Genomic DNA, 112,034 nt, shown 5'->3' with positions numbered 1-112,034 from the left:
CGGATTTCACGGGATCCGGATTTGACGGATTTCCGTTCTTTCGGCCTGACAGGCGCTTGAGACAGGGCCAGCATTCCTGCGCATCTGTTTCTGGTCAGAGCGGAAAACCGTCAAACCGCCGGAGCAGGATGAACAGCGCCTGACCCTGGCAATTGGCCCTGATGCGCTGATTGAAGAACGCCCCCTTGGGCCGAGCGACCAAGGCGGCGGCATGGACATTCCCGGCCACGCCGTTTTCGTCATGGCGACCCGTCTCATGAAACCGGATCGAAAGCCGTCCATTTTCCCCATCGAGACGAGGAATGGCAGATGAATCCACATGCGGCATGGCATCCCCCCGGCCCGGGAAGGCCACCGCTCAGGACGCGGGTTTGCCGGACACCGGTCGCTTAGCTTTGACCAAAGGAAGCGGCGGAACCGCCCCGGCGTCAGACAGTGCGGATGATCTTGGCGAAGGAATCGAACAGGGCGCCGTTGGCGCAGACGACCTCGCCATCGGTCAGGATATCGCCGTCGGGGTTGATCGGCTCGACGAAGGCGCCCGCCTCGCGCAGGATCACGATGCCGGCGGCCATGTCCCACTGGTTCAGGCGCCGTTCCCAGAAGCCGTCGTAGCGGCCGGCGGCGACATAGGCCATGTCGAGCGCGGCCGAGCCCCAGCGGCGCACCCCGGCGCAGGCCGGCAGCAGGCGCGCGAGATCCTGCAGGGTGGCGGGCAGGTCCGAGCGGCCGCCAAAGGGCAGACCGGTGGCAAACAGCGCCTCGATCATGCGCGAGCGGCCCGAGACGCGGATGCGGCTTTCGTTCATCCAGGCGCCCTCGCCTTTTTCGGCAAAGAACATCTCGTCCTTGGCGGGATCGTAGACCGCGCCGGCGACAATCTGGCCTTTATGTTCCAGCGCGATCGAGATCGACCAATGCGGCAGGCCGTGCAGGAAATTGGTGGTGCCGTCCAGCGGGTCGACAATCCAGCGGCGGGTCGGATCCTGGCCTTCGATCTCGGCCTTTTCCTCCTCGGCCAGCCAGCCATAGGTGGGCCGGGCGCCCATCAGCTCTTCCTTCAGGATGGCCTGGGCGGCGATGTCGGCGCGGCTGACGAAATCGCCCGCGCCTTTCATGGACACCTGCAGGTTCTCGACCTCGCGGAAATCCTTCACGAGCGAGCGGCCTGCCTTGCGGGCGGCCTTGAGCATGATGTTGAGATTCGCGCTACCGACCATCCGGGGTCTCCTTTGCATCAGGGCGCGCGTATAGACCGCCCCCCGCCGCTTGCCAAGGGCCGCGCGCGGATGTTGCCCCCGGCCGCCCCCCCCGCAGGCCGCCCCCGCCCCCCTTTTCCGACCGCCTGCTTCCTCTGGCGAAAAATATCCTCGGGGGAATCGGCCGCAGGCCGATGGGGGCAGACAGCCCCCCGCAACCTGGCAGATTGCGCCCCGTCTGACGGGTCGCGGACCACCCCGGCACAGACCCCCTGCCACCCGGCCCCTGGATTCGGGGAACGCCCCCTGCCCCTCAGGCGCGTTGCAGCTTGACCGGCTCGGTCCGCGCAAGCCGCACGAAATGCGAGACATAGGGCCGTGTCGCGTCTTCGCTGCGCAGGGCGGCATAGAGCCGCCGGGTCAGGCCGGACTCGGTGATCGGACGGGTCACGTAGTCGGAATGGTATTTCACCTCGCGCACCACCCAGTCGGGCAGCACCGCCACGCCCCGGTTCGAGGCGACGAGCAGCAGGATCACCGCCGTCAGCTCCACCTGGCGGACGGAGGCGGGTTCGACCTTGGCGGGCGTCAGCAGCTGGCTGAAGATGTCCAGCCGGGCGCGGTCCACCGGGTAGGTGATCAGCGTCTCGCCGCGAAAATCCTCTGCCTCGACAAAGGGTTTGGCCGCCAGCGGATGCTGGGCGGAGGCCACGAAGACCGGGGCGTAGTCGAAGAGCGGCTGGAACTCGACACCCTGCAGGGTTTCCGGGTCCGAGGAGATGACGACGTCGACCTCCTCTTTCTGCAAGGCGGGCAGCGCGTCGAAGGCAAGGCCGGGGCGGATGTCCACATCGACCTCGGGCCAGGCCTTGCGGAACTGTTCCAGCACCGGGAAGAGCCATTCGAAACAGGCGTGGCACTCGATGGCGATGTGCAGACGGCCGGCCTTGCCCGAGCGCAGGCCGGAAAATTCCTGCTCCAGCGCCTCGATCTCGGGCAGGATCTTCTCGGCCAGGCGCAGCAGGCGCATGCCGGCTGCCGAAAGCTTCAGAGGCTTGGAGCGGCGGATGAAGAGCTCGACCCCGGCCTGGTCCTCCAACCCCTTGATCTGGTGGGACAGGGCGGATTGTGTTATGTTCAGCTGATCTGCCGCACGGGCCAGCCCGCCGCTGTCATGGATGGCCTTCACCGTGCGCAGGTGACGGAACTCGATGTGCATTCAGTGAACGCGCCTCATGTTGACCTTGAGAATCTTGAAGTTGTCTCACAACCTGCCACATGCGACAAGCGATCAACTGGAGGACAGATGATGACCACCCCCGCGATCTCTTTCGAATTCTTTCCGCCGCAGAGCCTTGAGGCCTCGTTCCGTCTCTGGGACACCGTCAATGTGCTCAGCCCGCTCAAGCCGCGTTTCGTCTCGGTCACCTACGGTGCCGGCGGCACGACCCGCGACCTGACCCGCGACGCGGTGGCCACGCTGCACAAGAACATGGGGCTCAACGTCGCCGCGCATCTGACCTGCGTGAACGCGACGAAAGAGGAAACCATGACCATCGCCGACGGCTTTGCCGAGGCCGGCGTCAAGGAACTGGTTGCCCTGCGCGGCGATCCGCCCAAGGGCGAGGGCCAGTTCAGCGTCTACCCGGGCGGTTTCGCCAATTCGGTCGAGCTGATCGAGGCGCTGGCGGCCACCGGCAAGTTCACCATCCGCGTGGGCGCCTATCCCGAGAAGCACCCCGAGGCCGCCGACAACGCCGCCGACGTGGCCTGGCTGAAGCGCAAGATCGATGCCGGGGCGGACGAGGCGCTGACGCAGTTCTTCTTCGAGACGGATCACTTCCTGCGGTTCCGCGATGCCTGCGCCAAGGCGGGGATCGAGGCGCCGATCGTGCCGGGCATCTTCCCGATCGGCAACTGGAAGGGCACCCGCAACTTCGCCAAACGCTGCGGCACCGATGTGCCGGCCTGGCTGGACGACGCCTTCGAGAAGGCGGCGCGGGACGGGCGCGAGGATCTGCTGGCCACCACGCTGTGTTCCGAGATGTGCACCAAGCTGATGGCCGAGGGCGTGGAGCACCTGCATTTCTACACCCTCAACCGCCCCGAGCTGACCCGCGATGTCTGCCACGCCATCGGCGTGACGCCCGAGGTGCAGCTGGAAAACGTGGCCTGATCCCGCTGGACCTGGCCCGCGCGGGCTTCTAACCTGCCACTGACCGGCCGGTAAGGAGATTTGCGGATGAAGGACGACACCACCAGAGCCCCGGCCACGCCGGGGCTTTCCGGTATCGAGCGGCAGCGGGAAACCGTGGCCGGGCGGCGCGAGGGGCCAGGCATCTGGAAGGTGCTGGGCTTTCGGCTGGAGGCGGTGAGCGAAGGCCAGGCGCATCTGCTGGCCGAGCCGCGCCCGGAGATGTGCAATTCCAACGGCACGGTGCATGGCGGCTGGTACGGCACGCTGCTGGACAGCTGCATGGCCTGTGCGATCGGGTCGAAACTGGCGGCGGGGCAAGGCTCGACCACGCTGGAGTACAAGGTGAACATCCTGCGCTCGATCCCGATGGGCCGGGTTGTCCGGGCGACCGGCACGGCGCAGCATGTGGGGCGCAGCAGCGGCGTCGCCGTGGGCGAGGTGCGCGATGTCGAGACCGGGCAGCTATATGCCACCGGGTCGACCACCTGCATGGTGTTCACGCCAAAACCCTGACTTCGGGCCCGAATCTCGACCTGAATCTGGGCCAGAATCTGGGCCTCGCTCCGGGTGGGACTCAAGGCGCTGTTGCGGGCGGCAAGGCGCTGTTGCGGGCGGGTTGCGCCGGTCTGCGACCGTCGCGGGCGGGGGCTCTGCCCCCATCGCCGCCTGCGGCGCCGATTCCCCCGGGATATTTCCGGCCAGAGGAAGACCGGACCCGCGTTCCGGGGTTCAGGCGGTGTGGCCTGCGGGATAGGACATGTGCAGGCCGCGCGCGATGGCGGTTTCGTGCAGGCGTTCGGACGGGTCGGCGCCGACCACGCGGCGCGAGCGGTAGAGGAAGATCTTGCCCAGGCCCCGCCAGGTGCCGATCGAGGGGGCATTCGGGTCGGTCGGGAAGCGGGCGCGCCAGCCCTGCGGCAGGGCGAGGCCGCAGAGTTCGGCCTGCGAAAGCATCCAGACCAGCGGGATGTTGGAGAGCGGCCGCGACGCGGTATCCCCGCCCAGCTGGCCGCCCACGTCGCCGTGGGTGCCGGCGAACCAGACCTGTTCCAGGCGGCCCGACCAGGACGGGTCCGACACCCACATCACCGGCTCATAGGCGGCGCGGTTTTCCTGCAGGGCCAGGGCGTGGAAGCCCGCCTTGACGCAGCGCGACAGCTGATGGTGGTGGAACTTGTGGCTCTTCTCCGTCAGCTTCCAGACCAGCGGCAGGCGGACGCCAAGCGCCTTGACCGTATCCCAGACGCCGATCATCTCGACCACCGCGTCCGGGTGGCAGTTGGCCTTGCGAAAGGCGGCGGCGGCATTGGTGCCGTAACGGTAGTGGCGGTAGGCCAGTTCGACATTCCGCTCGGTCGCATTGGAGGCCTTGAGCAGGCCGACGCTGTCGATCACCCCAGCCAGCGAGCGTACCGCATAGGCGCCCCGGGAATACCCGAAGAGGAAGATCCGGTCGCCCGGCCGGTAACGCGAGGCGAGATAGCCATAGGCGCGGCGGATCTGGCGGTTGATTCCCTTGCCGACGATCACGTCCCATGAATTGCGCCAGGTGCGCCACTGCAGCCCGGCCTCGTAATAGAGTGACAGGTCGGTGCCGCCACGTTCGGCCAGCAGGCGGTAGGTGAGCCCGGCGTTGGTTTCGTCGCCGTCGTTCAGGGTCGACATGGTGCCGTCGAGGATGATCACATGCGTGACCGCGCCGCGGGCCCGGCTGTAGCCGCCCCGCCGCCGCCGGGCGGCCGTTCCCGGCCAGAGCCGGGAAAAGAGGGTCCTACTCAGCCGCCTCAGCATGATTCAACATCGACCAGACACGGTGCGGGGTAAAGGGCATATCGGCCTGCCGGACCCCGCGATCCCACAGCGCATCCGCCACGGCATTGGTGACGGCGGCCATCGACCCCACGGTCCCGGCCTCGCCGCAGCCCTTCATGCCCATGGCATTGGCGGTGGAGGGGACCGGTTCGCTGACAAAGCCGATGAAGGGCAGATCTGTTGCCCGGGGCATGGCGTAATCCATGAAGGTCGCGGTCAGCAGCTGCCCGTCCTCGTCATAGACCGTGTGTTCCATCAGCACCTGGCCGGCACCCTGGGCGACCCCGCCATGCACCTGCCCCTCGGCCAGCATGGGGTTGATGAGATTGCCGAAATCGTCAACCACATGGTAGCGGTCGAGCGTCACCAGCCCGGTGTCGGGATCGACCTCGACTTCGGCCACATGGGCGCCGTTGGGATAGGAGCGGCCGGGCAGCGTGCCCGTCGCCTGATGCACCAGCAGGTCGGACCGGCCCTTTTCGCGCGCCCATTCGGCGACGTCGAGCATGGTGGGCGCGGCATTCGAACCCGCGACCCGGAAGCTTTCGTCGTCAAACGAGATTTTTTCGGGGTCGACCTCCATCACCTCGGCCAGGAAGGCGGTGAAGGCCTCCACCATGACCGAGACGGTGGAAAGGGTCGCATTGCTCTGCGTGGTGACGGAGCGCGAGCCGCCGGTGCCGCCGCCCTTGGCGATCAGGTCGCTGTCGCCCTGGATCACGCGGATCTTGTCCACCGGGATCCCGGTCTGATCCGACAGGAACTGGGCATGCACGGTTTCATGCCCCTGCCCGTTCGACTGCGTCCCGACATAGATGTTCACCGTGCCATCCGTATTGTATTCGACCTTCGTCGTCTCGGAAGGATCGCCCAATATACTTTCGATATAGTAACAGAGCCCGAAACCGCGCAATTTTCCGGCCTCGGCGCTCTTGGCCTTGCGCTTGGCAAAGCCGGACCGGTCGGCAAAGCCCTCGGCCCGGTTCAGGACCTTCCGGAAATCGCCCACGTCGTAATGTTCGCCCGTGGCCGAGGTATAGGGGAAGGCATCGGCGGGGATGAAATTCTTGCGCCGCAGCTCCCACGGGTCGACATCCAGCTCGCGCGCGGCAATGTCCATGCAGCGTTCCAGCAGAAAGATCGCCTCGGGCCGGCCGGCGCCGCGATAGGCATCGGTCTGCACGGTGTTGGTGTAATAGCCCTCGGCCTCCAGCAGCACCGGCTGCAGGTCGTAGACCCCGGCGGCCACCTTGGCGAAGAGGATCGTCTGGATCGCCTGGCCGAAGTTCGAGTTGTAAGCCCCCAGGTCGTAACGCGTCTTGACGTGGTAGGCGACGATCCGGTTGTCGGCGTCAAAGCCCATCTCGACGTCATGCTCCAGCGCGCGGCCGCCGTTGTCCGACAGCATCGCCTCGGTCCGGTCGGACATCCAGCGCACCGGCTTGCCCAGCACCTTGGCCGCATGGCAGCAGAGCACGTATTCCGGGTAGAGCTTGGCCTTCATGCCAAAGCCGCCGCCCACGTCGGGATGGGTCACGCGCACATCCTCGGGCGCCATCCCGAAGATCTCTGCGATCTCGGCCTTGGGGGCCCAGACCCCCTGCCCGTTCATCGACAGATGCAGGCGCTTGCCGTCCCATTCGGCGAAAGAGCCGCGCGGCTCCAGCGCGTTCACGATGATCCGGCTGTCGACAACATGGGCCCGCACGACCCGGGCCGCGCCCGCCATCGCCGCCTTGCAGGCCTCGGCATCGCCCATCGACCAGTCGACGCCCAGGTTGTCGGGCGCGCCCTCGTGCAGGGCCTCTGTCCCGCGCGACAGGGACAGCTGCGCCGGCAGGTCCGCGATATCCAGCTCGATCAGCTCGGCCGCGTCACGGCACTGGTCCAGCGTCTCGGCCACGATCAGCACCACGCCCTCGCCGACATAGCGCACCTTGCCCTCGGCCAGCAGCGGCTGGTCCGCCTCGGGCGATTTCGACCCGTCGCGGTGCGGGATGCGCACCCCGCCCAGCGAGTTGCGCAACCCGGCGGCGGCCAGGTCCTCGGCGGTCGCGATCAGATGCACGCCCGGCAGTGCCTTCGCCGCCGTGCTGTCGATCCCCGTGATCCGGCCATGCGCCACCGAGGCGCGCAGGACATAGGCATGCAACGCCCCCTTGGGTGCCACGTCATCGACATATCCGCCCCGTCCGGTGATCAGCCTCGGATCCTCGAAGCGTTTGACCGGCTGGCTCTTGCCGAATTTTTGCATGTCGCATCCTTTCCCGCTGGCAGTCGATGCGACACTAGCCTGTCAACGGTCAGTGTCCAGAGCGGGAAAGCGCCGGGCGCTCACAGCCGCGCGACGGTCACCGGATCGCCCAGGCCGTAACCGTTGAACCGGGTGGAAATCGCCAGCGAATAGGCGCCAAGGCCCGAGAAAAGCAGGTAGTCCCCTTCCCTGACCTCACCGGGGACCTGCAGCGGCACGGGCAGCCGGTCCAGGCTGTCGCAGGTCGGGCCCCAGACCGTGCGCGACGTCATGCCGCCGCCCCGCGCCGCGCCGTCGGGCGCGATGACGCGCACCCGGTCGGTCGGGCCGATGTCGCGCAGTTCCGACAGGCCGCCGTAGACGCCGTCGTTCAGGAACAGATCGCCGGTGTCGCGGATCGCCTTGACCCGGGTGGCCAGGGTAAAGGCCTCGGCCACCATCGCGCGGCCCGGCTCGCAGACCAGCCGAGGGGCGTCGGGGCCAAAGGCGCGGGCGACAGCGCGGGCGATGGTGTCGAAAAAGGACTCGAGCCGGGGCGCCGCGCCGGTGCGATGCGCGGGAAAGCCGCCGCCGACGTTCAGCCGCGCAATCCGCACGCCCGCCGCCCGCCCGATCCCAGCCGCGGCCTCGACATAGGCAACCCAGGCGCCCGGGTCGCCGCATTGCGTGCCGGGGTGAAATGTCAGCGCCGGGACATGGCCGCGCCGGGCCACCTCGCGCAGCAGATCCGCGGCCTCATCCGGCCCGACCCCGAACTTCGCCCCGAAATCATAGGCCGCGCCCGCCACCGGCAGCGCCAGCCGGACCGACACCTCGGCCCCGCGCGCCGCATCGGCGATCTTGTCCAGCTCGCCCAGCCCGTCGATGGCCCAGGAGCGCACCCCAAGCGCCGCCGCCTGGGCGATCTCGTCCCGCGACCGGACGGGATTGTTGTAATGCAGCGCCGCCTTCGGGGCGACCTCGCGCACCGCCGCCATCTCGGCCGGGCTGGCCACGTCAAAGGCGCAGAGCCCCGCCGCCGCCAGGTTCTCCAGCACCTCGCGCCCGGCATTGGCCTTGACCGCATAGGTGACCAGCCCCGGGAACCCATCTATGAACCGCCGCGCGGTGCGGTTCAGCACGTCGGGGCAGAAATAGATCTGCGCGTGATCCGGGCGGTGACGGCGGATATGGCTCACAGGATCGGCATTGGGGAAGTCTCGGCGCATCGGGCTCTCCAAATCGTCGGGAATGGAGCGATGATGCAGGCGCGGCATGTCGCTTTCACGTGGCATATCGCCTAAACTGAGTCGAACTTCCGACGGAATGCCGAGATGAGCGAACAGATCGACGATACCGACCGCGCCCTGCTGGCCCTGCTCACCGAAAATGCCCGCATGCCCGTGGCCGACCTCGCCCGCCGTCTGGCCCTGGCCCGCACCACCGTCCAGGCCCGGATCGAGCGGCTGGAGCGGCGCGGCGTGATCGCGGGCTACACCCTGCGGCCCGGCAGCGCCGCCCGCGCCCCGATCCGCGCCACCGCCCTCGTCGCGATCGAGGCGCGCCACGCCCCCGCCCTGCTCTCGCGCCTGCGCGCCCTGGCCGAGGTCGAGGCGGTGCACACCACCTCGGGCCGGTTCGACCTGCTGGTCCAGATCGCCGCCGCCTCGACCGAAAGCCTCGACGCCGTGCTCGACCGGATCGGCGACGCCCCCGGCGTGCGCCTGTCCGAAAGCCTCGTCCACCTCTCGACCAAGATCGACCGGGGCGCCTGACCCCCGGCTTCATCTCGTCGGAAATACTCCGGGGGAATCGCCGCCGCAGGCGGTGATGGGGGCAGCGCCCCCGGTTGCGCCGCCCTCGGGCCTTTCCCTTCCCGCCGCCTTTCGCTATCTGGCACCAAGCACGCTGCAAACGGACGCGACCGATGGACAAGACCTTCAACGCCGCCGAGGCCGAGAACCGCCTCTACGCCGCCTGGGAAGAGGCCGGATGCTTCACCGCGGGCGCCAATGCCCGTCCGGGGGCCGAAACCTTCTGCATCATGATCCCGCCGCCGAACGTGACCGGCTCGCTGCACATGGGCCATGCGTTCAACAACACGCTGCAGGACATCCTGATCCGGTGGAAGCGGATGCAGGGCTACGACACGCTCTGGCAGCCCGGCACCGACCACGCCGGCATCGCCACCCAGATGGTGGTCGAGCGCGAACTGGCCAAGGACAAGTCCAACGCCACCCGGCGCGAGATGGGGCGCGAGGCTTTCCTGGAAAAGGTCTGGGAATGGAAGGGCCAGTCCGGCGGCACCATCATCAACCAGCTGAAACGGCTGGGCACGACCTGCGACTGGTCGCGCGAGGCCTTCACCATGTCCGGCGCCCCCGGCGCCCCGGCCGATGCACAGGGCAATTTCCATGACGCGGTGATCAAGGTCTTTGTCGACCTCTATCACAAAGGTTACATCTACCGTGGCAAGCGGCTGGTGAACTGGGATCCGCATTTCGAAACCGCGATATCCGACCTCGAGGTCGAGAATGTCGAAGTGCCCGGCCACATGTGGCATTTCAAATACCCGCTGGCCGATGGCCAGACCTACGACTATGTCGAGAAGGACGCGGACGGCAACGTCACCCTGCGCGAGACACGGGACTATATCTCGATTGCCACGACCCGTCCGGAAACCATGCTGGGCGACGGGGCGGTCGCGGTGCATCCCTCGGATGAACGCTACGCGCCAATTGTCGGGAAACTCTGCGAAATTCCCGTGGGCCCGAAAGAGCACCGCCGCCTGATCCCGATCATCACCGACGAGTATCCCGACCCCACCTTCGGCTCGGGCGCGGTCAAGATCACCGGCGCGCACGATTTCAACGACTACGCGGTGGCCAAGCGCGGCGGCATCCCCTGCTACCGCCTGATGGACACTGCCGGGCGGATGAGGAACGACGGCCAACCTTATGCTCAGGCTGCGGAAATCGCGATGACCGTGGCCCGGTGCGAGCGCAGCCTGACCGAGGCCGAGACGGATGCCGTGAACCTCGTCCCCGACGACCTGCGCGGGCTGGACCGGTTCGAGGCGCGCGAAAAGGTGGTCGAACAGATCACCGCCGAGGGCCTGGCGGTGATGACCGTCGCCGGCGATCCCCGACTGGGCGCGCCATCCTCGGGTTCGCCCCGAGGACCTCGCGCCGAAGAGACCCCGGGGCAAGCCCGGGATGAAGCCGCCCCCGAGGACGCCCCAGAGGATGCTGCGCCCGCGCTCGTCCCACTGGTCGAGGCGAAGCCCATCATGCAGCCCTTCGGCGACCGCTCGAAGGTGGTGATCGAGCCGATGCTGACCGACCAGTGGTTTGTCGACACCGACCAGATCGTCGGCCCGGCGCTCGACGCCGTGCGCAATGGCGACACGAAGATCCTGCCGGAACGCGATGAAAAGGTGTACTTTCACTGGCTGGAGAACATCGAGCCCTGGTGCATCTCGCGCCAGCTCTGGTGGGGTCATCAGATCCCGGTGTGGTTCGACGAGGACGGCAACGAATATTGCGCCCCGTCCGAGGCCGAGGCCCAGGCGCTCGCCCCCGGCAAGGCGCTGACCCGCGATCCCGATGTCCTTGACACCTGGTTCTCCTCCGGCCTCTGGCCCATCGGCACGCTGGGCTGGCCCGAAAAGACACCTGAGCTGGAAAAATACTTTCCGACCAATGTGTTGATCACCGGCTTTGACATCATCTTCTTCTGGGTCGCCCGGATGATGATGATGCAATATGCCGTGGTCGGGCAGAAACCCTTCGACACCGTCTATGTCCACGCGCTCGTGCGCGACGAGAAGGGCAAGAAGATGTCCAAGTCGCTGGGCAACGTGCTCGACCCGCTGGAGCTGATCGACGAATACGGCGCCGATGCCGTCCGCTTCACCCTCACGGCCATGGCCGCCATGGGCCGCGACCTGAAGTTGTCGACGCAACGCATTGCAGGCTATCGGAATTTCGGCACCAAGCTGTGGAACGCCGCCCGCTTTGCCGAGATGAACGGCGTCTATGCCGGGGGCGCGCCCTCGGCCGAAATCCCGCAGGCCACCGCCACCGTGAACCGCTGGATCCTGGGCGAGACCGCCCGCGTCCGCGAGGAGGTCGACGCGGCACTGGCGGCCTATCGTTTCGACGACGCGGCCAATGCGCTCTACCGCTTCGTCTGGGGCAAGGTCTGCGACTGGTATGTCGAATTCGCCAAGCCGCTGCTGCAGGAGGACGCGCCCGAGAAGGCCGAGACCCGCGCCGTGATGGGCTGGGTCATCGACCAGTGCCTGATCCTGCTGCACCCGATGATGCCCTTCATCACCGAAGAACTCTGGGGCAGCATGGGCGCACGGCCCAAGATGCTGATCCACACCGACTGGCCGGCCTATGCCGCCGATCTGGCCGATGCGGAGGCGGATCGCGAAATGACCTGGGTCATCGCGCTGATCGAGGACATCCGCTCGGCCCGGGCGCAGATGCATGTGCCCGCCGGTCTGCAGATCCCTCTGGTGGTGACCGGCATGACCGACACCGCCCGCGCGGCCTGGGACCGGAACGCCACGCTGATCACGCGGCTGGCCCGGATCGACAGCCTCACGGCGGTCGAGACCTTCCCCAAGGGCTGCATCACCGTCCCCGCCGAGGGCGCGACCTTTGGCCTGCCACTGGCCGAGGTGATCGACGTGGGCGAGGAAAAGACCCGGCTGGAGAAATCGCTGCAGAAGCTCGGGAAAGAGATCGGCGGCCTGGCCGGCCGGCTGAAGAACCCGAAGTTCATCGAAAGCGCGCCCGAGGAGGTGGTCGAAGAGACCCGCGAGAACCTCGCCGCGCGCCAGGACGAAGAGGCCAAGCTGAAGGCCGCGCTGGAGCGGATGGCCGAACTCGGCTGACCGACGGGGGCCAGTTGTCCGGCCCGCAGACGCCCTTGCAGCCAGCGGTGCCCCGGCCTTGCGCCGGGGCCTCGCGGTTCAGGGCCCCGCCCGATGCCCCCTGCAGCCGTTGCGCCCGGCAGGCGCCGCGGAGGCGGCCGGCGCGCGCCTATTCGTCGACGTCGTCCACATCCGCCTGGCCCGAAAGCTTGCGCCGCACCAGGCTCCAGCTCAGCCCGATGCCCAGCACCAGCGACAGGGCGAAGATGCCGATCCACAGGTTAAGCCCGTCATTGCGCAGCGTCATGACCCCGAAATCCATCAGCACCCAGAGCCCGGCCCCCACCAGCGCCAGCACCAGCATCATCCCGAAGGGCCCGATCGAGCGCAGGGTCGCGCGCAGGTAGATGATGTAGCCGGTCAGCAGCAGCAGGCCGAACAGCACCGCCAGCGGCATCTGGTCCGACCAGTTCTGCCGCAGCCAGTAGACATAGTTCCAGGGCGAGGGGTTGTAGGTCACCGCCAGCAGGACAAAGGCGATCAGCCAGCGCAGTATGAATCCCATGCCCGTCCTCTTGGTCGTTGTGGCGGGGACAGGATTGTCCGGCAATGACCGGCCTGTCCAGCCCGATGCGTCCCGGTGCGCCAGTTCACCAGGGCCCCGGCCCGCGGGTCCGTCACCGCGCGCCGGGCGCCCGAACGGTCAGCGCCCGATGGCATAGGCCTGCATCAGGCGCGGCGTCGCGCCCGCCTGCATCACCCCGTCCGGGTGGCGCAAGGCGGCCGTCAGACGCCCGACCGACCATTCCGGCGCCACGCTCACCCGGTGGCCCCGGGCGCGCAGCCCGTCGATGGCGCCCTCGGCCATGTTCGGCTCGATCAGCAAGGCGCCCGGCTTGACCTCGCGCGGGAAGAACGAGCCCTGGAAATGCAGCGAGTGGAACAGCGGCGCGTCCAGCGCCTGTTGCAGGTCCATCCCGTGGTGCACGAAGCGCAGGAACCAGATCAGCTGCCACTGGTCCTGCTGGTCGCCGCCGGGTGTGCCAAAGACCAGCCGCGCGCCGTTTTCGTGGTCAGCCAGCGTGGGCGTCAGCGTGGTGCGGGGCCGCCGGCCGGGGGCCAGCGAGGTGGGCAGCCCCTCTTCCAGCCAGAACATCTGCGCGCGCGAATTCAGCGGGAATCCCAGCCCCGGGATCACCGGGTTCGACTGCAGCCACCCGCCCGAAGGCGTGGCCGAGACGCAGTTGCCCCAGCGGTCGATCACGTCGAGATGCACGGTATCGCCGCGCTTTTCGGTCAGGTGGGCCATCGTGGGTTCCTGCGCGGCCACGTCGCCGACGCCGAAATCCCGGGCGGCGCGGGCGACATAGGCCTCGGCCAGGGCCTCGAAGCCGGGAACCCGGCCGGGGCGCTGCTCCAGCGAGGCGGTCTCGCCGATCAGGGCCGCACGTTCGGCGTTATAGGCATCCGACAGCAGATGCGCCATCGGCACCTCGCTCTGGGCCGGATCGCCGTAATAGGTTTCGCGGTCGGCATAGGACAGCTTCATCGCCTCGATCACCGTATGGGCGAACTCCTCGCCCCTCGGATCCATCGCGGCGATGTCGAAATGCTTGAGGATCGCCAGCGACTGCAGCAGCACCGGCCCCTGCCCCCAGGGCCCGGTCTTGTGCAGGGTCCAGCCGTGGTAGTCGTAAGAGACAGGCTCTTCATAGCCCGCGCGCCAGCCGGCCATGTCGGCGGGCGCCAGAACGGCGCGGTTCTTCTGCTCGGACACGTCATGCACCTCGGCCTGCTCCAGGTAGCCAAAGATCGCCTCGGCGACGAAGCCCTCGGCCCAGGCGTCGCGGGCGGCGTCGATCTGGGCGGCGCGGTCGGAGCCTGCAGCCTCTCCGGCCTCGACCAGGCGGGTATAGGTGCGGGCCACGTCGGGGTTGCGGAAGATCGCATTTGGCGCGGGCGGGGTGCCGCCCGGGGTCCAGGTCTCGGCCGAGCTGGGCCATTCGGCGGCGAAGTAGTCTGCCAGCCCGGCGATGGTCGCGGCGACGCGCGGCATGATCGGGTGGCCCTCGCCGGCATAGTGGATCACCGGGGCCAGCGCCTCGCGCAGGGTGACGGTGCCGTGGTCGCGCAGCATCAGCATCCAGCCGTCAAAGGCGCCGGGGATGACGGTCGCCAGCAGGCCCGAGCCGGGGATCAGGCTCAGCCCCTGGGCGCGATAATGCTCGATCGTGGCGCCCGCCGGGGCCGGGCCCTGGGCCGCCAGCACGGCGGTGCCGGTGGTGACGCTGTGGAACACCGCCGGCAGGTCGCCCGCCGGGCCGCAGAGATGCGGCTCGACCACCTGCAGGACAAGCCCGGTGGCCACGGCGGCGTCAAAGGCATTGCCACCCTTTTCCAGCATCGCCATCCCGACCGCAGAGGCGATCCAGTGGGTCGAGGTGACCACACCGAAGGTGCCGCGGATTTCGGGGCGGGTGGTGAAATCTGTCATGTCTTGTCTCCGATGGGCCCTGGCCGGTCCCGGCAGGTCCGGCCCGTTGCCGCGCAATCTGGCGCATTTCGCCGGGAGGGGCCACCGTGACCGACCGGCAGGGCGCGAGATTGCGCATTCCTGTCGGCAGCGCGGCACGGGGCTTGCCGCCCGGCCCCCGCGCCGATACCCATTTCCCACCGGCCCAGCACCAGCAGGAGACATGTCATGTCCGTCATTCCCGCCATCCAGGCCTTTGCTGAGGACCTGACCGCGATCCGCCAGGATTTCCACGCCCACCCGGAACTGGGGTTCGAGGAAACCCGCACCGCCGGCATCGTCGCCGCCAAGCTGCGCGACTATGGCGTGGACGAGGTGCACGAAGGGCTGGGCGGAACCGGGGTGGTCGGCGTGATCCGCGGCAGCGGCGGCGGCAACCGCCGGATCGGGCTGCGGGCCGACATGGACGCGCTGCCGATCGAGGAGGCCTCGGGCGTGGCCTACAGTTCGACCAGCCCCGGCAGGATGCATGCCTGCGGCCATGACGGCCACACCACGATGCTGCTGGGGGCCGCGCGTTATCTGGCCGGGACACGGCAGTTCGACGGCACCGTGGTGCTGATCTTTCAGCCCGCCGAGGAAGGGCTGGGCGGCGCGCGCCGGATGATCGCCGACGGGCTGTTCGAGCAGTTTCCCTGTGACGAGCTCTACGGCATGCACAACGATCCGAATGCCGAACCGAACCGGGTGACCGTGACCCCGGGGCCGGCGATGGCGGGGGCAAGCTTTTTCGACATCACGGTCACCGGGACGGGCAGCCATGCCGCCATGCCGCACCAGTCGCGCGATCCCATCGTGATCGGCACGGCGCTGGTGCAGCAGTTGCAGACGGTGGTCAGCCGGAACGCGCCGCCGACCAAGCCGATCGTGCTGTCGGTGACCAAGTTCCAGTCGGGCACGGCCTATAACGTGGTGCCGGACACGGCGGTGATCTCGGGCACGATCCGGTATTTCCACGATGACGTGATCGGGATCGCCGAGACCCGGATTCGCGAGCTCTGTGCCGGGATGAGCCTTGCCTATGGCGTCAGCATCGAGGCCGACCTGCGCAATGTCTTTGACGTGCTGCGCAACGACCCCGAGCTGAGCGAGGCCTATATCGCCGCCGCCGCCGATGTCGTCGGGCCCGAAATGGCGCAGATCAGCACCCAGCAGGCCACCGGATCGGAGGATTTCGCCGACATGCTGCGTGCGATCCCCGGGGCCTATTGCCGCGTGGGTCACGCCGGGTCCGTGCCGCTGCACAACGCGCGGTTCGTGCTGGACGATGCGATTCTGCCGGTTGGCGCCTCGATCTACGCCCGGATCGTGGAAACCCGGCTGGCTTTGCCGCAGCTCTGAGCAGGCGCGAATTTTCGTCGAAAATTCGGGGGCGGCGCCGGGGTCGCAGAATCCGGTTTCGCCCGGCCTGCCCGCGCGATATACGGGCGCGGGTTTACCGCAGCCGAAGGGATCGGGCATGGCCAACGTTGTCGTCGTGGGCGCCCAGTGGGGCGATGAGGGCAAGGGAAAGATCGTCGACTGGCTCTCGGAGCGGGCCGACGTGATCGCGCGTTTCCAGGGCGGTCACAATGCCGGCCATACGCTGGTCATCGACGGCGAGGTGTTCAAGCTCAGCCTGCTGCCCTCGGGCATCGTGCGCGGCGGCAAGCTGTCGGTCATCGGCAATGGCGTGGTGCTGGACCCCTGGCACCTGGTCAAGGAAATCGCACAGCTGCGCTCGCAGGGCGTGACGATCACGCCCGAGACGCTGATGATCGCCGAGAACACGCCGCTGATCCTGCCGATCCACGGCGAGCTGGACCGCGCCCGAGAAAGCGCGAACAACGTGGCCAAGATCGGCACCACCGGCCGCGGCATCGGCCCGGCCTATGAGGACAAGGTCGGCCGCCGCTCGGTCCGCGTCGCCGACCTGGCCGACCGTGCCACGCTGGAATCCCGCGTCGACCGCGCGCTGGTGCATCACGACGCCCTGCGCCGCGGCCTGGGCCTGCCCGAGGTCGACCGCGCCGCGCTGATCGCCGCGCTCAACGAGATCGCGCCGCAGGTTCTGGAATATGCCGCCCCGGTCTGGAAGGTGATGAACGAGCATCGCAAGGCCGGCAAGCGCATCCTTTTCGAGGGCGCGCAGGGTGCGCTGCTCGACATCGACTTCGGCACCTATCCCTTTGTCACCTCGTCCAACGTGATCGCGGGCCAGGCCGCCACCGGCGTGGGCATCGGCCCCGGCGCCATCGACTTCGTCCTGGGTATCGTCAAGGCCTATACCACCCGCGTGGGCGAAGGCCCCTTCCCGGCCGAGCTGACCGACGCGGTCGGCCAGCGCCTGGGCGAGCGGGGCCATGAGTTCGGCACCGTCACCGGGCGCAAGCGCCGCTGCGGCTGGTTCGACGCGGTCCTCGTGCGCCAGACCTGCGCCACCTCGGGTGTGACGGGCATCGCGCTGACCAAGCTCGACGTGCTCGACGGGTTCGAGACGCTGAAAATCTGCGTGGGCTATGACCTCGACGGCACCCGGCTGGACTACCTGCCCACGGCCGCCGACCAGCAGGCCCGCTGCGTGCCGATCTACGAAGAGATGCCCGGCTGGTCGGAATCGACCGAGGGCGCGCGGAGCTGGGCCGAGCTGCCCGCCAATGCGATCAAGTATGTCCGCCGGGTCGAGGAACTGATCGACTGCCCCGTCGCGCTGCTGTCGACCTCGCCCGAGCGCGAGGACACGATCCTTGTCACCGACCCGTTCGCGGACTGACGGGATGGCGCTCAGCTACAAGGCCCGCCGCCGCTGGTCCCTGGTGATCCTGCTGATCGGCCTGCCCGCATATGTCGTGGCGGCGGTTTCGGTGATGAACTGGCTGGACCGGCCCGGCCTGCTGGTGGAACTGCTGGTCTATGTCGGTCTCGGCATCCTCTGGGCGCTGCCGTTCCGTGCGGTGTTTCGCGGCATCGGCAAGCCCGACCCGGATGCCGATCCCGAGGATCGGCCCTGACCCTCGCCAGCCACGCTCGTGTTGCCGGGGCGGAGTCCGATGCGGGCTATTAACCTTTCGGTCAGTAAGGTCTAGAAACGTCAGGATGCCAGACCGGATCCGCCCATGCTTCGCGCCGCCACGACCCCGCCCCATCTGACCACCCTGATCCTGATGACCGGCACTTCGGTCCTGACGCTGAACATGTTCGTGCCCTCGCTGGCCCATATGGCCGAGGATTTCGGCGTGGATTACGGGGTGATGGGTCTGGCGGTCGGCGGCTATCTGGCGATGACGGCGCTGACCCAGATCGTCATGGGCCCCCTGTCGGACCGGTACGGGCGGCGGCCGGTGGTGCTGGTCGGGATGGCGATCTTCTTCGTCGCCTCGATCATCTGCGCCCTGACCCCGGATATCCGCGTCTTCCTGGCCGCGCGCATGTTCCAGAGCGGCGCCGCCACGGGCATGGCGCTCAGCCGGGCGATGATCCGCGACCAGTTCGAACCGCGCGACGCGGCGGTGAAGATGGCGACCGTCTCTTCGATCATGGCCGTTGCCCCGATGCTGGGCCCCTCGATTGGCGGCTTCCTCGACGCCGCATTCGGCTGGCGGGCGAGCTTCGTGCTCTACTCCCTTGCCGCCGCGGCACTTTTTGTCATCTGCTGGGCCGACCTGGGCGAGACCAACCACCACAAATCCTCCAGCTTCGGGGCGCAGTTCCGCGCCTATCCCGAGCTGTTCCGCTCGCGCCGGTTCTGGGGCTATTCGCTCTGCGCCGCCTTTTCGGTCGGCACCTTCCACATCTTCGTCTCGGGCGCGGCGCTGGCGACCAAGGCGGCCTTTGGCATGAGCCCCGGAGAACTGGGCATCTGGATGGGCACGATCACCCTGGGTTTCATGATCGGCTCGGCCACCTCGGGCCGGATTTCGCGCAACTACGAACTCTCGACCATGATGATCGTCGGGCGCGCCCTGGCGGTGGTGGGGATCGGCATCCCGACCCTGCTGCTCTGGGCCGGCCATGTCTCGGCCCCGCTGTTCTTTGGCGCGATGGTCCTGTCCGGCATCGGCAACGGGTTGACGACGCCAAGTGCGGGAGCCGGAACGCTGTCGATCCGCCCGCATCTTGCCGGCAGCGCCTCGGGCCTGTCGGCGGCGCTGATCGTGGGCAATGGCGCGGTGGTGGCGACCCTCACGGGCTGGCTGGTCTCGGCCGAGAACGGCATCGTGATGCTGCCCTTCCTGATGGTGCTGGCCAGCGTTGCGGGGCTGGCCATGGCCCTGATGGTGCGCGCCATCGACCTGGCCGAGGCGCGCGCCGCCGCCGCCGCGGGCGAAGACCCGGCCGCCGCGGAATAGCCCTGCCCGGCGCCCGCGCCTCACGATCCGGCCATGCGGCCGCTTCCGGGGTTGCGGCGGACGCCCTGCTGGCCTAGATAGCAGCCCGACAGACGTCCGGAGAGAGCGGTGCCCGCACCCTTGCCCGGCCGCCAGACCACCGACGCGATCAAGACAGGCCCTATATGGAAAACGTCGTCCTCATCGTCCACCTGATCCTGGCCCTCGGGCTGATCGGCGTGGTGCTCCTGCAGCGCTCCGAAGGGGGCGGTCTCGGCATGGGCGGTGGCGGCGCGATGTCCGGGCGCCAGGCCGCGACGGCCCTGGGCAAGGTGACATGGGTGCTGGCCGCGGGCTTCATCTGCACCTCGATCTTCCTGACGATCATCGCAGCCGAAAAAAGCGCCGGGTCCTCGGTCCTGGACCGCATCGCGCCGGCCCGCCAGGCCCCGGTGGAAAGCACCTCTCCCGCCCTGCCGGCGGACGGTGGCAGCCTGGTTCCGCCGCCCTCGGGCGCGGGCAACGAGCTGACTCCCTCCGCCGACTGATCCACCACCATCGCTTGAGGGTAGCCACATTGCCCTCAACAGCATCTTGCGGTCGGCTTGCGCAATTCGCGCGAATCTGATAGCTCTTAAATCCCGTGATGCTGCGGTCCTTCGGGGCCTGTCGTGGCACATATTCAGCGTTCGCGCCCAGAACTTCACGGGGACTCCGACCACATGGCCAGGTACATTTTCATCACGGGCGGCGTCGTGTCGTCCCTCGGTAAAGGTCTTGCCTCGGCGGCGCTCGGCGCGCTTCTGCAGGCCAGGGGATTTACCGTCCGGCTGCGCAAGCTTGACCCCTATCTGAACGTCGATCCCGGCACGATGAGCCCGTTTGAACATGGCGAGGTCTTCGTCACCGACGACGGCGCGGAAACCGATCTGGACCTGGGCCATTACGAGCGGTTCACCGGCGTGGCCGCGCGCCGGACCGATTCGGTCAGCTCGGGGCGCATCTATTCCAACGTGCTCGAAAAGGAGCGGCGCGGCGACTACCTGGGCAAGACGATCCAGGTGATCCCCCACGTCACCAACGAGATCAAGGATTTCATCGGGATCGGCGACGACGAGGTCGATTTCATGCTCTGCGAGATCGGCGGCACCGTCGGCGATATCGAGGGGCTGCCCTTCTTCGAGGCGATCCGCCAGTTCAGCCAGGACCGCCCGCGCGGGCAGTGCATCTTCATGCATCTGACCCTGCTGCCCTGGCTGGCCGCCAGCGGCGAGCTCAAGACCAAGCCGACCCAGCACTCCGTGAAGGAACTGCGCTCCATCGGGCTGCAGCCGGATATCCTTGTCTGCCGGTCCGAACAGCCGATCCCCGACAAAGAGCGCGCCAAGATCGGGCTGTTCTGCAACGTGCGGACAGAGTCGGTGATCGCGGCCTATGACCTGAATTCGATCTACGAGGCGCCGCTGGCCTATCACCGCGAAGGGCTGGACCAGGCTGTGCTGGATGCGTTCCAGATCAGCCCCGCCCCGCGCCCCGACCTGTCGAAATGGCAGGACGTCTACGACCGCATCCACAACACCGATGGCGAGGTCAACGTGGCCATCGTGGGCAAGTACACGCAACTGGAAGACGCCTACAAGTCGATCAAGGAGGCGCTGACCCACGGCGGCATGGCCAACCGGATCAAGGTGAACGTGAACTGGGTCGATGCCGAGATCTTCGACCACGAGGACCCGGCCCCGCATCTTGAGGGCTATCACGCGATCCTGGTCCCCGGAGGGTTCGGCGAACGCGGGACCGAGGGCAAGATCAAGGCCGCGCAATTCGCCCGCGAGCGCAAGATCCCCTACCTCGGGATCTGCCTCGGGATGCAGATGGCGGTGATCGAGGCGGCGCGGAACCTGGCGGGTCTGGAAAAGGCCGGGTCCGAGGAATTCGACCACGAGGCCGGCGGCAAGCGGTTCGAGCCGGTGGTCTATCACCTCAAGGAATGGGTGCAGGGCAATCACGCGGTCAAGCGCCGGGTCGACGACGACAAGGGCGGCACCATGCGCCTGGGTGCCTATTCCGCCGCGCTGGCCGAGGGCTCGCAGGTGGCGGGCGTCTATGGTTCGAACATGATCGAAGAGCGCCACCGCCACCGCTACGAGGTCGACATCAAATACCGCAAGAAGCTGGAGGAATGCGGGCTGTGGTTCTCGGGCATGTCGCCCGACGGCCGCCTGCCCGAGATCGTCGAGGTCAAGGACCATCCCTGGTTCATCGGCGTTCAGTTCCACCCCGAGCTGAAGTCGAAACCCTTCGACCCGCATCCGCTGTTCGCGGATTTCGTGCGGGCGGCCAAGGACGTCTCGCGCCTGGTGTGAGGGCGGGCCCGCCTAGTGCAGGCGTCGGGAATACTTGCCCTTCAGCACCCTGAGCATGAAAAAGTCGAGCTGCCCGCCTGGCCGGGCGCTGCGGACCAGTTCCGCAAAATTGCTCTCGCCCAGCGAGACGCTGGTGTATTCATAGGCAGAGCCGTCGGGAAATTCGACGACGATGCTGTTCTCGTTCGGCTGCTCCGCCCTGACGAAAGGAAGCGCCTCCAGTTCGTATTCCGTTTGCATGACCGCCTCGGGTTTTTTGATTTTTACAGAAATTACCATCGAACGTGGCGAAACCGTGAAAACGGTCGCGTGATCAGGAACGCGCACTGATAAATTTTGTTCTGCGTGGTCACAATCTGTGCGGGTCCACCCGAACTGCATATGTAGAATGCTGAATATGGACCGGACGCAGATATTTGCGCGCCAGGCACTGCCAGAACGGACGGAGCACCGATGACCCCTGCCGAGAACAAGTCCCTCATGCGCCGGATCTTCAAACGGCTGGCCGAGGGGGACGGCTCGCTCTACATCGCGCATCTGGCCGACGATGCGACGATGACGGTCACCGGCCGGTATTCGTGGTCGCGCACCTTTCACGGCAAGCAGGAAATCCTGACCGAACTCTACGGCCATCTGCGCAAGGTGGTGACCGGCAGCGGCCGCACCGTGCCGATCCGGTTCCTGGCGGACGAGGACTGGGTGGTGGTCGAGGCGCAGGGCCAGATGACCGCCATCGACGGCACCCCCTACGAGAACGAGTATTGCCTGATGTACCGCCTGAGCGAGGGCATGATCGTCGAGGCCCGCGAATATCAGGACAGCGCGCTCTGCGAGGCCGTGCTGGGCCCCTTCCCCGGTGCCGACGGCGAGGCCGGGGTATAAGAAACCGTCACAATCCTGTGGTTACTGGGGGCAAAGCCGCCGCCCCTTAGGGCGCCGGACCTTCTGTCATGTCGCCCCTGTCAGGCAAGGAGCCCCAGATGCCCGACGAAGATCATTCCGCAGCCGAGGACTGGCTGGAAGCCGAACTCAAGGACACGCTCGACGAGGATTACGAGATCGAGCTTGAGGATGCCGTGCTGTCGATGAAGATCCGCGAGATCTATCGCGAGGCGCACGGCCCCTCGATCCCGCGGCCGGAATATTTCCATGCGCTTCTGCATCTGCAGTCGGAACTGATCCGCCTGCAGGACTGGGTGGTGCACAACCGCGAAAAGGTTGTCGTCATCTTCGAAGGCCGCGACAGCGCTGGCAAGGGCGGCGTGATCAAGCGGATCACGCAGCGCCTGAACCCGCGCGTGGTGCGCACCGTCGCCCTGCCCGCCCCGTCGGACCGCGAAAAGACCCAGTGGTATTTCCAGCGCTACGTGCCGCATCTTCCCGCCGGGGGCGAGATCGTGCTCTTCGACCGCTCGTGGTACAACCGCGCCGGGGTCGAGCGGGTGATGGGCTTCGCCTCCGAGGATCAGGTGCAGGACTTCTTTCACGACGTGCCGGAATTCGAACGGATGCTGGTGCGCTCGGGGATCCGGCTGGTGAAATACTGGTTCTCGATCACCGACGAGGAACAGCAGATGCGGTTCCTGATCCGCATCCACGACCCGCTGAAGCAGTGGAAACTGTCGCCGATGGACCTGCAGAGCCGCGTCCGCTGGGAACAGTACACCAAGGCCAAGGAAGAGATGCTGGCCCGCACAAACATCCCCGAGGCGCCCTGGTACATCGTCCCCGGCAACGACAAGAAACGCGCCCGGCTGAACTGCATCGACCACCTGCTGGGCCTGTTCCCCTATGGCGATGTCCCGCAAGAAGACGTCTCGCTGACCGAGCGCGTGTTCAACCCGGATTACGAGCGTGCCGTGCTGCCGCCCGAGTTGTACGTGCCCCCGAAATACTGACGCGCCGCAGATGACAACGCCGCCCGGCGGGCGGCGTGTCTGGCCTGGCGATCCTGTCGGATCAGGCGAAGAAGGGCGAAATCAGCCCGCCCAGCAATCCCGGCCGGCGGCCCGAGGCAGGGACGAACTTGCGGCGCTGGCGGGCTTCGAACCGGATTTCCGACACCATCGGCGCAACCATGACGGGGTTGAAAATCCACCGCCCCTTGCCGCAGGACCGCCGGTTCTGGTTCTGGGCCGTCATCCATGCCTTGAAACCGCGGTCGTCATCCAGCGGGCGGCGCGGGTCGGGCAGGTAGAAGCCGCAGTTGACGCGTTGGCAGATCGCGTCCAGCACGCCGCAGCGCCGGCGGTCGGCCTCGGCCACCTCGTCCTTGGGCAGATGGTTGAAACGTCCGGCGTCGCAGTTCAGGAACAGTGTCATGGCCGACCCCAGGTCGAGATCGCGCTGCGCGGACAACCATCCGATCAGCCCCATGCTGGTTTCGTCCCACTTGATGGTCCGTGCCACGTCGCACAGGGCCTCGGCCCCCATCGACTTGAGCGACCACAGTTGTTCGGCCTCGCTCATACCGCGCCAGGCATCGTCGGCAAAATCCAGCATGTCCCCAATCTCCAATAACGCTTCCGTGACATGATGCTTGCGCGGAAACTGGGATCGAAATGCGAGACAATTGTGTCAAACGCGTGGAAATGCACAACTTTAACGGAGTTTTTGGCATCTGATCTGCCGTTAAAATATATGCGAAAAATCCGCCTTTTTGGCGCCGGTGATGTTTGCCATTGGCTAGGCCGAAAGGACCGCTTATCTGGATAGCATGTTTGCTGACCTGCTCTCTCGCCTCACCGCGCCGTCCCCCCGGCAATTGCCGGATGCCGATGCGCGCCTTGCCCTGACCGCCCTGCTGGTGCGCGTGGCCCGCAGCGACGGCACCTATGACGCCTCCGAGCGTGACCGGATCGGCCGCATCGCCGCCGAACGCTATGCCCTGACGCCCGAGGCCGCCGCCGATCTGCGCACCCGGGCCGAGACGCTTGAAGCCCAGGCCCCCGACACCGTGCGCTTCACCCGCGCGATCAAGGATGCGGTGCCGCTGGAGCAGCGCATCGGCGTGATCGAGGCGCTGTGGTCGGTCGTGCTGGCCGACGGACAGCGCGACAGCGGAGAGGACGCGCTGCTGCGCCTGGTCGCCAGCCTGCTTGGCCTGACCGACCAGGAGAGCAATGCCGCGCGGCTGCGCGTGGCCGGGGACTGAACGGCGGATGCTTGCATCGCTGCCGATGTACGACCGGCCCGAGATCGCGACCGCGACCAACCGGCTGTGGGACTCGATCCGCGACACCATGCGCCAGATGGGCATGACCGCGCCGGACCGGCTGACACGCGCGGGCAATCTCTGGGATCACTGGCGCGCGCCCGATCTGGTGCTGTCGCAGACCTGCGGCCTGCCCTACCGCTCGGTCCTGCACGAGATCACGACGATGATCGGCACGCCGGACTACGGCCTGCCGGACTGCCCCCCGGGGCATTACAACTCGGTCATCCTGGTGCGGCGTGACGAGACCCGGACCGACCCGTCGGACTGGCCGCAGCTGCGGCTCGCCTTCAACGAGTTGCACTCGCAATCCGGTTGGGCCGCCGCGCTGAACCATGCGCAAAGCCTCGGCACCACCTTTGGCGAGATGATCGAGACCGGTGCGCATCGCGCCTCGGTCCGGATGGTGGCCGAAGGCCGGGCCGACATCTGCGTCTGCGATGCGCAGACCTGGCGCCTGATCCGTCGCTGGGACCGCTACGAACCCGCGCTGCGCGAGATCGGCCGGACGGAACCGACCCCCGGCCTGCCCCTGATCACCGCGCGGGCCGAGGACGCCGAGCGCATCGGCACCGCTGTCCGGCACGCCCTGGCCCTGCAATCCGCCGAGGATCGCACCGCGATGGGGCTGAACGGTTTCGTGAAACTGCCCAAAGCCGCCTACCTCGCCGTTCCCACCCCGCCTGCGCCCTGAACGCAGCCGGGGCGAACGCCCAAAATTTGCGCGCGTCGTAGCGTCAAGCGTTGCAGGGTCGTTGCATTTGCCCAAAATCTGCGCCCTACTCCGTCAGTGACAACGACAGAGACCGCCCGATCCGTGAGCCAGCAACCGCCCGTCATAGAGATCAGAGACCTGCACAAGTCGTTCGGGGAACTCGAAGTCCTCAAAGGCGTCGACATGCTGGCCAGGCAGGGTCAGGTGGTCTCGATGATCGGCTCTTCCGGGTCCGGCAAATCCACCCTTCTGCGCTGCGCCAACCTGCTGGAGGACAGCCAGCAGGGCGAGGTGCTGTTCAAGGGCGAGGCCGTGCACTGGCGTGGCAGCGGGATGCACCGCCGCCCGGGCGATCCCAAGCAGGTGCTGCGCATCCGGACCAACCTGTCGATGGTGTTCCAGCAGTTCAACCTGTGGTCCCACCTGACCATCCTGCAGAACGTGATGGAGGCGCCGGTGACCGTGCTGGGCCGCGATCCGAAAGAGGTCGAGGACAGGGCCCGCCAGTACCTCGCCAAGGTCGGCATCGCCGACAAGGCCGACGCCTGGCCCGCCCAGCTGTCCGGCGGGCAGCAGCAGCGCGCCGCCATCGCGCGCGCCCTGTGCATGGAGCCCGAGGCGCTGCTGTTCGACGAACCGACCTCGGCGCTGGACCCCGAGCTGGAACAGGAGGTCGTCAAGGTCATCAAGGATCTCGCGAACGAGGGCCGCACGATGATCCTGGTCACCCACGACATGCGGCTGGCCGCCGATGTCTCGGATATCGTGGTCTTTCTGCACAAGGGCCGCATCGAGGAGGAGGGCCCGCCCTCCGAACTCTTCGGCGCGCCCAAGACGGAACGGCTGCAGCAATTTCTCAGCGCGACAAAAGCCGCCTGAGACCAAGGGCCCCAAGGCCCGCCAAAGGACCCAAGTCCAATCCAGGGAGCAACAGATGAAGAAACTGATCCTGACCACCGCGGCGCTTGCGCTGTCCGCCGGCATGGCGACGGCAGCCAGCCATGCCACAACCGTCCGCCTGGGCACCGAAGGCGCCTACCCTCCGTACAACTACATCGACGACAACGGCGAGGTCGCCGGCTTTGAACGCGAGCTGGGCGACAAGCTGTGCGAACTGGCCGAGCTGACCTGCGAATGGGTGACCAACGACTGGGATTCGATCATCCCGAACCTGGTCAGCGGCAACTACGATGTGATCATCGCCGGCATGTCGATCACCGACGAGCGCGACCAGGTCATCGACTTCACCCAGAACTACCTGCCGCCCGCGACCTCGGCCTATATGGCGATGTCCGATGACGTCGACCTCGACTCCGGCGTGATCTCGGCCCAGACGGCGACAATCCAGGCAGGCTACATCGCCGAGAGCGGCGCCACCCTGGTGGAATTCGCCACGCCCGACGAAACCATCGCGGCGGTCAAGAACGGCGAGGCCGACGCGGTCTTTGCCGACAAGGACTATCTGGTGCCCTATGTGGCGGAATCCGGTGGCGATCTGATGTTCGTCGGCCCGGATGTGCCCCTGGGCGGCGGCGTCGGCCTGGGCCTGCGCGAAAGCGACACCGAGCTGAAAGGCAAGCTCGACGCGGCCATCCAGGTCCTCAAGGACGACGGTTCGCTCAACGAGATGATCGTCAAGTGGTTCGGCCCCGACGCCCTGACCTACTGACCTGACATTTGCGGGGCCCTGCGGGGCCCCGCTGCTCAAGGGCGCCCATGTTCTCATACTGCACCGATCCGCAAACGCTCGAAGGGCTGGCCTGGATGGCCTGCTACCTGACCACGGGCAAGCACCTGCTGTTCTACGGCAGCTTCTTCGTCGTGATCGGCCTGATGTTCGTGACCGTGCCCTGCGCCCTGGCCATGGGCTTTGCCGGCGCGCTGGCCTCGCGGTCGCAGATCGCGCCGCTGCGCTGGATCGGCAAGAGCTATTCCGCCCTGGTCCGCGGCGTGCCCGACATAGCCTTCTTCCTCTTCGTGCCGCTCGCCCTCGACCAGGGGCTGGAGTGGCTGCGCCTCAAGATCAAATGCCCCGACTGGGACCAGCCGATCCGGCAGGGCAACGATTTCGTGGTCTGCGCGGCGGCCAAGCTGCCGCTCTCCTCGGCGCCGCAATGGCAGCACGAGGTCTACGGCATCGTGCTGGCCATCGCCGCCTTCTCCTTTGTCTTCGGGGCCTTTGCCGCCTTCGTCCTTTCGGGCGCCATGAACGCGGTGCCCCGCGCCCAGCTCGAAACGGCCGAGGCCTATGGCATGACACGCCGCCAGACCACCTGGCGCATCCTCGTGCCGCAGATGTGGGTCTATGCCCTGCCCGGCCTGTCGAACCTGTGGATGATCCTGATCAAGGCCACGCCGCTGCTCTTCATCCTCGGGGTCGAGGATATCGTCTACTGGGCACGCGAACTGGGCGGGCACAAGACCGGCGCCTATGACTACCCGCATGGCGACTGGCGGCTGTGGTATTTCCTGGCGCTGCTGGTCTTCTACCTCTCGCTCACCCGGGTGTCCGAGGTGATCCTGGGCCGGCTCTCGCGACGGCTGTCGCGCGGCCAGGCCACCATGGCGGGCGAAGAGATGAGGCGCGCCGCATGAGCTGCGTCGAGACCTTCCAGAACTATGCCCTGCGCTCCATCGGCCTGGGCGAGCGGCTGCTGCCCAAGACCGACTTCACCCTCTGCGACCATTTCGTGCTGATCGGCTCGGGCCTGATCTGGAACGTCTATTTCGCGGTGCTGGCGCTGTTCTTCGGCTTCTTCTTCGCCACGGCGATCGCGCTGGCGCGCAATTCCCGGAGCGCCGCGCTCCGCAAACCGGCGCAGTGGTACATTTTCGTCTTCCGCGGCTCGCCGCTCTTCATCCAGTTCTTCATCTGCTACGAGGCGCTGACCCTGCTGCCCAAGAACGGGATCGAGATCAACCTCCTCTTCACCGAGATCACCGCCGGCACCCGCTGGCTGACGCGGGCCTGGGCCGGGGCGCTGATCGTGCTGTTCCTGAACACCTCGGCCTATACCGGAGAGATCTTCTACGGCGCCCTGCGCTCGGTGCCCAAGAGCGACCTGGAGGCCGCGGATGCCTACGGCTTCTCGGGCTGGGCCAGGTTCCGGCGGATCACTTGGCCGACGATGCTCCGCCTCGCCTGGCCGGCCTATACCAACGAGGCGATCTTTCTCACCCATGCCACCACGCTGGTCTTCTTCTCGTCCTTCCCGGCCTGGCAACAGAAGGGCGACGCGCTCTACTACGCCAGTTATTTCGCCGACAAGACCTTCAACCCCTTCGTGGCCTACCCGATCCTGGCCTTCTATTTCATCCTGCTCTCGCTGGCGATCATCGGGGCCTTCGGGCTGGTGAACCGCCGCCTGAACCGGCACCTGCCCCAGGACAGGCGCGCCGCCTTCCGGCCGCGCCCGGCCCTGATGCGCTGACACCGGGCACAGGGTCGCAGGCTGTCCGGCCTTGCCACAGCCCGCAACGCCCCCCGCGCGCGGCCACGGCCCAGATTGATCCGTCGAAGCCCCGTCCTGACCGTCATCGCGGTCCGAACCCTGGCAGGGGGCGCTGCCCCCGCCGCGCCTGCGGCGCGACTCCCCCGGAGTATTTCGGACGAGATGAAGCAGGGGGCCGGTCCCCTCCTTCCTCTTGCTCCAAATATGCCCGCCGGAGGCGACACCCGCAGCGCGCGGATGCGCGCTGCAAAACATCGTGTGCGCCGAAGGCGCTCCGTCAGGTCACGCCCGCCGGGTCAGTGCCCGCTGTCGCCGCCGCGGATCAGCCGGCGCCGCAGCCAGCCCGACAGCCAGTCCATGGCAAAGACCATCAGGATCACGAGGATGATGTAATAGGTCACCTCTTCCCAGTCCTTCTGGGTGATCATCGCCTGGGTCAGCAGCAGCCCGATCCCGCCGCCGGTGATCGCCCCGATGATCGTGGCGCTCCGCGTGTTGGATTCGAGGAAATAGAGCACCTGCGACAGCAGCACCGGCACCACCTGGGGGATCACCCCGAACCTGTAGCGCTGCAGCGGCCTGGCCCCTGTCGAACGGATGCCCTCGATCTGCTTGCCGTCGACATTCTCCAGCGCCTCCGAGAACATCTTGCCGAAGCTCCCCGTGTCGGTCAGCAGGATCGCCAGCGCCCCGGTCATCGGCCCCGGGCCGAAGGCCCGGCTCAGCAGGATCGTCCAGATCAGCGCATCCACCCCGCGCAGGAAATCGAAAACCCGGCGAAAGGCAAAGCGCACCACGCGCAGCGGCGTGAAATTCCGCGCCGCGAGAAAGGCCACAGGCAACGCGATGATCGCTCCCCCGAAGGTCCCGAGGAAGGCCATCAGGATCGTCTCGCAGATCGCCCAGGCAACATCGCGGTGACGCCACATGTCGTTGTTCCAGAAATCGTGGAACGCCCCGGCCAGGTTCGCCCGCTCCGGGTCCACCCGCGCGCCGAACAGGATCCGCGACAGCGGCACCCCGTGATAGGGGCTGTCGAGGGTGAAGAAGAACAGCTCCCACCCCGGGAAATAGCGGAACACCTCGGTGCGGTTCCGGGTCAGCGACACCCGCCCCGCCTCGGTCGTGATGTTCAGCCGCGCGCTGGAATAGCTGATCCAGTCCGGCAGCTCCGCCTCGTCCAGGTTGATCTGCACCCCGCGCGCGCGCGACACGCTTGCCTCGATCGGGCCAAACCCCGGCACGTCGTAGCGCAGGGCGTTGCCCGGCAGGAATTCCACCACATGCCCCTCGCCCAGGTCCACGCGGGTCACCTCGCCCAGGCTCACCCAGTCCGGCGCCGTGCCCTCCGGGTAAGTCCCCTTGCGCTCGCCCTCGATGGCCACCGTCATCCCGCCCGAGCGGTTGTCGCGTGTCACATGGGTCTTGTAGCTCCAGGTGTCGGCCAGAAGCGTGCGCGCATTGTCGATCCGCGCCCGCTCCGCCAGCCCCGCGATGTCGAAGGCGAAGAAGGTATAGGCCAGGTAGGCCAGCACCACCGCCGGCAGGGCAAAGGCCGCCAGCTTCTTGCGCAGGAACATGGCATCGGCATGGGCGCGCAGGTCTGTGCCCGCGGCGGTGATATCGGCGCTCATCAGTGGCCTCCCTGCCGGGTCAGGTGGTGGCGGACATAGCCCGACACCTGGTCGACCGCGACGATGGTCAGGAACAGCAGCAGGAAGATCGCCGCCGCCTCGTCAAACTTGCCCTGCCCCCAGGACATGGTGTTCTTCAGCTCGTAGCCGATCCCCCCCGCACCGACGAAGCCCAGGATGGCCGAGGCGCGGATATTGATCTCGAAGCGCAGCAGCGCATAGCTGAAATAATTGGGCGAGACCTGCGGCACGACCCCCAGCCACATCCGCTGCGCCCAGCCCGCGCCGACCGAGGCCAGCCCCTCGACCGGCTTGAGATCCGCGTTCTCGTTGACCTCGGAAAAGAGCTTCCCAAGCGCCCCGCCCGTATGAAAGGCGATGGCGATGACCGCCGGCACCGGCCCCCCGCCCATGACGAAGATCAGCACCAGCGCGATGACGATCTCGGGCACCGCCCGCATCACGTCCATCACCCGGCGGAACAGCGGGATCGCCCGCGGCCAGAGCGCCAGGCCCCGGGTCGAGAGCATCGACAGCACCATCGCCAGCCCGGTGCCCAGGATCGTGGCCACGGCGGCGATGTTCAGCGTCTCCAGCAGCGCCGGAACGTAATGCACCAGATGCCCCGGCAGCTGCGCCCGCTTCTCCCAGGCCTCGGAAAACACCATGGCCGGGAAATCGAGGATCTGCGGCAGCCCGGAGATGAACCCCCCGGCATTGCGCCCCTCGGCCACGCTGAAGCCCGAGATCATCAGCAGCAGGAAGATCGCCAGCACCAGCCCGCCATAGAGGCGTTTCTGGCGCGTCAGGCGCAGGTAGTCGCCGCGGATGTCGGCGGACGGGTCGGATGCGATCACGCTCAAGAGGGGCGGCCTTTCATCGGAAAGACCCCCGGCGCGATGGCACCGGGGGCCGGGTCACTGGTCCGGGTGGATCAGTTGGATTTCGCCTTGCGGACCTCGATAATGCTCTCGTAGGCCTCGTGGGTGATCGGGGTGAACCCGGCAGTCTCGCCGGCGGCGATGTTGTAGGTGCAGTCCGGATCCTTGTCGGCCATTTCCTCGATCAGGGTGACCATCTTGGCCTTCACATCCTCGGGCAGCGACTTGCGCAGCACCATCGGGCCCTCGGGGATCGGTTTGGACATCCAGATCTGGACCAGCTCGTTCATGTCGACCAGGCCGGCATCCGCCGCCTTGCGCAGCGCGCCCGAGTTGTAGCCGTCTTCCCATGCGCCCAGGCCGTCGGCCCAGGTCACGCCGGCGTCGATGTCACCGTTGTAGACCGCCACGATGGTCTGCTCGTGACCGCCGGTGAACTTCACCTCACCGAAATAGTCGCCCGATTCCATCGAGGCGCCGGTGGCCTGCGGGATCTCGATCGAGGGGATCAGATAGCCCGAGGTCGAATTCGGATCGCCAAAGCCGAAGACCTTGCCCTTGACGTCTTCCAGCGAGGTGATGCCGCTGTCCTTGCGGGCAAAACCGATCGAGTGATAGCTGAACGAACCGTCGAGATTGGTTTTCACCAGCACCGGCTCCACCGCCTCGGGGTCGGCGAGATAGGTCGCGGCATAGCCCGAAGAGCCCAGCCAGGCCTGGTCGATGGTGCCGCCAAGCAGGCCCTGGATCACGCCGTTGTAATCGGCCGGGGCGAACAGCTTCACCGGCACGCCAAGCGCTTCCTCGGTATAGGTCTTCAGGCACTCGTGCGAGGCAAGACGGTCCTGCGCATTCTCGCCGCCCAGGATGCCGATGCGGTACTCGGTGATCTCCTGCGCCGCGGCCATGCCGGTCAGCGCGGTCGTGGCCAGTGCGGCTGCGATCAGTTGTTTCATTCTCAGTCTCTCCGTGGATGGGCCGCCCGGCTCCCCCGGGGCGGCGGGTGGAACCTTCTGGCGATCAGACGGTGACGCGGGCCGCGTCGATCTCGGCGCGCTGCGTGGCGTCGAGGGTCTCGATGGCGGTGGATGTCGCGGCTTCGGAAAACCCGGCATCGGCGCCGTAGATGTCGCGCGCCACGCCGGTGGTCAGCTGCTGCGGCGTGCCGTCGAAGACGATCCGCCCGTCACGCATGCCCACCACCCGGTCGCAATAGCGCCGCGCCGTGTCCAGGGTGTGGAGGTTGGCGATCACCATGCGCCCGTCCTCCTCGTGGATGCGCCTGAGCGTATCCATCACCACCTGCGCGTTCATCGGGTCGAGCGAGGCAATCGGCTCGTCCGCCAGGATGATCCTGGGGTCCTGCATCAGCGCCCGCGCGATGGCCACGCGCTGCTGCTGGCCGCCCGACAGGGCCTCGGCCCGCTTGGGCGCATGTTCGGCAATGCCGAGGCGCTCCAGAATATCGATCGCCCGGTGGATGTCGGACTGCGGGAACAGGTTGAACATCGTCGCCAGCACCGACCGGCGGTTCAGCGTCCCGTGCAGCACGTTCGACACCACATCCATGCGCGGCACCAGGTTGAACTGCTGAAAGATCATCGCGCAGTCGGCCTGCCAGGCGCGCATCTCGGCCCCCTTCAGCGCGGTGATCTCGCGATCCTCGAAATACACCTGGCCCGAGGACTGCGGCGTCAGCCGGTTCAGCATCCTGAGCAGGGTGGACTTCCCCGCCCCGGACCGTCCGATGATTCCCAGCATGATCGGCCGGTCGACCTCAATTGTCGCCCGGTCCACGGCCGTGTTGCGGCCAAAAGTCTTCGTCAGTTGCTCGATGCGCAGCACGTGGTGTCCCCTGGTTCCTGGCCAGCGGCCTAGTCCGGGGAGGAGTCGGAAATGTATCGTTTCGAACAAACTTCTGTGACACCCGCCCGGCATCGCCACAGCGCCCCCCGCAGACGCGCCCGCATCTTCCTCTTGCCGAAAATATGCCGGGGGAGTCGCACCGCAGGTGCGACGGGGGCAGCGCCCCCCACGCGGGCCCGCAGGGCCCGCCGAGGCGCATGCCATGCGCCGGGAATGGCGTGCGCCGCAGGCGCGCCTTTGGATCGGGTCGACACAACAAAAAACCGCCCCCGTCCCGAAGGTGACGGAGGCGGCCTCTCACGGACGGCGGTAGAGGGCGGTCAGGCCGCCGCCCGGTGTCCGGTCGCTTCGGGCGCCTGCACGACGGCATCGTGCAGGGCCTTGATCGCAGCGTCCCGCTCCTCCCGGGGAAGGACAAACTGCACATCGACCGAACGGGTCGTCTGGTGCACCGCATGCACATCCAGCCCGGCCGCTTCCAGCGCCTCCAGCCCCTTGGTCAGGGCCTTCAGCCCGCGCAGGTCGCGCCCGAAGACCGACACGATGGCATGGGCGCGCACGTTCAGCTCGGCGCCGGGATAGATCTCGGCCAGGTCGCGCTCCACCCGGCGCATCGTCTTCAGCGAGGCATCGGTGTAATGCGTGATGGTATTGGCATTCGAGGTCTTGGACACGATCCGCACCTTGTGGCGCTTGAGCACCTCCAGCGTGGCCGCGTCATAGCCTTTGACCCCCACCATGTCCTGTTCGAACAGCTCCAGCGCAAAGACATCCAGCCCGCAGACGATCTCGGCCGCCGGGGTCTCCGCCTTGCGGTCGTCGATCAGCGTGCCCGGGTCCTCGGGCTCAAAGGCATTGGTCACGCGCAGCGGGATTTCCGACTGGCGCAGGGTCTTGGCCGCCTTGGGGTGGATCGCCTCCATCCCCATGTTCGACAGCTGGTCGGCCACGTCGTAATTGGTGTGCCCCAGCTTGCGCACATGATCGCCCACCAGCTTGGGATCGGCCGAGCTCAGATGGAACTCCTTGTGGATGATCGCCTCGCGCGCGCCGGTGGCGGCGGCGATGCGGCTGAAGGTGACCTCGGAATAGCCGCGGTCGTATTCCTTCATCAGCCCCTCGGTGCACTGGGCATAGCCGGTGACGACGGGCATCTCGCGGCCCAGGTCGACATCCTTCAGCCCGGCGGCGATGCGCTCGTCCAGCGTCATCTCGCGTTCGTCGCGCCAGCCGGACAGGTCGACAAACCGGGCATCCACGCCGGCGCGGCGCAGCAGCAGGGTTGTCACCTGCGCCGAATGTGCCTCGCCCAGGCCCGACAGCAGCTCACGGATGATCTGCATGTGCTGGTTCAGCCGGAAATGCCCGTAAGAGCAGATGCGCTGCAGGTCGATCAGGCAGCTGCGCGCCCCCTCGATCCGCTCGCGCACGAAATCGTCGGCATCGGCCAGGTCGGCCGGATGGTCGAGGACCTCGCGATGCGCCAGCTTCATCGCTTCGGCGACGCGGTTCAGCCCGTCGGACCAGGCGTGATCGCTCTCGGCGTTGGAGAACAGCGCATAGACGCCCGGCTCGCCGGTCTTCTTGTGCTCCAGCAGCAGGTTGGTGATGCCACCGAAGGCCGAGACCACGAAGATCCGGTTGTAGAGCTGCTGCCCCTTGCGCTCGCCGATGAAGAGCGTGCCGAGCAGCTCGTTCAGGCGCGACATCGAGGTGCCGCCGATTTTCTCAACGGTATGATTTGCGTGTGTCACTGTCATTCCGCCGGGGGTCATGCCCGGCGGCCTTCCTTTGATGATCGTTCTGCGGGTGCGGGCGGGGATGCCGGGGCTTACGCCTCGACTTCCTCCGGCGCGGCATAAGAGCCGTCCTCGCGATGCACTTCCTTGCCGGTGACCGGCGGGTTGAAGCAGCAGGCCATGACCAGCTCTTCCTCGGCCCGCAGGGTGTGCTTGTCGTGCTCGTTCAGCGCGTACATGGTGCCCGGCTTGATGTCGTAGGTCTTGCCGGTGGCCAGGTCGGTGATCGTGCCCTTGCCCTTCATGCAGTACACGCTCTCGAAGTGGTTCTTGTAGTGGAACGTATGTTCCGAACCCTCTTCGAGGAAGGTGATGTGAAAACTGAAGTTCATGTTGTCTTCGGCCAGAAGCATCCGGACCGAGGTCCACTTCTCCGCCGACACCACACGATGCGGTTCGTTTTTGGTCAGGTCGTCGAAATCACGTACAATCATCGGTTCACTCCGCAGCCATGGGTTGTTCGGCGGGCACGATCTCGCGCACCGCTTCCAGGACGATCGCCAGACCCTTCTCGAAGGTCTCGACCGGGGTTGTCAGCGGGGCAAGCACCTTGACCACCTCGTCCTCGGGGCCCGAGGTCTCGATGATGAGACCCTTTTCAAAGCAGCGGGCGCAGATCTTGCCGGCCAGCTCGCCCGAACCGACGTCGACGCCGCGCATCAGGCCACGGCCCTTCAGGCGCGAGCCGGGGATGGCCTCAGAGACCTTGGTCAGCCCGTCCTTCAGCACCTTGGCCTTTTCGCCAAGCTCGGTCTGAAAGGCCGGGTCGGCCCAGAACTTCTCGATCGCGACACGCGCGGTGACGAAGGCATGGGTGTTGCCGCGGAAGGTGCCGTTGTGTTCGGCCGGGCCAAAGATGTCGTGTTCCGGCTTCACCAGCATCATCGCCATCGGCAGGCCGAAGCCCGAGATGCTTTTCGCCTGGGTCACGATGTCCGGCTCGACGCCCATCTCCTCGAAGGAGAAGAAGCTGCCGGTCCGGCCACAGCCGGCCTGGATGTCGTCGATGATCAGCAGCGCGCCCGATTCCTTGGCCAGGTCCGCCACGCGGCGCACCCATTCGGCGGATGCGGCGTTCAGCCCGCCCTCGCCCTGGACGGTCTCCAGGATGATGGCGGCCGGCGCTTCCAGCCCCGAGGACTTGTCGCGCAGCATCGCGGCCAGCAGGTCGGCAGTATCGGTGCCCTCGCCCATGTAGCCGTCATAGGGCATGCGCGTCACGCCGTGCAGCGTGGTGCCGGCACCGCCGCGGTGGTATTCGTTCCCGGTCGCGGCCAGGGCACCCAGGGTCACACCGTGAAAGCCGTTGGTGAAGGCGACGATGTTATCGCGCCCGGTCACCTTGCGGGCCAGCTTCATCGCGGCCTCGACGGCATTGGCGCCGGTCGGACCCATGAACATGACGCGGTGATCCATGCCACGCGGCTTGAGGATATGCTCCTCGAAGGCCTCCAGGAACTGCGCCTTGGCACCGGTGTGCAGGTCAAGACCCATCGCGATCCCGTCGTTCGAGATATGCTCGATCAGCGCCGCCTTCATGTCCGGGTCGTTATGCCCGTAGTTCAGCGACGAACAGCCGGCGAGGAAATCGATATACTCGGTTCCCCCGGCATCGGTCATATGCGAGCCGCTGGCCTTGATGAAAGTGGTCGGAAACCCGCGGCAGTAGGAGCGTGCCTCGCTCTCGCGGCGTTCGAAAATACTCTTTGTTTCGCCTGACGTGTCAGTCGACATGATGTGTTCCTTCGGTTTTTTAAGTTTCGGTTCGAAGTCCCGAGCTATAGACCCCCGTTTCCGGGGGCCCCGCCCTGCTCAGGCGGCCTGACGTGCAGGCTCTTCGAAGCGGATGGTGACCATGTGTTCGGTGGCGTGCTGGCCATCGAAATGGTCGTCGCGCTTGAAATGCGCTTCGCTGTCGAGCGTGCCACCCTGCTTTTTCGCAAAGCGGGTGAACAGCGCCCAAGAGGCATCGTTGTCCTTGGTAATCGTGGTCTGCAGGCGGGTCACGTCTTCGCAAGCGTCACGATCCAGCAGTTCCGACAGCATGCGGCCGCCAAGGCCGTGGCCGCGTGCCTTAGCGGACACCGCGACCTGCCACACGAAAACCGTCTCGGGCTCATCGGGACGGACATACCCGGAAACCCAGCCGACAACCTCGCCATCCATCTCGGCCAGGACACAGGTGTCGGCGAAATGATCGCACTGGATCAGGTTGCAGTACATCGAGTTCTCGTCCAGCGGCTTGCACGCGCGCACGAGGTCCCAAATGGCCGAACCGTCTTCTCCAACAGGCTTTCGCAGGGTCGGCCGGGGGCTACCCTTGATGGTTTTCACTGTCTGCACCGCCCTCGATGCCTCCTATTTTGCTTCGCTCAACTAAGTATAGGCTCCGCAGAAGATATTTCAACAGGCTAAGCAAAATGAAAACGCCAGCGCCAGTTTTGCCGCATCGCACGGCAGAAAACGCGATGATATGGGGAACATCGGAGCTTAGCTCCACAAACATTAACCTTATGTTAACGAATGAAGTATGGTTTGGTGAACAGTCTCCACCGTGCGAGGGACGCCCCCGCCCGGCTGGACCGACCAATTCCGGACACTGCCCATGGATCGTACAGATGTCAGCCTGATCGCCCTGCGCCGCATCCTGCGCGCGACGGAGCTGTACGGGCGAAGGCTGGCGAAAGAGGCCGGAATGACCGCGGTGCAGTTCCGCGTGATGCAGATCATCGCCGAAACCGGCCACGCGACGCCCACGGCGATTGCCAACCGCATGGGCGTGACCCAGGCCACCATGACCTCGCTGATCGACAAGCTGGTGGCCAAGGACATGGTGGAACGGAAGCGGTCGGAAAAGGACAGGCGCCAGACCAACGTCACAATAACCCCGCTGGGGCTTACCACCATCGACGAAGCGCCCGATCCCCTGCAGCAACGATATGTCAAGAAGTTCGAAGCCATGCAGGACTGGGAACAGGCGATGATCGTCGCCGCGCTGGAGCGGGTCGCCGCCATGCTGGACGCCGACGAAATCGACGCCTCGCCCGTTCTGGATATTGGCGACATAGGCAAGGCACACTAAAGACGTGCCATCGGGTGAAGGGGCAGAGTGATGAGGGACGACAAGGGCACCGCCTATGTGATCGGGATCGCCGCCTCGGCCGGCGGGCTGGAGGCCATCAGCGCCCTGGTGCAGTCCCTGCCGCATGAGACCGGGGCGAGCTATGTCATCGCCCAGCACATGTCGCCCTCGCACAAGAGCCTGATGTCGACGCTGGTGGCGCGCGAGACCCTTCTGCCCGTGCAGGAACTGGTCGAGGATGTCGTGCCCGAGCCCGACACGATCTATGTCACCCCGCCGAACAAGGACGTCACCTATCTGAACGGCAAGCTGTGCCTCAGCGAACCGGCGGGGCGGCAGGGCACGCCCAAGCCCTCGGCCGACCGGCTGTTCTATTCCCTGGCCGACGAGCTGGGCGAGAAATGCATCGCCATCGTCCTGTCGGGCACCGGCTCTGACGGGTCCTACGGCGTGCAGGCGGTGCGCGAGGCCGGCGGGATCACCATCGCGCAGGATCAGAGCACCGCGAAATACGACGGCATGCCCGCCTCGGCGGTGGAAACCGGCTGCATCGACCTGGTCCTGTCGCCCGAACAGATCGCGCAGCACCTGAAGAAGATCATGGCCAAGCCGCGCGACCTGAGCGCGCTGCAGAAGATCGGCGAGGAAAGCGGCGAACATACCGAGCTGCTGCAGATCCTGATGGCCCGCACCCAGGTCGATTTCCGCGAATACAAGGGCAACACCGTCCAGCGCCGCATCCAGCGCCGCATGGTCGCCCTGGGCATGAGCAGCTACGAGCAATATGTCGCCCATTGCCGCCAGTCCTCGGCCGAGATCGACGCGCTGTACAAGGATCTGCTGATCTCGGTCACGCGGTTCTTTCGCGATCCCAACCAGTTCGAACGCCTGGGGATCGAACTGCGCGCGATGATCGAGAACCACCCGCAGGACGAAACCCTGCGGGTCTGGGTTGCCGGCTGCGCCACCGGCGAAGAGGTCTATACCATCGCCATCCTGATCGCCGAAGCCTTTGGCGGGCTGAGCGAGCTGGAACCCTCCAAGGTCCAGATCTTTGCCACCGACATCGACGAAAGCGCCCTGCGCGTCGGGCGGCGCGGGGTCTACCCCGGCTCGGCGATCGAGGACATTCCGCCCCATCTGCTGGACCGCTATTTCGACCGGGACGAAACCAAGGTTTCGGTCAAGCCGGCATTGAAACAGCTGATCCTGTTCTCGCATCACAACGTGTTCCAGGATCCCCCGTTCATCAACATCGACCTGGTGTCGCTGCGCAATCTGCTGATCTATTTCAAACCCAAGCTGCAGGAACGGGTGCTGAACCGGGTGCATTACGCACTCAAGACCCGCGGCCTGCTGTTCCTGGGCACCTCGGAAACCATCGGCCCGATGCAGCTGGATTACGAGATCGTGTCGGACCGCAACCGCCTGTTCCGCAAGCGGTCGCTGGCGCGCAAGGGCGTGGCCAGCCGGATCAGCGAGTTCCAGCTGTCGGCCCCGCGCTGGCTGGGCGCAACCCGCACGGCGCACAAACCGACGCAGGGCGGCACCGACATCCACAAGGACATGTTCGAGGGGCTGGCCCGCTCCATCGGGTCGAATTCGATGCTGGTGACCGGGGCGCAGGACATCATCCGCGTCTTCGGCGACATCTCTCCCTTCATCGAGCTGCGCGAGAGCAGCCGCCTGGACCTGTCGCTGTCGCTGCTGCGCAGCCCGCTGCGGGACGAGGCGCCCTCGCTCTGCTCGGTGGCGCAGAAACGCCAGGAACGGCGGCGCGGCTCGCGCCACGAAATGCCCGGCGCGGATTACACCCATGTCTACCTTGAGGCCTTTCCCATCGCCCTGAGCGCCGAGAGCGAGCGGTACACCCTGCTGGCGATCCACAAGCTCAGCATCGACCCGGAAATCGAGTCCGGCGACAGCGAAGTCACCGACATGTCCCAGCTGCGCCAGCTGGAGGCCGATGTCGCCTCGACCCGCGAGGCGCTGCAGCAGACCATCGAAGAGCTGCAGACCTCGAACGAGGAACAGCAATCCCTGAACGAAGAGCTGCAATCGACCAACGAGGACCTGCAGGCCACGAACGAGGAACTGGAAACCTCGAACGAGGAACTGCAGAGCTCGAACGAGGAACTGCTGACGGTCAACGAAGAGCTGCAGATCAACGCCGCCGAACTGGAAGGCGTGCGCCGCGACCTCGAGTCGGTGCTGCAGACCGCGCCGCTGGCCATCCTGGTTATCGACAATGCGATGCAGATTTCCCGCTGCTCGGAACCCGCCCGGCGGATGTTCAGGATCACCGAGGGGCTGGAGCGGATGCACCTGTCGCAATGCGTGGTGCCCAAGGGCTTCCCCTCGCTCACCCAGATCGCAAGCGAGACCTTCTCTTCCCGCGAGCCACGCGCGATTCAGTTCGAATCCGAGAGCTCGCTCATCTCATTGAAATCCGTACCTTATTTCAACGAGGCGCGGGACCTGCGCGGCGTGACGATCGTGATCTCCGAGGTCGATACCGAAGAGATGATGATCAAGATGCAGATGGTCGAGGAGATGGAGCGGATCGGCCATTTCCGCCTGGATCTCGAAAACGACAAGCTCCACTGGTCGCCCGAGGTGTTCCAGATCCACGGCCTGACGCCCGAGGACGGCGTGCCCTCGCTGGATGACGCGATCAAGTTCTTCCACCCCGACGACCGGCCCCTGGTGCAGGAGGCGATCGAGACCTCGATGCGCACCGGCCAGCCCTACCAGCTGAACCTGCGCCTGAACCGCGCCGACGGGCGGATGGCCTATGTCGAGGCGCGCGGCACCGCCCAGTTCGACATCGAACGGCGGCCGCTGACCATCGTCGGCGTCTTTCGCGACATCGACCGCGAGATCACCCGCTCGATGCGGCTGGAGCAGTTCGAACATGCCCAGGCAGACCGCGGAATCGGCTTTTATTCCTACGATGTTGCCAACGAGACCCCGTATTGGAGCCCGAATCTCTTTCATATTCTGGGGATGGATCCCGACCGCGACCAGGCCAGCATCCAGGGCGCCGTCGACATGTTCCACCCCGAAGACCGCGAGATGGTGTCGAACTATGTTGCACGGGCGCTCAAGGACGGTCAGCCCTACAGCTACCGCGCCCGTCTGCAGCGCAAGGACGGCACCATCCTGCCCTGCAAGGGCAGCGGCCGGGTGCGGCGTTCGGACAGCGGCGACATCACCCATGTCTTTGGCCTGTTCTCGCTGATCGAGGACTGATCCCGGGGGGCTGCTCTCGCCGATTTACCCGGCCTTAACTCCCTCTGGCCTAGCCTGCAGGCCGGAGGTGTCTCATGCGGCAACACCATAAGATCGACCGGGTGGCAGGCACCTTTGGCACGGGCACGGGCACGGCCCTCGCCCCCACGGCCCCCGCCCCTACGGCCCCCGGCGATCCGCCGACCGACGGCGCCATCAGCTACGGCCTGGCCGATCATTTCCGCAACCAGGCGGAAACCGAGCTCAGCCAGCTCAGGCGTCTCCGGGAAGAGGCCCAGCAATTCGCCTATGCCATCGCCCATGACCTGAAATCCCCGGTCAACACGCTGCTGCTGCTGTTTGCGGAACTCGGGGAACATCATGCCGATCGCAACGACGCCACGGGGTCGGAACTGTCCGGCCATTGCATGGACACGCTGCACCGCATCAAGGATACGATCGAAACGCTTCTGGTGATGGCCACCCAGGACGCGCCCGCGCCCCGGCCCGCGGCAAACATGGTCGACCTCGCAGCCATCATGCGCGAGGTGCGCAACGACCTGGCCGCCGATATCCGGCGCACCGATGCCCGGATCGAGGGGGCGGATGACCTGCCCTGCGTGCCCGGCACCGCGCCGCAACTGCGGCTGGTGTTCCAGAACCTCGTCAGCAACGCGGTCAAGTTCCACCGCCCCGGGGTTGCCCCCCATGTCAGGCTGCGCTGCCGTGACCTGATGCCCCCCGACCTGGTCGCGATCGAGATTTCGGACAACGGGCGCGGCATTGCCTCTCCGTGGCGGCGCAGGATTTTCGACCCGCTGCAACGCGCGGCAGGGGTGAAGGACGTACCCGGCACCGGGCTTGGCCTGACGCTCTGCCAGCGGATCGTGAAACGCCACGGCGGCGAGATCGAGCTGCACTCGGTGCCGGGGGTCGGCTCGACCTTCACCGTCATCCTGCCCAGTGGCGCCGAGGATCTCTCGTGATATCCCCGCCGCTCCCGCATCCCGCATTCGCCACCGCCTATCTCGTCGATGACGAGGCGCTGGACCGCCGCATGTACGAACGCCTCCTCACCCGGCACGAACTCTGCCGCCAGGTCAGCAGCCATGCGACGGCGGAACCTCTCCTTGCCCTCTTCACCCGCGCCGAAACCGCGCCGGGACCGGACGACGCGATCTTCCTCGACGTGAACCTGCCCGGCATGAGCGGGATCGAATTCCTCGAAACCTGCGCGACGCTCCGCCCGGCGGCCCCGCCCCCGGTGTTCCTGATGCTGACCCAGGCCCTGACGGACCGCGACCGCCGCCGGGCCGAAATCACCGGGCTGGTCAGGGCCAGCCTGGACAAACCGCTGACCCGCACAGGCCTGATGCGCCTGACATCCGACCTGGCCGGAGGCATGCCATGTCACCTGGCCAGCTGAACCTGCCAGCGCCGCCCCCGGCGCCCGATCCGGCACGCGATCCGACCCGGGATCCGACATTGGCCGGCCTTGCGACCTATCGCCTGGCCCTCGACCTCTGCCCGATCCCGATGGCGCTGACCCGTCCCGACGGCATCATTGCCATGACCAACAGCGCGATGGATCACCTGTTCGATTTCGCGCCTGACGAACTGCCGGGCTGTTCGGTCGACAGGCTGGTACCCAGCTCGATCCGGGGCTCGCACCACATTCTGCGTGCGGCCTACAACAGGGTTCCGACAAAACGCGCGATGGGTCACGGCCGCGACCTGTTCGGCATCACCCGCAGGGGCCGCGAAATCGCCGTCGAGGTCGGCCTTGATGCCGTCGATATCGGAGAGGAGACCTGGACGCTCTGTTCCGTGATCGACATCAGCGAACGCAAGGCGAGCGAAAGCCGTCTGATGGCCGCGCTGAACGCCTCCGCCAGCGCGATGATCCTGGTGGACGGGACCGGCGCCATCCAGCTGGTCAACAATGCGGCCTGCGCCCTCTTCAGGGCCACGCACGATACCCTCGTCGGTCGCCCTGTCGAGGATCTGATCCCACGCGGGTCGCGGCAATCGCATGCGGTCTACCGCACCGGATATTTCACCAAAAGCACGCCGCGCCCGATGTGCTACGGGCGCACGATGATGGCATGCCGCCTGGACGGCACCGAGGTTCCTGTGGAAATCGGACTGGCCCCGATCATGGGCGCGCAGGGCCAGTGCGTGATGGCCACCATTTCCGACGTATCCGCACGTATCGCCCATGACGAAGAGATCTTTGAACGAACCGAGGCGTTGTCGGCCCTGAACGAGGAGCTGACGCAATTCGCCTACAGCACCAGCCACGACCTGAAGGCCCCGCTCAGCACGATCTCCGGACTACTGGAAATCGCGCTTGAGGACCTTGAAGCCGGAGAGCTTGACGAATGCCGCGCCACATTGCGCGACTCGCTCGATACCAGCCGCCGCTATTCCGCCAAGGTCGAGGCGATCTTTGCCCTCGCAAGCGCGGGGACGGCACCGGCCGAGGTCACCCGCATCGACGTTGCCGCGGAAATACGCGGGATCTGGGCCCGGCTGTCGGCGGGGACTGACCGCGCGTCGCTGTTCACTCTGGATTGCGACAGCGGTCCGGGCCTGCGGATCGCCGCGGCGCCATTTCGGATCATTGTCGAAAACCTGCTCTCCAATGCCCTGCGGTTCCGGCGTCCCGGCAATGCCGAGCACAGCGTGACAGTGACAGTGCGGACCGGCGCAGACGGGCTGGACATGCAGGTTGCCGACACGGGCACAGGGATATCCGAGGAAAACCTGCCAGGCATATTCGGCATGTTTCGCACCTATTCCCCGCAGAGCGGCCACGGAATCGGGCTGGCCCTGGTGGCCAAGCACATTCGCCTGTTGAACGGGCGCATCGACGCATTCAGCAGTCCTGACGGCAGCTCCTTCTCTGTCTGGCTACCCCTCGAACTTGACGCCTCCGAGCCCGGAACCCGCAATTCAGGAAACGCGCCATGATACCTGCCATCGTTGTCGATGACGTTGCCGCCGACCGATATATCGCACGCCGGCGACTTGCGAAGTCGCAAGCCTTCGCCCCGGTCGAGGAGAGCCCGGACGGTGCCTCATTCCTCGAACGGTTCTTTACCGACGGTGGCCTGACGGCAACCCTGTCTGGCGCACAGTCCCCATGTCTTGTTCTCATGGACATCAATATGCCCGGCATGAACGGCTTCGAGACGCTTGAGGAAATGCAGCGCCGTATCCACGCCCTGCCCGGCAAGGGGTCCGAAGTCCTGGTGATGATGTACACATCGTCAGACAATCCGCTGGACAAATCCCGGGCGGCCGACTTCCCGATTGTCAGACACTACATCGTGAAGCCCTTGAGCGACGCCTCCGTCGCGCAGATCATCGAGGAGTGTCGATCCGCGCGCCTGCATTGAACCAGGATTGAGGCGACTCGGCCCAAACCACGAGTCCCCCCAGATCATCTTGCACCGCACACGCCACCAGCATTGCGGAACTGCATCTCAAATTGGCGGAATGCGATGCTCCCGCCTCGGGGGCGAACCGCCACTGACCGTACCCTGGCGAAATCGGTTCCCAGAACCCTCGGCCAGGCTCACCATTCCAAGGTGCGGCTTAGAACCGGCCCATGTTCGATCCCATTCCGACGGGTTCAATTGAGCAAGACAAGTCAGTCAACTCAGGCGCGTGTCGAGGCCAGAGAGAACCTGCTCGATCTCGCGCAGCAGTTCCGACATGTCATCCGCGCTCGCGTGGCTCCCGCAGGACCGAACAGTACGCAGCAGCCTCAAGCCACGCGCTATGGAAGCCTTGTCATCGGTTCTGAACCCAGGCTGTACCGAATGGGTCGCGAGCGGGGAGTGCATCCGGATCCCTTTGCCCGTGGGCACCTTGAGCATCTTCAAATTCCGGGCCAGCGATTGCGCGGTCAGATCGTCCTTGTGCAGGAACGCAATCTCCTGACGGTCCAGTCCCTCCTCCTCCGGGAAATACTCGCCACTCAGAATCAGCACGGCAGCTTCCTGCTGCGGTTCAAGGGCCAATACCTCGCCATCGCCATCAGGGAGACTCCTGTCTGCAAGGATAAGGTCGAATTTCTCTCTGGCCAGGCAGTCGAACGCATCGGCCAAAGTTGCGCATTCGACGATGTCCGCTCCAGACAGGACTTCACGCAACGTATGACAGATCAGATATCGGTCAATCATGCTATCGTCGATCACCAGGCAATGCGCCCCGGACAGATCCGAGTGCCGGGCCGTGGGCAGTCGATTGAGCGCGGTGTTCACATGCATGGCAAATCCCTGTTGGATTTCAGTGTTTGAGCTTCTTGAAATCAAAACCCGCGTAATCGCTTGCGAGGATGTCATCCCAGGCCGCGCGGCCAACGCCCGGCTCCACCAGCCCGAGATTTTCCAGCTCCGCCCGAACGCGCGCTGTTTCCCGCGCCTCGACATGCAAAGGCAAAAGCTCCCGCAGCGCCTCGCGGATCACCTGGTGGATTTCCTGCCGATGCGTTTCCAGGTCCGCCCGGATGGTTTCGCGCGTGAATTCGGCGACGGCCCCCACTGACCGCAGCAGCAGGTCGCGTATCAGCCCGCTACCGATTTCGTCCTTGGTGACATAGTCGATGCAGCCCGATTTCATCGCCTGCACGGCCACATCGTGCCGCCCGGCGCCGGCAACCATGACAACGGGGCACCCCGCATTTGACGCACCGTTTTCGCGTAGCAGCTTGCAGGCTTGCAAGCCGTCCGCCTCTGGCATCAGGTAGTCGACGAAGATCAGGTCGAAACGTCGCGTGGCGAGCGCGCGCGCATAACCGTCGATGTCCTCGACCGCCTCGACAACAACGGGCAGGTCGGTCTGCCGGCATTGCCGTGCGATCCGTTCCGCGTCGAACCGCGAATCGTCGAGAACAAGAACGTTGATCGAGTCGGGACCCGCATGTGACGGAACACTCTGCATTGGCATGAATTTCCGTGCATCCGGCACGTCCACCATACGATCCGCCATATTCCGCCCTCCGATGGCTGGCCCTTCGAGTTCCCGGAAGACTTAAGGTCAGGACAGTAATCGGCCGGTTAACGCCGCCGCGGAGAAGATCGCTAATTTTCGAAAAATTTCCGACACCACGGCGCGGATGTTCAGAGCCTCTTAACCCCTCGCCGTCATGCTGGCCCTGTAGACGCGAGAATTGGACAAGACGGCACAAGCATTAGCCAGACGACAAAACTTTGGACAACGGTTCGACAGGTCGGGACGCATGGAACAGAAAGATGGCCAAAACGGCGTATCGGAACAGGAGTTTGAACAGCTCCTATATCAAATCACGCATGATCTGCGCGCCTGCTTCCGGGCAGTCCGCACGATTCCGGAATGGATAAGAGAGGACGCGAGGTCCGGCATCGCGGAGGAGACGCTTTCCGAGCATCTCGACATGCTGCTCACGCAGGCCGAGCGCGGGGATCAGATATTGCTGGATCTGCGCAGCTACTCCCGCATCGGGCGCATGTCGGAGTCTCCCGCACGACACCGGATCGACAGGCTGGTCTCCGCCGCCTGCGTGACGCTTGATTGGCCGGAGGACTTTTCCTGCACGCTTGAAGGCGGGGGGTTGGAGCTCTTCGGCCCGGAAGCCGACCTCGTGCAGATGTTTGCCGCGATCATCGGCAATTCGATCAAGCACCACGATCGGCCGACAGGCCAGGTGGACATCGTCGCGGCCCAAACACCGGAGGGCGTGACAATCTCGATCCAGGATGATGGGCCAGGTATCCCACCGCAATTCCACGACAAGGTCTTCGACCTGATGACGACCCTGCGGCCGCGCGATGTCTGCGAAGGCAGCGGAGTCGGCCTGGCCCTCGCCCGCAAGATCCTCCGATCGAATGGTGGCGGGATCCGCCTGGCAGAGGCCGACGGTGAACGCGGCACCACGGTCCAGATCCGCATGCCGGTGCCTGTCGCAAAGCCGGCAAATGCCGTCACACCGCCCCAGGACTCCGTCATGGCAGCCCTCCGTGCCGCCAACAGCCTGCAGGACGAAAGGGACCATGCGGCCTTGCCGCGCAAGGCAATGACTTGGCCATACGGGAAAGCCATCCTATAAGGGCCCGTCACCAAAGGCGGAGCCCTCATGCGCAAGGCCAGCATCACCCGGCAAACGGCCGAGACCGAGATCTCGGTCGAACTGAACATCGACGGAACCGGCAGCTACGACATGGCGACCGGCATCGGCTTTTTCGACCATATGCTCGACCAGCTGTCCCGCCATTCGCTGATCGACATGACCGTCCGGTGCAAGGGCGACACTCATATCGACGACCACCATTCGGTCGAGGATACCGGCATTGCCATCGGGCAGGCCCTGGCGCAAGCGCTTGGCGACAAACGCGGAATTCGGCGGTACGGCGAATGTCACCTGCCGATGGACGACGCCCTCGTGCGGGCCGCGCTGGACCTTTCGGGGCGGCCCTATCTCGGCTGGAACCTCGAGATTCCGACCCAGAAGATCGGGACCTTCGACACCGAACTGGTGCGCGAGTTCTTCCAGGCGCTCAGCACCCACGGCGGGATCACCCTGCACCTGGACGCCCTGCGCGGGATCAACAGTCACCACGTGGTCGAAGCGGCTTTCAAAGCCGTGGCGCGGGCCCTGCGCGACGCGGTCGAGACCGATCCGCGCAAGGCCGATGCCATCCCCTCGACCAAGGGCGCACTCTGATCCCATGCTGACCGTCCTGATCGACTATGAAAGCGGGAACCTGCATTCCGCGGAGAAAGCCTTTCAGCGCATGGCGCGCGAGGCCGGGGCGGGCGAGGTCATCGTCTCGGACAGGGCCGAGGACGTGGCCCGCGCCGACCGCATCGTGCTGCCCGGCGACGGGGCCTTTCCCGCCTGTTGCGACGCGCTCAAGGGCCGCGAGAACCTGTTCGAGGCGCTGAAGGAGGCCGTCGAACATGGCGGCCGCCCCTTCATGGGCATCTGCGTGGGCATGCAGATGATGGCCGGCATCGGCCGCGAATACCGCGATACCGAGGGGCTGGGCTGGATCGAGGGCGAGGTGGTTGCCATCGCACCCGAGGACCCCGCGCTGAAGGTCCCGCATATGGGCTGGAACGACCTGGTGATCGACCGGCCGCACCCGGTGCTGGAGGGGGTCGCAACGGGCGATCACGCCTATTTCGTGCATTCCTACCACATGCGCGTGACCGATCCCGCCACGCTGCTGGCCCATGCGGATTACGGTCAGCCGATCACCGCCATCGTGGGACGCGACACCATGATCGGCACCCAGTTCCACCCGGAAAAGAGCCAGAAGACCGGGCTGCGGCTGATCTCGAACTTCCTGACCTGGGCGCCCTGAGCCGCGATACCCGGGACCACAGCCGCGATACCCGGAGACCCGAGACCCGAGACCCGAGACCCGAGACCCGAGACCCGAGACCCGAGACAGGGCATCCCCGGCTATTGCACCCGCGTCCAGTTCTGCCCCAGGCAGATCGGCCCGATGCAGCCCGACACCTTCAGGCTGTTGCCGCTCATCTTCATCTTGGACCGGTAGACCTTGTCGTTGGACGGGCGCCAGATCTTGCCGTCGCCATAGGCGCCGCCGCCCTCGGGCATCATGTCCCAGACGATCTGGCGGCCGATCACCTCGCTCTTGAACTCGCCATCCGCGTTGAAGGTGCGCGAGATCACACCGCAGATCCTGGCCCCGCAGGCCGAAACGTCGATGATGGCATAGTTCCCGTCGTCGACCTCGGTCTTCCACAGCCCCTCGACCGGGTCGGCCGCGGCCATCCCGGCCCCCAGCACCAGTGCCGTCACAACGGCGGTCATGAAACGCATCGCTTTCTCCCTTTGCCAGCGGGGACTGTCCATGCGAATCCCCTGCCCCGCAAGCACGATTGCAAATGCCGCCCCCCCGTGCCAAGTCAGGCCCGACCTGCCGGAACGGAGCTGCCCATGATCCTCTACCCCGCCATCGACCTGAAGGATGGCAATGCCGTGCGCCTGCTGCATGGCGACATGGACAAGGCCACCGTGTTCAACGACGACCCGGCCGCGCAGGCCCGCGCCTTTGTCGCGGCCGGCTGCGAATGGCTGCACCTGGTCGATCTGAACGGCGCCTTTGCCGGCGCCCCGGTGAACGCCGCGGCGGTCGAGGCGATCCTGGCCGCCTGCAAGGTGCCCGCGCAGCTCGGCGGCGGCATCCGCGACATGGCCACGATCGAGACCTGGCTGGACAAGGGCCTGACCCGCGTCATCCTGGGCACCGTCGCCATCGAGAACCCCGACCTGGTGCGCGAGGCCGCCCGCGCCTTTCCCGGCCATGTCGCCGTAGGAATCGACGCGCGCAACGGCCGCGTCGCCACCCGGGGCTGGGCCACCGAGACCGACGTGATGGTCACCGACCTGGCGCGCTCCTTCGAGGATGCCGGCGTCGCCGCGATCATCTATACCGACATCAACCGCGACGGCGCGATGCAGGGGCCGAACGTGCCGGCAACCGCCGCGCTGGCCAATGCGGTGTCGATCCCGGTCATCGCCTCGGGCGGGGTTTCGTCGCTGAAGGATCTGGTGGCGCTGCGCGACTGCGGCGCGCCGTTGAACGGGGCGATCTCGGGCCGCGCGCTCTATGACGGGGCGCTGGACCTGAAGGCGGCGATGCAGGCCCTGGCGGCCTGAGCGGAAGGGGACGGAGATGCTGAAGACCCGGATCATCCCCTGCCTGGACGTGGCCGATGGCCGCGTGGTCAAGGGCGTCAACTTCGTCGACCTGCGCGATGCGGGCGACCCGGTGGATGCCGCGCGCGCCTATGATGCCGCCGGGGCGGACGAGCTGTGTTTCCTCGACATCCACGCCACCCACGAGAATCGCGGCACCATGTTCGACGTGGTCACCCGCACGGCCGAGGCCTGCTATATCCCGCTGACCGTGGGCGGCGGGGTCCGCACCGTGCAGGACGTGCGCAACCTGCTGCTGGCGGGGGCCGACAAGGTCAGTTTCAACTCTGCCGCCGTCGCCGATCCCGATGTGGTCGCCGCCGCCGCCGATCACTTCGGCTCGCAATGCATCGTGGTCGCCATCGACGCCAAGACGGTAGAGCCCGGCCGGTGGGAGATCTTCACCCACGGCGGGCGCAAGCCCACGGGCATCGACGCGGTGGACTTCGCCCGCCTTGTCACCGAAAAGGGCGCCGGGGAAATCCTGCTGACCTCGATGGACCGTGACGGCACGCGGGCCGGGTTCAACCTGCCGCTGACCCGCGCGATTGCCGATGCGGTGCCGGTGCCGGTGATCGCCAGCGGCGGTGTCGGGACGCTGGATCACCTGGTCGAGGGCGTGACCGAGGGGCATGCCTCGGCCGTGCTGGCCGCCTCGATCTTTCACTTCGGCGATTATTCCATCGCCGAGGCCAAGGCCCATATGGCCGCCGCCGGCATCCCGATGAGGCTGACATGAGCACGCTCGAAACCCTCGCCGCCACCATCGCCGCCCGCAAGGGCGCCGACCCGGACACCAGCTGGACCGCCAAGCTGCTGTCGCGCGGCCCCGAGAAATGTGCCGAGAAGTTCGGCGAAGAGGCGGTGGAGGCCATCATCGAGGCGGTGAAGGGCGACCGCGCCCGCCTGACCTCCGAGGCGGCGGATGTGCTCTATCACCTGCTTGTCATGCTGGCCGCGCGCGACGTGACGCTGGACGACGTGCTGGCCGAACTGGCCCGGCGCGAGGGCACCTCGGGCGTGGCGGAAAAGGCGGGCCGGGGCTGACCCTGCCCTAGAGCTTTGACGAGATCACGCCGGTATTGAACCCGCCCATGCGCAGCTCGCCGAACAGGCGCTGGTATTCGATCTTAGGGCAGCGGTTCATCACCACATCCACCCCCCGTGCCCGGGCCGTTTCGGCCGCCTCCGGGTTTTCCACCCCGATCTGCATCCAGATCGTCCTGAGCCCCGGCACATGCTCCAGCGCGGCGTCGACGATGGGCGGCACATGTTCCGAGCGGCGGAAGATGTCGACCATGTCGACCGGGGCGTTCAGCTCGGTCAGATCGGCGCGCACCGTCTCGCCGAACAGGGTCGTGCCGGCATGGCCCGGGTTGACTGGGATCACGCGAATGCCCTTGAGCTTGAGATAGCGCGCGACAAAATAGCTGGGCCGCACCGGATTGGGCGACACGCCCACCACGGCCACGCAGCGGGTGCGCTGCAGGATGCGTCTCAGCTGGGCGTCGGTATAGGTTTCGCTCATGCGCTCACCTTAACCGGGGCGCGGGCAACGGCAAGGGAATTGCCCAGCGAATCCGGTGTCATGCGTGGAAGGGGGGAGTGGTGGGCGACCCTGGAATCGAACCAGGCATGGGTCTCCCCGGCGGAGTTACAGTCCGCTGCCGCACCTTGCAGCTCGTCGCCCGAAACGCGCGCCGGAAACCGGGTCGCGGATCGTGAGGGGGTGATTACTCGGGGGGCCCGGAAGCGTCAACAGGAAATTCCCCGGACTTGCGCCGGGACCGCCGCGATGCCACAGACACCCATGCGCGGCGCGGAACGGGTGACGGATCATGAAGAAACCGAAGTGGGTGGTCGAGAAGGAACAGGCGAAAAAGGCCTCGGCGGCCGAGACGGTCTGGCTCTTCGGCCTGCATGCCGTGCGCGATGCGCTGCTGAACCCCGAGCGCGAGAAACTGCGCCTGATCCTGACGCGCAACGCCGCCGACCGGCTGGGCGATGCGCTGGAACAGGGCGGGATCGAACCCGAGATGGCCGACCCGCGCAAATTCCCCGCCCCGCTGGACCCCGGTTCGGTCCACCAGGGCGCGGCGCTTGAGGTCAAGCCGCTGGACTGGGGCAGCGTGGCCGACCGCTGCCTGGGCCGCGAGGGAGAGCCGCCGCGCGTGGTGTTGCTGGACCGCGTGACCGATCCGCACAACGTGGGCGCCATCCTGCGCTCGGCCGAGGTCTTTGGCGCGCTGGCGGTGATCGGCATGCGCCACCACGCGGCGCCCGAGACCGGCGCCCTGGCCAAGACCGCCAGCGGCGCGATGGAACGCCAGCCCTACCTGCGGGTGCGCAACCTGGCCGACACGATCACCGAGCTTCAGGGGATGGGCTATCTGGTCCTGGGCCTCGACGGCGAGGCGGAGCAGAGCATCGAGGCCGCCGTCGAGGGCCGCCGCGACCGCCCCGTGGCGCTGGTGCTGGGGGCCGAGGGGCCGGGACTGCGGGAGAAGACGAAAGAGACCTGCGATGCCCTGGTCAGGATCGACTATGCGGGCAGCTTCGGCTCTCTCAACGTGTCGAACGCGGCGGCTGTGGCGCTTTACGCGGTGCGCCCGGCGGGCTGAGGGGGCGCCGGCCTGCGTCACACGCGACGTTCACGTTCCTATTACAAGTCCTTACTAGGCTCGTGGGCGTTACCTAAATGATACACCGAGACGTCGAAACGGAACTTCGGCGTTTCCTTTCACTGTCCCTCGTTCCGTGACTGCGCCCGGTGCAACCGGGCGCTTTTTTTTCCGCGCCCCCTGCCCCGGCCCAGGGCCTGCGACCTAGTCGCCCGAGGCCGCGCGTTTGCCCCGCATCGCCATCACCTCGGCCACCGAGGGGGTGGGCAGGTCGAAATAATCCAGCGTCCCGGCATAGCCGTTGCCGCCCATCCGCCCGATGGCATCCAGCCGGGCGTGGTCGGAATAATAGGTGTTCAGGTCGATCACGTCCTCGCGCACATGGGCCATGACGATTCGGCCCAGCACGATCTCGCGCGCAGAACTGACCTGGATCCCCACGTAGCGGCGGCATTCGAAGGCGACAGGCGCCTCGGCGATGCGCGGACAGGGCACCTGCACGCCCGGCGCGGCGGTCAGGCCCGCCATCTCCAGCTCGTCCACCTCGGCGTCGAAATTGGCCGCCGTCACCGACATCGGGCCCGCATTGGCGCGGTCGACGATGTTGACGGTGAAGCATTCCGTCATCCGGATGTTCTGCACCGTGTCCTTGAAGGTCCGGTCGGGCCGGTTTTCGACCCCCAGAGCCAGGATCGGTGGATCGGCGGAGAGGCAGTTGAAAAAGGAATAGGGCGCGGCATTCACCACCCCGTCGGCCGAAATCGTGGTGACCCAGGCGATCGGGCGCGGCACGATGGTGCCGATCATGACCTTGTAGGCCTCGCGCGGGGTCAGATCGTCGAAATTCAGCGCGTGATGGGTCACGAGGCGAGCTCCTTGCCATAGCGCGACAGGATCGACTGCACGCTGTCGGGTTTCTTTTCCAGCTCCGCCCGCCCGGCAACGGCGCCGAGGTGGTGTTCCATGATCCGTGTGGCGCGGCCGGTGTCGCCGTCGCGGATCGCGGCGATGATCTGCGAATGCTCGTCCACCGCGCAGTCCGAGGAATGCGATTTCGCATACATCGCCATGATCAGCGAACAGCGCAGAACCACCTCGCTGACATAGCGCGCCAGCACATGGTTGCCGGTCAGCTCGGCCAGCAGGACGTGGAATTCCCCGGCCAGGCGAATCGACACCGGACCGTCCTTGCCCTGCACCGTCTGCTCGCTGCGCACATGCGCAGCCAGGCGGTCGTAACCGTCCGACGGCATGCGCTCGACCAGCAGGCGGATCACCTCGGTTTCCAGGCAGCGGCGCACCTCGAAGACATGCTTGGCCTCTTCCAGCGAGGGTTCGGCGACAAAGGCGCCGCGGTTGCGGCGGGTGACCACGAGCCCCTCGTTTTCAAGGCGCACAAGCGCATGGCGCACGATGGTCCGGCTGACGCCGAACTGGTCGCCCACGGTGTCCTCGGGCAGCCGCATGCCCGGTTTCAGCGCCTGTTCGATGATCGCGCGGCGCAGCAGGTTGTGCACCGCGTCTGTCAGGGTCGTCTTTTCGCTCATGGGATCGGGCATCTTGTTCATTTCGTTTGCACTCGCATAGCGTATCCAGATCTTCAGGTCAATTGGATACAATCTTGTTGCATTTGAAATCCGAATCTCTCATCAAGAGAGCATCGTATCCAATCTTGACGATTCTCTGATACAATCCACGAGGGACACCCGACATGAAACTCAGACAGATCCTGCTTGCCTCGGCTGCGGCCGCGGTGCTGGCCGGCGCGGCCCAGGCCGAGAACGTCCTGAAATGGGGCGCCAACCGCGACATCGGCTCGCTCGACCCCTATTCCTATGGCGACAGCTTCACCATCAACGTGCTCAACCACGTCTACGAGGGGCTGGTGCGCTACAACGAGGACCTGAAGATCGAGCCGGCGCTGGCCACCTCGTGGGAAATCCTCGACGATCAGGTCACCTGGCGGTTCCACCTGCGCGAGGGCGTGACCTTCCACAACGGCAACCCCTTCACCGCCGATGACGTGCAGGCCTCGCTGACCCGGGTCAGCGACAAGACCTCGCCGCTCAAGGGCAACCTGCCGGCCTATGTCAGCTCGACCGTGGTGGATGACCACACCATCGACATTAAGCTGAACGGCACCTATCCGCTGCTGCTCAATGATCTGACAAACATCCATATTTTCGACAAGGAATGGATGACCGAGCATGACGCGCTACTGCCGACCGACATCGGCGCGGGGGTCGAGGGCTATGCCACCTACAATGCCAACGGCACCGGGCCGTTCATCGTGGAAAGCCGCCAGCCCGACGCCAAGACCGTCTTCGTGGTGAACCCCGACTGGTGGGACACGCCGCGCCACAACATCGACCGGATCGAACTGACGCCGGTGACCTCTCCGGCGACCCGCGTGGCGGCGCTGCTGTCGGGCGAGATCAACTTCACCAATGACGCGCCGGTGCAGGACCTTCCGCGCCTGGCCGCCGCGCCCGGGGTGAACGTGCTGGAAGGAGTCGACCTGCGCACCGTGATGATCGGCTTCCCCTTCCGCGAGACGCTGGTGTCGGGCGAGCCGAACCCCTTTGCCGACGTGAAGGTGCGCGAGGCGCTCTACAAGGCGATCGACCTGGACCTGATCCATCAGAAGGTGATGCGCGGCAAGAGCCGGATCGCCGGCGCCACCGTCGCCCCGCCGATCCCCGGCTATTCCGAGGAACTGGATACGGTTCCCGGATACGATCCCGAGGCCGCCAAGGCGCTGCTGGCCGGGGCCGGCGTGCCCGAGGGCCTGGTCTTCGACTTCAGCTGCGTCAGCGACGGGCTGGTGAACGAGGAGCAGTTCTGCCAGGCCATCGCCTCGATGTGGGCGCGCATCGGGCTGGCACCCAAGCTGGATGTGGCGCCCCGCGCGGTGCAGACCCCCAAGCGGACCAGTGGCAAGACCGACGTCTACACCCTGGGCTGGGCCACCCTGCCGATGCTGGACGCCTATTCGCCGCTGCTGCAGATCTTTCACACCAAGGAAGGCAATTCGGGCGTGTTCAACTGGGGCGGCTGGTCCTTTCCCGAGCTTGACGCGCTGATCGACGCGGCCGGATCCGAGCTGGACACCGACAAGCGGCTGGCGCTGGAGACCGAGGCGCTTGGCATCGTGAAGACGGAGCACATCATGATCCCGCTGCACCAGCAGCCGATGGCCTGGGCAGTGACGGAGGACGTCACCGAGATGCCGCTCTTCCCCGACAACAAGCCGCGGCTCTGGTACGCGCGCATCGGCTCGGGCAGCTGAGCCACCCGTCGGATCGCAGCCGCGACCCGGCGGTCCGGAGAGGACGGTCGGATCGCTGGCGCGATCCGGTGAATTCAAAAAAGATGGTCGGATCGCTGGCGCGATCCGACCGGGGCGGGGGGCGCTGCCCCCCGCACCCCCCGGAGTATTTTCGACGAGATGAAGGGATCGGGTGATCCTTTTGGATCGGGGGGAGCTCCAACGGATGCGGGGTGGCCCGTGTCCGGGTTCAGCCAGACAGGAGAGAGCGATGCTCGCCTTCCTCATCAAGCGCACTGCCAACGCCGCCTTCGTGATGCTGGCCGTGGCCTTCCTCGCCTTCGTGATCTTCCGGTTCTTCGGCGATCCGGTGGAGATGATGGTCAACGAGCAGGCGACCCAGGCCGACCGCGCCGAGCTGCGCGAGAGGCTGGGACTGAACGACGGCTTTGCCACGCAATATGCCCGGTTCGTGACCAATGCGGTGCAGGGCGATTTCGGGATTTCCTATCGCAATCAGCAGGATGTGATGGTTCTGATCGGCGAGCGATTCCCGGCGACCTTCGAGCTGGTGCTGGTGGCGACGGCGATCTCGCTGGTCGTGGGCATCCCGCTGGGGGTGATCACGGCGATCCACCGGAATTCGCGGCTGGCCAATGCGCTGCAGCTCGGCTCGATCGTCGGGGTCTCGCTGCCCAGTTTCGTGGTCGGGATCATGCTGATCCTCGCGTTTTCGGTGAACCTGGGCTGGCTGCCCGCCTTTGGCCGGGGCGAGACGGTGGACATCGGCTGGTGGTCGACCGGGCTGCTGACGCCATCCGGGCGGGCGGCGCTGGTGCTGCCGGCGATCTCGCTCTCGACCTTTCAGATCACGCTGGTGATGCGGCTGGTGCGGGCCGAGATGCTGGAGACCCTGCGCACCGATTACGTGAAATTCGCCCGCGCCCGGGGCATCCCGGTGGCCCGGGTGCACTGGCGCCATGCCCTGCGCAACTGCCTGATGCCGGTGGTGACCCTGACCGGCATGCAGATCGGCAACCTGATCGCCTTCGCCCTGGTGACCGAAACCGTGTTCCAGTGGCCGGGCATGGGGCTGCTCTTCATCCAGGCGGTGACCTTTGTCGATATCCCGGTGATGGCCGCCTATCTGATGCTCGTATCCTTCATCTTCGTCGTGCTGAACACCCTGGTGGACGTGACCTATGCCTGGGTCGATCCCCGCCTGCGCGACGATGCGGCGCGTGCCGGCGCCAATGGCTGATCCTTCGGAGACCGAGATGACCGATTTCGCCGACAAGACCCTGACGCCGCCGATCGCGGCCCCCCGGCCCGCCCGGCCCTCGCGCCTGGCGCGGTGGCGCGAGAGCGACCTGTGGCATTCCTTCAGCACGCATCCCAGCGCGATCTTTGCGGTCTGCCTGCTGGCGCTGGTGGCGCTGACGGCGCTCCTGGCGCCCTGGATCACCCCGCAGGATCCCTATGACCTGGCGGCGCTGGAGCTGTGGAATGCCGAAATCCCGCCGCTCTGGACGCCCGGCGGGCAGGCGCCCTATGTGCTGGGCACCGACACCCAGGGCCGGGACATCCTGTCGGCGATCCTCTACGGGTCGCGGATCTCGCTGGTGATCGGCTTCTCGTCGGTGCTGCTGGCGCTGTCGGTGGGGCTGTCGCTGGGGCTGGTCGCGGGCTATTTCGGCGGCTGGATCGACAATGTGATCATGCGGGTCGGCGATGTGCTGCTGTCGATGCCCTTCATCCTGATCGCGATCCTGATCACCGCCATGGCCACCGCCGCCCTGCCCCCGGCGCTGAAGGACGTGCTGGCCGCGCCGATCCTGATCTTTGCCATCGCCGTGCCCTCCTGGGTGCAATATGCCCGCACCGTGCGAGCCAGCGCGATGGTCGAGCGCAAGAAGGAATACGTGCAGGCCGCCCGGCTGATCCGGGTCAAGGCCTGGCGGATCATGCTGCACCACATCCTGCCCAACTGCCTGACGCCGATCATGGTGGCGGCGACGCTGAACTTCGGCCTGGCGATCCTGAGCGAGGCGACGCTGTCGTTCCTCGGCGTGGGGATGCCGCCGGACCAGCCCTCGCTGGGGACGCTGATCCGGATCGGCAACCAGTACCTGTTTTCCGGGCTCTGGTGGATCGTCGTCTTTCCGGCGGTGCAGCTGTGCCTGATCGTGCTGTCGGTCAACATGATCGGCGACTGGCTGCGCGATGCCCTCAATCCCAAACTGAGATGACAATGACTGACCTGATCCTGAAGAATGTCCGCCCGATGGGCGGTGCCCTCACCGACCTGGCCATCCACGACCGAATTTTCGTCGAAAATTCGGACCCCGCGGCCGAGGTGATCGACTGCGGCGGCCGCATCCTGATCCCCGGGCTGGTCGAGGCGCATACCCATCTCGACAAGTCCCTGCTGGGCCTGCCCTGGTACCGCAACGAGGTCGGCCCGCGGCTGATCGACAAGATCACCAACGAGCGTGAGGTGAAGGTCTCGCTGGGGCTCGACCCGCAGGTGCAGTCGGAGCGGCAGGCGATCCTGTCGGTCTCGCATGGCACCACCCATATCCGTAGCCATGTCGATGTCGACACCCATCACGGGCTGGCCGGGATCGAAGGTGTGATGGCCACCCGCGAAAAGCTGGCCGGGATCGTGGATATCGAGATCGTCGCCTTTCCGCAGTCCTCGATGATGCCGCGCCCGGGCACGGTCGAGCTGATGGACGAAGCGCTGGCGCTTGGCGCCGACGTGGTCGGAGGGATCGACCCCTGCGGCATCGAGCGCGACCCCAAGGGGCATCTCGACGCCGTCTTCCGCCTGGCCGAGAAGCACGGCAAGCCGATCGACATCCATCTGCACGAGCGCGACGCCATGGGCGGCTTCTCGATGGAGGAGATCATCGCCCGGACCCGCGCCCACGGGATGCAGGGCAAGGTGGCGATCAGCCATGCCTTCTGCCTGGGCAGCCCCGACCGCGCCTATGTGGCCGACCTGCAGGCGCAGCTGGCCGACGAACGGATCCACATCCTGACCACCGCCCCCGCCTCGGCCCCCGTGCCGCTGGTGCGGGAACTGAGGGCCGCCGGCATCCTGACCGGCGCCGGGTCGGATGGCATCCGCGACACCTGGGGCCCCTATGGCAATGCCGACATGCTGGAGCGCGCCATGTTCATCGGCCTGCGCAACAACCTGCGCCGCGACGACGAGGTGGAGCTGGCGCTCGACATCTGCACATATGGCGGGGCCGCGATCATGGAGGCCGAAGGCTACGGGCTTGGGCTCGGCTGCCGCGCCGACTGCGTGCTGGTCGAGGGCGAGACCCTGGCCGAAGCCGTCGCCCTGCGCGCGAAACGCAAGCTGGTGCTGAAGGGCGGCCGCGTCGTGGCCCGTGACGGCGCCTGCATCCTCGAAGCCCCCTGAGCCCGGATCGGACCCCGCGCCATGCTGAAACGCATTCTCCTGACGGCCCGCTGGATCATCGGCCACCGCGACGGCGCCCATGTGGTGCACGAGAACGGCGTCGCGGTGATCGAAGGCGACCGCGTGCTGTTCACCGGCCCCGCCTGGGACGGCGAGGCGGACGAGCGGATCGACTATGGCCAGGCCATCGTGGCGCCGGGGTTCATCGACCTGGACGCGCTGTCCGATCTCGACACCACGATCCTGGGCTATGACAGCACGCCCGCCTGGCAAAAGGGGCGGGTCTGGCCGGAAAGTTACGTGGCGGCAGGGCCTTACGAGATGTATTCGCCCGCGGAACTGGCGTTTCAGAAGCGCTTCGCCTTTGCCCAGCTGATCCGCAACGGGATCACCACGGCGCTGCCGATCGCCTCGCTCTTCTACCGCGAATGGGGCGAGACGGCGGCCGAATTCGAGGCCGCCGCCGAAGCCGCCGAGGAGCTGGGCCTGCGCGTCTACCTCGGCCCCGCCTACCGCACCGGCGGGCAGGTGGTCGACACCGCCGGCACCATCCGCGCGGTCTATGACGCGGAGCGGGGCTTTCAGGGTCTGGAAGAGGCCGCCGCCTTTGCCGCCAAGGTCGACGGCCGCGCGGGCGGGCTGGTGCGCGCGATGTTCGCGCCCGACCGGATCGAGACCTGCACCGCCGCCCTGCTGCAGCGCACCCATGCCATCGCCGCCGAAATGGGCGCCCCGGTGCGCCAGCATTCCTGCCAGTCCCCCACCGAATTGCGCCTGGTGCAGGAGCAGCACGGATGTTCGCCCATCGAATGGCTCGACCGGATCGGCGCCATCGGGGCGAACTGGCTGCTGCCCCACGGCACCCAGGCCAGCGAGCGGGATTTCGCGCTGATGGCCCACCACGGGGCGACGCTGGTGCATTGCCCGCTGGTCTCGGCCCGGCACGGGGGGATGCTGCGCTCCGTCCCGAAATGCCGCGCGCAGGGGATGAACATCGGGCTGGGCACCGACACCTGGCCGCCGGACATGATCCTGAACATGCAGGTCGGCATGATGACCGCCCGGATATCCGACGGGATCGACGCGATCCGCTCCGAGGCGATGTTCGACGCCGCAACCCTGGGCGGCGCGGCGGCCCTGAACCGGCCCGACCTTGGCCGCCTGTCCCCCGGGGCCAAGGCGGATATCGCGGTGATCGACCTGCGCCGGTGCCTGCAGACCGCCGACCCGGTGCAGACCGTCATGACCGCCACCTCGGGGCGCGACGTGCGCGATGTCTGGATCGACGGGCGGCGCGTGATGAGCGATGGCGCGATCCCCGGCTTCGATCCGGATGCCGAGTTTGGCCGCGCGCAGGCCCAGTTCGACGGGCTGATCGCGAAATACCCCGAACGCACCCTGAACCATCCGCCGGTCGAGCAGATCTTCGACCCCAGTTACCGGAGGCTTTGATGACCGATACCGTGCTGGACGTGCGCAACCTGCGCGTCGAATTCCCCACCCGAAAGGGTGTCCTGAGAGCCGTCGACGACATCTCTCTGACCATCCGCCGGGGGGAAATCCTGGGCGTGGTCGGCGAAAGCGGCGCAGGCAAGTCGATGACCGGCATGGCCATCCTGGGCCTTCTGGAACCGCCGGGCCGCATCGCGGGCGGGCAGATCCTGCTGTCGGGCGAGCGCATCGACACCCTGGGCGAAAAGGGCCTGCAACGGGTGCGCGGACGCCGGATCGGCGCGATCTTCCAGGACCCGCTGACCTCGCTCAACCCGCTGTTCCGGGTGGGCGACCAGCTGGTCGAGACGATCCGCCAGCACACCGATCTGGGCAAGGCACAGGCCCGCGCCCGCGCCATCGGGCTGATGCGCGAGGTCGGCATCCCCGCGGTCGAGGAGCGGATCGACAACTACCCGCACCAGTTCTCGGGCGGGATGCGGCAGCGCATCGTCATCGCCCTGGCGCTCTGCGCCGAGCCCGAGCTGATCATCGCCGACGAACCGACCACCGCGCTGGACGTGTCGATCCAGGCGCAGATCACGGCCTTGCTGAAACGGCTCTGCCGCGAGCGGGGCACGGCGGTCATGCTGGTGACCCACGACATGGGCGTGATTGCCGAAACCGCCGACCGGGTCGCGGTGATGTATGCCGGCCGCCTGGCCGAGGTCGGCCCGGTCGAGGATGTCGTGCGCCGCCCGCAGCACCCCTATACCGCCGGGCTCATGGGCTCGATCCCCAGCCTGCGTTCGGATGCCGAGGATCTGCGGATGATCCCCGGCTCGATGCCCCGGCTGGACGCGATCCCGTCGGGCTGCGCCTTCAACCCGCGCTGCGACCTGGCCGGGCCGCGCTGCCGCCGCGACGTGCCACGCATCGCGGGCACCGGCGCCGCCTGCTGGCTGCCGCTGGCCGGCTCCACCGCTCTGACCGAGGGAGAAACCGCATGACCCGCCAGACCGCCATCCTTGAAGTCGACGCGCTGGAACGGCGGTTCGATGTCTCTGCCCCCTGGCTGAACCGGGTGATCGAACGCAAGCCGCGCCGCACCCTGCGTGCCGTGGACGGGGTCGATTTCTCGATCCAGCGCGGCCAGACACTGGCCCTGGTGGGCGAATCCGGCTGCGGGAAAAGCACCATCGCCAAGCTGGTGACCGGCCTGCACCCGCCTTCGGCCGGGGCGATCCGGTTCCACGGCGACCGCGACCGGATGCAGATGATCTTTCAGGATCCCTTTGCCTCGCTCAACCCGCGCTGGCGGGTGGGTCGCATCGTGGCCGAACCGCTGCGCACCCTGCGCCCCGGCACGCCCGAGGCCACCGTGGCCGCCCGGGTGTCCGAACTGCTGAGCACCGTGGGGCTGTCGCCCGCCGATGCGCTGAAATACCCGCATGAATTCTCGGGCGGGCAGCGGCAGCGGATTTCCATCGCCCGCGCCCTGGCCGGAGAGCCCGAATTCCTGGTCTGTGACGAGCCGACCTCGGCTTTGGACGTGTCGGTCCAGGCGCAGGTGCTGAACCTGATGAAGCGGCTCCAGCGCGAGATGGGGCTGACCTATCTCTTCATCTCGCACGATCTCAGCGTGGTGCGGCACATGGCCGATGTGATCGCGGTGATGTATCTGGGCCGGATTGTCGAGATCCAGCCGACCGCCGACCTTTTTGCCAATCCGCTGCATCCCTATACCCGGATGCTGCTGGACACGATCCCGGACCTTGAGGCGCCGAACCGCGAGCGCGCGCCGATGGGGGGCGAGGTGCCCTCGCCCGTCTCGCCGCCCCGGGGCTGCAGTTTCCATCCGCGCTGTCCGCTGGCCTTCGACCGCTGCAAGGTCGAGCGGCCCGAGCGCCACGCAGCGGTACGCGACGGGCGGGTCGCCTGTTTCGCCGCCGAAAGCGCCGCCGATGTATGACGCGCGGTTCATGCAGCGCGCCATCGCCATCTCGGCCGAGGCGCTGACCACCCCGGGCACCGAACCCTTTGGCGCCGTGGTGGTCCGCGACGGGCAGATCGTCGGCGAGGGCCTCAACCGGTCGGTGATGAACCACGATCCCACCAGCCACGGCGAGACCGAGGCGATCCGCGACGCGGCCCGCACCCTCGGGACTGTCGATTTGCGCGGGGCCGAGCTCTACTCCAGCTGCGAACCCTGCCCCCTTTGCGTGGCGGCGATGATGATCGCGGGGATTTCGCGCCTCTATTACGCGGCCGACATGGCGCAGGCCGGCGCGGTGCTGGGCGCGCTGCCCGAAAGCAAACGGTTCCCCGTCGACGTCGGCGCGATGCTGGCGCAATGCGGCCTGCCCGCGACGCAACGCGCGATGCCCGCCTCGCAGCATTCCGATGCCGAGGCGGCAGAGGTCCTTGCAAGATGGGCGGCCCTGCCCCCGGCGGGCTGACGGCAGGCGTCAGAGCGAGGTCGTCAGCCGGTGCCCGGGGCGATAGCTGAGCCGGACCGAGGTGACGATCCGCGCCCCGTCCAGCGTGACCCGGTTCAGGCACAGCAGCGGCGTGCCCTGGGGCAGGCCCAGCAGGTCAGCGGTTCCCGCATCGGCGGGTTCGGCGGAAATCGTCAGCTCGCCCGAGGTATAAGGCACATGTTCCAGCAGCCATTCGTTGGCGCTGACCCCCTCGAACGGCGCATCGGCCAGCCCCGGCAGTGCCGGGTCGATCCAGCGGTCCTCGACGGCGTGGGGCTGACCGTCGCCGCTGTGCACGGCAACCAGGTGCAGGCATTCCGCCCCCGCCCCGATCCCCGGCGCGGCATGGCCAAGGGGCGCGGCCATCTCGCGCAGGACCAGCCGGTAGCCGTAAACCGCCCCCGTCTCCTCGATCTCGTGCCGCAGGACGGGTATTTCGAACACCGCGCGCCGCACCGGATGCAGCGCGACCCGGGTGCCCCCCTTTCGCCGCCGGTCGATCAGCCCGTCCGAGGCGAGGCTGCGCAGGGCCCGGTTCATCGTGGCGCGCGAGCAGCCGAATTCCCCGGCCAGTGCGATCTCGTTCGGGATCATCTCGCCCGGCGCCCAGTCGCGGCGGTGGATGCGGCGGCGGACCTTCTCGCGGATGTCCTGCCATGTGTTGCGTCTGCTCATGCCCTGCGCCTCGCCCGCGGATGCCGGTGACCCCGCGCCCTTCCGTTGCGGGCCACCGTCATCGCGACACCGCCCCGCACCCCTACAGCGCCTCGCGCAGCCCGGCCAGCGCGCGGCGGTAGCCCGCCACGATCTCGTCATGCCGGATGTGGCGCCCGCCGGTGACCACATGCCGCCCGGCCGACCAGACTTCGGCCACCGCGCGGTCGTCGCCGGCAAACACATGCACGTCAAGCAGGCGGTCGCCCTCCAGCCCCTCCAGATCCGGGCCGCCGGTGTCCAGCGCCAGCAGATCCGCCAGCGCCCCCGGCGCGATGCGCCCGCAGTCGCGTCCCGCCGCCTGCGCGCCGCCCGTCAGCACCTCGTCCAGCAGCCGCCGCGCGGTGGACCGTCCCGGCGCCGCCAGCATCGCCCGGCCCCGGTCGCGCAGGCGTTGCGAATGTTCCAGCACGCGGATCTCCTCGGTCAGCGAAATCCGCAGGTTGCTGTCCGACCCCAGCCCGATCCGCCCCCCGGACCCCAGGAAGCCGGTGCCGTCGAAAATGCCGTCGCCCAGATTGCTTTCGGTGATCGGGCAGAGCCCCGCGACAGCCCCGGTTGCGGCCAGCGCCCGGGTCTCTCCGGGTGTCATCTGGGTGCAATGGATCAGGCACCAGCGGGGGCCCAGGTCGATGTTTTCCAGCGCCCATTCCACCGGGCGGGCGCCCAGGGCGGCCCGCACCTCCTGCACCTCGGGCATCTGTTCGGCCAGGTGCATGTGGATCGGCCCGTCGATGCCAAGGCCCGTCACCTCGGCCAGCGCCTGCGGCGGCACGGCGCGCAGCGAATGCGGGGCCAGGCCAAGGCGCGCGTCATCGGGCAGCGCCTTCAGCGCCGCGCCCGCCCCCGCGACCAGCCGGGCATAGAGGTCGGGATCGCAGCCAAAGCGCACCTGCCCCGGTGCCAGCGCCCGCCCGTCGCAGCCGCCCTGCCGGTAGAGCACCGGCAACAGGGTCAGCCCGATGCCCGAGATATCCGCCCCGGCGGCGATCCGCGCCGACATCTCGGCCAGGTCGTCATAGGGCACACCTCCCGGTTGGTGGTGCAGATAATGGAATTCGACCGAGGCGCCATAGCCGGCCTCCAGCATCTCCATCTGCACGAAGGCGGCGATGGCCTGCACCTGCTCCGGGTCCAGCCGGTCGAGGAAGCGGAACATCAGCCGCCGCCAGGTCCAGAAGCTGTCCGCCGGATCCGGGCCGCGCGCCTCGGTCAGCCCGGCCATCGCGCGCTGGAAGGCGTGGGAATGCAGGTTGCTGGGCGCCGGGAGGAGCACGTCGACCCGCTGCGCCCCCGGCTCTGCCGTGCTGCCGGGCCGGGCCGAGGCGATGCGCCCGCCCTCGACCATGACCGCGACATCGCGCGCCCATCCGTCGGGCAGCAGGGCCTGGCCTGCGTGGATCATCTGCATCGCCGTCCCCGCTTGACTGTCATAATATGTGCATACATAATCCGAGTCACGCCGAGTCCGCAAGGAAATCCGATGCCCCTCCTCACCCATTGCACGCTGGTCGACGGCAGCCCCGGCTCGCCCCCGCTGGCCGATGCCGCCATCGCGGTGCAGGACGCGCAGATCGCCTGGGCCGGCCCCCTGGCCGAGCTGCCCGGGGCGCATGCGGGGATGGAACGCCACGACCTGGGCGGGCGGCTGGTCACGCCCGGGCTGATCGACTGCCACACCCATATCGTGCATGGCGGAAACCGCGCCGGGGAATTCCGCATGCGGCTGGAGGGCGCGAGCTACGATGCCATCGCGCGCGCCGGGGGCGGTATCGTCTCGACCGTCACCGCCACCCGTGCGGCCACCGAGGCCGCGCTGCTGGCCGATGCCCTGCCCCGGATCGACGCGCTGATCGCCGAGGGGGTCACGACGGTCGAGATCAAGTCGGGCTATGGCCTGGACGTCGATACCGAACTGCGGATGCTGCGCGTGGCCCGGCGGATCGCGGCAGAACGGCCGGTGGAGGTGGTGACCAGCTTCCTTGGCGCCCATGCGGTGCCCGCCGACTGCCGTGACGACCCGGACGGCTATATCGACCGTGTCTGCATCCCTGCCCTGCGGGCCGCCCATGCCGCCGGGCTGGCCGACGCGGTGGACGGGTTCTGCGAGGGCATCGCCTTCACCCCCGCCCAGATCGCCCGGGTGTTCGATGCGGCCCATGCGCTTGGCCTGCCGGTCAAGCTGCATGCCGAACAGCTCTCCGATCTCGGCGGGGCGGCGATGGCGGCGCGGGCCGGGGCGCTGTCGGTGGATCACCTCGAATACCTCTCGGCCCGCGACTGCGCGGTGCTGGCCGAGCGTGGCACGGTCGCGGTGATCCTGCCCGGCGCGTTCTACACCCTGCGCGAAACGCAATCGCCGCCCATCGCGGCCCTGCGTGCCGCGGGCGTGCCGCTGGCTGTGGCGACGGATTGCAATCCCGGTTCCTCTCCCATGACCTCGCTGCTGCTGGCGATGAACATGGCGGCAACGCTGTTCCGCATGACACCGGACGAATGCCTTTCGGGCGTCACGGCCCAGGCGGCCCGCGCGCTTGGCCTGACCGACCGGGGGCGGATCGCGGCGGGGCTGCGCGCGGACCTCTGCGTCTGGAACGTCGCGGCGCCCGAGGAACTGAGCTATCGCATCGGCTTCAACCCGCTCTGGCGGCGCTATTTCAAGGGGGCAACGTGCCAAGCCTGACCCTGACACCGGGGGCGGCGACGCTGCCCCAGCTCTGCGCCATCTGGACCGGCGCGGCCACGCCCGCGCTGGACCCCGCCGCCCGCCCCGCGGTCGAATCCGCCGCCGCCCATGTCGCCGCCGCCGCGAACGGGCCGGATGCCGTCTATGGCGTGAACACCGGCTTCGGCAAGCTGGCCACGGTGCGCATCCCGCCCGCCGATACCGCGCGGCTGCAGCGCAACCTGATCCTGTCGCATTGCGCCGGGGTCGGCCAGGTGCTGCCGCCCGAAGAGGTGCGCCTGATGATGGCGCTCAAGCTGCTCTCGCTCGGGCGCGGCGCCTCGGGCGTGCGCTGGTCGCTGGTCGCGCTGATCGAGGCGATGCTGGCGCGCGGCGTGCTGCCGCTGGTGCCCGAACAGGGCTCGGTCGGTGCCAGTGGCGATCTGGCCCCGCTGGCCCATATGGCCGCCGTGATGATCGGCGAGGGCAGCGCCACATGGCAGGGCGAGGCGCTGCCGGGGGCCGAGGCGATGGCCCGCGCCGGGCTGGAGCCGATCGAGCTGGGCCCCAAGGAGGGGCTGGCGCTGATCAACGGCACGCAGTTCTCGACCGCGCTGGCGCTGGCGGCGCTGTTTCGCGGCTGGACAGCGCTGCAATCGGCCGTGGTGACCGGGGCGCTGTCGAACGATGCGATCATGGGGTCCACCGCGCCCCTGCAACCGGCGATCCACGACCTGCGCGGCCATCGCGGGCAGATCGACTGCGCCCGGGCGCAGCGCGCGCTGATGGAGGGATCGGAGATCCGCGAAAGCCACCGCGAGGGCGACACCCGGGTGCAGGATCCCTATTGCATCCGCTGCCAGCCGCAGGTGACCGGGGCCGCGATGGACCTGATGCGCTTTGCCGCCGGGACGCTGGAGATCGAGGCCAACGCCGTCACCGACAACCCGCTGGTCCTGCCCGACGGCAGCATCGTCTCGGGCGGGAATTTCCATGCCGAACCCGTGGCCTTTGCCGCCGACCAGATCGCCCTGGCCCTGGCCGAAACCGGCGCCATCGCGCAGCGGCGGGTGGCGCTGATGGTCGATCCCACGCTCTCGCATGACCTCAAGCCGTTCCTGACCCCCGATCCGGGCCTCAACTCGGGCTTCATGATCGCCGAGGTCACGACCGCCGCCCTGATGAGCGAGAACAAGCACCTGGCCAATCCCTGCTCCACCGACAGCACGCCGACCTCGGCCAACCAGGAGGACCACGTCTCCATGGCCGCCCACGGCGCGCGGCGGCTGATGCGCATGGTGGCCAACCTGGAAAGCATCCTGGGGGTCGAGGCGCTCTGCGCCGCGCAGGGCGTCGAATTCCGCGCGCCGCTGCGTACCAGCGCGCCGCTGCGGGGCGTGATTGCCACGATCCGCACCGACATACCCGCCTTGCAGGAGGACCGTTACATGGCCACCGACATGACCCGCGCCGCCGCGATGGTGCGCGAGGGCGCGCTGATCGCCGGGCTGCCCCTGCCGGAGTTGCAGCCATGACGCCGGTAAGCGTGACCCGGGGCGACAGCCCGGTGATCCTGGGCATGCCGCACACCGGCACCCATGTGCCCGACGCGATCATGGCGATGCTGAACCCCAACGGGCAGGCGCTGGCGAATACCGACTGGCATCTCGACCAGCTCTATGGCGGGCTGCTGGAGGGCGCGACGCTGGTGCGGGCGAATTTCCACCGCTACGTGATCGACGCCAACCGCGACCCCGAGGGGAGGTCGCTCTATCCCGGGCAGAACACCACCGGGCTGGTGCCGCTGACCGATTTCGATGGCGCCCCCCTGTGGCGCGAAGAGCCCGACGCCGCAGAGATCGCCCGCCGGCTGGAGCAATGGCACCGCCCCTATCACACGGCCCTGTCGGCCGAAATCGACCGGGTGCGCGAACTCCACGGCGTGGCCATCCTGTGGGACTGCCATTCCATCCGCTCGGTCATCCCCTACCTCTTCGACGGCACCCTGCCCGACCTGAACATCGGCACCGACAACGGCCGCACCTGCGATCCCCGTGTTCAGGCCACGGTCAACGAAATCTGCACCGCCTCGGGCCGCAGCACTGTGCTGAACGGGCGCTTTCGCGGCGGCTGGACCACGCGCCATCACGGACGGCCCGAAACCGGCGTGCACGCGATCCAGATGGAAATGGCCTATTCCGCCTACCTCGCCGCCGAGACCCCGCCCTGGACCTATGCCCCCGGAACCGCCGCGCCGATGCGGGCGATCCTGGGCGACTGCCTGACCCGCCTGGCCGCGCTGGCCCCGGCGCTGGCCACCCGCGCCTGAGAGGACACCGAGATGACCGACCCCCGCCACAACACCCGCGACGTCTATCCGCCCACCGGCCCCGAGATCTCGGCCAAGAGCTGGGCGACCGAGGCGCCGCTCAGGATGCTGATGAACAACCTGCACCCCGACGTGGCCGAAAACCCGCACGAGCTGGTCGTCTACGGCGGCATCGGCCGCGCGGCCCGCACATGGCAGGATTTCGACCGCATCTGCGCCGGTCTGCGTGACCTGGAGGAGGACGAGACCCTGCTGGTGCAATCCGGCAAGCCGGTCGGCATCTTCCGCACCCATGTGGATGCGCCGCGCGTGCTGATCGCGAATTCCAACCTGGTGCCGCACTGGGCCACCTGGGCGCATTTCAACGAGCTCGACCGCAAGGGGCTGGCGATGTACGGCCAGATGACCGCCGGATCCTGGATCTACATCGGCACCCAGGGCATCGTTCAGGGCACCTACGAGACCTTTGCCGAGGCCGGGCGCCAGCATTACGGCGGCGACCTGACGGGCAAGTGGATCCTCACCGGGGGCCTGGGCGGCATGGGCGGCGCGCAGCCGCTGGCCGCGGTGATGGCCGGGGCCTGCTGCCTGGCCGTGGAATGCGACGAGAGCCGCGTGGATTTCCGCCTGCGCACCCGCTACGTCGACGAAAAGGCCCGCACCCTGGACGAGGCGCTGGACCTGATCGCGACATGGACCGCGGCGGGCGAGGCCAAGTCGGTCGGCCTGATCGGCAATGCCGCCGATGTCTTCCCCGAGCTGGTCGCCCGGATGAAGGCCGGCGGCGCGCGCCCGGATATCGTGACCGACCAGACCTCGGCCCACGATCCGCTGAACGGCTACCTGCCCCAGGGCTGGACCCTGGCCGAGGCCCGCGCCGCGCGCGAGAGCGATCCCGCCCGGGTCGAGGCCGCCGCCCGCGCCTCGATGAAGGTGCATGTCGCCGCGATGGTCGAGTTCTGGAACGCCGGGGTGCCGACGCTGGATTACGGCAACAACATCCGCCAGGTCGCGCAGGACGAGGGGCTGGAAAACGCCTTTGCCTTCCCCGGCTTCGTGCCCGCCTATATCCGCCCTCTGTTCTGCCGGGGCGGGGGGCCGTTCCGCTGGTGCGCGCTCTCGGGCGATCCCGAAGACATCTACAAGACCGACGCCAAGGTAAAGGAGCTGGTCGACGATCCGCATCTGCACAACTGGCTGGACATGGCGCGCGAGCGCATCGCCTTTCAGGGCCTGCCCGCGCGGATCTGCTGGGTCGGGCTGGGGGTGCGCGACAAGCTGGGGCTGGCCTTCAACGAGATGGTGCGCACGGGCGAGCTGTCGGCCCCCGTGGTGATCGGGCGCGATCACCTCGACAGCGGATCGGTCGCCAGCCCCAACCGCGAGACCGAGGCGATGCGCGACGGATCCGACGCGGTCAGCGACTGGCCGCTGCTGAACGCCTTGCTCAACACCGCCTCGGGCGCGACCTGGGTGTCGCTGCACCACGGCGGCGGGGTCGGCATGGGCTTTTCGCAGCATTCCGGCATGGTCATCCTCTGCGACGGGACCGAGGCCGCCGACCGCCGCCTTGCCCGCGTACTGTGGAACGACCCGGCGACGGGGGTGATGCGCCATGCCGATGCGGGCTATCCCGAGGCGCTGGACTGCGCGCGCGAACACGGGCTGCGCCTGCCGGGCATCCTGGGCTGAGGGCCGCCCGGCTCCGGCCTTGCCGGTGGTCCGGGCCATGCCGCGCGTCCGGGCCTTGCGGCGGGCCAGAGCGATGCCGCCGGTCCGGGACGTATCGCCGGTTGGCTGCGGCACATGCCCCGCGCAGGCCCTCCCGGCCGGTCCGGGTCGCCCCGCCCTGCCCGCGACGAGACGCCGACCGGCCGCAAGCCGGGGAATGGCGCCGCCCCGGTGACCGCCCCCGCCGCCATGCCAGAGCGGGGCATGACACTGCCCCGGGGCACTTCCACGTCAAGGCCTGCGTATGGCATCATCCCGGTGTCAGCTTTCCCGGGCTTTCGCGCCGGGGCATGGCAGTGCCCCGCCCACGGCGCCCGCGTCAGAGCGGCGCATCCCCCTTCCCCAGGGCCCGGGACTCGCGCTAAATGCCGCCATGACGCGCCGTCCCGCCCATTGGCTGACCGCCCTCTTCGCCGCCGTGCTGATCGCTCTGGTCAGCGCGCTGTCGGCGTCGATGATGGCGCCCGAGCGGTCGGACGCGGCGCGCGAGATCACCGAGCTGACCTTTGGCCCCGCCGCCGGGGACTTCTGCGAAACCGGCCATGCCGGGCATGATCACCACTGCCCGTTCTGCCGTCTGCTGAGCGATCCGCCCTCGGTCGATCCGGCCCCCACCGTCAGCCGCCTGCTGCCGCATGACGGCTGGCAGCGCCTGGCCGGGCTGCGGGGCAGCGCACAGGCCCGCGACAGGGCCAACGCCGCCCGCGCGCCTCCGGCGCGGGCCTGATCCCGGGGCATCCCCCGCGAACAGCGGCCGCCGCCCGGCGGCCAAGGCGACAAGCGCAGGCAGCGGTGCGTCCGCGCGCGCGACATGACCGGAGAGAGACCGATGACCAGAACCCTTTGCATGGCGGGCCTGCTGGCCGCCCTTGCCGCCCCAGCACTGGCCCATGCCACGCTGGAACAGGCCGATGTCCCCGCCGGGACCACCACCAAGATCACCCTGCGCGTGCCCCACGGCTGCAAGGGCGAGGCCACGCATACCGTCCGCATGACCCTGCCCGAGGGCTTTTACGCCGCCAAGCCGATGCCCAAGGCGGGCTGGACGCTCAGCACCGTGGATGGCCCCTATGCCCAGCCCTATGACAACCACGGCACAGAGATGACCGAGGGCCTGCGCGAGGTGACCTGGTCTGACGGCGACCTCAAGGACAGCCAGTACGACGAATTCACCGTGCGCGGCACTTTGGGCGCCGGGATCGCGCCGGGCACCGTGCTCTACTTTCCCTCGCTGCAGACCTGCGCGAACGGCACGGCGGACTGGACCGATACCTCGGGCGCACCGGGCGTGGCGAATCCCGCGCCCTCGATCACGGTCACCGCGGCGCAGGCCGGTGGACACGGGATGCACACCGGCCATGCCGGCGCCGCCGAAGACCGGGTGCTGGGCGATCTGACCATCACCGGCGCCTTTGCCCGCGCGACCCTGCCCAACGCCCCGGTGGGTGGCGGCTTCTTCACCGTGACCAATGCCGGCGCGCAGGACGACCGGCTTGTCGCGGTCCACAGCCCGGCGGCCGGGCGGGTCGAGATCCACGAGATGTCGATGCAGGGCGACGTGATGAAGATGCGCGAGCTTGAGGACGGCCTGCCGATCCCCGCCGGAGAGAGCGTCACCCTGACCCCCGGGGGCTATCACCTGATGCTGATGGACCTGGCCGGCCCGCTGAAACAGGGCGAGACGGTAACCCTGCGCCTGACCTTCGAACATGCCGGAGAGATCGAGATCCCGCTGGCCATCGGCGCCCCGAACGCCAAGGGCGCCCCCGGAATGGACCACGGGATGGACCACGGGATGGACCACGGGATGGACCACGGGATGGACCACGGGATGGACCACGGGATGGACCACAAGATGGATCACGGCAGCCACGACATGGCGCCGCAAAAGGAAGGCGCGAACCACCTGGCCCCGCTGACCGGCGGGACCGCTGAACGCAAGGAGGGCTGAGATGCAGCTGTCAAGGAAACATGTGGCCCTGGGCATCCTCTGGGGGATGGCCCTGCTGACCCTGGCCTGGTTCGGCTGGGCCCGCCTGATCGGCCCGCTCTTCGAACAGAGCGTCGCCGACACCATCGGCCCGGGCGACTACCGGCTGGAAACGACCGATGGCGGCACCTTCACCCAGGCCAGCCTCAAGGGCGGGCCGACGGCGGTCTTCTTCGGCTTCACCCATTGCCCCGAGGTCTGCCCCACCACCCTGGGCGACATCGCCACCTGGCAGGAAGAGCTGGGGCCGGACAATCCGCTGAAGGTCTATTTCGTCACCGTCGATCCCGAGCGGGATTCGATCGAGACGCTGGGCGATTACACCTCCTGGGTGCCCGGGGTGACCGGGGTGTCCGGCTCTCGCGAAGAGATCGACAAGGCGCTGTCGGCCTTCCGCGTCTATTCCCGCAAGGTGCCGCTGCAGGACGGCGACTACACGATGGACCATTCCGCCAACGTGCTGCTGTTCGACCGCAAGGGGCGGTTCTTCGAGCCGATCGGCTATCAGGAGGATTTCACCCGGGTGATAGACAAGCTCCGCCGCCTGGAAGCGAGCTGACGGTCCCACCCATTTGTGCCCACGGCCCCGGCCCCCGCGCCGGGGCCTCGCGCCGCCCGATACCCGCAGGCACAACGGACGCGCGGCATCACCCGTTGAAATTCAGCCGCAGCCCCGGATAGGGCCAGCGCACCTTGTAAAGCGTCCCCGTCCCCGAGGCGGTGATCCAGGCGTCCCGCATATCCGCCCCGCCAAAGCAGATGTTGGTGATATAGGGATCGCCGGGAAACTGGATGTATTCCACCGCGCCGGTGTCATGGGCCACGATGCTGATCCCGCCCCGCATCAGCGTGGCAAGGCAGACCGCCCCGTTTTCCTGCACCGCCAGACTGTCGAGCAGCTGGTAATCCGGCAGCGTCGTCACCAGCCGCCCCGGGCGGAACCCGCTGGGCCTGGCAAGCTGCCCCTGCCCCGTCACCGCAAACCCCCAGAGCCGGCTGGTCCGGGTCTCGGCCACATAGACCTCGGACCCGTCCGGCGCCATGCCGACACCGTTGGGCGTCATCAGCGGCACCGCGGGCCGGGTGATCGACGAGCCGTCGGGCAGCGCGTAGTAGAGCGCGCCCTGATGCAGGAACTCCGGCGTGTGCTTGCCCAGGTCGGTGAAATAGAACCCGCCCTCGGCGTCAAAGACGATGTCGTTGGGCCCGCGCAGGGGCCGCCCCTCCCATTCGGTGTAGAGCGTCGTCACCACGCCGGTCGCCAGGTCCACCCGCTGGATCGAGCCGCCGGTGTAATCCTCGGGCTGCCCGCCCGGCATCGCCAAACCGTCCCGTTCGCTCCAGATGAACCCGCCGTTGTTGCAGACATAGACCGCGCCATCCGGCCCGATGGCCGCCCCGTTGGGCCCGCCGCCCAGCTCGGCCACGGTTTCCCTGGTTCCGTCGGGCAGGACGCGGGTCAGCCTGCCGCCCTTGATCTCGACCAGGATAACCGATCCGTCCGCCATCGCGATCGGACCTTCGGGAAACTCCAGCCCCGTGCACACCGTTTCGAATTCCATGCCGATCCTCCCTTGGCGCAATGCGCCCCCACCATTTGCCGGACCGGCGCCGGGCACAAGGGCCGGGCCTTCTCGTGCACGGTTCTGCGACCGGCGGAGCGCCGCGGGTGAAAGATACAGGGGGAATGCGACATTGACCGGCGCGCCCGGCTGCGGAATCCTGGGGACAGAATTTTTTGGATTTGTATTGGATATGCCGATGTTGAAAGCCATTGCCCTTGGCCTGGCGGCCGGTCTCACCCCGCTGTGCGCCCTTGCCGACGAGGTCGGACAGGTCACCGCCACCCTGGGCGGCGAGGAGCGGACCTGGTACGCCATTTCCGTCAAGCGCGGGGAAGAGACCGCCTCGACCGCCAGCCTGAAGAACAGCAAGCGCCTGTCCTCGCTGACCATCCAGGCCCATCCCGAACCGCGCTTCACCACCTCAGACGTGCTCTCGCTGGATGCGGACTGGTTCGGCCTGGCCGCGGCGGGCAAGGCCCCGACCACGGTCGAGATCCTCTATCTGCCGCAGGGCATGTCCAACCCGTTCTACACCACCGACCAGGTCGAGACGCGGCCGGTCATGACCTTCGATACGCTGGCCATCGACGGCGAGACCGGGCAGACCACCGGCAGCTTCACCGCCAGGCTCTGCCGGGTGGCCAAGCTCTACGAGGCGCCCGACACCTCGGATTGCCTGGACCTCGAAGGCCGGTTCGACACCCAGCTGCGGATCCGCTAGATGGCCGGGCTGCGCGCCGGGCTGATCTGCGCCGCCCTGGCCTCGGCCTGCGGCGCGGCAAAGGCCGGGACCTGGCCGACCACCGACTGGCAGGGCGTCTGCATCAGCGGCGAGATCTGCGACCTGACGGACCCCGGCGCCCTGGCCGTGCTGGAACAATTGCGCGAGGGCAGTGCCCGTCTGGATGCGCTCGGGTTCAACCCGCCCCACCTGCTGCGCAGCTCGCAGGTGCGCGCCGATGCGCCCTATGTCGTCCTGCTGCAGGCCGGCGATTTCCCGGTCACCGATGCCTCGGGCCGGGCGGGGCAATTGGGCGGGTATTACCAATACGACCAGTCCCTGCTGGCCATCGCCTATGACAACTTCTTTGCCATGAACACCGAGACATCGGGCTACATGGACGCCCCGGTGCACGAACTCTTTCACGCCGTGCAGGGCGGTTATGACGGCTATCTCTGGCTGAAAGCCACCTCCGACGGCGGGAACTGGGTGCTGGAGGGCACGGCCACCGCGGTCCAGGCGGTGCTGCCCGATGCGGGGCAGTCGCCGGGCGGCGGGTATCCCTTGTTCGACGCGCCGCTGGACCGGCTGCACAGCAGCACGGGACGGCGCGGCACCTACATGTCCTATCCGTTCTGGACCTACATCGCCGCGACCCGGGGCGGCGGGCTGCCGGGCGGGCTGGGTGTGCTGCACGACTTCTTCACCGCGATCGGCGAGGTCGAGGCGGACCGCGCCACGCCCGATCCCTCGACCCTGGCGATTGTCGACCGGGCGATGCGCCATGCCTGGAAACAGCCGCTGGCCGAGGTCTACACGGATTTCATCGCCGGGTATGCGTTCCGCGAAACGAACTACAAGGGCCTGTCCGACCCGGCGGGCTGGAAGGCGCTGGACGAGGCCGGGCCGACCTCGCTGGTCCTCACCGGGCGGCTGGAGCCAATGGCGGCGCAGGCCTGGGCCCTGACCGTGCGCGCGGGCGAGGATACCGACCTGGAGATCCGCCTCGAGTCGCCGGACCCGGCCTTGCGCCTGGTGGTCGACCGCGCGCGCGTCGACCGCCCGGATGGCGCCGGATCGGGCGAGCGCAACCTGTTCTACCGTGCCCGCGTCGGCAAGGGCGCGCCCCCCGGCGGCACCACCTTCATCGTCCGTGTGCTGAACGCGCCCGACGCCCCGGCGGAGTACAAACCGCGCGATTTCACCCTGACCGCCCATCTGCGCCACGAATACGCGCGCTACGGCCAGAGCGTCGGCACCGCCCAGATAGACGCCCCCGTCACGCTGGAGATGGACCGCCATTCCGCCTATCTGCTGCCGAACCGCACCGAGATCACACTGGCCGCCGGGTTCGAGAACGCCTGCAGCCTGCGCCTCGGCCTGCGCAACTTCGCCACCGGCGACAGCGCCGGGCTGGAAATGGATCACGAGGGGCCGATCGGCCCCGGCAGCTACCCGCTTGCCACTGTCGGCGGCGGGCGGGGCTTCAAGCCCGAGACCTTTCCCGGGATGGGCGTATCGGGCTTTGTCCTGGGCCGGCGCAACCCGCTGGCGCGGGGGTTCGAACAGACCTTCGACGCGCAGGGCGGCGCGCTGGAGATCACCACCATCTCTGCGCACTGGATCGAGGGCACCCTGCGCATCGCCGGCAAGCGCCGCAGCGACGGGGAATGGACAAATGACGGCTATGTCGCCTTTCCGGCAGAGCTGGCCCGGCTGGAGGCGCGGATCGCCTTTGGCCTGCGGATCGGGCGGAGCTTTCGGCAGGACAGGTTCATTCCCGTCACCGACTGCCTGACGCCCCTGCCCGTCCGCCTGCGCCGCGAGCCCATACCGATCCCCGTGCCCCGCCCGAAACCGGACCCCGAGCCCGATCCGGTGCCCAAGGTCCGCACTCCGCCACCCACGGACAAGCCGGGGGAGGTGCTGATGCAGGACGCCCCGTCCGCCACCTCGGGCACGACGGCAACCGCCCGGGACCCGGCCACCGCTTCGCCGGCGCCCTCCAGCGGCAGGGGCGGCAGGCTGCCCGGCGATCCCCCGGCCCTGCTGCTGCGGGTGAGCGGCGACGTGACGGTGAGCGAACTGCTCGGCCCGGATGCGGTCACGGCCAGCGGGGGCTGCATGGCCGGTGCGCCGATGTCGCTGGGCTTTTCCTCGGGCGGCGGGTTCGGGCCGGACTGGCGCTACCTTGCCTTCGACAGCGCGGCGCCGGTGACCGCCGGCACCTCGGGCCCCGTGCCGTTGCAGGATATCCGCTGGGACAACGGGACGCGCAGGCAGGCCAACACGGGAATCGCGGTGCCGGATCGGTTCAGCGGAAGCGGCAGCCTGACGATCCTGAACCAGACCGCCAGCCCCGCACACCGCATGCGCGGACGCATAACCGGAGAGTTGAGCAACCGCGCCGGGCAGAAGGTGACGTTGGAGGCAGAGTTCCTCGCCCCGATTTCCTGTCCCTGAGACCGGAGGGCGGCCCCGCGGCGGCAGGCCCCCAGGTTGCCGGGGACCAGCCGGCCGGCGTCGCCGGTTCCCCAGGACAGCCAGCGCCAGGCCTGGCGTCCATCGTGCCGCGCGGCTATGCACCTTCCCCCCGGCCCCGACGCTGCTATCCTGCGCGGATGTACAGGCTGAAACCAGGCATCAAACAGGACCCGGTGCGCCGCTGGCACCTGCCCGACCGCATCTTCTTTGGCCACGGAGCCTGCCACATCCTGGCCGGGGTCTTCCTGCAGGAGGCCCCCCTGCCCGGCTTTCACGCCGAACGCATCGTGCCCGGGGACGGGTTTGCCGGGAACCACATCTTCGTCACTGACGGCAGGGTGGCCTTCGATTTCCACGGCTTTTCCTGCCGGGCGCGGCTGCTGCGGCACCACAGCTCGGGATGGGCGCAACTGTCCGGGCCGGGATGGCATTGCCGGGTCGAGAGGGTGACCTTCGACCTGCTCGACACCGCCGCGCTGAACGCGCGCAGGATGCTGGGGCGGGATCAGTATCACGCCGACCCGGTGCCACGGGCGCGCGCCTTCCTGCGCCGGTTCGATCCGTCGCGCGCTGCGGCGATGGCAGGTGCCAAGGGATAGGACATGACGTTCGCCACGCGTCATTTGGAGTTGGGTCAAGCACTTCCGTTGCGAACCCATTTCCGCAATGCGCAGGATACCTGACAACACTTCTGATCAGCGCAAAGGAGAATTCAGGTAAATATCGTTCTCCTTCCGACAATTGCGCGATTTCCCGGCCACCCCGAATGACAACCTGACGGAGGTTCATCGACAGGAGGCCGCGCGAAGATATCTCGAACCGGCATTGGCCTATTGAAGTTGGTTCAACGCCTCCAATGTTCGTGCGCCATAGACAACGGAGGGGCCGCCGCCCATTTCGATGGCCAGTTCAATTGTCTCGACCACCTCCGCCTTGGTGGCTCCATGCTGCAATGCCGCACGAAGGTGGAAGACGATGCAATCCTCGCACCGTATCGCTATCGAGATCGAAAGCGCCATGAGCTCTTTGATCTTGCTTTCCACCGCGCCATCGCCCGAAGCGGATCTTGCCAATTGGCTGTAGGGCGTCAGCGTCTTTAGTGCCGCTTTGAAGTGGTGACCTGCCACTGAACTTTCATCCAGCCGCGACCGGAGCCCGGTTGGCATTTACGCCGGTTGGCGTGGGTTGAGCATTCGCCCGACGCGCGGAGCTTTCATCTCGCGCAGCGGGGCGGCGCGTTGCGATCATCGGCCCGAAATGCTATGATCATCACGCTGGCGCGCGCTGGCGCTTGCCTCGCACCGGCTTCCATTACCGGAGAGCTGGCAAGCATCCAACGGGCGCCGGCGTCCATGTCCCGCGACAGGTCATAGTGATAACGACCGTTCGGGGCTTCCCTAACCCGCACAACCACATCCTCGATCACGCCGTCCATGCTGACGACGCTGCCCCGGCAGTTTCATGCAGTGCATCTTTGTCGCGACGCGGCTTCGGCCGTGGTATCCGCTCCATCGTCGCCAGCGGGCACGACCGAGGTGTTGCGATGCCCGCAGTGCTTCGTTTCGTGCGACCGCGCCGGCGGTGACCGTCTTCCAGGATTTGGCGGTTTTGCGGGGCGGAATGACAGCGTGGGCGCCGCGGTCAGCGATGGCATCCTGGCATTTACGGGTGTCTTATGCGCGGTCGGCGGTGATGCCGCCGATCTGCTCATGCACCGGGATCCGTTTGAGCAGGTCGGGCAACACCGGCGCATCGTCGATCTGGCTCCCGTCCACTGGCTCTTTCGGACCAGTGACATTCGCCAGTGAACTCTCCACGGCCCGGACCTGCAGCGTTTCCTCATCAATCCCCAGATGGGTCTTGCGCCAGACGCGCCGTTTCGGGCCGCCATGCTTGCGGGCGTGCCACTCGCCTTTGCCCTCGACCTTGAGTCCTCGGACCAATGGCGGTCAATGCCTCATTGGCGATCGGCAGGTGCAGCGGACCTTTGGACCCGCGATACGGCATGTTCACAGCCAAGGTCTTTTGCCGGCGGATCTGCCCTTTGGCATTTGGGAACCGTTGTCCTTGCGGAATTGTGCCGAAAGGTCGGCGTCAGAACGGACCAGCGTCAGGCGGCGCGGCAAAAATGTGCAGCAGCTCTGCCAGTTCCGCCCGGGTCAAAGCGGTTTTTTCGGGCAAGCCATTCGGTGGCTCAACAGTTTCGTCGCTGCCGATAGCCCTGCGCAATTTTTGAAGGAAGCCGATTGCTTCGCCACCGGAAACCGGTTCTTCGAGGGCCAGGGTCAGCCAGCGTTGGCGTGGTTCCGGAAGCAGGTGATCCGCAGGCGCATCAATGCTCGGGTGCCTCATGTTCGGGAACAGCGCGACCCCGGCCCGGCTTGCGGTGTCATAGAGCGTCTCGACCGAGCGGAAGGCCGGGTCGGAAGGATCGACGGTGTCGAAGTGGATGCCCGTGACACTGATCGGCAAACCAAATGCCAAGACCGCCGCCTGGACAAAATCGCGCCAGGTCGCGGTGTTATCAGGAAAGAAGCGGAATCGCGCATCCATTTCAGGCAGATACCCGCGAAGCGCCAGCCACTGGATGCCTGCGAAGGACGGATGGTCCGACTCCACATCCGAGAAATATACCAACTTGTAGCGCTGCGCCAACAGTTCGCTCTGTATCCTGCCCAGCGGAACATCGGCGAGCGCAAGCCTCCCCGCCACCGCGATGCCCGCCGCACAGCCGGCAGCGGCGCCGGTCTGCGCCCAGACCGCCTCGACCCGCAACGTGCAGAACGCGATATGCGTGGCCGAAATCGTTGTCGTGACGCTGAGGTTGTCGACCCCTTCAGGCAAAAGACAGCCCATCGGCACCTGATAGGGCGCGCGCAGCGTTCTGATGAACATCGACCCGTCGAAAACGCCGGTCTCGGGATCCGGTTCATCTTTGCATCGCCTGCTCTCGACCGCCCAATCGCCGATCGCAATGGAATCCGGGCGAAGCGGCGGGCGTGGACCCGGCGACGCCAGATAGGCCGTCACGTCACGTTCCTTCAGCCGGACCGGGGCATGGAAGCGACGCCCTTCTCGAACGTAGGGCGATCGGGGCATGTTTGCGTTCTCGACAAATTCGTCGTCGGACAGACCCATCTGCGGCATGCCACCGTCCGTCTGGATGTAATGGAGAAACCCCAATGCATGATTCATGAACGATTTCCGGATGGCCGTTCGCTGCCGGGGATGGGACAGGATGTAATCACGGTTGCCTTCCAGCCGGTCGTCTCCGAAATAGCGCTGGTTCGTCAGCATCTTGCCGCGGATGCTGGGCTGGAGCGACGTCCCGAATGCGCCGCCGCCTTCGATCAGACCCTTGGGAGGGGCCCATTTGTATCTTGCAGGATCGTAGTCTTCCGGGGGAGATCCCAGAAGAAAGTCCTCGAAACCTTCGTGGCGGTACCTCAGGCTCATCCGGCAGGTGAAGGAGATGATTGCATCGTCGCCTTCGCCGGTGCTTCCGGGCAGAATGCTTCCGGGCAGGAAACCGCCTTCCGTGATGTCCCGCTCGTGTGTGGTGGTAAAGATCACCCCCGCATGGGGTTCTTCCGGCGTCCGGGCTTCGCGACCGATGTCGAAGGGCACCCCCGCCCATGCCGTGACGTCGCCCTCGTAGCTGGCGTCGATGACCTGAAGCGGGCGGATGACGTTCGGGGGGCCAGGAGGCTCGTCGGCCAGACTTCCGATCGGGTCGATCGCCTGCTCCCAGTGCACTTCGGCAATCTCCCGATTGCCACGCATCTTCACACCGACGGCCACGGCACCGTTGATGAGCGTGATCCGCTCGTGTTCTCCGAGCATGTCGCGCCACATGCGCTCGGCAACGTGGAACTCCCAGAAAACGTCGGACTTGCTTCTGAGCATCGGATCGTCGAGGCCGATGTCCCGATAGTGGGCACGAACCCGGTTGATAAATTCTTCGGTCACGCCGCTCAACGCCTGCACTGTGCCTGTGTCGAAGCAATGAACACCATTGGTCGTCGTGCCCCCGACAGAGGATGTGGGTTCCAGGATCACGACACGCGCACCCATCCGCGCCGCCGAGATAGCGGCGGAACAGCCGGCAACGGTGCCCCCCACGACGAGGACATCCGTTTCAATGAGCTGCTCGATATCCATTGCTTCCTTCATCCTTTCCTATTCCGTGCCTTGCCGTGCAGAGCCGCATCCGGGACCGACGCTGCATGGTGTGATCTTAAAGATGATCAAGCAACGGTAGCGATCTGATCCGTTTCCCCGTCGCCGCAAAGATCGCGTTCGCAAGGGCAGGCGCTACGGCCGGGATTGCGGCTTCGCCAACCCCGCCCAGGGCTTCGCCGCTTTCGATGATGTGGACGTCGATCTCGGGCGTGGCGGCCAGTCCTGCGACCTCATAGTCATAGAAGTTCGATTGCGTCGTACGTCCGTCCTCGATGTCGATCCGTTCATTGATCGCCGCGCTGAGCCCCATGACAATCCCGCCCTGCATTTGCGCGATGACAGAATCGGGGTTCACTGCCCGACCGCAATCTATCGCGACCGTGACGCGATTGACGGCGAGCTTGCCGTCCGGGACCGAAATTTCGATCACTTGGGCAACGAGGCTCCCCACGACATCGGTCAGCGCGATGCCCTGGAAATGGCCGTTCGGCAGGGACTGACCCCATTTTGCCTCGGTCGCGGCCTTCTCCAGCACGGCAAGGGCGCGCGGACTGGAGCGAAGCAGGTTGCGACGGAATTCATAGGGGTCGGTGCCGGCAGAATGCGCCAGCTCGTCGATGAAGGACTCGATAAAGAACCCGTTCTCCGACGCCCCGACGGACCGCCAGTAGCCGACCGGAACGAAGGTCGGCGTAAAGGCAAACTCTCCTGCCACGTCCGCGACATCGTATTGCTGAAGCTGTCCGGGCGCGGACCCGGTCTGTGTGCCGAACCCGAGCCAGGCGATCGGATCGGAACCTTCGATCAGGGGAAACCCGAGCGTGTGTTCAAGGATCGACGGGCCGGACTTCCGCATCACGAAAGCCTCCAACTTTCCGTCCTTGGACAACGCGGCCGACATGCGGGCTGTCATCGCGGGACGGTAGAAATCGTGCTGCACGTCCTGTTCGCGCGTCCATATCAGCTGCACCGGACGGTCGACTGCCATGGCAGCCCGGATCGCCTGAACGACAAAGTCGGTCTCATATTTCCGCCCGAAGCCCCCACCCGGCATCGTCGGATGGATGATGATGTTTTCCTCGGAAAAGCCTGTGACTGTCACGGCGGCCTGCATCGTTGCGCTCAGGCCCTGGGTGGGGACCCAGATTTCGCAGCGATTGCCCGAAATGTGAACCGTGCAGTTCATGGGTTCCATGGACATGTGGGCCAGATAGGGCGTGTCGTATTCGGCAGTGATCACCGATTTGTCGGCAGACCCTTGCGCAGCGGACAGGATGGAGAGAGGGTCGCCGCTCAGGATCGGCGTTGCGAATTCGCCCCTGTCCAGATTTGCAACGCGGTCGGCCCTGAGATCCGCCGACGTGGCGGTATCGTTTTCTGATGAAGAGAACCGGATGTCGAGGTCTTCCAGCGCGCTCTTGGCTTTCCAGAAGGTGTCGGCCACGGCAATGACGGCGTCGGGCAACTTGACCAACGCCAGGACGTCCGGACTGAGGCTCGTTTCGTCGACCCCTTCCAGGGCGCTGCCGAAGACGGGGGCCTGACGGATCGCGGCATAGGCCATATTCGGCAGGCGGACGTCCAGACCGAACATGGCGCGGCCGTCGACCTTGGCGGGGATGTCGATCCGGGCGACCGGTTGTCCGACCAGCTTCCGCGTGCCAAGCACTTCCGGGTCTTCGATATCCGGAAACACGGCGGCGTCGGCCGCGAGGTCTGCGAACCCGGCGTGGTTGTTGCCGGACACGACCCTGCCGTCAGCAACCGTGCAGGACGCTTCCGGCACCTGCCACCTGGCAGCGGCCGCCCTGACCAGTTTGATCCGGGCGGAGGCGGCAGCCTTGCGCAACGGATCGTGCCAGCTTCGAACCATGAAGCTTCCGTGGGTGGCCTGTTCGCCGACACCGGGTACGATGAAGGCGGAATTGATCCCTGGCCCTTCCACCCGCACGTCTTCCCACCGTGCGCCCAATTCGTCGCAGAGGATCATGGCCAGGGACGTATGCGATCCCTGACCCATGTCGAAGGCCGGCGCGACGAGCCTGACGGAACCGTCCTGTTCGATCGAGATGAAGGGATTGAGAATTTGCGGTTGTGGCGTACCCTGTGCGGCCACGGACCCCGTCATGCGCAGTTCGACGACGAATGCGGCAGCGGCGGTACCCAGAAAAGTTCTGCGGGAAAGATTGATGGTGCCGGTCATTGCCTCACTCCGTACCAGCGGCGCGATGAATCGCGGCGCGAACCCGTGAATAGGTGCCGCAGCGGCAGATGTTCGTCATCGCTGCGTCAATATCGTCGTCGGTTGGCTTCGGCGTTGCCTTGAGCAAGGCCGCAGCCGCCATGATCATGCCGGATTGGCAATATCCGCATTGCGGCACCTGAAGATCGATCCAGCTCTGCTGAAGCTTCGTCAGATCGCCGTTGCCGCTGGACAGACCTTCGATTGTCTTGATTTCGGCGCCCTCTGCGTCGGCGAGGGGCACCTGGCAGGACCGCACGGCTTCACCGTCGAGATGGACGGTACAGGCGCCGCAGACTCCGGCACCGCAGCCGAATTTCGTACCTGTCTTGCCCAGATTTTCGCGGAGAACCCAGAGCAATGGGGTCTCGGGCGCGGCATCCACGGAATGCGCAATCCCGTTTACGTTCAGTTCCACCATGTCGTTCTCCCTTCTGGCCGATGAAACACGGCTCAGGTTCCGAAGGCTCCGGCCACCGGCGAGGCGTCAGCGTTTGATTTGGATCGATCGAGCCCGCAGCGGTGCGCGCCTCGGGCATGACGGTCGAACCGGGCAGCCGATATCCGCTGCCCGGTGTCGTCCGGGATCAGTTCGACTTCGCCAGATCGCAGACGGAGTCCTCGATCGGGCGGAACGCATCGGTTCCGGCGATAGACGCGAGGATCTTCATGTTGTCCCCTTCTTCCTTCTGCTCGTCGGGCGATTTCACTTCGACAAGCGAGAGATCGTGGACATGAAGCCCGTTGGGAAGGATCCTGCCACCGTGGGCGTACATGTCATCCACCGGCGCCGCCTTGACGGCCGCCATGACGGCGTCAGCCTCGTCTGTTCCGGCGGCATTTACACCTTTCAGGTAAGACAGCGTGGCCGAATAGACTGATGCATGGAAATCGGAAGGCATCTGGCCGGCTTTCGCTTTGAAACGCTCGGTCCAGGCACGCGTTTCCTCGTTCTTGTTCCAGACGAAGGAGGTCACGAATACCAGGCCTTTCATCACATCGAGACCGGCTGCGTTGATCTGCGGATCCGACATGAAGAACACGGCCATCTTTTGTCCGGCGTCTGCGATACCGAATTCGGATGCCTGCTTGAGCGTGTTGATGGAGTCCTCGCCAAAGTTGATGATGCCGATCACGTCCGCTCCGCTTGCCTGCCCCTGAAGCAGATACGAGGTGTAGTCGGTGGTGCCCACCGGGTGACGGACCCCGCCGACGACTTCGCCGCCTTCTGCGGTCAGGAACCCTTCAAAGGCACCCTCGATGCTGTGGCCCGCGGCGTAGTCGGCGGTGATGAAGAACCACTTCTTGCCGCCTTCCTTCACAAGCGTTCCGGCGACGCCTTTCGCCAAGGCATAGGAATCGTAGGTCCATTGCGCGGTGTAGGGCGAGCAATCTTCCTCGACGAGCCGAGATGTCGACGAGCCCGACGTGAAAACGAGCTTCTTGGTGTCCTTGGCAATGCCGGCAACGGCAAGCGCAACGGCCGAACTGGGAATATCGACAATAAGATCGACGCCGTCATTTTCGTACCACTGGCGCGCGATGGACGCGCCCACGTCCGGCTTGTTGCGATGGTCGGCCGATACGATCTCGATCGGATGTCCAAGCGCTGAACCCCCGATGTCTTCCACGGCAAGTTCCGCGGCAACCACCGACCCCTTACCGCCGAAGTTGGAGTTCTGACCGGACATGTCTGTCAAGACGCCGATCTTGACGCTGCCGTCCTCGGCAGTCGACCCCGTTGCCGCCATCATTGCGGCGAGCACTCCCGCGACAAAAGAAACTTTTCTCATTCCCCAATCTCCTCCCTGTAGAACGGTCATAAGTTGACACCACCGAACAACAAAAAGAGGGGTTTGAGCAGTCCGCGCGCCCCTATCTTATCATAGGTCAAACCTATGGCGATGGATGGCAATCACTCTGCGACCAAACGGGGCTCGGAGATGACTCTGGCCTGTATCCGGTGACGGAACACAAGCTCCCGCAGGATGCTCACCAATGTGGCCTGCACGATCTGGGACGCCACGGACATGGGCGTCTCGCGCTTGTGAACCAAGTAGGCGTTGCGACGGAGCACGGGATTCCTGACGGGCGTTATGCGGACAAGACCCTGCTCGACAAGCTCGAAGACCGCCGCATGCGACTGCACCGTGTATGCGCTCGCCCGCGCAACGATGGAGCTTATGTGTCGCAACGAATCGATCTCCATGTCGACATTCGTGGTCAGGCCTTCCGTCTTGGCAGCATTTTCGAAATGGGCACGCAGACCGTGCCTTTCGCTCGGCATGATCAGCGGAAGGCGGACCAGGTCAGCAAATTCCATCGCTGCACCTGGCGCCGACACCGGCCGTACCTCTGCGGGCCAATCATCCACGGCGTGAACAAAAAACAGGTCTTCGGTGAGGATATGCACGCTGTTCAGGTGGGAACAGTTCTGACCCTGATAGATGATGCCAAGGTTCACCTCGTCGCTCATGACCCAGTCGCGCACGGTCCCCGACATGGCCTCGACGATACGAAGCTTGATGTCAGGATGCTCCACACGCAGCGTTTCGGCCAGGGGCACGCTCAGTAGGATCGCCAGCGAGGGCGAGATCGCCAGCGATACCTCGCCGCCTGTGGCGCCCCCGATCCGGCGCACTTCGTCCCAGGCGCGCCCCATGTCGGCGACGAACTTCCGGGCATGTGCAACGAACACCTCACCGGCTTCGGTCAGGCGGGTGCCGCGCGAGCTGCGGATTACCAGCTGGGTATCGAGCTGATCCTCCAATTTGGCGAGAGCCTCGGACAATGATGGCTGGGCGACGCTCAGCAACGCTGCGGCACCCGAGACTGTCTTGGTGTCCGCCAAGGCGATCATGAACTGCAACTGACGCAACTCGATTGAGGTTCTTCGATCCAGCTTCATAGACCCAGCCTATATCCGTTTCAGTATTTTGAATGGTATTCTCAGTTTTCCCTCTGCGCTAGCCTTGGATTCCATTATTGCGCGCAGGCGTTCGCCCGGTGCCAGACACATCAGCGAGGAGGGCACCGTGCCCCGAAACGGTCTTATCGGCATTCCGGCCGGCGATCTGCCCTGGCAACCGTTCGCGGGAATGCCCGGTCTGTCTGTGATCACGCTATCCGATGATCTGGATGAAGTGTCAGGTTCCGGCAGCCGTACGCGACTTGTTAGATTCGACAGGGGCGCGCGGACCGGTTTCGTTCTGGAACATGGCTACTGGGAAGAGGTCCTGTGCCTGTCCGGATCGCTGCAGGATGCCGACAGTCAGTCGATCGGATCCATGAACTACGTCAAGCGGCCGCCGGGAACACCGCACGGCCCTTTCCACAGCACCGAAGGCTGCGTGTTGGTGGAATTCCAGTACTTCGCGCCCTCGTGCTGAGGGCAGCGACCTCACCACCGCAAAAATTGACCCTGATATCAAAGGAGGTGCCTCGGCATGTCTCAGAATTTGCTCGAAGGCTACAAAATGGCCGGTCTGGAGCTAAGCAACCGCGTTGTAATGGCACCCATGACACGGTGCCGCGCTGACAATACCGGAAACGTTCCGACCGACATCATGGCCACGTATTACGGGGAACGTGCGACGGCTGGTCTGATCGTGACCGAGGGCACTTTCGTCAGCCCCCGCGCGGTCGGGTATATCAACGTGCCCGGCATCTCGACTGATGCGCAGACCGCAGGATGGGAGGGTGTCACCAAAGCCGTGCACGAGAATGGAGGGCGAATTTTCGCGCAACTCTGGCATGTGGGCGCCATGTCGCATCCGGATCTCCTCGACGGCGAATTGCCCTACGCCCCGTCGGCGATCAATCCGCAGGACCGCGTGTTCACGCAAAACGGCTTTGCCGAGACCGTTACACCCAGAGAGATGTCCCTGGACGAGATCGCGCAGACCATAGCGGATTTCGAGATCGCTGCCGCCAACGCGGTGAAGGCAGGTTTCGATGGCGTGGAGCTGCACGCTGCCAATGGGTATCTGTTCCACCAATTCTTCGCGCAATCGACAAACACACGCGCCGACCGCTACGGAGGGTCGCGCGCGAACCGGATGCGGTTCCTGCTGGATGTCATCGAGCGGTTGTCCCATATCCTGCCCGAAGGTCGGATCGGGGTGCGCCTCAACCCCGCGTATCATGGACATTCCGGGGTTGTGGCCGACGCCGAGACCATACCTTTCTTCGAGGAACTGGTCAGCAAGCTCGACGAACTGGGCCTCGCCTATATCCATCTGATGGAGCCTATCGACCCCATCGAAGGTCTGCCGGTTCCTCAGAGTGGAATAGCCCGGCATTTCCGCCGGTTCTTCCAAGGCACGATAATATCCGCGACGGATCATGACCGGACGTCGGGAAATCAGTTGATCGAGGATGGAGCGGCGGACCTGATCGCCTATGGTCGCGCGTTCATCTCCAACCCCGATCTGGTCACCCGCTTCCGGGATGACATCGCGCTGGCCGAGCCAAACCGCGAATTCTTCTACACCGGCGGTCCGAAGGGATACATCGACTATCCGACCTACGAAAAAGCTGGCTGCGGCGGCACCGTTTCCCCGGACACGCGCGTCAGCGATCGCTACGGCGAGACACGCGCCAGGATGAAGACTGCATCAGCCGACGCCAAGTAAACGCTATTCTCGGAAAAGCGGAACGGGCCCGCCATGCGGGCCCGTTTCTATTTGCACAGGGGTCGAAAGGCACCTCAGTCCTTCTGGAAGACGTGCTGTATCTGACCCAGAATTCCCTTGCGGAAGAAGAGAACGCACAGAACGAAGACCGAGCCATAGATCACCGGGATCCAGTCGTCGAAACCCAGAAGCATCTGCTCCAGCCCGACGACGACAACCGCGCCGATTACCGGGCCGAATATGGTGCCCACGCCGCCGACGAGCGTCATAAGGATGACCTCGCCGGAGATCTGCCAGCCGACATCAGTGAGGGTCGCGAGTTGCAGGGATATCGCCTTGAGGCTTCCCGCCAGCCCGGAAAAGGCAGCCGAAAGCACAAAGGCCGCCAGCTTGTACCGCGCCGTATTGCACCCCAGGGAAATCGCCCGCGGTTCGTTTTCGCGGATCGCCTTGAGGTTCTCGCCGAACGGGGATCGCTTGATCCGCCACATCGCAAGAAAGGCAAGCAGGAACACCCCCAGGGCGAACCAGTAGACCCGGCCCGTCGAGTCGATGTCGATCAAGCCGAACAGCCGATTGCGGGGAATGCCTTGCAATCCGTCCTCTCCGCCGGTGATCGCATGCATCTGGACGGCCAGAAAGAACATCATCTGCGCAAAGGCCAGCGTGATCATGGCCAGGTAGATGCCCTGGCGCTTGATCGCAAGCGCGCCGACGATGAGGCCCAGCATCGCGCCCGTGGCCATTCCGAAAAGCAGGGCCAGCTCCGGCGTCGCGCCGTATTCCTTGGAGACATGACCGGCGATATAGGCCGACCATCCGTAGAACATGGCGTGCCCGAACGAAAGCAGGCCGGTGAATCCCATGAGCAGGTTGAACGCACAGGCAAACAACGCAAAGCAAAGGATCTGGACGACGAGCAGCGGGTAGATCGCGAAGGGCGCGATGACGAGCAGGCCCGCCATTGCGGCAAAGGCAATCAGATTGAGTTTCATCTGAAGCTTTCTGGAATCGGATCGGTGCGTGTGAGAGAGCATCGCCATCATGCCATCCTCCCGAACAGGCCCTTCGGCCGCAGGAGCAGGATGATCGCCATTGCGACGAAGACGACCGTACTGGAGGCCTCGGGAAAAAAGACCTTGGTCAATCCCTCGATGATACCCAGGCCGTAGCCCGCCACAATGGCCCCGACGATCGAGCCGAGCCCGCCGATCACCACGACCGCGAAGGTCACGATCAGGATCGAGGTGCCCATCTGGGGGCTGACGGAATAGATCGGCGCCGCCATGACCCCGGCAAGACCGGCCAGCGCCACGCCAAAGCCATAGGTGCAGGTGACCATCAGCGGCACGTTGATGCCGAAGGTCCGCACCGCGCCGGGATTTTCCGTCGCCGCCCTGAGCCTTGCACCAATTGGGGTCTTCTCGATTGCAAGCCATGTGCCGAGGCAGACCACGAGCGAGACCAGAACGACCCAGCCGCGATAATATGGCAGGAAGACAAAGCCCAGATTGATCCCGCCCCGCAGGCTGTCGGGGATGGAGTAAGGGATCCCGGCAGATCCGAAGATGATGCGGAATATGCCCTCGATGATGATCGCAAGGCCAAAGGTCAGGAGAAGTCCGTAGACCGGATCAATATCGTAGATGGCCCTGAAGAAGACCCTCTCCAAGACGATGCCGAATAGGCCGACCAGAATGGGACAGACAATCAGGGCACCCCAATAGCCGATGCCCAGATGCTCGCCCACGATATAGGCCATGAAGGCACCCAGCATATAAAGGGCGCCCTGCATGAAGTTGACGATGTTGAGCATGCCGAAGATGATCGCCAGCCCAAGTGCGAGAAGGGCGTAGAAGGAACCGTTGATGATCCCGATCAGGACTTGGCCTGCGATGAGTTGAATGGATAGGTGATCCAAAGGCACGCCCTCCCTAAAGGCTCAGATATTTCTCGATTTTTTGCTTCATTTGATCGGACAGGTCGTTGCTGAATTGGTCAACGATGCGCCCTTCGTCGACCATGTAGTGCCGGTCGGCCACGGACTGAGCGAAGCGGAAGTTCTGCTCGACCAGCAGCACGGTATATCCGCGTTCCCCAAGAATTTTCAGGGTCGCCGCGATCTGGTCGATGATAATCGGCGCAAGGCCTTCTGTCGGCTCGTCGAGCAGCAGGAAATCGGCGCCGGTGCGCAGAATGCGCGCGATGGCCAGCATCTGCTGCTCTCCACCCGACAACTTCGCCCCCGAGGCGGTTCCGAGCCGGTCCCGCAGATTTGGGAACAGATCGAATATTTCCTCGACCGACATTCCCCGCTCGTTGAGGAGCGGCGGCAGGTGAAGATTTTCGCCCACGGTCAGGGAGCTGAAGATGGCACGATCTTCCGGACAGGTCGCAATACCCATCCGCGCGATCCTTTCGGGTGCCATACGCAGGATGTCTGTGCCCCGGAACTGGATGCGTCCCTTGCGTTTGCGCATCAACCCGTTGATGCAATTCAGGGTGGTCGATTTGCCGGCGCCGTTGCGACCCATCAAGGTGACAAGCTCGCCCTTGCGCACCGTCAGGTTCATTCCGTGCAGAACGTGGGATTCCCCGTACCAGGCATTCAGGTCCGAAACCTCGAGGTCCACCGCCGCGGCAGTCCCGTCGGCCGTATTCTCAAGCAGCTGTTCCAAGATAGGCCTCCTTCACACGGGGATCGTCGGCGACCTCGGCGTAGCTGCCTTCTGTCAGCACCTGTCCGCGGGCAAGTACCGTGACACGATCGGAAAGTTCGGACACCACGCGGAGATTGTGTTCGACCATCAGGACAGAACGGCCGACGGCCGCTTTGCGGATGACCTCCGTTATCCGCTCGATATCCTCGTGACCCATCCCGGCGGTCGGCTCGTCAAGCAGCATGACCTTGGGCTCCATCGCCAGCGTCGTGGCGATTTCCAGCGCGCGTTTGCGACCATAGGGCAAGGTCGCGGCCCGCTGGTTCGCGTAGGCCCCCAGGCCCACGTGCTCGATCAGCTGCATCGCCTCGTCTTCCAGGACCGACAGCCGTGCTGCAGACCCCCAGAAGTTCATCGCGGGCATCCTGCGCTGCTGCAGAGCAAACCGAACGTTCTCGATCAGGGTCATGTCGGGGAAAATCGCGGAAATCTGAAAGGACCGGACCAGACCGTCCTTGGCGACATGGGAGGCGCCACGTTTCGTCACGTCCTTGCCGTCGAAAATGATCTGACCTTTGCTCACGTCGAGGAAGCGCGTGATGAGGTTGAAGCACGTCGTCTTGCCAGCGCCGTTCGGCCCAACCATCGCGTGGATGGTCCCTTGGGCAACGTGCAGGTTGACGCCCTCGACGGCCTGAAAACCGCCGAAACTTTTGCACATTCCGCGTGTTTCCAAGATGTAATTTTGAGAGCCGCCCGTCATGGCCGGGACCGATCTTTACCGCGTTTCGTCATCAATTTTTCCTCCCTGTCATTGGCGCTGGTCCAACGGTTCTTGATAGCATCGTGCACTAGACGGCAGAGGCGGTTCCCAGGATCGCGGTCGACTGGCTGGACAGCGTTCCCCCGTTGCCATGGACCAGTGCGAGTTCCGCGCCGGCAACCTGCCGGTCGCCACAGGTGCCCCGAAGCTGGCGGACGGCCTCGATCATGATGAAGGCCCCGTACATCCCCGGATGAATGCACGAGAGGCCCCCTCCGTTTGTGTTGACGGGAAGCCTGCCGCCGGGCGCAATTCCGCCGTCCGCCACAAAGCGTCCGCCTTCGCCTTTCGGACAGAAGCCGAGATCTTCCAGGAACAGGATCGTGTTGATCGAAAAGGCGTCATACACCTCGGCAACGTCGATCTCGGAGGGGCTGACCCCTGCCATGCGAAACGCCTCTTGCCCGGAGGCCACGGCGGCCGTCTCTGTCAGGCTCGGAAGGGACGATCCCTGGCGGGCAAAGACGCGGGTGGCATTGCCCAGCACATGGATCGCCGGATTCGGCAGGTCCCTGGCATGATCGGCGCGAACCAGAACGAAGGCCGCTGCCCCATCATTGACCATGCAGCAATCCAACGCGCTCAGCGGGTCGGAAACCATCTTTGCAGCAAGAACCTCCTCCCGGGTGAGCGGGTCGCGGCGCTGCGCTTCGGGGTTCAGCCTGGCCCAGGCCCGGGCGGCCACGACCACATCGGCCAGGTTTTCGCGCGTTGTGCCGTATTCGTGCATGTGCCGGGCTGCCGCCATCGCGTAGGTGCTCAATGGATTGAGCGGCTCGTACGGGTATTCATAGGGCTGCGGATCGAAATCGCGTCGAACGCCTGCGATCACCTTGCGGCTGACGGAGGAAGTCCGTTGCGTGCTGCCGTAGCACACCAGAACAGCGTTGCATTCGCCTGAGGTCAGGGCATGGATCGCCGGCATCAGATGGGCCACAAAGCTCGACCCGCCCAGCATGGTGCTGTCTATGAAGGCGGGCTTGATCCCGAGATATTCGATGACCGGCATGGCCCACATCGGCGCAAGCACGCTTGCCGTCGCCAGCCCGTCTATGTCGCGCATCTGCAATCCGGCGTCTGCCACTGCGGCATGGGCGGCCTGAGCGAGAATTTCCAGCTCGGTGAATCCTTCGGCTTTGCCCAGCCCCGCCTGCCCCACGCCGGCAATGGCAACTTTTCCCCGCAGATTTTCGGTCATGTCGCATCACCCGGACGGTAGAGGATGGTATCGGCGTTTGACCCGATCCCGGCATAGGAGACCGGCATTCCGATGCGGACATCCTCCGGCGCGCAGTCGATGATCCGCGCCATCATGCGCACGCCTTCGGCCAGATCGATCAGCGCGACACCGTAGTCGCCGCCGCGCTCGGGCGCCTGGCGAATGATCGTGGCGGAATAGACAACGCCTGTCCCCGCAGGCTCGACCCAGGACAGGCCGCCGCCGCATTCGGGACAATGCGTGCGCGGGTAGAAAACGGCCGATGCGCAGTCATCGCACCGCTGGATGCGAAACTGGCCCCTGGCCAGATGGTCAAAGTACTCGGCTTGCGGGCCCATGGCGTCTTACATCCCTGATTTCTTTGCAAAGGAAGGATCGCGGCGCTCCCGCAGGGAGCCCAGCCCTTCCGCAAGATCCTCTCCGGCAAATCCGAGCATCTCGAGCGCAAGGGAGGCATCGAAACTCGGCCCGGCGAGCCGCAACCAGTTGTTGAGCGCGTGTTTCGTCCACTGCAGCGCCGAAGGGGAGCCGGCGGCCAGACGCTCCGCAATCTTCAGGGTCTGAGCGTCGAGTTCATCGTCCTCGACACACAGGGCCACGAGGCCCATCCGCTCGGCGGCCTCACCTGTAACCGGTTCGTTCAGAAGCAGGTGATACTTGGCCTTGGCCATGCCGCAGAGCAACGGCCAGATGATTGCCGCGTGATCGCCTGCGGCGACGCCGAGCCGTACGTGGCCGTCCACAAGCTTGGCCGATTTCGCCGCGACCGGAATATCCGAGAGGAGCGCCGCGGCCAGCCCGGCGCCGACCGCCGACCCCTTGATGGCAGAGACCACGGGTTTGGGGCAGTCGATCAGCCCGAAGACAAGGTCACGCGCTTCCCGGAACATCCGCGCCCGGGCTTCGGGACGCGCAGCCAGGTCCTCCACCACCTTGAAATCGCCACCGGCGGAAAACGCCCGGCCTTCGGCGGCGAGCAGAACCGCGCGGGTTTCATCGTCCCGCGCAATCACGCGCCAGACATCGGCAAGCTGGCGATGCCCGTCTTCGTCAAGAGCGTTCAGCCGGTCTGGGCGGTTCAGGAGGATACGCAGGACTCCGTCCGACGGGCGGTCGATCGCAAATCCGTCAAAGCTTTCGTATCTGTCCATGGCTCAGCCTCCAATCGATCTGCGTGACGTGATGCCGCCGTCCACGGTGATGATCGTGCCGGAGGTGTAGCCGGACCGGTCCGAAGCAAGGAACGCGAACAGATCGGCGATTTCGCGCACCTTGGCGACGCGGCCCAACGGATAGTGCGACAGGAACTCGACATAGCGACTTTCGTCGCCGAACTGGTCCCGCGCGCGGAGCTTGAGCACCTTGGTGATCCGGTCGGTATCCACGGGACCCGGATTGATGCCGATGACCCTGATATTGTCGTCGAGGCTGGGCCCGCCGATCGCGCGGGTGAAGGCCATGAGCGCGGCGTTGCCCGTGCTGCCCGCGATGTATCGGGCGTCGAAGTTCTCGCCGCCGTTGCCGATATTGTTGAGGATGACACCGTGACCCTGCGCCTTCATGCGCGCATAGAAGAGCCGGGTCATGTCGATGTAACCCATGACCTTCACGTCCCAGCCCCTGCGCCATGCCTCGGCATCCACCTGCCAGAGATCGCCCGCAGGGATAGCGCCTGCATTGTTGACAAGGATGTCGATGTTGCCAGCAGCGTCGGCGATCTGTCCCGCGGTTTCGGGTTTGGTCAGGTCGGCGCCTTGCACCGTGACAGCCACGCCATGCGCGTCACGGAGACGGGCCGCCAGCTGTTCCAGCTTGTCGGTCTGCCGCGCGACCAGGTGAAGATCGGTGCCTTCTTCGGCGAAGACTTCGGCCAGACCTTCTCCGATGCCCTGAGACGCGCCTGTGATCAGGGCCTTTTTACCCTTCAGCATCAGATCCATGGACTTATTCTCCCTGTGTTACTTTGTGGCCGTCGAGGACCAGCCGGATTGCGTCGATGGATTCCGGATTGACCAGCGACGACATGTCTCCTGCGGGTTGGCCCGAGTAGATCGAGCGCACGACCCGGCGCATGATCTTGGAACTCCGCGTCTTAGGCAGATCGGGAACGACATAGACGGCCTTTGGCGAAAACGGCTTGCCCAGACGCTCCCTGATGCGGGCACCGACATCGGCCACGAGCCCCTCGCCTGCGCTGCCGCGCAAGGTGACGAAAACGGCAATCGCCTGGCCCTTGACCGGATCGTCGACGCCAATCACGGCAACTTCGTGCACGCCGTCAATCTCGACGACGATTTCCTCGACCTCGGCCGGACCGACCCTTTTGCCGGCGACCTTCAGCGTGTCGTCAGAGCGCCCGACCAAGAGATAGTTGCCGTCGGAATCCCGGACGGCCAGATCGCCGTGCACCCAGACACCGGGAATCGCGGTCCAGTAGGTTTCGAGGTAACGTGCATCGTCCTGCCAGAAGCTCTGTGTCATACCTACGAAGGGCTCGCGGACGACCAGTTCGCCGACCTCGTCGACAACGGGCCGGCCCTCGGCATCGGTGACGTCCAGGGCGACGCCCGGCGAAGGGGCGTTGAAGCAGCCCGCGGGGATCGGTCGCGTCACCACGCTCGACAGCAGAGCGCCAGACGCTTCGGAGCCGCCGGTATAGTTGATGACCGGAGTATTGCCTGGGCCGATATGATCCCGAAACCAGGTAAAGTGTTCCGGCGCGATGCTTTCGCCTGCGGTGATGAGCAGCTGTACAGAGGACATGTCCGCCGAACAGCTGACCTCTTGATTGGCGGCCAAGCCCCGGATCAACGTCGGAGCAGAGCCGAAATGAGTAATCCGATGAGCTTCGATAAGACGGCTGAGACGACCCCAATCGGGAAAATCGGGCGCTCCGTCGTAGCAGATCAGATGCGCTCCGTGGCTGAGAGCGGATGTCAGCACGAGAGCGCCTGCGATCCAGCCCATGTCGGCAGGCCAGCAGTATGTGGCATCGCGCGAAACGTTGAAATGCACCGCCGCATCGTGAGCCACCTTGATCGGAAAGCCGCCATGCGTGTGGACCGTGCCCTTGGGCTTGCCGGTGGTCCCCGAGGTGTAAATCAGCATGAACGGGTCGGAGCTTTGCATGATCTCCGGTTCGGTCAGAGGATCGGCCCCGGCCAGATCGTCCCAGTCTGTTGCCCAGGTCCATCTGTCCTGCGGTCCGCTTGGCGCGGTCCTCTGGATGATCCTGGTTTCCGGTGACAGCGCCGCGCGAACCGTCTCGACAGTGGCGAAGGTCGAGACGAACTTGCCACGCCGGTCAAAGCCCGTGCTGACGATCAGCGCCTTGGCGTCGCAGGACTGCAGCCGGGCCAGGATCGCATCGCTGCCAAAACCGCTGAAGAGTGGCACGGCGATCGCACCGATGTAGCTTATGGCCAGAAAGGACACCGTCGCAGCGGTGCCGTTTTCCATCAGGAGCCCGATCCTATCGCCACGCGAAATGCCCTGGGCCTTAAGCCCCCCGGCGAGGCGCTGCACCCTGCCCCGCAGATCCGCATAGCTCAGGACTTCAGTATCGCCAGACTCGGACACTCCCGTGACAGCGGGCCGCTCCGGTCCATCGTCGGCATGGCGCAGCAGCGTCTCGGTCCAGTTCAACTGCCCGCCGGGAAACCATACCGGAAACTCACGCCCGCGCCCGAAATCCGCATATCCGGTGTACGGCTTGCGCCAGCGGATACCGCAGAAGGCGTTGACTGCGTCCCAATACCGTCGGGGATCGGAAAGGGAGAGCGCATAGAGCTCTTCGTAGTCCGCGCATTCCAAAACACGCGCCAGCTGCGTGACCCGGGCGTTGTCGATTATGTCGTGTCCGGGGGTCCAGACCGTGTGTGATTTGGTCACGTCAAACTCCAAGGTAGGCCAGTCTTACTTGCGGGTTGGCCAGAAGTGCCTCTGCCTTGTCGGCCATCACCACACGCCCGTTTTCCAGCACGTAGCCGAAATCCGCGATAGAAAGCGCGACCTCGGCATTCTGTTCGATCAGCAGGATGTCGACGCCCAGCTCAGAGATTTCGCGGATCAGCGCGGCGACCCTGTCCACGACAACCGGGGCCAGGCCGATGGTGGGCTCATCGAGAAGAAGGAGCTTCGGCGCCCCCATCAAGGCGCGGGCGATGGCGACCATCTGCTGCTGACCGCCGCTGAAGGACTTGGCCTGCGTCGACAGGCGGTCCCGCAGTTCCGGAAAGAGCCCGAGAACGCGCTCGAAATCGTGTGCGATGTTCTGGCGGTCGGTGCGGGCATAGGCGCCAAGCTCCAGATTTTCGCGCAGCGTCATCTCGCCGAAGAGCCTCCGCCCCTCGGGCACGATGCCGAGACCGGCGCGCACCATCTGGTCCGGGCGCCGGCGCGTGCAGTCCGTCCCGTTGAACGCCACCGAGCCGCCTGTGGACTGTATCAAACCGCCGACAACCTTCAGCAGGGTGGACTTGCCCGCACCGTTCGCCCCGATCAGCGTCACGACGCTGCCGGGCTCCACCTTGATCGAAACGTCGTGCAGGACAGGAACGGAGCCGTACCCTGCGCAGATGCCGGAAACATCCAGCGTGGTGGCATCAACTGTCATTGGATTGTCCGAGATAGGCTTCGATAACTTTCGGGTTTCGCTGGATCTCTGCGGGCGTGCCCGAGGCCAGAAACTCCCCGTGATGCAGCACATGGATCCGGTCGCAGATTTTCATCACCGCCTTCATGTTGTGTTCCACCAGCAGAATTGCGCGCCCCTGCGACTTGCGGTAGCCGTCCAGCACATCGAGCACTGTGGCCACTTCGGTTTCGTTGAGGCCCGTGAGCGGCTCGTCCAGACACAGCAGCCTTGGCGCCGCGGCAATCGCGATGGCGATGCTCACAAGGCGCTGAACACCGTGCGGCAGGTTTCCGGCAATTTCGTCCAGCATCTCGGACAGCCCGAGCAGCTCTGCAGTCTCGCGGACCTGCGAAGCGCGACGGCCGGGCGCGATCCGCGCCAACGTGCCCAGACGGATATTGTCGCGCACGCGCATGCTGCGAACGTAGCTGCCGTGCTGAAAGGTCCGCACCAGGCCGGCCTTGCTGGCCGCTCTCGCTTTGCCGCCAGGCAGGCTCTCGCCATTAAAGGTGACCTTGCCGCCGGAGGGCGACAGGAAGCCGCTGACGACGTTGAACGTGGTGCTCTTGCCGGCTCCGTTCGGACCGATGAGGCCGAAAATCTCTCCGGGCTGGACCTCGAGGTTGAGATCGCTGACGGCCATCAGTCCGCCGAACCGCCGGCTGACCGCTTCGACGTGAAGCAGGGATTGCGTATCAGTGGGCATTGGCGTCCACCCTTCGTTTTGCGGAGGTGCCGCGCGAGCGCAGGTATCCGGCGGCGCCCAGGACGCCCTTGGGCATCAGCAGGACCGCGATGATGATGGCGCCGCCGTAGAGGAAATGCTCGTCACCCCCGAGGCCGAGAGCATAGCTCGACAGGGCCACCAGCAGGACGGCGCCGACGATGGGCCCCAGAAAGTAGCCCTCGCCTCCGACCTTGACGTAGGCCAGCGCGAAGGCCGCCAGAAGATAGCTGAAGTCGCCGGGGCTGATGACGTTGTTCACGAAGGCATGCAGACCACCCGCGACCCCCGCGGCAAAACAGGCGCCGGAGATGGCGATGACCTTGCAGAGATAGGTGTTGATGCCGACGCTGCGTGCGACGTCCTCGTTCTCGCGGATCGCGAAGAGGATGCGGCCGAAATCAGAGTGCTCGGCAATATAGAAAGCGACGAGCAGCACCACCACGACGCACATTACGATGAACGGCATCCAGTCGTCCAAGGCGCGTGCCGGGAAGATGCCGACCATGCCCGATGTGCCGCCAAGCGCGCCGAATTTCGAGTAGGCGACCCGCACGGCCTCGGTAAAGGCAAAACCGATCAGCAGGAAGTAGGGACCCTTCGCCCGGAGCGTGATCGCCCCGAACGCCGCGCTGGCCAGGGCAGCGACGAGTCCGGCGAGCAGGACGCCGATGCCGAAAGGGACGTCGAGCGCCGTGTTGAGATATCCGGCGCAATAGGCGCCGATGCCGGTGAAGGCGGCCAGGGCAAAGTTGAGCTCGCCCATCAACATCACGAAGCGCAGGCTGGTGGCCAGAAGGGCACTGATCGCCATGACGTTCAGCACGCTGCGAAGGTAGGCGTCCTGCAGGAACAGCGACAGCAGAAGCGCCCCGGCGGCGATCAGGACCATGAGGTAGGTATCTGTACGTTTATCCACGTCCAAGCACTCCTTTGGGCCAAAACAGCAGAACGACGATCACCATGCCGAAGATCGCGAGCGTCGCATAGGAAGAGTCGAGGTAGTAGCTGCCGAAGGTCTCGATCGACGCCACGAAGAGGCTGCCCAGGATCGCACCGGGAACGCTGCCGAGCCCGCCGATGATGACGGCGATGAACCCCTTGATCAGGTAGTCGGTGCCGATGACGGGAGACACGATCGTGACCGGCGCCAGCAGGACACCGGCGATGGCGGCCAGAAGCGAGGCGATCATGAAACCCAGAAAAGCAATGCGCGCGTAGGGCACGCCCACCATCATCGCTGCTTCATGGTCGTAGGACACGGCACGCAGCGCCTTGCCCAGCCTCGTGTGGCCGAGAGCCCAGTAGAGAACACCCGCCATCACCAGCGCCACCGCGCAGAGGAATAGGCGTTGCACGGTGATCTGCGCTCCGGCGATGGAGACCCGGCCCGGAAATATCTCGGGCACACCGCGCACGGCGCCGCCGAACAGGTGGAGCAGCACGCCGTCCAGCAGCAGGACGAATCCGATGGACAGGATAAACGAACCGACGAGATCGCGCTGGAAGTACCGGAACCCGAAGAAATAGAGCAGCGCGCCGAGGCCAAGCGCCACGGCGATCCCCGCGATTGAGGCGAGGACGTAGGCGACCGGGGCGGAGAGCCCGCCCGCGGCCAGGGGTGGCAGGATGTATGCGACAATCAGGGCCGCGACGGCGAATATGTGGCCGTGAACGAAGTTGACGATCCGCATGACACCGAAGATGAGCGTCAGACCCAGAGAGAAGAGGATGTAGACCGCTCCTATCTGTAGCGCGGTCGCGCCTAGCTGGATGAAGGTTTGCATTGGATGTTCCCTATTGCCCTGACGTCGCGCCTGATTACGGCGTCAGACGTGCGACTTCGACGAGCGCACCGTCCTTCACCTGGGTCACGATGATGGGCAGGCGCATCTGCTGATTGCGACCGTAGGTGTCTTCGCCGTAAAAGCCGACGTCTTGGCCATAGAAGCTCTTGAAGGTCACGGCGGGCATCGCGTCGGCAACGGCTTTGGGGTCGACGCTGTCTGCCTTCTCCATCGCGGCCTTCAGGGCGTAAAGAGAGTCGTAGAAGCCGATCTGCACGGCGTTGAGCGACTCTCCGATCTCGGCCTTCGCCTCATCGTTGACAGCCTTCTGGTGATCGGTCGCGGTTTCCCCGTCGAAGGTCACTCCGGCGCCCATATAGACACCCTCCGCGGCTTCGCCGCCGGTGGCCTTCAACCCGTCCGCGCCGGTGCCGACTTCGACAACCTTGACGCCGTTCCAGCCGATGACGTCGAGCTCCTTGAAGATGGCGCCGGCATCGGCGGGCGGGGTCGCACCGAGGTCGATGATGGCGGGATTGAGAGAGGCAAGCCGCGCGGCGATCGGCTGGAACTCCGTCGTGCCGCGCTCGTAGAAGTCGCTGCCCGCGACCGCGACGCTGTTGTCGGCCCATACCTTTTGGGCAAGCGCCTCGGTTTCCTGACCGGTGGCATCGTTCGGGTTCAGCATCGCCACGGATTTCGCATCCGGGTATTTGTCGGAAATGTAGCCGATGAGCAGCGGCAGGATCTCGCCCGGCGTGTTCATCTGCGTGAAGGTCATCGGATGGTCGACACCCTTGAGGCTGGCGCCCCATGCGACGGTGAAGACGAGAACGTCCTGGCGTTCTGCCAGCGACTGCAACGCCTGAACCGGCGCGGTCCCGAGGCTGCCGCCGATGAACTTGACGCCTTCCCGGTTCAGCAGAGCCTGAGCGACCTTGGTGCCCTCGGCGGCGTTGTACTTGTTGTCATAGGGCAGGCATTGGAAATTGTAGGTCTCGCCCTGCACGGTGACGCCGCCCGCAGCCTTGATCTCGGCAGCGGCGGTTTCACACAGGAACTCGGCACCCTTGCCCCAGACAGCAGCCGCGCCGGAGAGCGGGACCGAAAGACCCAGCTTGATGATTTCCTCGGCGTGCACGGCAGAAGCCATTGCGCCGGAAAGCGCAAGAATGGCAGCTCCCGTTTTCAGTTTGGTCTTAATCATCATGATGTATCCTCCCAGTGATGACCGGTTACCACTTGTTCGTGGGGCGACCGTTCAGGCCGGTCCCACTCCGATTTCTCGTAAGATTTCTTCGTTGTGCTCGCCCAGGCGAGGGGATGGGCGCAGCTCGGCCGATCCGGCGATCCGGGCCAGCGGCGCAACAACCGGCACATCGCGAGCGCCGGGGTAGGAAAAATACCCGCCCCCCTGAAGTTCCGGTGATTGCATTGCCTGGGCCGGCGTCAGGATCGGCACGCAGGGAATGCGCACCTCCGACAGGCTCGACATGATGTCAGCGGAACTGCGAGTGCGGCACCAGTTCGCGACGATCTCGCTCAGGGCGGCTCCGTTTTCGCCGCGCGCGATGTCGCTGGCGTAATCGTCTTGTCCCACGAGGTCGGGACGTCCGATCAGTTCGGCAAGCCGGGCGAACATCACGTCGCCGATGACCTGGATCATGACCCAACCGTCCGCTGACCGGAATGCATCCGACGGCCCGGATATGGGGGACCGATTCCCGGTAGCCCTGCGGCTGCGTACGCCGGTCGCGACCTCGATCAGTATCGGGTTCATGATCGCGAGCGCGTTGCGCAACAGCGAGGTTTCGACATGCTGCCCGTGACCGGTCCGCATGTGACGGATGATGGCGGCAAGCGTCGCGTATGCGGCGGAGATGCCTGTGCTGTAATCGACATAGGAAACCGCGGCGCGGGTTGGCATCGTACCGTCGCCGGTGATGTGCATCGCACCGCTCAGCGCCTGACCGGTGCCGTCGAACCCGGTCAGGTTGCTGCCCGACCCGGTTGTCGAATAGGCCGAAATGGTGGTGAGGATGATGTCGGGCTTCAGTGCCTTCAGCCTGTCGTAGCTCAGCCCGGCCTTGGCCAACTGGCGCGGCGGCATGTTGACCACGACGACATCCGAAGCGGCGACCAGGGACCGTAGCACGGGGGACTCATGCGGGTCCCCGAAGTCGATCGCCAGGGAACGTTTGCCGCGGTTCATCTGGGAATAGAGCGCGCCGTCGCGGTCGGGGCCAAGCGGCATCACGTCACGATCGGAGGCGCCCGAAGCCGGCTCCACGCGGATCACATCGGCGCCGAGATCGGCCAGCAGGGCCGCGCACAGCGGAGCGGCGATATAACGGCCGAAATCCAGCACGCGCACACCTGCAAGAACCGGATCCGCCGGGTCGATTCGACCTTCCATACCTTCGCTCCTCCCCAGTCTGCCTTTCATCCGTCGTGCCTTTTTTGGGCTTTCAAAACCTAACGACGCATGCTAGTCATTCTCTATGTTGAATATCATTCACACATTGTGACGCACGATACAAGCTGAAATTTTGACAAGTTTGTTTCGACCGCCTGGAGGGAGGAGAGATCGATGGGGCATCAGTCCGACGTAACGGGCACGTGGGTTTTTTCCGCCTTCTCCGAGGGGCAAGTGCTTGGTTCTACAGAGGTTTGCCTGGATGAGGGCCGTCTTGGGCTGTGGTCGGAAATCTTCGACCAGCCGGCCAGGTCCGAGCATCTGTCCGTCAGCATGCTCGTGAGCGCGATGATGGAAGCCTACCTGCGCGTCGCCCAACCGCGCCCTCCGGGGAATATCCACGCGGGCCAGAAGCTTCGGCTTTATGGCCGGGCACCGCACAGGGGAGAAGTGCTGACCATCGCCACCCGCGTCGTCCGGAAAGAAGAACGAAAGGGCCGCAAGTGGCTGACGTTCGAAAGCGAAATCGCAGCGGGTGGCGAAAAGCTCCTCAGCGGCGAAATTCTCACGATCTGGGCGGAGTGACGTCATGGCATCTGACCACAATCTGCCGCCTCTGCTGACGTCGGTGCGCATCGACACGAGTGCCACCAAGACGGCCCGCTATGCCGCGCTGACCGCCGATTTCAATCCGATCCATGTCGATCCGGCTTTTGCCGAAGGCACACCGTTCGGCGTACCGATCAATCACGGCACCCTTGGCTTGTCGCTTCTGATGCAGGCCGTCGAGACGACGCTCGGGGCCGTGCCGCAAGTGATGGACGTCCGGTTTTCGAAACCCGCGCCCGTCGGCGTCGCACTGATCGCGGGCGGCGAACTTCTCGATACCGGCGATGGCTACCACGTCCATGTGACGACCGCCGACGGCGTACGTCTGATCGAGGGTGAACTCCGCCTCGTCGACCAAGTCTCTACCAGACAGAAAGAACCCTTCTGATGACCAATATTGACGACGAAACCTTCGCGCAATTGCGAGATGCGATCGAACGTTTCGTGACCGAGCGCTTGAAGCCGAACGAGATGCACGTCGAGGAAACCGACGAGATCCCCGAAGATCTGGTCGGTGAGATGAAGGATCTGGGCCTGTTCGGCCTGACCATTTCGCCGGATCACGGGGGCATCGGGCTGAACTGCCGTCAGGAGTCCGAGATCGCCATGATCCTGGGCCAGACGGCACCGGCCTTCCGGTCTCTCTTCGGGACCAACATCGGCATCGGCGCGCGCGGCCTGATCCTCGAAGGGACGGAAGAGCAAAAGGAGCGGTATCTTCCCAAGCTTGCCAGCGGGGAAATGATCGCGTCCTTCGCATTGACCGAGCCGGACTCGGGCTCCGATCCTGCGAGCCTCAAGACAAAGGCGATCCGGGACGGCGACGATTACCTGATCTCGGGAACCAAGCGCTACATTACCAATGCCACGCGCGCGGGACTGTTCACGGTCATGGCGCGCACCGATTTCGAACAGACGGGCGCAGGGGCAATTTCCGCCTTCCTCGTGCCGGCCGATGCGCCCGGCATAACGCTTGGCGCCAAGGACAAGAAGATGGGGCAGCGCGGAACGACAACCTGCGACGTCATCTTCGATAACGTCCGCGTCCCGGCGAGCGCGATCATCGGGCATGAGCCGGGGCAAGGGTTCAAACTTGCCATGCGGGTTCTGGATCGCGGTCGCATTCACATCGGCGCTCTGGCAACTGGCATGTGCAAGCGCCTCATCCAGGAGATGCTGGCCTTTGCCACCAACCGCCGCCAGTTCGGCCAGGCAATCGCCGAATTCCAGCTGATCCAGGCGTTGATTGCGGACAGCTACACCGAATTTTCGGCGGCGCAGGCGTTGGTGCGCAGCACCGCAGTCGAATACGACGCTGCCGGGGCCGCGCGAACCAATGCCTCGGCTCTGAAATACTTCGCGACAGAGGCCGTGGGCCGGATCGCCGATCGGGCGGTCCAGGTCCACGGCGGGGCGGGCTACATGACCGAATACGCCGTTGAGCGGTTCTACCGCGATGTGCGGCTCTTTCGGATCTACGAAGGCACCAGCCAGATCCAGCAGCTGCTCATCGCACGGCAACTCATCAAAAACGGTTTGTGACCCTGGGAGGAAAAACCATGAGCAAGACATCCATGCTTGAGGGCAAGTCCATCGTGGTGACCGGCGCCGGCGGCGGGATCGGCAGGGCGATCGCCCTGGCCGCCGCAGCCGAAGGCGCCTCGGTCGTCGTGAACGACATCGGAGCGGCGCTCGACGGGAGCGGCGGGGATGCCGGACCCGCACATCAGGTCGTCGCGGAAATCATCGACGCCGGTGGGCAGGCGGTCGCCAATACGTCCAGCGTGAGCGATCCGGAGGGCGCCGAAGCGATGATCGCCGCCGCGCTCGACGCATTCGGCAGAATCGACGGGGTGGTGAACAACGCCGGCGTCCTGAGAGACGGGTTCTTTCACAAGATGTCGGCGGAGCAGTTCGACCAGGTGCTCAAGGTTCATCTCTACGGAAGCTTCAACGTCAGCCGCGCGGCTGCCCCGCATTTCAAGGATCAGGGTAGCGGCGCCTTCGTGCACATGACGTCGACGTCCGGCTTGATCGGCAACGTGGCGCAGGCGAATTATTCTGCGGCAAAGATGGCGCTTGTGGGCATGTCCAAATCCATCGCCCTCGACATGCAGAGGTTCGGTGTCCGCTCGAACTGCATCGCTCCCTTCGCGTGGAGCCGGATGATCAGCTCGATCAAGGTCGACAGCGACGAGCAGAGGGCCCGCGTGTCGAAGCTTCAGCAGATGACGCCCGACAAGGTCGCGGCCATGGCGGCCTACCTGCTGTCGGACGCGGCCCAGGAGGTGAGCGGGCAGATCTTCTGCGTGCGCAACAACGAGATCTTCCTCTTCAGCCAGCCCAGACCGGTTCGTTCGGTGCACAGGGGTGAAGGCTGGACGGTCGCCGATATTGCGGAACATGCTATCCCGGCGCTGAAATCTGACTTCTATCCGTTAGACGTATCGAGCGATGTATTCTCTTGGGACCCCGTGTGAACCAAGCTTGCCCGGAACCCTGTGTTTCGGGCAAAAGACAATCTGGCTCAGGACCGCGTAGGCCGATATGCGACCAAAAGCAGGATGGTGAACCGACATGGCAAAAGATGACACGATAAAGGGAAAATCCGTCGGGGCCGTACAGAACGGTCTGCGCATCCTCAGATACGTTTCGGAACTCGGGACGCCGACCGGCGTGAACCAGATCGCGCGTGCCACGGGAGTGAGCGCGAGCAGCAGCTTCAACATTCTCGGCACGCTCGTTCAGGAAGGCCTCATCACCTTCGACGACGACACCAAGACCTACTCCCCCGGGCTCGGATTGCTCGGGCTCGCGGCCCCGCTTCTGACGACAAATCCGGTCGAACTTGTCACACCCGAAATCGAAGAGCTGTCGCGAAAGCACAGCAGCCTGATCTGTCTATGGAACATCACCGCTGACGAACGCATCGTCCTGAGCAATCGCGCATCGTCGTCGAAAACCGTGCGGGTCGACATGAACCTTGGTGCGCGCTTGCCCGCATATGTCGGTGCGGTCGGTCGCTGCTATGCCGCGTTTCAGAACCCGCCGGAAAAGGTGCTGCGGCAGACCTTCGACAAGCTCCACTGGCAGGCGGCGCCGCCGTTCGAAGACTACCTTGCGGATGTCGAGACAGCTCGCAAATGCGGGTTCGCCTTTGATTTCGGCAATCTGTTCACTGGCCTTGAAATCACCGCTTCGGTGGTGACCGATGCCATGTCCCGCCCACGTTACGGGCTGAGCGGCATTTCAATCGCCGGGCAGCAGTCGCGGGCACAGATCGAAGGCCTCGCCAGCGACATCAAGCGCTCCGCCGACTGGATCGGCGCCAATCTGTTCGGGTCGTCGCACGTGTATCGCTGAGATCATCGGTCTTGGGCACATCACCCGCGTCAGTCGCTGTGATCGACTGAACGCGCTCCGGCCCAAGTTCCGGAGCGAACAAGATCCGCGACAACGAGTTGGGCGAGATTTGCGACCGCCTCGCTCGCATGGCTCGACTGTCCGCTGCGCCGCTGAACGAGATACACATTCCGGCGCAGGTCTTTGTCTTCGAAATGCGCCAGCTGGAATTTGCCCTCTCGGGCGCTTCCGATCACGGCGTGACGCGGGAGGATAGAGCACCCGATGCCGCGCTCGACCAGCGAAATGATGTTGGTGTAGGAATCAAGTTCGACCTCCGCGGTCAACTTGACATCGTGCTGCTTGGCCCATCCGTCCAGAAGTGTTCGCAACCCGTGAGCCGGACTGGGCAGGATGAGCGGCACGTGCATCAAACTCGCCGGCGCGACCGTCCCGGACAGATCGATGTGATCGGGTGCAAGCAGGACCAACTCTTCGCTGAGCAGCAGGTCGGATCTGAACTGTTGATCCTCTGCGGGCATGTAGAGCACAGCCAGGTCTATGAGGCCTTCGCGAAGCCAGTTCAGTACAAAGCCGCTCATCGCGTCGCTGATCGTCAGGCGGACACCCGGAAACCTGTCTCTCGCGGCAAGAACCAGGGGCACCGACAGGATGCCGCCAATCGTTCCGGGCAAGCCAAGGCGCACATCACCCCTGGGCGACGCCCCGAGATTTCGGACGTCGTCTTCGAGGCTGGCGATTTCGTCCAGAAAGACCCGCGCGCGGTGCAGAAGGAATGCCCCTGCTTCGGTCAAGGCAACACCACGGGCCTGCCGGATCAGCAATTTCGTTCCCAGGTGCTCTTCCATATTCCGCACGTGCAGGGAAAGCGCCGGTTGAGCGATGCCCAGAACCTGGGACGCAGCGGAGATCGACCCTTCGTCGGCAATGGCGCGAAAATATCTCAACTGCCTCAGGTCCACGGCACGCTCCTTTGAAATCGTCTCGCTCGCCTTGATATATATTATTTATATGGCTGACCTCACAAAGCAATATTTGTGAGATGGCGCCGGGCGATCTAGGTCATGGCCGAACGCGCAGTTGAACGAAGCCGTGGACCATGACCATGAACGAAGACTACCAGGACATCCGCGAGGGGGTACGTGCCCTCTGCGCCCAGTTTCCCGACGAATACCACCGCAAGGTCGATGAAAAGCGAGCCTATCCGGAGGATTTCGTCGAAGCGCTGACGCGCGAAGGCTGGATGGCTGCACTGATCCCCGAAGAGTACGGCGGCTCGGGCCTGGGCCTGACCGAAGCGTCGGTCATCATGGAGGAGATCAACCGGTCGGGCGGCAATTCCGGCGCCTGCCACGGCCAGATGTACAACATGAACACGCTCGTCCGGCATGGGTCCGATGAACAGAGGAACCGCATCCTGCCAAAGCTCGCGTCCGGCGAACTGCGCCTGCAGTCCATGGGGGTCACCGAGCCGACGACGGGCACCGACACGACGCAGCTCAGGACCACCGCCGTGAAGAAGGGCGACCGCTACGTCATCAACGGACAGAAGGTCTGGATCAGCCGGGTCCAGCACTCGGACCTGATGATCCTTCTGGCACGGACGACGCCGCTCTCGGAGGTGAAGAAGAAATCCGAGGGCCTCTCCATCTTTCTCGTCGACATCAAGGAAGCCATGAAAAGCGGGATGACGGTCAAGCCGATCCCGAACATGGTGAACCACGAAACCAACGAGCTTTTCTTCGACAACCTGGAAATCCCCGAGGAAAACCTGATCGGGCAAGAGGGCAAGGGGTTCAAATACATCCTGACCGGCCTCAATGCCGAGCGCGTGCTCATCGCAGCGGAGTGCATCGGCGACGGGTACTGGTTCACCGAGCGTGTCAGCAAATACGTTTCCGAACGCGAGGTTTTTGGGCGTCCTATCGGACAGAACCAGGGCGTGCAGTTTCCCATCGCCGAGGCGTATATCGAGGTCGAGGCCGCCAACCTGATGCGCTTCGACGCCTGTCGGCGCTACGACAGCGGATTGGACTGCGGCGCCCAGGCAAACATGGCCAAGTACCTCGCGGCCAAGGCATCCTGGGAAGCGGCGAATGCCTGCATCCAGTTTCATGGCGGCTTCGGCTTTGCCAATGAATACGATGTGGAGCGCAAGTTCCGCGAGACCCGGCTCTACCAGGTGGCGCCGATCTCCACCAACCTGATCCTGTCCTACGTGGCGGAACACGTTCTGCAGATGCCGAGGTCGTTCTGATGGACCTGCCTCTGGACGGCATCAAGGTTGTCGCCATCGAACAGGCGGTCGCCGCACCCTTTGCCACCGCGCGGCTGGCCGATGCGGGGGCCGAGGTTATCAAGATCGAACGGCCGGAAGGCGATTTCGCGCGCGGCTACGATGACGTGGCGCAGGGTCAATCCAGCTATTTCGTCTGGCTGAACCGCGGCAAGATCTCGGTCACGCTCGACCTCGCGTCACAAGAGGGCAAGGCCGCGCTCGCCCGGCATCTGGAGGAGGCGGACGTCCTGGTGCAGAACCTCAAGCGCGGCGCGCTGGCGCGGCTGGGGTTCGGGGCCGAAAGGCTCGCCCAAGACTATCCGCGGCTCATCACCTGTTCCATCACCGGTTACGGCGAAGACGGCCCCCTGGCCGACCGGAAGGCCTATGACTTGCTGATCCAGGCGGAAGCGGGCCTGTGTTCGATCACCGGGGGCCCCGATGAACCTTCGCGCGTTGGTATCTCCGTCGTCGACATCGCCACCGGATCCACCGCCTACGGCGCAATCCTCGAGGCGCTCCTCCGCCGGGGAAAGACGGGGACGGGCGCAGCGATCTCGGTCTCCATGTTCGACGTGATTGCCGACTGGCTTACGGTGCCGCTTTTGAACCATGAGGGGGGGAAGCCGCCCCGGCGTGTCGGGATGGCGCATCCGTCCATCGCCCCTTACGGCGTCTTCGCCGCGCGGGACAACAGCCGGATCCTGATCTCTGTCCAGAGCGACCGGGAATGGGCGAAGCTCTGCGATGTGTTCCTGGGCCGGCCCGAACTTGCCCGCGACCCGCGGTTTGCGACCAACACCGCACGGGTGGCGAACCGGGCGGAAACCGATGCGCTCGTTACCGCAGGGTTCCAGACCCGCGACGGCGCCGAGGCGATCGCCGTCTTGCAGCGCGCCGACATTGCGCTCGCTTCCGTCAATGACATGGCAGGTCTGTCCGTGCATCCGCACCTGCGGCGCATCACCGTCGATACGCCAAACGGGCCGGTGTCCTTTCCCGCACCAGCGCCGGTCTGGCGCGATCAGACCCAGGTGTTCGGCCCGGTGCCGGCGCTCGCGCCTCTCAAAACGGCGGACTAAGTGATGGACCTGGACATTGAGCGACTGAAAGGCTGGATCGGCCGCGAGGAGGCCAGCGGCGAAGCGCTGACCCCGGCGCTGGTTGCACGGTTCAACGCGACCTTCGATCGGACATCCCCGAGCGAGCTCGGCGCGATCGCACCGATGCTCATTCACTTCTGCCTCGGTCAGCCGGCCGTTCCTACGGCAGACCTCGGTCCCGACGGACATCCGGCGCGTGGCGGCTTTCTTCCTCCGGTCCCGCTGCCGCGCCGCATGTGGGCCGGCGGGGTCCTGGAGGTCTTCGAACCGATCCGGATCGGAGGCTACGTGTCCCGCCGGTCGGTGATCGAGGATGTCAGCGTCAAGCAGGGCCGCAGCGGAACCTTGTGTTTTGTCACCCTCCGGCATCACGTGGACTGCGACGGACAGCACGCGCTGACGGAACGGCAGGACATCGTCTACCACGACGCGCCTGCCCCGTCGGAATCGGATGCGAGCGGCACGCCCCACCCCGCGCCGGAAGGCGCGCACCGCGTCCAGCTCACAGTGGCTGAGCCGCTGCTCTTCCGCTACTCCGCGCTGACGTTCAACGGTCACCGGATTCACTACGATTCTCCGTATGCGCGGACCGAGGAACTCTATCCCGGCCTCGTCATCCACGGTCCGCTGCAGGCCACGATGCTATGCCAATACGCGGCCAATCTTCGCGGTGCCGCGCCGCGTCACTTCAGCTTCCGCAGCCTGGCCCCGATCTTCGGTCCGGGAGAGATGATCCTCCACGCCACGCCCAACGGAGACGCCTGGAAACTCTGGACCTCGCAGCCCCACGGTCCGATCAGCATGGAGGCCACCGCGGAATGGTAATGCCCGACTCGCTGCGCACGCTGCTCTTCGTGCCCGCCAACCGACCCGAACGCTTTGCCAAAGCGGCGGCGGTCGGGCCCGACGCAGTGATCCTGGACCTCGAGGATGCGGTGGCCGGGGAAGACAAGGACGCCGCCCGCGCCCTGCTGACCCGCGATTTCACGGACCTGCCCGTCATCGTGCGCATCAATCCGGTCGGCACCGAATGGCACGAGGCCGACGTTCGCGCGGCTGCCGCGCTTCGTCCGAGCGCGGTTATCCTGCCCAAGTCCGAGGAGCCCGCGCAGATAGCCGGGGTGGCGGCTTGCCTCGCCGAGGTCGCGCTCTTCTGTCTGGTGGAAACGGCCCGCGGGATCGCAGCCGCGCGGGACATCGCCGCGCTGACCTGCGTGCAACGGCTCATCTTCGGGTCGGTGGATTATTGCGCCGACATCGGAATGGCGCACAACCGCGACCTGCTGCTGCCTGCACGGTCCGAGCTGGTGCTTGCAGCGCGCCTTGCCGGGATCGCCGCACCGATAGACGGGGTCACGACGCGGCTCGACGACCCCGAGGAACTGGCGGGCGATGCGCACCACGCGCGCGCCCTCGGCATGGCCGGCAAGCTCTGCATCCATCCCCGGCAGGTTCCGGTGGTCAAAGCCGCCTTCGCTCCGGACGCGGGGGAAATCGCCTGGGCGACCCGTGTTCTCGCCTCGGGAGGGGGCGCCGCATCCGTCGGAGGCGAAATGGTCGACGCGCCGGTCAGGGCCCGCGCCCGTGCCATCCTCGCGGCGGCGCAGCTGCCCTAGTCCGATACGCAATCCGGCGGGTGCAAAAGTCCCGCGTCCATTAGGTCAGTATAAGGAGAAACTCCTGATGAAGGTGCTCGTGCCTGTGAAACGCGTGATCGACTACAACGTGAAGGTCCGTGTGAAATCGGACGGCAGCGGTGTCGATCTCGCCAACGTCAAGATGTCGATGAACCCGTTTGACGAGA

At 65.8% G+C, this 112,034-nt stretch carries 109 protein-coding genes, 1 tRNA gene and 2 pseudogenes; 61 read left to right on the top strand and 51 right to left on the bottom strand.

Features of this window, described 5'->3' with window-relative positions; translation table 11 throughout:
• Positions 1-94: 94 nt before the first annotated feature.
• From GLS40_RS06250 to GLS40_RS06240, 3 genes are all read right to left on the bottom strand, one after another.
• A complete protein-coding gene (locus GLS40_RS06250; RefSeq protein ID WP_160381892.1) occupies positions 95-328 on the bottom strand; it encodes a KTSC domain-containing protein in 234 nt (77 codons plus the stop codon).
• Positions 329-428: 100 nt separating this feature from the next.
• Positions 429-1,220: an inositol monophosphatase family protein gene (locus GLS40_RS06245; protein ID WP_160381891.1), complete on the bottom strand. Its 792-nt coding sequence runs from the start codon at positions 1,218-1,220 to the stop codon at positions 429-431.
• 292 nt (positions 1,221-1,512) lie between these two features.
• Complete coding sequence (locus GLS40_RS06240) at positions 1,513-2,418, bottom strand: LysR substrate-binding domain-containing protein (protein WP_160381890.1); 906 nt, start codon at positions 2,416-2,418, stop codon at positions 1,513-1,515.
• A 90-nt stretch (positions 2,419-2,508) separates the two neighbouring features.
• On the opposite strand from GLS40_RS06240, the gene metF reads away from it, so the two are divergent.
• Both metF and GLS40_RS06230 read left to right on the top strand, forming a co-directional pair.
• On the top strand, positions 2,509-3,375 hold the full coding sequence (gene metF / locus GLS40_RS06235) for a methylenetetrahydrofolate reductase [NAD(P)H] (protein ID WP_160382243.1): 867 nt from the start codon (positions 2,509-2,511) through the stop codon (positions 3,373-3,375).
• A 66-nt stretch (positions 3,376-3,441) separates the two neighbouring features.
• Positions 3,442-3,909, top strand: coding sequence for a PaaI family thioesterase (locus GLS40_RS06230; RefSeq protein WP_160381889.1), 468 nt, complete (start codon positions 3,442-3,444; stop codon positions 3,907-3,909).
• Between the two features lie 216 nt (positions 3,910-4,125).
• Here GLS40_RS06230 and GLS40_RS06225 read toward each other — a convergent pair whose 3' ends face one another.
• The 3 genes from GLS40_RS06225 to GLS40_RS06215 form a co-directional block, all read right to left on the bottom strand.
• Positions 4,126-5,190 carry a DUF2235 domain-containing protein gene (locus GLS40_RS06225; RefSeq protein ID WP_408003726.1) on the bottom strand — a complete coding sequence of 355 codons (1,065 nt, stop codon included), beginning with the start codon at positions 5,188-5,190 and terminating at the stop codon, positions 4,126-4,128.
• Positions 5,168-7,462, bottom strand: coding sequence for a xanthine dehydrogenase family protein molybdopterin-binding subunit (locus tag GLS40_RS06220; protein ID WP_160381887.1), 2,295 nt, complete (start codon positions 7,460-7,462; stop codon positions 5,168-5,170). Before GLS40_RS06220 ends, GLS40_RS06225 begins: the two co-directional genes overlap by 23 nt.
• An 80-nt stretch (positions 7,463-7,542) precedes the next feature.
• The gene (locus tag GLS40_RS06215) at positions 7,543-8,670 is read right to left on the bottom strand and encodes a type III PLP-dependent enzyme (RefSeq protein WP_160381886.1); all 1,128 of its coding nucleotides are present in this window, start codon (positions 8,668-8,670) and stop codon (positions 7,543-7,545) included.
• Between the two features lie 105 nt (positions 8,671-8,775).
• Between GLS40_RS06215 and GLS40_RS06210 the strand changes: the two genes are divergently transcribed.
• Positions 8,776-9,216 carry an Lrp/AsnC family transcriptional regulator gene (locus tag GLS40_RS06210; RefSeq protein ID WP_160381885.1) on the top strand — a complete coding sequence of 147 codons (441 nt, stop codon included), beginning with the start codon at positions 8,776-8,778 and terminating at the stop codon, positions 9,214-9,216.
• A 152-nt stretch (positions 9,217-9,368) separates the two neighbouring features.
• Positions 9,369-12,347 carry a valine--tRNA ligase gene (locus GLS40_RS06205; RefSeq protein ID WP_160381884.1) on the top strand — a complete coding sequence of 993 codons (2,979 nt, stop codon included), beginning with the start codon at positions 9,369-9,371 and terminating at the stop codon, positions 12,345-12,347.
• 148 nt (positions 12,348-12,495) lie between these two features.
• Here GLS40_RS06205 and GLS40_RS06200 read toward each other — a convergent pair whose 3' ends face one another.
• Both GLS40_RS06200 and GLS40_RS06195 read right to left on the bottom strand, forming a co-directional pair.
• The gene (locus tag GLS40_RS06200) at positions 12,496-12,891 is read right to left on the bottom strand and encodes a DUF6524 family protein (protein ID WP_160381883.1); all 396 of its coding nucleotides are present in this window, start codon (positions 12,889-12,891) and stop codon (positions 12,496-12,498) included.
• 138 nt (positions 12,892-13,029) lie between these two features.
• Positions 13,030-14,820, bottom strand: a complete 1,791-nt coding sequence (locus GLS40_RS06195) for a gamma-glutamyltransferase family protein (RefSeq protein ID WP_160381882.1) — start codon at positions 14,818-14,820, stop codon at positions 13,030-13,032.
• Positions 14,821-15,027: 207 nt separating this feature from the next.
• Here GLS40_RS06195 and GLS40_RS06190 point away from each other — a divergent pair, with 207 nt between their 5' ends.
• From GLS40_RS06190 to GLS40_RS06165, 6 genes are all read left to right on the top strand, one after another.
• Positions 15,028-16,200, top strand: coding sequence for a M20 aminoacylase family protein (locus GLS40_RS06190; protein ID WP_160381881.1), 1,173 nt, complete (start codon positions 15,028-15,030; stop codon positions 16,198-16,200).
• A 118-nt stretch (positions 16,201-16,318) separates the two neighbouring features.
• The gene (locus tag GLS40_RS06185) at positions 16,319-17,611 is read left to right on the top strand and encodes an adenylosuccinate synthase (protein ID WP_160381880.1); all 1,293 of its coding nucleotides are present in this window, start codon (positions 16,319-16,321) and stop codon (positions 17,609-17,611) included.
• Between the two features lie 4 nt (positions 17,612-17,615).
• Positions 17,616-17,849 carry a DUF2842 domain-containing protein gene (locus GLS40_RS06180; RefSeq protein WP_160382242.1) on the top strand — a complete coding sequence of 78 codons (234 nt, stop codon included), beginning with the start codon at positions 17,616-17,618 and terminating at the stop codon, positions 17,847-17,849.
• A gap of 105 nt (positions 17,850-17,954) precedes the next feature.
• Positions 17,955-19,187, top strand: a complete 1,233-nt coding sequence (locus GLS40_RS06175; protein WP_160381879.1) for a multidrug effflux MFS transporter — start codon at positions 17,955-17,957, stop codon at positions 19,185-19,187.
• A 164-nt stretch (positions 19,188-19,351) separates the two neighbouring features.
• Complete coding sequence (gene secG, locus GLS40_RS06170) at positions 19,352-19,714, top strand: preprotein translocase subunit SecG (protein ID WP_160381878.1); 363 nt, start codon at positions 19,352-19,354, stop codon at positions 19,712-19,714.
• A 174-nt stretch (positions 19,715-19,888) separates the two neighbouring features.
• Positions 19,889-21,532 carry a CTP synthase gene (locus GLS40_RS06165; protein ID WP_160381877.1) on the top strand — a complete coding sequence of 548 codons (1,644 nt, stop codon included), beginning with the start codon at positions 19,889-19,891 and terminating at the stop codon, positions 21,530-21,532.
• Between the two features lie 12 nt (positions 21,533-21,544).
• Here the strand turns inward: GLS40_RS06165 and GLS40_RS06160 are convergent, their stop codons facing one another.
• Positions 21,545-21,772, bottom strand: a complete 228-nt coding sequence (locus tag GLS40_RS06160) for a hypothetical protein (protein ID WP_160381876.1) — start codon at positions 21,770-21,772, stop codon at positions 21,545-21,547.
• A gap of 213 nt (positions 21,773-21,985) precedes the next feature.
• Between GLS40_RS06160 and GLS40_RS06155 the strand changes: the two genes are divergently transcribed.
• A complete protein-coding gene (locus GLS40_RS06155; protein ID WP_160381875.1) occupies positions 21,986-22,414 on the top strand; it encodes a nuclear transport factor 2 family protein in 429 nt (142 codons plus the stop codon).
• Positions 22,415-22,512: 98 nt separating this feature from the next.
• A complete protein-coding gene (gene ppk2, locus GLS40_RS06150; protein ID WP_160381874.1) occupies positions 22,513-23,430 on the top strand; it encodes a polyphosphate kinase 2 in 918 nt (305 codons plus the stop codon).
• A gap of 61 nt (positions 23,431-23,491) precedes the next feature.
• Here ppk2 and GLS40_RS06145 read toward each other — a convergent pair whose 3' ends face one another.
• The gene (locus GLS40_RS06145; RefSeq protein WP_160381873.1) at positions 23,492-24,034 is read right to left on the bottom strand and encodes a hypothetical protein; all 543 of its coding nucleotides are present in this window, start codon (positions 24,032-24,034) and stop codon (positions 23,492-23,494) included.
• 214 nt (positions 24,035-24,248) lie between these two features.
• On the opposite strand from GLS40_RS06145, the gene GLS40_RS06140 reads away from it, so the two are divergent.
• From GLS40_RS06140 to GLS40_RS06115, 6 genes are all read left to right on the top strand, one after another.
• Positions 24,249-24,686 carry a tellurite resistance TerB family protein gene (locus GLS40_RS06140; protein WP_160381872.1) on the top strand — a complete coding sequence of 146 codons (438 nt, stop codon included), beginning with the start codon at positions 24,249-24,251 and terminating at the stop codon, positions 24,684-24,686.
• A 7-nt stretch (positions 24,687-24,693) separates the two neighbouring features.
• Positions 24,694-25,440, top strand: coding sequence for a phosphate/phosphite/phosphonate ABC transporter substrate-binding protein (locus GLS40_RS06135; RefSeq protein ID WP_160381871.1), 747 nt, complete (start codon positions 24,694-24,696; stop codon positions 25,438-25,440).
• Positions 25,441-25,563: 123 nt separating this feature from the next.
• Positions 25,564-26,340: an ABC transporter ATP-binding protein gene (locus tag GLS40_RS06130; protein ID WP_160381870.1), complete on the top strand. Its 777-nt coding sequence runs from the start codon at positions 25,564-25,566 to the stop codon at positions 26,338-26,340.
• A 55-nt stretch (positions 26,341-26,395) separates the two neighbouring features.
• The gene (locus GLS40_RS06125; RefSeq protein WP_160381869.1) at positions 26,396-27,130 is read left to right on the top strand and encodes a transporter substrate-binding domain-containing protein; all 735 of its coding nucleotides are present in this window, start codon (positions 26,396-26,398) and stop codon (positions 27,128-27,130) included.
• A 47-nt stretch (positions 27,131-27,177) separates the two neighbouring features.
• Positions 27,178-28,056: an ABC transporter permease gene (locus GLS40_RS06120; RefSeq protein WP_160381868.1), complete on the top strand. Its 879-nt coding sequence runs from the start codon at positions 27,178-27,180 to the stop codon at positions 28,054-28,056.
• Positions 28,053-28,892, top strand: a complete 840-nt coding sequence (locus GLS40_RS06115) for an ABC transporter permease (protein WP_160381867.1) — start codon at positions 28,053-28,055, stop codon at positions 28,890-28,892. The genes GLS40_RS06120 and GLS40_RS06115 overlap by 4 nt, the downstream gene beginning before the upstream one ends.
• Before the next feature lie 317 nt (positions 28,893-29,209).
• On the opposite strand, the gene phnE (GLS40_RS06110) is transcribed toward GLS40_RS06115, so the two are convergent.
• The 8 genes from phnE (GLS40_RS06110) to ectA form a co-directional block, all read right to left on the bottom strand.
• The gene (gene phnE / locus GLS40_RS06110; RefSeq protein ID WP_160381866.1) at positions 29,210-30,547 is read right to left on the bottom strand and encodes a phosphonate ABC transporter, permease protein PhnE; all 1,338 of its coding nucleotides are present in this window, start codon (positions 30,545-30,547) and stop codon (positions 29,210-29,212) included.
• Positions 30,547-31,404 (bottom strand): phosphonate ABC transporter, permease protein PhnE, encoded by an 858-nt coding sequence (phnE, locus tag GLS40_RS06105; RefSeq protein WP_160382241.1) that lies wholly within the window; start codon positions 31,402-31,404, stop codon positions 30,547-30,549. The genes phnE (GLS40_RS06110) and phnE (GLS40_RS06105) overlap by 1 nt, the downstream gene beginning before the upstream one ends.
• Positions 31,405-31,481: 77 nt before the next feature.
• Positions 31,482-32,384 carry a phosphonate ABC transporter substrate-binding protein gene (gene phnD / locus GLS40_RS06100; protein WP_160381865.1) on the bottom strand — a complete coding sequence of 301 codons (903 nt, stop codon included), beginning with the start codon at positions 32,382-32,384 and terminating at the stop codon, positions 31,482-31,484.
• Between the two features lie 64 nt (positions 32,385-32,448).
• On the bottom strand, positions 32,449-33,273 hold the full coding sequence (gene phnC, locus GLS40_RS06095; protein WP_160381864.1) for a phosphonate ABC transporter ATP-binding protein: 825 nt from the start codon (positions 33,271-33,273) through the stop codon (positions 32,449-32,451).
• Positions 33,274-33,614: 341 nt separating this feature from the next.
• Positions 33,615-35,054 carry an aspartate kinase gene (locus GLS40_RS06090; RefSeq protein ID WP_160381863.1) on the bottom strand — a complete coding sequence of 480 codons (1,440 nt, stop codon included), beginning with the start codon at positions 35,052-35,054 and terminating at the stop codon, positions 33,615-33,617.
• A gap of 71 nt (positions 35,055-35,125) precedes the next feature.
• Positions 35,126-35,527 (bottom strand): ectoine synthase, encoded by a 402-nt coding sequence (locus GLS40_RS06085; RefSeq protein ID WP_160381862.1) that lies wholly within the window; start codon positions 35,525-35,527, stop codon positions 35,126-35,128.
• Between the two features lie 4 nt (positions 35,528-35,531).
• Positions 35,532-36,827: a diaminobutyrate--2-oxoglutarate transaminase gene (gene ectB / locus GLS40_RS06080; RefSeq protein ID WP_160381861.1), complete on the bottom strand. Its 1,296-nt coding sequence runs from the start codon at positions 36,825-36,827 to the stop codon at positions 35,532-35,534.
• 78 nt (positions 36,828-36,905) lie between these two features.
• Positions 36,906-37,436, bottom strand: coding sequence for a diaminobutyrate acetyltransferase (ectA, locus tag GLS40_RS06075; protein ID WP_160381860.1), 531 nt, complete (start codon positions 37,434-37,436; stop codon positions 36,906-36,908).
• A 262-nt stretch (positions 37,437-37,698) separates the two neighbouring features.
• On the opposite strand from ectA, the gene GLS40_RS06070 reads away from it, so the two are divergent.
• The 6 genes from GLS40_RS06070 (at position 37,699) to GLS40_RS06045 (ending at position 44,807) form a co-directional block, all read left to right on the top strand.
• Entirely contained in the window at positions 37,699-38,175 is a 477-nt protein-coding gene (locus GLS40_RS06070; protein ID WP_160381859.1) for a MarR family winged helix-turn-helix transcriptional regulator, read from the top strand.
• A 30-nt stretch (positions 38,176-38,205) separates the two neighbouring features.
• On the top strand, positions 38,206-41,427 hold the full coding sequence (locus tag GLS40_RS06065; RefSeq protein WP_160381858.1) for a chemotaxis protein CheB: 3,222 nt from the start codon (positions 38,206-38,208) through the stop codon (positions 41,425-41,427).
• A gap of 74 nt (positions 41,428-41,501) precedes the next feature.
• Positions 41,502-42,392 (top strand): sensor histidine kinase, encoded by an 891-nt coding sequence (locus tag GLS40_RS06060; RefSeq protein ID WP_160381857.1) that lies wholly within the window; start codon positions 41,502-41,504, stop codon positions 42,390-42,392.
• Positions 42,389-42,832 (top strand): response regulator, encoded by a 444-nt coding sequence (locus GLS40_RS06055; protein WP_160381856.1) that lies wholly within the window; start codon positions 42,389-42,391, stop codon positions 42,830-42,832. The genes GLS40_RS06060 and GLS40_RS06055 overlap by 4 nt, the downstream gene beginning before the upstream one ends.
• Positions 42,814-44,379, top strand: coding sequence for a sensor histidine kinase (locus GLS40_RS06050; RefSeq protein ID WP_160381855.1), 1,566 nt, complete (start codon positions 42,814-42,816; stop codon positions 44,377-44,379). Before GLS40_RS06055 ends, GLS40_RS06050 begins: the two co-directional genes overlap by 19 nt.
• On the top strand, positions 44,376-44,807 hold the full coding sequence (locus tag GLS40_RS06045; protein WP_160381854.1) for a response regulator: 432 nt from the start codon (positions 44,376-44,378) through the stop codon (positions 44,805-44,807). Before GLS40_RS06050 ends, GLS40_RS06045 begins: the two co-directional genes overlap by 4 nt.
• Positions 44,808-45,065: 258 nt before the next feature.
• Here the strand turns inward: GLS40_RS06045 and GLS40_RS06040 are convergent, their stop codons facing one another.
• On the bottom strand, positions 45,066-45,683 hold the full coding sequence (locus GLS40_RS06040; RefSeq protein WP_160381853.1) for a response regulator: 618 nt from the start codon (positions 45,681-45,683) through the stop codon (positions 45,066-45,068).
• 19 nt (positions 45,684-45,702) lie between these two features.
• Entirely contained in the window at positions 45,703-46,404 is a 702-nt protein-coding gene (locus tag GLS40_RS06035; protein WP_160381852.1) for a response regulator, read from the bottom strand.
• 250 nt (positions 46,405-46,654) lie between these two features.
• On the opposite strand from GLS40_RS06035, the gene GLS40_RS06030 reads away from it, so the two are divergent.
• The 3 genes from GLS40_RS06030 to hisH are packed head-to-tail and all read left to right on the top strand — an operon-like array spanning position 46,655 to position 48,758.
• The gene (locus tag GLS40_RS06030; RefSeq protein ID WP_160381851.1) at positions 46,655-47,500 is read left to right on the top strand and encodes a sensor histidine kinase; all 846 of its coding nucleotides are present in this window, start codon (positions 46,655-46,657) and stop codon (positions 47,498-47,500) included.
• Between the two features lie 27 nt (positions 47,501-47,527).
• Positions 47,528-48,115, top strand: a complete 588-nt coding sequence (hisB, locus tag GLS40_RS06025) for an imidazoleglycerol-phosphate dehydratase HisB (RefSeq protein WP_160381850.1) — start codon at positions 47,528-47,530, stop codon at positions 48,113-48,115.
• 4 nt (positions 48,116-48,119) lie between these two features.
• Positions 48,120-48,758 carry an imidazole glycerol phosphate synthase subunit HisH gene (hisH, locus tag GLS40_RS06020; RefSeq protein ID WP_160381849.1) on the top strand — a complete coding sequence of 213 codons (639 nt, stop codon included), beginning with the start codon at positions 48,120-48,122 and terminating at the stop codon, positions 48,756-48,758.
• Positions 48,759-48,859: 101 nt separating this feature from the next.
• Here hisH and GLS40_RS06015 read toward each other — a convergent pair whose 3' ends face one another.
• Positions 48,860-49,243 (bottom strand): DUF2147 domain-containing protein, encoded by a 384-nt coding sequence (locus tag GLS40_RS06015; protein WP_160381848.1) that lies wholly within the window; start codon positions 49,241-49,243, stop codon positions 48,860-48,862.
• A 117-nt stretch (positions 49,244-49,360) separates the two neighbouring features.
• On the opposite strand from GLS40_RS06015, the gene hisA reads away from it, so the two are divergent.
• From hisA to GLS40_RS06000, 3 genes are read left to right on the top strand one after another with little or no spacing between them, the layout of a single operon-like run.
• On the top strand, positions 49,361-50,083 hold the full coding sequence (gene hisA / locus GLS40_RS06010; protein WP_160381847.1) for a 1-(5-phosphoribosyl)-5-[(5-phosphoribosylamino)methylideneamino]imidazole-4-carboxamide isomerase: 723 nt from the start codon (positions 49,361-49,363) through the stop codon (positions 50,081-50,083).
• A 16-nt stretch (positions 50,084-50,099) separates the two neighbouring features.
• Positions 50,100-50,861: an imidazole glycerol phosphate synthase subunit HisF gene (gene hisF / locus GLS40_RS06005; protein ID WP_160381846.1), complete on the top strand. Its 762-nt coding sequence runs from the start codon at positions 50,100-50,102 to the stop codon at positions 50,859-50,861.
• A complete protein-coding gene (locus GLS40_RS06000) occupies positions 50,858-51,169 on the top strand; it encodes a phosphoribosyl-ATP diphosphatase (protein ID WP_160381845.1) in 312 nt (103 codons plus the stop codon). The genes hisF and GLS40_RS06000 overlap by 4 nt, the downstream gene beginning before the upstream one ends.
• A gap of 7 nt (positions 51,170-51,176) precedes the next feature.
• On the opposite strand, the gene GLS40_RS05995 is transcribed toward GLS40_RS06000, so the two are convergent.
• Positions 51,177-51,650: a CoA-binding protein gene (locus GLS40_RS05995; protein WP_160381844.1), complete on the bottom strand. Its 474-nt coding sequence runs from the start codon at positions 51,648-51,650 to the stop codon at positions 51,177-51,179.
• A 78-nt stretch (positions 51,651-51,728) separates the two neighbouring features.
• Positions 51,729-51,812: transfer RNA gene (locus tag GLS40_RS05990), tRNA-Tyr, on the bottom strand.
• 148 nt (positions 51,813-51,960) lie between these two features.
• On the opposite strand from GLS40_RS05990, the gene rlmB reads away from it, so the two are divergent.
• Positions 51,961-52,743, top strand: a complete 783-nt coding sequence (gene rlmB / locus GLS40_RS05985; protein ID WP_160381843.1) for a 23S rRNA (guanosine(2251)-2'-O)-methyltransferase RlmB — start codon at positions 51,961-51,963, stop codon at positions 52,741-52,743.
• Positions 52,744-52,947: 204 nt separating this feature from the next.
• Here rlmB and GLS40_RS05980 read toward each other — a convergent pair whose 3' ends face one another.
• Positions 52,948-53,607 (bottom strand): flavin reductase family protein, encoded by a 660-nt coding sequence (locus tag GLS40_RS05980; protein WP_328598878.1) that lies wholly within the window; start codon positions 53,605-53,607, stop codon positions 52,948-52,950.
• The gene (locus GLS40_RS05975; RefSeq protein WP_160381842.1) at positions 53,604-54,290 is read right to left on the bottom strand and encodes a GntR family transcriptional regulator; all 687 of its coding nucleotides are present in this window, start codon (positions 54,288-54,290) and stop codon (positions 53,604-53,606) included. The genes GLS40_RS05980 and GLS40_RS05975 overlap by 4 nt, the downstream gene beginning before the upstream one ends.
• A 164-nt stretch (positions 54,291-54,454) precedes the next feature.
• Here GLS40_RS05975 and GLS40_RS05970 point away from each other — a divergent pair, with 164 nt between their 5' ends.
• From GLS40_RS05970 to GLS40_RS05935, 8 genes are all read left to right on the top strand, one after another.
• Complete coding sequence (locus GLS40_RS05970) at positions 54,455-56,032, top strand: ABC transporter substrate-binding protein (RefSeq protein ID WP_160381841.1); 1,578 nt, start codon at positions 54,455-54,457, stop codon at positions 56,030-56,032.
• A gap of 250 nt (positions 56,033-56,282) precedes the next feature.
• The gene (locus GLS40_RS05965) at positions 56,283-57,272 is read left to right on the top strand and encodes an ABC transporter permease (protein WP_160381840.1); all 990 of its coding nucleotides are present in this window, start codon (positions 56,283-56,285) and stop codon (positions 57,270-57,272) included.
• 16 nt (positions 57,273-57,288) lie between these two features.
• Positions 57,289-58,260 carry an ABC transporter permease gene (locus GLS40_RS05960; RefSeq protein ID WP_160381839.1) on the top strand — a complete coding sequence of 324 codons (972 nt, stop codon included), beginning with the start codon at positions 57,289-57,291 and terminating at the stop codon, positions 58,258-58,260.
• A 2-nt stretch (positions 58,261-58,262) separates the two neighbouring features.
• Positions 58,263-59,444 carry an amidohydrolase family protein gene (locus tag GLS40_RS05955; protein ID WP_160381838.1) on the top strand — a complete coding sequence of 394 codons (1,182 nt, stop codon included), beginning with the start codon at positions 58,263-58,265 and terminating at the stop codon, positions 59,442-59,444.
• 21 nt (positions 59,445-59,465) lie between these two features.
• Positions 59,466-60,896, top strand: a complete 1,431-nt coding sequence (locus tag GLS40_RS05950) for a chlorohydrolase family protein (protein WP_160381837.1) — start codon at positions 59,466-59,468, stop codon at positions 60,894-60,896.
• A complete protein-coding gene (locus tag GLS40_RS05945; RefSeq protein WP_160381836.1) occupies positions 60,896-61,885 on the top strand; it encodes an ABC transporter ATP-binding protein in 990 nt (329 codons plus the stop codon). The genes GLS40_RS05950 and GLS40_RS05945 overlap by 1 nt, the downstream gene beginning before the upstream one ends.
• Positions 61,882-62,847 (top strand): ABC transporter ATP-binding protein, encoded by a 966-nt coding sequence (locus GLS40_RS05940; protein WP_160381835.1) that lies wholly within the window; start codon positions 61,882-61,884, stop codon positions 62,845-62,847. Before GLS40_RS05945 ends, GLS40_RS05940 begins: the two co-directional genes overlap by 4 nt.
• On the top strand, positions 62,840-63,334 hold the full coding sequence (locus GLS40_RS05935) for a nucleoside deaminase (protein WP_160381834.1): 495 nt from the start codon (positions 62,840-62,842) through the stop codon (positions 63,332-63,334). The genes GLS40_RS05940 and GLS40_RS05935 overlap by 8 nt, the downstream gene beginning before the upstream one ends.
• A gap of 9 nt (positions 63,335-63,343) precedes the next feature.
• Here GLS40_RS05935 and GLS40_RS05930 read toward each other — a convergent pair whose 3' ends face one another.
• Both GLS40_RS05930 and GLS40_RS05925 read right to left on the bottom strand, forming a co-directional pair.
• Entirely contained in the window at positions 63,344-64,030 is a 687-nt protein-coding gene (locus tag GLS40_RS05930) for a GntR family transcriptional regulator (RefSeq protein ID WP_160381833.1), read from the bottom strand.
• An 82-nt stretch (positions 64,031-64,112) separates the two neighbouring features.
• Complete coding sequence (locus GLS40_RS05925; RefSeq protein ID WP_160381832.1) at positions 64,113-65,480, bottom strand: formimidoylglutamate deiminase; 1,368 nt, start codon at positions 65,478-65,480, stop codon at positions 64,113-64,115.
• A gap of 72 nt (positions 65,481-65,552) precedes the next feature.
• On the opposite strand from GLS40_RS05925, the gene hutI reads away from it, so the two are divergent.
• The 7 genes from hutI (at position 65,553) to GLS40_RS05890 (ending at position 73,343) form a co-directional block, all read left to right on the top strand.
• The gene (gene hutI, locus GLS40_RS05920; RefSeq protein ID WP_160381831.1) at positions 65,553-66,752 is read left to right on the top strand and encodes an imidazolonepropionase; all 1,200 of its coding nucleotides are present in this window, start codon (positions 65,553-65,555) and stop codon (positions 66,750-66,752) included.
• On the top strand, positions 66,740-68,269 hold the full coding sequence (hutH, locus tag GLS40_RS05915; protein WP_160381830.1) for a histidine ammonia-lyase: 1,530 nt from the start codon (positions 66,740-66,742) through the stop codon (positions 68,267-68,269). The genes hutI and hutH overlap by 13 nt, the downstream gene beginning before the upstream one ends.
• Positions 68,266-69,063: an N-formylglutamate deformylase gene (gene hutG, locus GLS40_RS05910; protein WP_160381829.1), complete on the top strand. Its 798-nt coding sequence runs from the start codon at positions 68,266-68,268 to the stop codon at positions 69,061-69,063. Before hutH ends, hutG begins: the two co-directional genes overlap by 4 nt.
• Positions 69,064-69,075: 12 nt before the next feature.
• Positions 69,076-70,755: a urocanate hydratase gene (gene hutU, locus GLS40_RS05905; RefSeq protein WP_160381828.1), complete on the top strand. Its 1,680-nt coding sequence runs from the start codon at positions 69,076-69,078 to the stop codon at positions 70,753-70,755.
• Between the two features lie 412 nt (positions 70,756-71,167).
• On the top strand, positions 71,168-71,521 hold the full coding sequence (locus GLS40_RS05900; protein ID WP_160381827.1) for a hypothetical protein: 354 nt from the start codon (positions 71,168-71,170) through the stop codon (positions 71,519-71,521).
• A gap of 102 nt (positions 71,522-71,623) precedes the next feature.
• Positions 71,624-72,745, top strand: coding sequence for a copper chaperone PCu(A)C (locus tag GLS40_RS05895; RefSeq protein ID WP_160381826.1), 1,122 nt, complete (start codon positions 71,624-71,626; stop codon positions 72,743-72,745).
• A gap of 1 nt (position 72,746) precedes the next feature.
• Complete coding sequence (locus GLS40_RS05890) at positions 72,747-73,343, top strand: SCO family protein (RefSeq protein WP_160381825.1); 597 nt, start codon at positions 72,747-72,749, stop codon at positions 73,341-73,343.
• A gap of 88 nt (positions 73,344-73,431) precedes the next feature.
• Here GLS40_RS05890 and GLS40_RS05885 read toward each other — a convergent pair whose 3' ends face one another.
• The gene (locus tag GLS40_RS05885; RefSeq protein WP_160381824.1) at positions 73,432-74,346 is read right to left on the bottom strand and encodes an SMP-30/gluconolactonase/LRE family protein; all 915 of its coding nucleotides are present in this window, start codon (positions 74,344-74,346) and stop codon (positions 73,432-73,434) included.
• Between the two features lie 199 nt (positions 74,347-74,545).
• Between GLS40_RS05885 and GLS40_RS05880 the strand changes: the two genes are divergently transcribed.
• The 3 genes from GLS40_RS05880 (at position 74,546) to GLS40_RS05870 (ending at position 78,153) form a co-directional block, all read left to right on the top strand.
• On the top strand, positions 74,546-75,070 hold the full coding sequence (locus tag GLS40_RS05880) for a hypothetical protein (protein WP_160381823.1): 525 nt from the start codon (positions 74,546-74,548) through the stop codon (positions 75,068-75,070).
• The gene (locus GLS40_RS05875) at positions 75,071-77,533 is read left to right on the top strand and encodes a hypothetical protein (RefSeq protein WP_160381822.1); all 2,463 of its coding nucleotides are present in this window, start codon (positions 75,071-75,073) and stop codon (positions 77,531-77,533) included. It abuts the gene before it with no gap.
• A 194-nt stretch (positions 77,534-77,727) separates the two neighbouring features.
• Positions 77,728-78,153 (top strand): hypothetical protein, encoded by a 426-nt coding sequence (locus tag GLS40_RS05870; protein ID WP_202075963.1) that lies wholly within the window; start codon positions 77,728-77,730, stop codon positions 78,151-78,153.
• Between the two features lie 231 nt (positions 78,154-78,384).
• On the opposite strand, the gene GLS40_RS05865 is transcribed toward GLS40_RS05870, so the two are convergent.
• The 7 genes and pseudogenes from GLS40_RS05865 to GLS40_RS05835 all read right to left on the bottom strand — a co-directional run bounded on the left by GLS40_RS05865 (position 78,385) and on the right by GLS40_RS05835 (position 86,886).
• Positions 78,385-78,681: a carboxymuconolactone decarboxylase family protein gene (locus GLS40_RS05865; RefSeq protein ID WP_328598877.1), complete on the bottom strand. Its 297-nt coding sequence runs from the start codon at positions 78,679-78,681 to the stop codon at positions 78,385-78,387.
• A 315-nt stretch (positions 78,682-78,996) separates the two neighbouring features.
• Positions 78,997-79,588, bottom strand: a pseudogene (locus GLS40_RS05860) (IS5 family transposase); the annotation flags it as partial.
• 60 nt (positions 79,589-79,648) lie between these two features.
• Complete coding sequence (locus GLS40_RS05855; RefSeq protein WP_160381819.1) at positions 79,649-81,715, bottom strand: FAD-dependent oxidoreductase; 2,067 nt, start codon at positions 81,713-81,715, stop codon at positions 79,649-79,651.
• A 76-nt stretch (positions 81,716-81,791) separates the two neighbouring features.
• Complete coding sequence (locus tag GLS40_RS05850; protein WP_160381818.1) at positions 81,792-83,939, bottom strand: xanthine dehydrogenase family protein molybdopterin-binding subunit; 2,148 nt, start codon at positions 83,937-83,939, stop codon at positions 81,792-81,794.
• Between the two features lie 4 nt (positions 83,940-83,943).
• On the bottom strand, positions 83,944-84,399 hold the full coding sequence (locus GLS40_RS05845; RefSeq protein ID WP_160381817.1) for a (2Fe-2S)-binding protein: 456 nt from the start codon (positions 84,397-84,399) through the stop codon (positions 83,944-83,946).
• A 166-nt stretch (positions 84,400-84,565) separates the two neighbouring features.
• A complete protein-coding gene (locus GLS40_RS05840; RefSeq protein WP_160381816.1) occupies positions 84,566-85,771 on the bottom strand; it encodes an ABC transporter substrate-binding protein in 1,206 nt (401 codons plus the stop codon).
• 122 nt (positions 85,772-85,893) lie between these two features.
• Positions 85,894-86,886 carry a LysR family transcriptional regulator gene (locus tag GLS40_RS05835; protein WP_160381815.1) on the bottom strand — a complete coding sequence of 331 codons (993 nt, stop codon included), beginning with the start codon at positions 86,884-86,886 and terminating at the stop codon, positions 85,894-85,896.
• A 127-nt stretch (positions 86,887-87,013) separates the two neighbouring features.
• On the opposite strand from GLS40_RS05835, the gene GLS40_RS05830 reads away from it, so the two are divergent.
• Together GLS40_RS05830 and GLS40_RS05825 are read left to right on the top strand one after the other, a co-directional pair.
• Positions 87,014-87,367, top strand: coding sequence for a cupin domain-containing protein (locus GLS40_RS05830; RefSeq protein WP_160381814.1), 354 nt, complete (start codon positions 87,014-87,016; stop codon positions 87,365-87,367).
• A gap of 57 nt (positions 87,368-87,424) precedes the next feature.
• Positions 87,425-88,612 carry an alkene reductase gene (locus tag GLS40_RS05825; RefSeq protein WP_160381813.1) on the top strand — a complete coding sequence of 396 codons (1,188 nt, stop codon included), beginning with the start codon at positions 87,425-87,427 and terminating at the stop codon, positions 88,610-88,612.
• A gap of 74 nt (positions 88,613-88,686) precedes the next feature.
• Here the strand turns inward: GLS40_RS05825 and GLS40_RS05820 are convergent, their stop codons facing one another.
• The 15 genes from GLS40_RS05820 to GLS40_RS05750 all read right to left on the bottom strand — a co-directional run bounded on the left by GLS40_RS05820 (position 88,687) and on the right by GLS40_RS05750 (position 102,877).
• Positions 88,687-89,607 (bottom strand): branched-chain amino acid ABC transporter permease, encoded by a 921-nt coding sequence (locus GLS40_RS05820; RefSeq protein WP_235905804.1) that lies wholly within the window; start codon positions 89,605-89,607, stop codon positions 88,687-88,689.
• 47 nt (positions 89,608-89,654) lie between these two features.
• Positions 89,655-90,533, bottom strand: coding sequence for a branched-chain amino acid ABC transporter permease (locus tag GLS40_RS05815; RefSeq protein ID WP_160381812.1), 879 nt, complete (start codon positions 90,531-90,533; stop codon positions 89,655-89,657).
• 13 nt (positions 90,534-90,546) lie between these two features.
• Positions 90,547-91,185, bottom strand: coding sequence for an ABC transporter ATP-binding protein (locus tag GLS40_RS05810; RefSeq protein ID WP_160382238.1), 639 nt, complete (start codon positions 91,183-91,185; stop codon positions 90,547-90,549).
• An 88-nt stretch (positions 91,186-91,273) separates the two neighbouring features.
• Positions 91,274-91,993, bottom strand: coding sequence for an ABC transporter ATP-binding protein (locus GLS40_RS05805; RefSeq protein ID WP_235905803.1), 720 nt, complete (start codon positions 91,991-91,993; stop codon positions 91,274-91,276).
• Positions 91,994-92,123: 130 nt separating this feature from the next.
• Positions 92,124-93,293 carry an acetyl-CoA acetyltransferase gene (locus GLS40_RS05800; RefSeq protein ID WP_160381810.1) on the bottom strand — a complete coding sequence of 390 codons (1,170 nt, stop codon included), beginning with the start codon at positions 93,291-93,293 and terminating at the stop codon, positions 92,124-92,126.
• Positions 93,290-93,652 (bottom strand): Zn-ribbon domain-containing OB-fold protein, encoded by a 363-nt coding sequence (locus GLS40_RS05795; RefSeq protein ID WP_160381809.1) that lies wholly within the window; start codon positions 93,650-93,652, stop codon positions 93,290-93,292. The genes GLS40_RS05800 and GLS40_RS05795 overlap by 4 nt, the downstream gene beginning before the upstream one ends.
• 6 nt (positions 93,653-93,658) lie before the next feature.
• On the bottom strand, positions 93,659-94,465 hold the full coding sequence (locus GLS40_RS05790) for an enoyl-CoA hydratase/isomerase family protein (RefSeq protein WP_160381808.1): 807 nt from the start codon (positions 94,463-94,465) through the stop codon (positions 93,659-93,661).
• Positions 94,466-94,468: 3 nt separating this feature from the next.
• A complete protein-coding gene (locus tag GLS40_RS05785) occupies positions 94,469-95,254 on the bottom strand; it encodes an SDR family oxidoreductase (protein WP_160381807.1) in 786 nt (261 codons plus the stop codon).
• A gap of 4 nt (positions 95,255-95,258) precedes the next feature.
• On the bottom strand, positions 95,259-97,205 hold the full coding sequence (locus GLS40_RS05780; protein WP_160381806.1) for an AMP-binding protein: 1,947 nt from the start codon (positions 97,203-97,205) through the stop codon (positions 95,259-95,261).
• A gap of 1 nt (position 97,206) precedes the next feature.
• Positions 97,207-97,929: an ABC transporter ATP-binding protein gene (locus GLS40_RS05775; RefSeq protein ID WP_160381805.1), complete on the bottom strand. Its 723-nt coding sequence runs from the start codon at positions 97,927-97,929 to the stop codon at positions 97,207-97,209.
• Positions 97,919-98,656 carry an ABC transporter ATP-binding protein gene (locus tag GLS40_RS05770; protein WP_160381804.1) on the bottom strand — a complete coding sequence of 246 codons (738 nt, stop codon included), beginning with the start codon at positions 98,654-98,656 and terminating at the stop codon, positions 97,919-97,921. Before GLS40_RS05770 ends, GLS40_RS05775 begins: the two co-directional genes overlap by 11 nt.
• On the bottom strand, positions 98,646-99,593 hold the full coding sequence (locus GLS40_RS05765) for a branched-chain amino acid ABC transporter permease (RefSeq protein WP_160381803.1): 948 nt from the start codon (positions 99,591-99,593) through the stop codon (positions 98,646-98,648). Before GLS40_RS05765 ends, GLS40_RS05770 begins: the two co-directional genes overlap by 11 nt.
• Entirely contained in the window at positions 99,586-100,461 is an 876-nt protein-coding gene (locus GLS40_RS05760; protein WP_160381802.1) for a branched-chain amino acid ABC transporter permease, read from the bottom strand. Before GLS40_RS05760 ends, GLS40_RS05765 begins: the two co-directional genes overlap by 8 nt.
• Before the next feature lie 34 nt (positions 100,462-100,495).
• The gene (locus GLS40_RS05755) at positions 100,496-101,671 is read right to left on the bottom strand and encodes an ABC transporter substrate-binding protein (RefSeq protein WP_160381801.1); all 1,176 of its coding nucleotides are present in this window, start codon (positions 101,669-101,671) and stop codon (positions 100,496-100,498) included.
• Between the two features lie 51 nt (positions 101,672-101,722).
• Positions 101,723-102,877: a CaiB/BaiF CoA transferase family protein gene (locus GLS40_RS05750; RefSeq protein ID WP_160381800.1), complete on the bottom strand. Its 1,155-nt coding sequence runs from the start codon at positions 102,875-102,877 to the stop codon at positions 101,723-101,725.
• Between the two features lie 174 nt (positions 102,878-103,051).
• Here GLS40_RS05750 and GLS40_RS05745 point away from each other — a divergent pair, with 174 nt between their 5' ends.
• The 5 genes from GLS40_RS05745 to GLS40_RS05725 all read left to right on the top strand — a co-directional run bounded on the left by GLS40_RS05745 (position 103,052) and on the right by GLS40_RS05725 (position 106,849).
• A complete protein-coding gene (locus tag GLS40_RS05745; protein WP_160381799.1) occupies positions 103,052-103,462 on the top strand; it encodes a hotdog family protein in 411 nt (136 codons plus the stop codon).
• Between the two features lie 4 nt (positions 103,463-103,466).
• Positions 103,467-103,874: a MaoC family dehydratase gene (locus GLS40_RS05740; protein ID WP_160381798.1), complete on the top strand. Its 408-nt coding sequence runs from the start codon at positions 103,467-103,469 to the stop codon at positions 103,872-103,874.
• The gene (locus GLS40_RS05735; RefSeq protein WP_160381797.1) at positions 103,874-105,028 is read left to right on the top strand and encodes an acyl-CoA dehydrogenase family protein; all 1,155 of its coding nucleotides are present in this window, start codon (positions 103,874-103,876) and stop codon (positions 105,026-105,028) included. The genes GLS40_RS05740 and GLS40_RS05735 overlap by 1 nt, the downstream gene beginning before the upstream one ends.
• A 17-nt stretch (positions 105,029-105,045) precedes the next feature.
• Entirely contained in the window at positions 105,046-105,966 is a 921-nt protein-coding gene (locus GLS40_RS05730) for an SDR family oxidoreductase (RefSeq protein ID WP_202075961.1), read from the top strand.
• A 97-nt stretch (positions 105,967-106,063) separates the two neighbouring features.
• Complete coding sequence (locus tag GLS40_RS05725) at positions 106,064-106,849, top strand: IclR family transcriptional regulator (protein ID WP_160381796.1); 786 nt, start codon at positions 106,064-106,066, stop codon at positions 106,847-106,849.
• Positions 106,850-106,878: 29 nt separating this feature from the next.
• Here the strand turns inward: GLS40_RS05725 and GLS40_RS05720 are convergent, their stop codons facing one another.
• Complete coding sequence (locus GLS40_RS05720; RefSeq protein ID WP_160381795.1) at positions 106,879-107,811, bottom strand: LysR family transcriptional regulator; 933 nt, start codon at positions 107,809-107,811, stop codon at positions 106,879-106,881.
• A gap of 143 nt (positions 107,812-107,954) precedes the next feature.
• On the opposite strand from GLS40_RS05720, the gene GLS40_RS05715 reads away from it, so the two are divergent.
• From GLS40_RS05715 to GLS40_RS05695, 5 genes and pseudogenes are all read left to right on the top strand, one after another.
• The gene (locus GLS40_RS05715) at positions 107,955-109,106 is read left to right on the top strand and encodes an acyl-CoA dehydrogenase family protein (protein ID WP_202075992.1); all 1,152 of its coding nucleotides are present in this window, start codon (positions 107,955-107,957) and stop codon (positions 109,104-109,106) included.
• Positions 109,106-110,209, top strand: coding sequence for a CaiB/BaiF CoA transferase family protein (locus GLS40_RS05710; RefSeq protein ID WP_160381793.1), 1,104 nt, complete (start codon positions 109,106-109,108; stop codon positions 110,207-110,209). The genes GLS40_RS05715 and GLS40_RS05710 overlap by 1 nt, the downstream gene beginning before the upstream one ends.
• Positions 110,210-110,212: 3 nt before the next feature.
• A complete protein-coding gene (locus GLS40_RS05705; RefSeq protein WP_160381792.1) occupies positions 110,213-111,055 on the top strand; it encodes an FAS1-like dehydratase domain-containing protein in 843 nt (280 codons plus the stop codon).
• Complete coding sequence (locus tag GLS40_RS05700; protein ID WP_202075960.1) at positions 111,055-111,846, top strand: HpcH/HpaI aldolase/citrate lyase family protein; 792 nt, start codon at positions 111,055-111,057, stop codon at positions 111,844-111,846. The genes GLS40_RS05705 and GLS40_RS05700 overlap by 1 nt, the downstream gene beginning before the upstream one ends.
• A 67-nt stretch (positions 111,847-111,913) precedes the next feature.
• Positions 111,914-112,034: pseudogene (locus tag GLS40_RS05695) on the top strand (electron transfer flavoprotein subunit beta/FixA family protein); the annotation flags it as partial.

The organism is Pseudooceanicola pacificus (genome assembly GCF_009789075.1).
Taxonomy (GTDB): Bacteria; Pseudomonadota; Alphaproteobacteria; order Rhodobacterales; family Rhodobacteraceae; genus Pseudooceanicola; species Pseudooceanicola pacificus.
This window is presented reverse-complemented; position numbering and strand designations above follow the sequence as displayed.

What these genes read in the sequence shown, in the direction of transcription:
- GLS40_RS06250 (WP_160381892.1), bottom strand. Translation starts at nt 328, where the DNA reads ATGCCGCATGTGGATTCATCTGCCATTCCTCGTCTCGATGGGGAAAAT.
- GLS40_RS06245 (WP_160381891.1), bottom strand. Translation starts at nt 1,220, where the DNA reads ATGGTCGGTAGCGCGAATCTCAACATCATGCTCAAGGCCGCCCGCAAG.
- GLS40_RS06240 (WP_160381890.1), bottom strand. Translation starts at nt 2,418, where the DNA reads ATGCACATCGAGTTCCGTCACCTGCGCACGGTGAAGGCCATCCATGAC.
- metF (WP_160382243.1), top strand. Translation starts at nt 2,509, where the DNA reads ATGACCACCCCCGCGATCTCTTTCGAATTCTTTCCGCCGCAGAGCCTT.
- GLS40_RS06230 (WP_160381889.1), top strand. Translation starts at nt 3,442, where the DNA reads ATGAAGGACGACACCACCAGAGCCCCGGCCACGCCGGGGCTTTCCGGT.
- GLS40_RS06220 (WP_160381887.1), bottom strand. Translation starts at nt 7,462, where the DNA reads ATGCAAAAATTCGGCAAGAGCCAGCCGGTCAAACGCTTCGAGGATCCG.
- GLS40_RS06215 (WP_160381886.1), bottom strand. Translation starts at nt 8,670, where the DNA reads ATGCGCCGAGACTTCCCCAATGCCGATCCTGTGAGCCATATCCGCCGT.
- GLS40_RS06210 (WP_160381885.1), top strand. Translation starts at nt 8,776, where the DNA reads ATGAGCGAACAGATCGACGATACCGACCGCGCCCTGCTGGCCCTGCTC.
- GLS40_RS06205 (WP_160381884.1), top strand. Translation starts at nt 9,369, where the DNA reads ATGGACAAGACCTTCAACGCCGCCGAGGCCGAGAACCGCCTCTACGCC.
- GLS40_RS06200 (WP_160381883.1), bottom strand. Translation starts at nt 12,891, where the DNA reads ATGGGATTCATACTGCGCTGGCTGATCGCCTTTGTCCTGCTGGCGGTG.
- GLS40_RS06195 (WP_160381882.1), bottom strand. Translation starts at nt 14,820, where the DNA reads ATGACAGATTTCACCACCCGCCCCGAAATCCGCGGCACCTTCGGTGTG.
- GLS40_RS06190 (WP_160381881.1), top strand. Translation starts at nt 15,028, where the DNA reads ATGTCCGTCATTCCCGCCATCCAGGCCTTTGCTGAGGACCTGACCGCG.
- GLS40_RS06185 (WP_160381880.1), top strand. Translation starts at nt 16,319, where the DNA reads ATGGCCAACGTTGTCGTCGTGGGCGCCCAGTGGGGCGATGAGGGCAAG.
- GLS40_RS06180 (WP_160382242.1), top strand. Translation starts at nt 17,616, where the DNA reads ATGGCGCTCAGCTACAAGGCCCGCCGCCGCTGGTCCCTGGTGATCCTG.
- GLS40_RS06175 (WP_160381879.1), top strand. Translation starts at nt 17,955, where the DNA reads ATGCTTCGCGCCGCCACGACCCCGCCCCATCTGACCACCCTGATCCTG.
- secG (WP_160381878.1), top strand. Translation starts at nt 19,352, where the DNA reads ATGGAAAACGTCGTCCTCATCGTCCACCTGATCCTGGCCCTCGGGCTG.
- GLS40_RS06165 (WP_160381877.1), top strand. Translation starts at nt 19,889, where the DNA reads ATGGCCAGGTACATTTTCATCACGGGCGGCGTCGTGTCGTCCCTCGGT.
- GLS40_RS06160 (WP_160381876.1), bottom strand. Translation starts at nt 21,772, where the DNA reads ATGCAAACGGAATACGAACTGGAGGCGCTTCCTTTCGTCAGGGCGGAG.
- GLS40_RS06155 (WP_160381875.1), top strand. Translation starts at nt 21,986, where the DNA reads ATGACCCCTGCCGAGAACAAGTCCCTCATGCGCCGGATCTTCAAACGG.
- ppk2 (WP_160381874.1), top strand. Translation starts at nt 22,513, where the DNA reads ATGCCCGACGAAGATCATTCCGCAGCCGAGGACTGGCTGGAAGCCGAA.
- GLS40_RS06145 (WP_160381873.1), bottom strand. Translation starts at nt 24,034, where the DNA reads ATGCTGGATTTTGCCGACGATGCCTGGCGCGGTATGAGCGAGGCCGAA.
- GLS40_RS06140 (WP_160381872.1), top strand. Translation starts at nt 24,249, where the DNA reads ATGTTTGCTGACCTGCTCTCTCGCCTCACCGCGCCGTCCCCCCGGCAA.
- GLS40_RS06135 (WP_160381871.1), top strand. Translation starts at nt 24,694, where the DNA reads ATGCTTGCATCGCTGCCGATGTACGACCGGCCCGAGATCGCGACCGCG.
- GLS40_RS06125 (WP_160381869.1), top strand. Translation starts at nt 26,396, where the DNA reads ATGAAGAAACTGATCCTGACCACCGCGGCGCTTGCGCTGTCCGCCGGC.
- GLS40_RS06120 (WP_160381868.1), top strand. Translation starts at nt 27,178, where the DNA reads ATGTTCTCATACTGCACCGATCCGCAAACGCTCGAAGGGCTGGCCTGG.
- GLS40_RS06115 (WP_160381867.1), top strand. Translation starts at nt 28,053, where the DNA reads ATGAGCTGCGTCGAGACCTTCCAGAACTATGCCCTGCGCTCCATCGGC.
- phnE (WP_160381866.1), bottom strand. Translation starts at nt 30,547, where the DNA reads ATGAGCGCCGATATCACCGCCGCGGGCACAGACCTGCGCGCCCATGCC.
- phnD (WP_160381865.1), bottom strand. Translation starts at nt 32,384, where the DNA reads ATGAAACAACTGATCGCAGCCGCACTGGCCACGACCGCGCTGACCGGC.
- GLS40_RS06090 (WP_160381863.1), bottom strand. Translation starts at nt 35,054, where the DNA reads ATGACAGTGACACACGCAAATCATACCGTTGAGAAAATCGGCGGCACC.
- GLS40_RS06085 (WP_160381862.1), bottom strand. Translation starts at nt 35,527, where the DNA reads ATGATTGTACGTGATTTCGACGACCTGACCAAAAACGAACCGCATCGT.
- ectB (WP_160381861.1), bottom strand. Translation starts at nt 36,827, where the DNA reads ATGTCGACTGACACGTCAGGCGAAACAAAGAGTATTTTCGAACGCCGC.
- GLS40_RS06070 (WP_160381859.1), top strand. Translation starts at nt 37,699, where the DNA reads ATGGATCGTACAGATGTCAGCCTGATCGCCCTGCGCCGCATCCTGCGC.
- GLS40_RS06065 (WP_160381858.1), top strand. Translation starts at nt 38,206, where the DNA reads ATGAGGGACGACAAGGGCACCGCCTATGTGATCGGGATCGCCGCCTCG.
- GLS40_RS06060 (WP_160381857.1), top strand. Translation starts at nt 41,502, where the DNA reads ATGCGGCAACACCATAAGATCGACCGGGTGGCAGGCACCTTTGGCACG.
- GLS40_RS06050 (WP_160381855.1), top strand. Translation starts at nt 42,814, where the DNA reads ATGTCACCTGGCCAGCTGAACCTGCCAGCGCCGCCCCCGGCGCCCGAT.
- GLS40_RS06045 (WP_160381854.1), top strand. Translation starts at nt 44,376, where the DNA reads ATGATACCTGCCATCGTTGTCGATGACGTTGCCGCCGACCGATATATC.
- GLS40_RS06040 (WP_160381853.1), bottom strand. Translation starts at nt 45,683, where the DNA reads ATGCATGTGAACACCGCGCTCAATCGACTGCCCACGGCCCGGCACTCG.
- GLS40_RS06035 (WP_160381852.1), bottom strand. Translation starts at nt 46,404, where the DNA reads ATGGCGGATCGTATGGTGGACGTGCCGGATGCACGGAAATTCATGCCA.
- GLS40_RS06030 (WP_160381851.1), top strand. Translation starts at nt 46,655, where the DNA reads ATGGAACAGAAAGATGGCCAAAACGGCGTATCGGAACAGGAGTTTGAA.
- hisB (WP_160381850.1), top strand. Translation starts at nt 47,528, where the DNA reads ATGCGCAAGGCCAGCATCACCCGGCAAACGGCCGAGACCGAGATCTCG.
- hisH (WP_160381849.1), top strand. Translation starts at nt 48,120, where the DNA reads ATGCTGACCGTCCTGATCGACTATGAAAGCGGGAACCTGCATTCCGCG.
- GLS40_RS06015 (WP_160381848.1), bottom strand. Translation starts at nt 49,243, where the DNA reads ATGCGTTTCATGACCGCCGTTGTGACGGCACTGGTGCTGGGGGCCGGG.
- hisA (WP_160381847.1), top strand. Translation starts at nt 49,361, where the DNA reads ATGATCCTCTACCCCGCCATCGACCTGAAGGATGGCAATGCCGTGCGC.
- hisF (WP_160381846.1), top strand. Translation starts at nt 50,100, where the DNA reads ATGCTGAAGACCCGGATCATCCCCTGCCTGGACGTGGCCGATGGCCGC.
- GLS40_RS06000 (WP_160381845.1), top strand. Translation starts at nt 50,858, where the DNA reads ATGAGCACGCTCGAAACCCTCGCCGCCACCATCGCCGCCCGCAAGGGC.
- GLS40_RS05995 (WP_160381844.1), bottom strand. Translation starts at nt 51,650, where the DNA reads ATGAGCGAAACCTATACCGACGCCCAGCTGAGACGCATCCTGCAGCGC.
- rlmB (WP_160381843.1), top strand. Translation starts at nt 51,961, where the DNA reads ATGAAGAAACCGAAGTGGGTGGTCGAGAAGGAACAGGCGAAAAAGGCC.
- GLS40_RS05975 (WP_160381842.1), bottom strand. Translation starts at nt 54,290, where the DNA reads ATGAGCGAAAAGACGACCCTGACAGACGCGGTGCACAACCTGCTGCGC.
- GLS40_RS05970 (WP_160381841.1), top strand. Translation starts at nt 54,455, where the DNA reads ATGAAACTCAGACAGATCCTGCTTGCCTCGGCTGCGGCCGCGGTGCTG.
- GLS40_RS05965 (WP_160381840.1), top strand. Translation starts at nt 56,283, where the DNA reads ATGCTCGCCTTCCTCATCAAGCGCACTGCCAACGCCGCCTTCGTGATG.
- GLS40_RS05960 (WP_160381839.1), top strand. Translation starts at nt 57,289, where the DNA reads ATGACCGATTTCGCCGACAAGACCCTGACGCCGCCGATCGCGGCCCCC.
- GLS40_RS05955 (WP_160381838.1), top strand. Translation starts at nt 58,263, where the DNA reads ATGACTGACCTGATCCTGAAGAATGTCCGCCCGATGGGCGGTGCCCTC.
- GLS40_RS05950 (WP_160381837.1), top strand. Translation starts at nt 59,466, where the DNA reads ATGCTGAAACGCATTCTCCTGACGGCCCGCTGGATCATCGGCCACCGC.
- GLS40_RS05945 (WP_160381836.1), top strand. Translation starts at nt 60,896, where the DNA reads ATGACCGATACCGTGCTGGACGTGCGCAACCTGCGCGTCGAATTCCCC.
- GLS40_RS05940 (WP_160381835.1), top strand. Translation starts at nt 61,882, where the DNA reads ATGACCCGCCAGACCGCCATCCTTGAAGTCGACGCGCTGGAACGGCGG.
- GLS40_RS05935 (WP_160381834.1), top strand. Translation starts at nt 62,840, where the DNA reads ATGTATGACGCGCGGTTCATGCAGCGCGCCATCGCCATCTCGGCCGAG.
- GLS40_RS05930 (WP_160381833.1), bottom strand. Translation starts at nt 64,030, where the DNA reads ATGAGCAGACGCAACACATGGCAGGACATCCGCGAGAAGGTCCGCCGC.
- GLS40_RS05925 (WP_160381832.1), bottom strand. Translation starts at nt 65,480, where the DNA reads ATGCAGATGATCCACGCAGGCCAGGCCCTGCTGCCCGACGGATGGGCG.
- hutI (WP_160381831.1), top strand. Translation starts at nt 65,553, where the DNA reads ATGCCCCTCCTCACCCATTGCACGCTGGTCGACGGCAGCCCCGGCTCG.
- hutG (WP_160381829.1), top strand. Translation starts at nt 68,266, where the DNA reads ATGACGCCGGTAAGCGTGACCCGGGGCGACAGCCCGGTGATCCTGGGC.
- hutU (WP_160381828.1), top strand. Translation starts at nt 69,076, where the DNA reads ATGACCGACCCCCGCCACAACACCCGCGACGTCTATCCGCCCACCGGC.
- GLS40_RS05900 (WP_160381827.1), top strand. Translation starts at nt 71,168, where the DNA reads ATGACGCGCCGTCCCGCCCATTGGCTGACCGCCCTCTTCGCCGCCGTG.
- GLS40_RS05895 (WP_160381826.1), top strand. Translation starts at nt 71,624, where the DNA reads ATGACCAGAACCCTTTGCATGGCGGGCCTGCTGGCCGCCCTTGCCGCC.
- GLS40_RS05890 (WP_160381825.1), top strand. Translation starts at nt 72,747, where the DNA reads ATGCAGCTGTCAAGGAAACATGTGGCCCTGGGCATCCTCTGGGGGATG.
- GLS40_RS05885 (WP_160381824.1), bottom strand. Translation starts at nt 74,346, where the DNA reads ATGGAATTCGAAACGGTGTGCACGGGGCTGGAGTTTCCCGAAGGTCCG.
- GLS40_RS05880 (WP_160381823.1), top strand. Translation starts at nt 74,546, where the DNA reads ATGTTGAAAGCCATTGCCCTTGGCCTGGCGGCCGGTCTCACCCCGCTG.
- GLS40_RS05875 (WP_160381822.1), top strand. Translation starts at nt 75,071, where the DNA reads ATGGCCGGGCTGCGCGCCGGGCTGATCTGCGCCGCCCTGGCCTCGGCC.
- GLS40_RS05855 (WP_160381819.1), bottom strand. Translation starts at nt 81,715, where the DNA reads ATGGATATCGAGCAGCTCATTGAAACGGATGTCCTCGTCGTGGGGGGC.
- GLS40_RS05850 (WP_160381818.1), bottom strand. Translation starts at nt 83,939, where the DNA reads ATGACCGGCACCATCAATCTTTCCCGCAGAACTTTTCTGGGTACCGCC.
- GLS40_RS05845 (WP_160381817.1), bottom strand. Translation starts at nt 84,399, where the DNA reads ATGGTGGAACTGAACGTAAACGGGATTGCGCATTCCGTGGATGCCGCG.
- GLS40_RS05840 (WP_160381816.1), bottom strand. Translation starts at nt 85,771, where the DNA reads ATGAGAAAAGTTTCTTTTGTCGCGGGAGTGCTCGCCGCAATGATGGCG.
- GLS40_RS05835 (WP_160381815.1), bottom strand. Translation starts at nt 86,886, where the DNA reads ATGAAGCTGGATCGAAGAACCTCAATCGAGTTGCGTCAGTTGCAGTTC.
- GLS40_RS05825 (WP_160381813.1), top strand. Translation starts at nt 87,425, where the DNA reads ATGTCTCAGAATTTGCTCGAAGGCTACAAAATGGCCGGTCTGGAGCTA.
- GLS40_RS05820 (WP_235905804.1), bottom strand. Translation starts at nt 89,607, where the DNA reads ATGAAACTCAATCTGATTGCCTTTGCCGCAATGGCGGGCCTGCTCGTC.
- GLS40_RS05810 (WP_160382238.1), bottom strand. Translation starts at nt 91,185, where the DNA reads ATGAACCTGACGGTGCGCAAGGGCGAGCTTGTCACCTTGATGGGTCGC.
- GLS40_RS05805 (WP_235905803.1), bottom strand. Translation starts at nt 91,993, where the DNA reads ATGTGCAAAAGTTTCGGCGGTTTTCAGGCCGTCGAGGGCGTCAACCTG.
- GLS40_RS05800 (WP_160381810.1), bottom strand. Translation starts at nt 93,293, where the DNA reads ATGACCGAAAATCTGCGGGGAAAAGTTGCCATTGCCGGCGTGGGGCAG.
- GLS40_RS05795 (WP_160381809.1), bottom strand. Translation starts at nt 93,652, where the DNA reads ATGGGCCCGCAAGCCGAGTACTTTGACCATCTGGCCAGGGGCCAGTTT.
- GLS40_RS05790 (WP_160381808.1), bottom strand. Translation starts at nt 94,465, where the DNA reads ATGGACAGATACGAAAGCTTTGACGGATTTGCGATCGACCGCCCGTCG.
- GLS40_RS05785 (WP_160381807.1), bottom strand. Translation starts at nt 95,254, where the DNA reads ATGGATCTGATGCTGAAGGGTAAAAAGGCCCTGATCACAGGCGCGTCT.
- GLS40_RS05775 (WP_160381805.1), bottom strand. Translation starts at nt 97,929, where the DNA reads ATGACAGTTGATGCCACCACGCTGGATGTTTCCGGCATCTGCGCAGGG.
- GLS40_RS05770 (WP_160381804.1), bottom strand. Translation starts at nt 98,656, where the DNA reads ATGCCCACTGATACGCAATCCCTGCTTCACGTCGAAGCGGTCAGCCGG.
- GLS40_RS05760 (WP_160381802.1), bottom strand. Translation starts at nt 100,461, where the DNA reads ATGCAAACCTTCATCCAGCTAGGCGCGACCGCGCTACAGATAGGAGCG.
- GLS40_RS05755 (WP_160381801.1), bottom strand. Translation starts at nt 101,671, where the DNA reads ATGATGATTAAGACCAAACTGAAAACGGGAGCTGCCATTCTTGCGCTT.
- GLS40_RS05750 (WP_160381800.1), bottom strand. Translation starts at nt 102,877, where the DNA reads ATGGAAGGTCGAATCGACCCGGCGGATCCGGTTCTTGCAGGTGTGCGC.
- GLS40_RS05745 (WP_160381799.1), top strand. Translation starts at nt 103,052, where the DNA reads ATGGGGCATCAGTCCGACGTAACGGGCACGTGGGTTTTTTCCGCCTTC.
- GLS40_RS05740 (WP_160381798.1), top strand. Translation starts at nt 103,467, where the DNA reads ATGGCATCTGACCACAATCTGCCGCCTCTGCTGACGTCGGTGCGCATC.
- GLS40_RS05735 (WP_160381797.1), top strand. Translation starts at nt 103,874, where the DNA reads ATGACCAATATTGACGACGAAACCTTCGCGCAATTGCGAGATGCGATC.
- GLS40_RS05730 (WP_202075961.1), top strand. Translation starts at nt 105,046, where the DNA reads ATGAGCAAGACATCCATGCTTGAGGGCAAGTCCATCGTGGTGACCGGC.
- GLS40_RS05725 (WP_160381796.1), top strand. Translation starts at nt 106,064, where the DNA reads ATGGCAAAAGATGACACGATAAAGGGAAAATCCGTCGGGGCCGTACAG.
- GLS40_RS05715 (WP_202075992.1), top strand. Translation starts at nt 107,955, where the DNA reads ATGAACGAAGACTACCAGGACATCCGCGAGGGGGTACGTGCCCTCTGC.
- GLS40_RS05710 (WP_160381793.1), top strand. Translation starts at nt 109,106, where the DNA reads ATGGACCTGCCTCTGGACGGCATCAAGGTTGTCGCCATCGAACAGGCG.
- GLS40_RS05705 (WP_160381792.1), top strand. Translation starts at nt 110,213, where the DNA reads ATGGACCTGGACATTGAGCGACTGAAAGGCTGGATCGGCCGCGAGGAG.
- GLS40_RS05700 (WP_202075960.1), top strand. Translation starts at nt 111,055, where the DNA reads ATGCCCGACTCGCTGCGCACGCTGCTCTTCGTGCCCGCCAACCGACCC.